The following is a 113252-nucleotide window of genomic DNA, read 5'->3' on the forward strand; positions in this document are numbered from 1 at the left end:
GCGCAAACCAAACGTAACCGATATTTGTCGAAGACCCGTTATGTGGTCGAACAAAGCTTCGGTACACTGCACCGTAAATTCCGCTATGCCCGGGCAGCCTATTTCGGTCTGCTCAAAGTAAGTGCGCAAAGCCATCTGAAGGCGATGTGTTTGAACCTGTTGAAAGCGGCTAACAGGCTAAATGTGCCTGTTGTTGCTTAAAAGGCGGCCCGGATGCCTGATTAATCAGGTATCCAAGGGGAATTAAGGGGATATTTGGGTAAAATCAGTGGATATTCGAAACAAAAACAGCCGAAAACCTGTGTTTAGGTTTCGGCTGTTGGGGGAAAGGAATTTTGCAAAGGTCTCAGACTCATTAAAAGCACAAAAAAGGCCGTCTGATTTTTTCAGACGGCCTCTATGGTTTAAAAAGATGATAAGGCTATTTCCCGGCTACTTCTTCATCTTTTATAAAATCCGATACGCCATGAACACAGCGGATTTTGCGTTCCGACAAGGTTGCCTCCAACAAGGCATCGTTTTGCGGCAAAGAATCGCGTTCTGCCTCATTGTGCCAGAGGTGGTACGCAATGCCGGCAAATTTCAAATTATGGCGTTTCATCCCGTTATGATAGCAACGGGCGACAAATTCGCTGTCTTCCCTGCCCCAACCGACAAAGCTATTGTCAAACCCATTGACGGCAAGCGCATCGCTGCGGAAAAAGCCCATATTGCAGGTTTTGATGCCTTTATGTTTGCGGTTGCCTTTTCGGCCTGCCAATTTGGCCAAACAACGGCAGCGCAGGGCGGAAAGCCGTTTTTCTATCCCTGAGCTGAACATAGACAAAGCAGGCAAATCGCCTTCATCCAAAATATCCTGCGTTTTATCCTCAGTCAAAATCACGCGGGAACCCTGTATCAAACGGCCTCTGCGGGCAATCTTCAAATGATCGGCGATAAAAGACGGATCCAAAACCATATCGCCGTCAATCAACACAATATAATCGCTTTTCGCCTGCGCCAACGCACGGTTGCGCGATTCGGCAGCACGAAAGCCTCTATCCGGCTGCCATGAATGCTTAACGGGAATACTTGTCCTGCGGCGGATAAAATCAACCACTTCGGCGGTTTCCTGCCTTGAGCCGTCATCCGCGACAATAATCTCATCCGGCAGACGGGTTTGCGATAAAGCCGATTTCAACACCAGCTCCAAAGCATCGGGGCGATTGTAAGTGGTGATGATGAGGGAGACGGTTATCGTGCGGTTGCGCTCGTAGAGTTTGACATATTTGTAATACGAACCTTGTGCGTTGGAAACTGAAATCGTCAGGCCGTCCGCACCATAAGCAAAACCGCGCTTGAGCAGGTAATTTTTCACAAACGATACGCCGCCATGCAACAAAGCCTTAAACGGCGAACTGTCTTTCTTGAAGCGGTTTTCTTCCGCATACAGTGAGCTATACTGCTGCATTTTCTGAATCAGCCCTTCGGCGTTTTCAAAAGAATAATGTTTCAGACGGCCATCGAGTTGTTTAACCTTGGCTTCCTGCGGCAACACCAAAGACTCATGCACCTGACGGTCGGAAAAACGGCTAAATCTGCGATGATAAAGGCGCGGAATAATATCCGGATACCAGCCGCAGCCTTTAATCAGTCTGCCGTGGTAATGGTTCAGACGGGAAAGCGAAAAAATATGTTCCTTCTCATTTTCCAAAACGGCCGCACGAATGGATTCGATTAAAGCCTCATCCGCCACTTCATCACTGTCTATGCTGAAAATCCAATCGTTTTGCGCCAGTCTGGCCGCCAGATTTTTCATCGGGCCAAACCCGATAAAGTCATGCTTGTAATAGCTGACATTGGGAAAGCCCTTAGCAATTTCAAAAGTACGGTCGGTCGAGCCGTTGTCCAACAGCAGGACTTCGTCAAAGTCTTTCAGCGCACTCAAAACTTCTGAAAGATAACGTTCTGAATTTTTTACCAACATGGCGGCGGTTGCCGGAATTGTGTGCATCATAAAAAGGCCGTCTGAAAAAGGAAGCTGTATTTTAACCGATATACCGCTACAATATGTCCTCCTTTTTTCAGACGGCCTGACCCATGCAGCTTATTCTTGCCCCCATGCAGGGTAATGCAATATTTTATTAAATTAATATATAAATCAAATATTTGAACAATTTTTACAAAAAAAAGGTGCAAAAAAGGTGCAAATGAAATAAAAATATTTTCAAAAAATATCTTGCATTACCGCATTATGTGCGGTAATATACACACATAGACAGACAACAAGTCTGACACCGCCACCTTGACGGAATCAAGGATAAATCGAAAGGAAATCAAAATGTTCAAACGCGTTATCATCTTCACATCTTTCAACGGCTTTGAAAAAGTTTCTCAAACTGAAAAACGCCGCCTTGCAAACATCATCAATTCTGAAGTTTCTATCATCAATGAACACTTGGCAGCCAAAGCAACCATCGAATCACTTGACGGCCAATACCGCGCTTTCTTGTTCAATGATGAAGCCCCTGCGATGGCTGAATTTGTTGAGAAACTGAAAGCATTTGCTGAAAGCTCAGACGGCGTTTCAATCCGCGCATGGGAAATTGAAGAAAGCAAATACAATAGCTTACCGTTGAAACAAAAAGACTTTTTGGCTACTGCAAACGGCAATAAAATTTTTGAAGCATAATAGACAGGCCGCCTGAAATATGGCGGCTTTTTTGAAAGCAAATCATGAGCAAGAATAATATTTTCAACCGATACCCTGCAATTATTCACGGCGAAGCACGCGCTGAAACAGACGAATTTGTCGTTCATACGCGATACCCTCGCTTCTTGGCACGGAAATCACTAGATGACAGATACACGGGAACAATACCGAAAAAGCCTGTCAACGGCGATATGGTCGAAGACAGCAAGACAGGCCGCCTCGCCTACCGCTCGAATATCGGTCTTTGGCTGTCGGACTTTATCTTTTTAGACAACAACCGCCCTGAAGTTACAGCGGAATGGCTAGACAGCCTGAAAAAAGTATGCGACCAAATCACGGCAGACGATTTGATGTTGTCAGAAGATGGGGATTTTTATGATTGAGAATTTCGAACTTGGCTACACGCCAAACAATCTAAAGGCATTACGCCGAAGATATGGGCTGACACAGCAACAAGTAGCCGACATTACAGCGTCAACATTAAAAACCGCACAAAAATGGGAAACAAGCCCAAATATGAGCAGTTTTGCGAATATGCCTCACACTAAATGGCTTAAACTGTTGGAATATTTGAAGAATAAATGAGAAAAAGGCCGCCTGAAATCTCAGACGGCCTTTGTTTACTTGAACGTATCAGATAACGCCTTGTGCCGCGCCTTGCAGTCATTGTACAAGCCGATGACTTGCAACGACCACGGCAACACATCCGCGCCCGTACCGCCCTCAAGTTTAGGCAGATTCGGGCATGGCTGCACAAGGTCAGCCGGCGGTTTAATTGCCGTCGGCAACGGCGGCGTTGATGACTGACACGCCGTCAGCATCGACGCACACATTGCGATAAACGACACGCTCAATAAGCTTCGGAACTTGCACATAACGCACCCTCTCTTTCTCTTCACGAACCGCTTTGTCGGCTTGATACATGGCAGACGATTCGCGGTCTTGCTTCGCTTTCTCGATAGCGGCATCTTTCAGACGGCCTGAAATTTCCGCCGCCATTGAATCACGTCCGCGCCGGTATTGGGCAACATGGTCGTATTGCCATGCAAAAACAATCGAAACACAAACAACCAAGGCCAACACAAACCGCCAGTTTTTCAACATCCCGGCAATCATACAGTCTCCTCTTTACCAAGCTTGGCACGCTCAATTTCGCGCATTTGCTGATAATTCTTAAGCTCTCGATCAGCGTGTTCAAAGCCCTTCAAATCCGCTTGCTCACTCGCCTGCTTGAGCTTGGCTTCCCATTCTTTAATTCGCGCATCACAAAATTCGATAGGACTCATAATCACGCCTCACTTGCACCATGCGCGGCGGTTGCTGTAACAGATGACAAAACATAACGTTCAGGCGTGGGGCTAGACGGCACCGGCTTACCATCAACCAATTTAGACGGCCAATAGTAACCGTCAATATCCGCCGCATTGAACGGCACGATAGACACAGTATTGCCTTGGTTGCCACCAAGTCCCAAAATCTGATCTTTTGCATTTTTGCCGACCACAAAGAACACATGGCCACCGCCTTTTCGGGATTTGACCGCAATGCAACCATAAGCAGGTTTTTCCAGCTTCGTTAGCCCAGCACTTGCCCACGCTTTGGCACGGTACCAATCCTTAATGACCGCGCGGCCACTCTTGCCTAAGCAATAACCAACAAACAAGCCACACCACGGCGTTTCATCTTCAAAGTACCAAGACTTTGCCGCGCCGGGAAATGTCACCATATCTTTCAACCATTGCACGATTGTTGGGTTATGCACTTTAGTGCCGACAATCTCTTTTAGTCCAATGTGTTTTTTTGCCTCTTTAATCCATTCCAACTCTTGCATTTTTCGTTCTCCAAATAAAAAAGGCCGTCTGAAAATCAGACGGCCACAAGACCTAAATTTTATAAAAAATGTGTCAACGGCTTATTTTCAATATTCGCCGGAGCGAAGCGCATTAATTCTTGCTTCACAGTCCTGCAAATTATGCCTGAATACCGTATTCGGTCATCAATGCAGATACTTTTTCGGCAACTTTGGACAGGTCGTTCTGCACGAATTCAACCCCCGCACCAACAACCATATTACGGGCAGTATTTCCGTGGGTGTTTGTACCTACGCGAATTCGGTCAAACGCCACACCTTTGAGCGTGATAACTGCGACATACCATTTGTCAAGCCGATAAGCCTCAGTCGGGACAATCTCTTTACCATTGATTGTCACGCCAGCGTAATGACGCAGTTTGAATCCACCACTCTCTTCAATAGCCGAAATCAAACCGATATTTTGAACCGCTGCTCCATTGAGAACAGACAGCGCATAAGCAGCGGCATTACCAGAACCACCTTCCAAATGTTTAAACGGAATAATAATCGCCGTATCACGACTGCCATCAGATGACAATCCTTCTGTCTCAATAAAGCGCGTACCCTTACCCTCCGAAAAAGAAGTGACCATCACTTTATGACCGCCATCCTCTTTAAATGCGCCAGCCCAACCGACAGGCTCACCCAAACGCTCGGAATTAATCACTGACTTCATCTTGGCTGATTCCTGACCAACCGCCGAAACAGCCGCCGCCGTCGCATCTACGCCGTCAAACGTGAATTTGACAGACGTTTCGGTCTTGGCCGCAGGCTGGCTTTGCGCCTGATCGCTATTTGCCGGCGTAGTCTGTATCGGAGCCACAGGTGTTGTCGGTTGTGCAGTAGCTGTACCGCCCTGATCGTTACTACTATCTGCTGCCAGTGGTTGTGCCTCCGTTGGCGTACCAGCAACTACTTGTCCATCACCACGACTCGAAGACTCAGAAGGTTTAGGAACCTCAGTTTTTTTACCCCCTGCCGCAATCAGATCCATCACGCGCAAAGATGCGTTTACACGGTCTGTCGGCGACAATGAAGTAGTGTAAAACTCTGCACCCTCAAAGAAATCGCCATCAACTTGACCATTGCCGTCAAATCTTGCACCAAACGAAATATAATTTACATTTGGTTCAAATGTGATTGCCATTGTGTAGATTTTTCCTAAAGTTAATTCAGAACCGTCATACATAACACCATCAATATGGAATCCTGTTTTAGTGAACTTGAATGTTTTGTCCGTAGTTCCTTTAACTACTACTGCCCCACCGCCGGCAATTTTATCCGGAGTCCCAGCAGTACCTGCACCAATAAAGTGGAGTCCGGTTGTTACACGAGTAGATGTACCCAAACTATTAATACGGAATGGGAACACCAAAGTGCTTCGACCTGCGGAATTGGTTGTACCTAAATCCCAGCGAGGATATACACCAGATGAGGCAGTAGGTGCGTAGAAACGTGCTTTAGCAAACTTAGGTGAGCTGGTCTTATCTACCAAGTGAGTCCAACCTGTTTTTGGAATATACTCACCAGCACGAACCAAACCACCTTCACCCACAGCATTCGGAACAGTATCATCAGTTGCTTTATCCCAATCCAACAAGACATTAGGCAACGGAGGTGTTCCGCTTGAGGTAGGTCGTTTGTAGTTTGCATCCCATCCACCTGATGTAGCAGGTTTGGTAGGAGCAGGTGTTGCAGTGTTTTCAGTAGGTTTAGGGTCTGTTGTAATAGTATTGGGGATAGTGAGGATAGCGCCTTTATCGTCAGTAACACGATTGTTGACCCATGTTACATTGGAACGAGACACATTAGTCTCATTTAACAGCAGTGCAGGCAACAGTTGCGAAGCAGACTGTTTAACCCAAATATTGTCTTTAACCAATATTTTAAACTTACTTGGAGCATCCCCGCCTGCCAAACGAATTTGACTTTTAGCGAAATCACCTACACGGATACTATTACCCACTATCTCATTAATCCCGGTTCGTACCTGTGCATCGAAACTAATGAGAGATACCCATCCACTTGGTTTAGTGATTTCAAAAATATTCCGGCGAACACGGATACTTTGAGTAATTTCACCAACTTTGCTTTCTTCATCAAAATACAATGGCACGTCAGTAACTTCTTCGAAATAACATTCGTTATCTTCAAACAAGATTTCACCAACACCATTAACGGCAGTATCATACCCTTTAGCAAAGAGAATGTTAGTAACTCGTTTGCCTTTGATAATGTTTTTGCTGATGTTTGTTTTAATCACAGAACCATTGTCATCTTCGCGGCTTGCCACGATAAATGCTTGATGCGCGCCCCGACCATCCCACGAAATACCGCTAATGTAGTTCTCTGTTGCCTGCAAATCAACCACATCAGGTACTTTATAAGTTTGGATAGCCGCTTGAGGGTTAACCTCAAAACGTACAGCACACCATCGGTAGTAATCGGAGTTTTTTGAATCTGTCCAAGCAGTATGGTCATCATCCACAGACAATCGGAAGTCAGGGTCTTGGATAAATACATTCCGAGTAATATAGCATTTAGACAGAGGATACCCACGACCTTCGATTGCAATACCGAAGAAGCGATTACCACGAGAAGTGTTATTGCGGAACTCGCTGGTATATGCGTCATGTACATCCAAACCCTTACGGTAGTTACGTTCCACCAAGTTTTCAGTAATTACACAATCTACGTTAACTGAACCACTAGCAAGAACAACCCCATACCCAGTACCACCATCCTTTTCGTGTCCGTTATAGTGGGCAGAGTTGTTAAATACCTGCATATCAACTTGGTTTTGACCCATGATACCGGCAACACGGTTATGGTGAGAGAAACAGTTTTTGACAACGTTTCCGCGACCATGTGCAGTCAGACCGTCTTTAGTAATTTCGCCTTTATACCATTTAGCGTTTTGTTTATTGATTTCATCCCCTGTTGCGGAACAGATAATGCCGCAACGGTTCGCGCCCAATACCTCCACGCCGTCGATTACGCTGTTAGTTGTAGCGTCGTACATTAAGCCGTGAACCGAGCCAAAATAACTTGTAAAGATATTGCCAGGGTAGTCTTTCGGACTCCAGTAGAAAGTACCTTTGTACCAAATGGTACAATCTTTGGTAACGAAACCGTCTTTCTCTTCGGCAACAATAACGGATTGCGGGCGTGCATCAGTCAGGTTGGTATTCGCATTCCAACGCTCTGATTGCTCGTACTCCGCAATGAATACGGTTCTGCCCATACCATCCCCCTCAATCCCTTTTACATTTGGGAAAGAGGTGGAGTTAAATCGAATACCTTTATTTAGCTTGAAAACACCGGCAGGGAATTTGGCTACCCCTTTTGCAGCATTAGCCTCATCTAAGATTTTAACTACATCTGCATGGGTATATTCTTTCAAATTAGAGACATCAACGAATGGCTTTGTCTCTTTATGGGATTTACGGAAACCAACTCCCATATTGGCACCGATAATATTCCCACCCACGAGGATATTTTCCATTGCATAAATATCCTTAGATGCATTGACTTTACCTTTATCAACAACCTGAACAGGCGCAGTATTGCCCTGTTCAGCAGGCTTTGTAGTCGCATTACCGCCTTGCTCGATAGGCGGTTTCCCATTTTTATTACCCAATCCAAGACGAATAAATTCCGCCGATACTGCCGCCGCTACTTTTTTATCTACCTCATCATCGGTTACCCCGACTGACAGCATATCCAAAAACTGTTTAAAGGTCGTTGAGGCAGGAAGGGTGCCGTTTTTCAAACCTTCTTCGTAAATGCTTTTTTGACCATCAATTACAATAGGTAGGTTTTGCACCACCGCGCCGATAATCGTTCCACCCGTCTTAATCGTCATATCAAACTCCTAAATCAGCCGCCAATTTCAGACGGCCTTCAAAAATTACTTTAATTACCCCGTGCACATTGACCTTGACCTCATAATCGGCAACCGACCATGTAAGCATTTTGGTATCAGATGGTTTCAAAATCACCGACAGACCATCATCTGTAACATCCAAATTAAAGCTCATCGGCAATCCATAAATCGGTCGGATATTCAAAACCGCCGACTCAATAACGGAAAGCTTTAAAATCTTTCCCGACGCATCCACAGGGCGAAATAAAAGCGGCTCATGAGTGCCGCGTTTCAAATCAAAATCAACCTTAACAATATTCATAAAACACCCAAAAAAAAGCCGTCTAAATTTCAGACGGCCGTGTGTTTACTATGCCAAAATTTCCACTTCCGGCTTCGCCAAGTGCGTTGACCGAAATACAAGCAAATTCCGATATCCAAGAATTGCTTGCCCATCATCGGGTACATCCCGACCGAACATGCCTTATAAAACGTCCAAATCGACCCGCCCAAAATAAACAAAAAAGCCCAGCCTTCAAAATCCCAAATGCCGCGCTTTCTTTCGTTTAATCGGCAAATCATCATGTACGCGACCAAGGCCGCAGGGGCAACTGACAAAACCAACATCATTTCTTCTTCCTCCGCGTCAGACGGACGCTCAAAATCCAATCGACAATTTCGTCGGCGTGTTTCTCAAACGACGGCCACAACACCCGCATCACCTTCAAAACCAACTGCCAGCACAAACCGACCATGACCGGAGCGGCGACATGCGCCAATGGCGTTTTTTGTTCCGCCAACTCCGGCATTCCAGCCGCCGCCTTACCAAGCACGATATGCACCAACACAGGCGCGAGCGCACCGCCCAACAAGCCGCCGATAACGGTATAAGATACCGCCATCCATCGGCTTTGAGGCGCACTGACCATCGTTACCGCCGCCGAAGCCATCGCCCCAAGGACAACAGCGTCAATCGGCATACCTAAAAAATGACCTGCCGCGACCGTACCCCCTAAAGTATACATAGCGACAGGCGTGACCAATGGTTCGGACATTTCCCCACTCCCGTTATTTACCTTCAATAAGCTCTGCCCCTGCATAAGGGCTGTTTGTATTTTCCGCCGATGCGACAGACGTCAGCGCCCAGTCAATAAAATCAACCCCGCGCGGGGGCGCGCCGTTCAACGTCAACTGCAATGAACTGACTGCACGCTTATCTTGCTCAAAGCAAGGCTTGTTATACCAACTTCCGATTGTTACCGAATAAATTTTATAGGCGTAATCTAAAGACATAGACGTAACCGTATGAAATTCGACCGGCACTCCGGTTTGTTCGTCTGCCATGCTCTTTTGAATTCCAACCAACTGTTTTTCAGCCATAGGGATCTCCTAAAAAAATACCGCCTAAACCATTTAGACGGCAATACGTTAAAAATTAGGCGACTGGCACATCACCCAATTCTCAGGTGCAGGTTCGCGGCTCATATCTCCATGATTGGCTGCCTGCGGAATTAAAATTTCTAACGAATGATCGGAATGTCGGTATCCGCAACCACCCCAAAAAACAGCTTCACCATATCGGCTGGTATTGTAGTTCAACAGATTTCCCAACTGATTCATCAATGCAAAAGCGTTTTTGAACTCATTTTCCTGTCGCTGCGCCCATTCATTTCCCATTTGCTCATACCATGCGCCAGCCGCATTACTTCTTGCCAAAGATTCAGTTTGCAACTCTTTAGCCAAAGCATCTTCAGCCTTCTGAATATGTTCCTGATAATACTGAGTCTCAGACACAGGGTTCGCTTTACTGTAAAAAACAATATCGCCGGCGCGGACGACCTTTGAAATTTCGAGCATCTTATTATATTGACGATAAGATGCCGCCAAATTTTCCGACATCCGCGCATTAAATGCCGACAACAGCCCAACCTTGAACGACTGCCATTTCGATAAATTAAAACGCGGATCACCATCCCATGCGTCTTTTAAATAATCGGAATATTTGTAATTCAAAATCGGCTGATACCGAGGGATATTATCCAAATTCCAACGAAATACCTCATCAGGAGTAGGCGACGGGGTGCGGATTCCATGAGCCTGCCAAAGACTATGAACACCCGCGCTCATACCCGGTTTAATTTTCTGACCAAGCAAAGCGTCCACAGACTCAAAGCCCATTATCCCAACAGGCTGACAGACACGGTTGAACAAATAACCACCAGTAACAACATATTTGTATCCGCCACCGGACTCAATCTTCTGAATTGCACTCATTGCGGGATTCACATTCCCCAACAACTTTAAAGGCTTCATACTGCTGTTGTACTGCTCATACTTCAGATCGGCATCAGGACTGCCCTCCAAATAAGCCGCCAACTTTTGGCGCAAAGATACATCCTCGCCGCTTGTCAGTGTGCCAATCATATTAAATACACTATCGCGCGGCTCATTTTTATTGATGTGCGAAGTAAAAAACCACCTTGCCCGCTCAATCTGACCCGTTATCAAATCAGATGGTCGGGCAGGCAGTCCAAAAGCCTCTGCCGTTGCCGCCGAATCCCCCTTTGCCATCACATAATTGAGCAAAGGCGGCGAAGGGTTATACATATCAAGCCCAAATTCATCGTATTGCATTACCGTCGAGCAACGGCACAAATACTGGTATGGCAAGCCGGCTGTTTCATAAAAAAATATCTCCAATTCCGTACCGCCGGTCATCTCAATCATCAAATATCCGGCACCCAGCGAAACATTGCTATATCCGCTATGCTCATGGACGACAGTTGCCTTACTGCGAAAAGACATGGTAACCGGCAGCCCGGAAACAGCATTCTGCCGCAACTTTGATTCTCTCAATACAAAATTTCGCTTTTCATCATCAGATAACTGACCCCGAATATGCCTTCTCAACAATGCCGCATTTTGAATATCCCCGCCAGACTTCAAAGCATGGCACATCAATTCCGCCATCTCCCATTTTTCAGCATCATACCCGCTGCCCCATCCGTGAATAACTGACGGGATAATACCTTTCGCATTACGCAATAAACCCACACCGCCATACAAAGGCAATAAAAATCTAATGCCCTGATTGAGCGAGTTATAAAATCCCGAAGACACAACCGCGCCGGTAGGGAGGTCAAACCGAATCGGCTCAATCGCCCCCAAATGCGCCGCAAACGGCAGATTTTTACTACCGTCCCCAATGGTTAATTCTTGACCATCTTCGGCAACAACCCTAAGCAAAGATGGATGGACACCCTGATTAAATGGGTAACGCAATTTCAGACGACCTATATATCTCGGTACAAACACACCGTAATTACATAAATCAACCCCGCTGTCGTTATAAATCGACAACCCCCAGTCATCAGTTGAAATAGCCATAAAGTAAATTCCGTCCAGCAAACGCACCGCCGCCAAAATACATATCAGGCCAGTTGCGAGAGTGATAAAAATTATGCGCCCAGCAAAGCATCCCGTTTTTGATATAAACAGGCGACAAATGCTCGACATCCGCAGGGCCATTTGAATGAGACTGCGGCATTAAAAAGATACCTTTAAAAAAATGGCGGCGAGGGAAAAGCATATCGATAGGAACCATCCCTGTCTCAGCATTGCCAAGATACAGGATACCTTCCACAACTAAAGACGATTCCAAATTCAAATCAATCTGATTACCCCCGCTATCGAAGCAAAATAACCCATAGTCAGTCATAAACTACCTTAATCCGGGTCGATACCCTAAAAGAATACGCAACCCGCCCGTACTGTCTCGCGCGACAAACCCATGTTGATTCAGGACGACGCTACCGCCGCCCGCAGAGACGGAAGACTGAAATCCGCCGTCAGGATTGACGGCAAAAGTCCCCATCCGCAACGTACCCGCAACAATCGTCGGCGACTGAATCGTCTGACTTGCCGCGATATGCCGACCGTGAATTGTACCGTCTGCAATCAAATCGCCATTCAGACCAAGCGTTGACCGTCCGTTTTTCACTTCAACAACCATCGCAGGCACGATCTGATTGCTGTTCGGATCAACAAACATAACCTTATCGGCCATCATCATGATATGACCTTCGGCTGTCTTGCTGTTCGCACCTACCGCAATACCGGAAATCGCCCGACGACCATTGCCGAATGCTTGAGTCTGTAACGAATACAGGCTCTTCATATTGCCTTCCAAGTCACTGACGACCTTTTTAACTTCGGTTACGACGGCCGTGTCAATTTTCAGCGTCTTGACTTCCTGCTTGACCTGCTCGGAAATTGCCCGACGGTCTGCCTCGCCCAAACCTTTCGGCTGATTGACCAAAGCAAACAAATCACGCGACAGCTCGTCTTGAGTGATGCGACCACGCATTTGCGCCAAAATCGGAGCAGGGTCAGGATCAGAACGACCCGACACAGCGGCGGAAAACTCCCCCGCATTACCGGCATTATCGACAATACGCACCCAAAAATAAAAAGCGTCCGTTACCGAAACACCTGCAAGCGTGTAGGTCGTTTGCGGATACGCAACCGTCGCCAATTTTGTTGCGACTTCAAAATTATTTTCCCGCGCATACCAAATTTCAGACGACACATTCTTCATGACCGTATCGGGCAGATACCAGTCAAGCTGCACCGCGTTCATCTTCGCCGTTGCCCGAACACCGCTTACCGTGTAATCAACACTCCAACCTTTCTCAATCGGAGAAGACAACACCCCGCGCGCATTCCGCCCGCGAATTTCCGCGCGATACTGACCATTTGGCAGGTTTTCCAGCGAAAGATCAGCCGTCTGAGCATCAGGAATATGACGGTACAGCTTATTATTGCGGTAAATCTTAATATCATAAGATAAAACGCCGCCGTCAGCCGCTAAGTTATCCCACGAAATTAACAACTTATCTCCGTCCGACTTCACATCAGGCAAAGACAGTTTTGGTATAGCTCCGTGAAGCGTCGTAACATCTGTATCAAACCGCGCGCGGTTATCCACAGCCTTGTATTTTTTCGGGTCGTGCAAAATACCCGAAACCTCAAAAGTACCGTCGGCGGCGTTTTCTTTCGTCCCGATAACCCGATACAGGCGCGGTTTGACGCGTCCAATTAATACCCAAACGCCGCCAGCCGCCGCATCGACAACCTCAGCAAGCTCTAAGCGGTTTTTAGCAGGCTGAGCCATCACTTTCAGCGACTTGATACCCGCCGCCGTTTCGACAGACAACTGCTTACCGACCGCATCATCGACATCGCGGTCAAGCGTTACCGACAAGCCCGAAACATCAACCAAACGACCCGATACTTCCGCGCCCGCATAATCGTTGTCCATGATTTGAACAACGTCATACGGCAAATGGCGCAAACCCTCACGACCAACGGTAAACTTGATTGCCGACTGTTGCCGCAACTCCGTTTCCAGCATCCACGCGCCGTATCGCGCCGCCTGACCGCGAGAATCGCAGCCAAACGCCGTGATTTGCTTGATGTTCAGACCATACCGCTTGATTGCCTGATGGTCTTCGACGTATTCCGTTTTTGTTCGGTATCCGTCATATTTGTCCACATACTGCACGATGACCGCAGTCGTAATCGACTTGTACGGAACGCCCGAATACGCAAACAGCCCGTCTTTGACATTGCTGTTGTTGTACATGGCAACAGGATCGGAATCAGCGTCCATCACCAAAGAAAAACGGCTACCATCCCAAACAGGCAGCCCTCGGAACACACTCGCCAAATCCAGCAAGAACTCCCCCGCCTGACGGCGATTGGTAATGTAGGCATTACAAACAAAACGCGGTTCTTTGCCACCGAAGCCGTCATCGACCAACTCATCGCAGTATTTGCCGACTTGGTACAGCGTCCATTTATCAATGTCCATCGATTTCAGACGGCGCGCCAAAGTCGAGTAGCGCGGCTGCGTCAACACATCATAAAAGACCCAAGCCGGATTGTTCGTCCAAGCCTTTTTAAACGAGCCGTCCCAAACCGTCCCCGAATACGTCCGAGTTTCAGGGTTATAGTTAGACGGCACATTGACCAACATCCCGTCAATCAGATAATTTCGGCGTGGGTTATTGCTGCCGAACTGGTCGGAATCCATCGCCAACGCAGCCAATGCCGTATGCGGATAGCTCAATTTCGCATCGATAATTTCGACATAGCTGGCGAAATACGTTTTATTGACTACCTTGTCAGTATTACTATCAGGCGTAGCCCGGGATACACGGATATTGAACGGGGCAGGCGGCAGATTTTCAAACAACACATCCTGATAATATATGCCGCTTGATTTTTCAGTAAATTCAACCGTCTTAGACGCATGAACACCCTTATTGTCAATAACTTCGACAACCATTGCCGTTTGAGCCGGATTCGTATCGCCGTTGTCCTCAACGCGGTAATTGCGCTCGACGCCGACCGTTACCCGAAGGCGGCTGACCAACTCATCAGACACCGCACGCACCACCTGCGCGCGGTTTTTGACCTCGACCGACACAGGCACTGCACGCTCCGAAGCATCAAAGCCCGGAATATAAGTTTGATCAGGCGTACCGCGCTGGAAAAAGCCGACCACGCCCTTAAAATTAAAAGACCCGTCAGGATTCTGAACAGGCGTATCATCAAAATAAACAGACTTCCACGGCTTATCGTTGCCATTGGCGAAACCCCTGATTTCGCCCTCACAAATCGCGTCGATAATCCGCAAAGACTGCGCCGAATTCAACGTATTCGGAGCCTCATACGGCGTAGATGCGCCGCCACCTGATTTACCGCCCATTCCAAAATCCTCAATCTACCGTATAAACCGCCTCGTAATTCATCGCGCGGACGGAGTCGTTTTCAAAATCAGTGTTATATTTCTGACCGTTCGGCGCCGTTGCCGCAACGCCAGTAACAAAAGTTTTCTTCATGCCCAAAGTCAAATCAACCGCCATCGGGTCGGAATTACCATTAGGATTCTTAATTTTCGCCGCATCAAAAACCATACGGACGACACTGTTGCCGTTTGCCGCCGTATTGTTGCCCTCAATCCGCCGAGATTCGATACCCTGCGACACCACGCGGCTGCCGCAATAAATACGACCATACGCAAGCGGCATCGACTGCCCTTGAGCCGCCGTATTGCTCAGATTGGAAAACGAACTGTTCCGGCTGCTTTCAACGCCTTTTCCCTGTTCAAATTTCGGCGGTTTCGTCAGCATTTGCGCCACACCGCCCGCAACCATACCGACACCCGCAACAACAAGGCTCGCACCACCCGACCAACTCGTCAGCGCGCCGACAACAATCAGCGCCGCGCCTAAAACCGTCTGAATGATTCCGCCGTTTTTGCCCGCGCCTTGAACGCGCGGCACAATATGCAGCACACCCTCGGCAGGCTGACCGAATCCGCTTTTCAATTCGCCCTCAGACCAATCGCGCCGACCGAAACGCACCTGATAAAATCCCTGCCGCAGCTTTTGCCGCAAAGCAGGAATCTGAACAGTCAGTGCATGAACCGCTTCAGCAGGGCTGGCAACCTGCAAATCAAAACGGCGGCCGCATTCGCGCAAACCGCCGTACAAACACACCGTAATCATAAATCCACCGCATGAAGCAAATCGTTTTCAACCGCCTGCAACATTTCAGGCTCAAATTCAGGGAGCCGCCAAACGCTATCAATCCGCTCAGACCACCACTGATTGAACGGCTCTCGCCGGCTCAACTGATTATAAGCATGATGCAGGATTTGCCCATCGCCCAAATACAAAGCCGCGTGGTTCGCGTGACCGCCATAACTGGTCAAAATCACATCCCCACCGCGCAGGCCGTCTGAAACACGGACAAACCCAACACGCTCGAAATGCTTACGCAAATACTCATACTCAGCGTCATCATCAATATCGCCGCGCTTGTGATCGGGCAAATCAACACCCATCAACATAAACGCATCACGAATCAATGCCCCGCAATCAGCCTTTCCGTACTCAAACACACGGCCGCGCAAATGAGGGCAACAGCGGAACTGTTTCAGACGGCCTCCAACCGCCAAAATCCACGGCAAGCCCGTCTGAATCTGCATCTGACGGTCAGCACCAGACAAAAACGGTTCGCCGTTCGGATGAGAATGGACGACGGAAACGATATTTCCATACTCCTCAGCACGCACCCAATCTTCCAGTCCAATCTCAAACGTTTCTTCACACCCTCTCATGCGGGAGATATTCGACAACCTCAAAAAACGCCGACCAAAATCAGGCATATCAATAATCACACCGCAGATTTCAAATGGAGCATTCTCGTTTACCCAACTTAAAACAGCCTCCGTAATCCTTTCCGGAATCTCAATCACGACATCACCTTATCTGCACTTGGGAAGCCACCGAACGGCAAAACCGCCGTCGCACCAAACCGCGCCCGACAGCCCGTCAACGTCCCGCTGCAAGCATCCTTTTTAATATCATCCGTCGGCATATCCAAACGGTCGGCAACCGCCCGCCCCGCATAACCGCAGCCCTCGCCGCGATACTGCCAGATACAGGTATTCGCCATCATAATCCGCGACGGAATGACCGAGCCGTCCGATTCAGACGGCGCAGCAAGTTCAAAGACCGCCCGTTCCGCCGTCAGGCTCGTCATCTGCTCAATGACGTACTTCCCAATAATTTCCTGATTCGGGTCGGCGGTCGGATTGCCGTCTTTAAAGTTTGCCGCATCCAAAAACTTCGCATACGTCAAACGACGGACGACATCCACCCCGACAAATTGGTTATATTGGTCAGCCGCCCCGGTCACAAACCCGAGCAGGTTTGAAACCGTCAACGTCGGACGGTTGCCAGCACCCTGCGAAGTCATCTCAAACCCCTCAGCCGAAATAGGACAAGGCGTATATTCCTGCCCCTTCCAAACGACTGCCTGATTCAATTCGTTAAACTGATTGCAGAAACGGAAGACCTCCCCGCCCAAAGCGCGGAAATCAACTTCCCACATCTCAACCAACACATCCTGCTGCGTAGCCGACAACGCTTTGAGCATCGTTCCAGACATCGCCTTTATTCGCGCATTCATGCCATTACCTCTTCAAACTCAGCGGAAATCTCATACACCTTACCGCCCTTCGGAGTTTCCGTGTACTCGACAACCTTGACCAACAAACGCTCACGACCCGGCGGAGTCCAGTAAAACGGCTCCACACCGCCGCAGGAATCAAAAAAGCCCTTGATTTCCTCAATCAAAGGCTTCATTCCCACAATACGGATTTGCCAAGTCTGCATTTTCGGTTTCAGCGTCAATTTCTGCCGCTGCTCATACCCATTGCCGAACTTGACCGTTCGAACATTAAACGAGTGTTTCGCCGTACTTTCCGACGTGACCTGCCACTTAAAAACCTTAGCCATAAAACCTCTTAGACCGAATCAACGGCTGCCGTGATAACGACCGCCGACCCGAACCACATTATTGACAAACCAATTTTCAATCATCGCAGGCAATGCCGCGCCCAGTTGTTTCCCCATCTCAACATCGCCGTCAACCGACGAATCAGACGACCCGTCGCGGTTAATCGTAATATTGACCGTCATGCCCCCAGTACCGCCGCCCAAAGCAGCGACCTGCGGCGCAACGCCGACCACCCCGCCCGAAGCGTAGCGGTTTTTGTTGATAGCCTCCAACAAAGCACGATGCCGGCGCGTTGACGCCGCATTGATGACAAACTCGCCATTAGACAACATAGCAGGGATACTGTCGCTCGTCGCCGTACCAGCCCCCCAAACAGCACCGCCGTTGGAAAATTGCTGCACCATGCCGCCATCTTTGAAGCCGCCGCCACCCCAAGCACTCATCGCCGCCTTCATTGCGTTAAACAACGCCATCTTAATCAGCATCTTAGACAAATCTTGCAGAATAGAAACAGCCAAACTGCGAAAATCAGCCTTGCCGGTTGCCACGAAATCAGCCAACGCATCGGACATCTTACCGAGCGACCCCGACACGACATCCGCCATACCCTCACGCATCGACTGGAAGGAATCAGCATAATTCCTCATGCCGTCTGAAATACCGGCCAGCCAATCGTTACCGAAAGCCTCTTTGGTTTCCTTAGCCAAGCGTAATTGCTCTTGCAGACGGCCATCGTTGTCAAGCTTCGCAGTCTGCAAGCTCTTAATGACATCAGCACTAGCACCCGAAGCACTAGCCTCAGCAATCAGCTTGTCGTACTTCCGCGCAGCAGTCAGTCGCTCGACTTCCTTGCGCGTTTTGCCAAGCAACGACAGCTCAAACAGCTGATCGTCAAAATCACGCTGCCCTGCCGACTCAAGCTCACGCAGCGCATCCGCGTATTTCTTCGCCTCTTTCGTCAAATCTGCCTGATTGTCGGCTTTAACCGCCAAATCCATAGCCGCCTGACGCTCCGACGCCGACCATTTCTCAAAGGTCGGGTCAGACAGCAACCGAAGCTGCTCCGCATAAATCTTATTGACATTGGCGGCGGACAAAGAAAGCTCCGCGTTTACCGCAAGCTGCCGTTTATTGAAATCCTCCTGCCATTTCTGATAGTCGGTAAGTTCAGGCTTACTTTTAGAAGCGGAAGGGCGGTAAAACTCACGACGCGGATCATCAACAATTTCGCCACGCCCGCCGTTCAACCAGTTTTGCCGCGCCAACACCTCCGGCGCATACTTCCTGCCAATAGGACCGATACGCCCCTTATTTACATTACCTTCGCCGCTATGATAAGCAGTCAACGCTTTGACAATATTGTTGTCATACCGTTTCAGCAAATCCCGCAAATAACGAGCCGCGCCATCAGCAGAAGACGCAACACTACGAACATCAACACCGTACTGCTTCGCCGTACCAGGCATAAACTGCATCGTACCGCGCGCGCCGACTGACGAAATTGCATTCACATTGCCGCGCGACTCCTGCATCGACAATGCAGCCAGCAGGTTTTTAGGCAATCCGTAGCGTTTTTCAAGTCCGGCATAATCATATTTCGCAGCCTGCTCCAAGACAGTACGGTTTACGGTATATTTTTCCTTGTTTTGCTTGGATGCTCGCTGCGACCGCTTCGCGCCGCGAGCCGCCTCAGCCGCCAATTCCTCTTTGTGCTGCTGACGCAACCGAGCAAGCGCCTTTTCAGCATCAGCAATCTGTTGATTACTGCCATGCTTTTTAAGTGCATTAAGCTTTTCCTGCCATTGTCGCTCTTCACGCGCAAATTTCTCGGCCTTACTTTGGGTCTGATCTCTCAGACGGTCAAAATCAGCCGCAAACCGAACCGAATCAGCTTGCCCTTTCCGGATATTCGCCGCTTGCTTCTGAGCCTCATCGCGCATCTTGATTTGCTTTTCCAGCAAATCAATTTCACGCTTCGCCACATCAATCTGTGGCTGCGTATACGGACTTTCAGGAATTTGAAGCAAGAATTTTCGCTTTTCAGCCAACCGGCTTTCCAACGTGGCATCACGGCCAATCTCTTTCAGCCCCTCCCACGCTTCAGCAGCAGTATCTTTAATTGCCTTCCAGCCGCGCTCAATCGCTCCCAAATTCTCAAGCACACGCTCGGTCATTTGTTGCGATTCGTCAGAGTATTTACCCTGAACAAGCGCAACAGCTTCCTGCTGTCTGCCCTGCTCAATCAACGCACGCGCCTGCTCATACACATCCGCATTCAGCGTTTGGTAAACACGCGAAAACTTGACGACGGCCTTCAACGGATCGTCTGCGATTTCCTCATAAACACGCGCCAAATCCTCCACGCTCTTGCCAGTCGCTTTTGACTGCAAAACGACAGATTCAGCAAATCGGCCATAATTTTCGGAGGCTACCGCGCCCGACTGCACAAACAGCAAGATCGCCTCACGCGCATCTGACCAGCTACCCGTTGCCCGACCGACAGAATCGGCAACCGACAACAGCTTACCGGCCGCCGCGCCTGCGCTACCACCGGCAAGAATAACAGCCGCAGAAAACCGTTGGGATTCCTCCGAGCCGTCGTAATACGCCTTACCGACCGCTCCCAATCCGGCAACCAAGCCGCCAAGAGCCACCGTTGCAGGATTGATACTCGACGCCAATCCCTTAAACATATTACCGAAGCCGCCGAACGAATCACGAAGCTGACCGCCTTGCTGCAAGGCAACCATAAACGGATTCTGACCGCCGGCCAACTGCGTAATAATATCCGTGAACTGCGCCGGAACCATACGCATTGCGCTGTTGTATTGCCCAACAGTAATATTGTTCAGCTTAAGCTGATTCTCCTGTTGCTTCAGAGATTTCGTTACTTCACGGATTTTTGCCACATCCGCGCCGCGTTGCCGCGCCAAAGTCTCATAATAAGCCGCCGTACCACGCCCACCGGCCTCTCGTACCGCGATTTCGCGTTGCACAGAATTAATAATCGACTGAGTCGCACGCTCCTGCTTCTTGGTCAGCCGCTCGGCCTCTTTGCCAGCCTTATCATACCCTGCCGCTACCGCCGCCGCGCCTGCCGCCGATTCCTTACCGGCTTCCTTTGCCGCCTTGCCGATATTGCGCAGCGCGACCCCTGCCTTCTTCGCACCATACTCAATTTCGGTGACATCCAACCCGGCCTTAATCGTATTTTCAGCCATCTTTCTTTTCACCCATTATCGACAAAGCCTCGCGTTCCATCACGCGCAGAAAACCAAACAATTTTTTGCGGCGGCGTTTTTTGACACCCATCATATCCATAGCAACATCAACGGCGTTGTAATCCAACGCGTAGGCTCCCGCCATGCTGACTCGCCACTGACCTGATACCGCCAAAAACAACTGCACCGCATCCCAATTGTTCGGCCACACTTCCACCTCATCAGACAAGACATCGGAATCGTCGAACCCGAAAAGGCTTAACGCAGACACCGTCTTCTCATCGTCCGAAAACATCGCACGGACGGCGGCAATTAGTTTTTTTCGCGTGCGCCGTCATAAGACAAATAATAGGCATCGATAATCGCACCACCCGAGCGAGGATATTCATCCAAGAGGTAGGCAACATTCTCAGCATTCAGCTCATCATCGAAGCCCCAAGACTTGACGATGTCCAAAACAATTTCAGAATCGCTGACAGAACCGTCATTGAGTTTGTCGCCCAATTCCGCCAACGCAGGGCGGTTTTTCCACACAAACTCAAATTCGACAGCCAAAGGCTCGCCGGCAGGAACAGGGATTTTCACTTCAGTTTTAAACGTAGCGGCATGAGCCAATTTCAATTTAGACATTACTTTTTTCCTATAAAAAAAGCCGTCCGAAAACGGACGGCAAACACTCAACCCAAAGAGAAAGAAACCATAAAATCAAGAGTAGCGGTTGAACAAACCTGCCAACGAATACGTCATATTCGCCGTCATGATTTCGTTACGCACCACGGTCGGCATAGCGTTCATGCTCACATAGCCGTTGTAAACGACCACGGATTTATTCTTCAGCACAATGCGCATCGGAGTCAGCTTGCCGCTGTCGCTCGCCGCTTTCGCAGCCTTATAGCCGGGCAAGTTCGGGTCGTCGGCAATTTTGAAAGTCATCGAACTGGCAGACTGAGTTGTCGGAATCTTACGGTCGAAGTCTTCTTCCAAGAAGCCGTACTCGTAAAATTGCTGCTCACCGCCCTCAGACGACAGCTCCATAATCTGCGTAATTTGTTGCCAAGAGCTAACCTTTTGGCAAGAGCCTGCGCCCGAGCCGGCAGGATATTTATTCAAATCGCGCGTATCAATACCATCGAGCTTGAAACTGTTTGCATCAACGCTTGTCACACGGAACACGCGCTCATTCAAACCGCCCCAACCCGAAATAATGACGACATAGTCGCCATTCACCAAACCATGTGCGGCACAAGTAGCCACAGCCTCTTCCGCATTGGAAATTGCCGTGATTTTCTTCTCCGCTGCCAGCCCGGTTGCAATCTGCACAATCGAGCCATTCGCCAAAGTAACAGCCATAATAAAACCTCAAAAATACCAAATAAAAAAGGCCGTCTGAAACAGACGGCCGCCGTCAAACCGCAACCTAAGCGGTAATCACAAAATCTTGAACCATACCGCGCCGGTCATCATCCAAAACAACCGACTCAGCCGCCGACACAGCATAAGCCTCAAGCGAAGACAAGACCGACTTTTCAATCTCGATACTCTTCGCAACCGCACCCAGCCTGTCAACATCCCACACCGAAACAGAAAACCGCACCTGATAGCCGTCTTCCTCCAGCGGATCGATAAACAAATTACCGGCACCGCCAACGCGTTGCACAATCACCAACGGAAATTCAGCTTCTTCCGGCGCGAAGTCATGGTACACATCAACATCAGGCACAGCCTGATTAATGGCCCTAATCAGCAAGCTGTCCATTGACCACCTCCAAAACCGCATTCAGCATCGCCGCCTCCATCTTCGCCTCCTGAATCTGCAACGCAATCGATACAAACGGACGACCGGCAATAGACTTACCGTTTTTCCGGCGAACGCCGTTATGCACCATATAGCCGTAGGGGACAGCCTTCAGCGAACCGCCCTCATACCGTCCACGACTGCCCTCTCTATCACGCCAACCGACCTGATACACAGCACGACGGCCGTCAACCGATTCCGACTTATCGTAAAAAGCAAAAACCGAGCCTCTCAAATCGCCCGGCTCAAAAACATAACGCCTTTTGCTTCCATCCGCATTTCGGCTGCCCTTACTGTAAAAATAATGGCGTTTGTGACTGCGTGGAGCCTGAATCTTGACCTCATCACGCAACAATTCCACGCCCTTAAACGCCGCCCAGCGCAGTTTCTCGCCTACTGCTTCCGGCAAACTGTCAAACCGCGCAATCGCATCGGAAAAATCCGCATCAATTTCCACTTTCATCAGGCAGGCTCTCACACGTCAAATCCAAAAATTCACGCCGGCGCAAATCAGGAATGACCGCGCGAATCACATAAATTCCATTCTCAGTCTTGACGCGCATATCCGCAGAAATACCCGTTCGCCAGCGAATCCGCACAGAAGCGCGTACCGAAGCCGTCAAAACATCATTCCGCATCGTCTCCGAACCTGACACATGGCGCACATCAGCCCACAATTTAGCAAAAGGCCGCCAAACAGACACCGTCGCACCCGACTTGTCCTTTTCTTTCACCCGTTGGAGAATTTCCACACGGTGACGCAACTGCCCAGCATTCATACACACCTCAAACAAAAGGCCGTCTGAAATTCAGACGGCCTCTTCAAAAAACACAATCAAAACCCTTTGTCTTTACAATTTAGTTCCCATTTTTCAGCAAACCGCTGATTTTCCGCTTCTGACGCCAACTCGCTGTCAAACAACACCTCGAAATCACTCAACACAACAAACCGATGCGCGCCTGTAAAAGCACCAAAACTGTTTTTCGCATTGACAATTCCACACCGCCCGTCGATTTTCCGAAAATCCGCAGAATCAGGGTCTTTCAAATGCGCCCTGACAATACGCTCTGTCTGTCGCTCAAAATCGCGGCCGTCGTCTGAACAGGCGCACAACCCAACCAACAAAGCAGACCATACCAAAATCTTCATATCCGAATCTCAACATAAAAATAAATCGGATATTACCCCTTCCCACATCCGCTTAACAAGCCTTAAAACAAAACACCCTTCACCAGCCCTCTTCACGCCTACTCTTTAACTTCCACAGGATAAAACACCGAAATACCACGGTAAAAACGCTCGCTGACCAAACCCTCATCGCAAAGCACACCAATATCGTTTCGCGCAAAAATCCAACCGCTCCAACGCCATTTACCAAACACCTCATTGGCAACAGCCGTCGCCGTGCAACCCGGATTGTTTCGGATATAGGCCAAAACCGCTTTCTTATTTGAAGTTTCCATAATATGTAATGTGTAAAATCAAAAAACCGCCCGAAATCTGCCGTTCGGACGGTTTTTTATCTTGGCTCACACTCAAACACGGCAGCCGTAAGCCTTAGCTGCACTCGAAGAAGTCGGGAAACGCCGTATTAATCCCTAGTCAGAATAAAAAGCAGAAGAGCGTTTTTTGGCGGCACGGTTTACGCTTAACCGTCAGGGGAAATCTAAACACCCATCAACCTATATGGCTGGATCAAATGTCTAAACGCAGCAGGAACACCCGAATCCTGAGAAACAGACTCACGCTCGGCATACCATGAAGCAATCAGAATCAACATCGCCTGATTGACAGCAGCCGTATAGTGCATCCCTCTAGGGTCATCGGCAGGAATATCGACACCCGCCTCATACCAATTTCGCCCCGTGTACACCTTCAAAGTTTCAGCGGCGGCAAATCGGTATTGTTCCAGTAGCTCGTCCTCTTCATCGCCATCAACGCGGCATTGAAGCCGGATTTGCTCAATCGTTACCATTTTCAGACTGACCGTCTAATTCGTTTTGAACAACCTCTTCAGGCTGAACAACCTCTTCAGGCTGAACAACCTCTTCAGGCTGAACAACCTCTTCAGGCTGAACAACAGCTTCAGACGGATTCACATCATCCGCCTTATTCTTAGGCGCATTGCCCTTAGCCTTACGACCGGTTTTCTTCTCAGGTTCAGGATTATTGTCATCTTCCGAAGATTCCGCTTCAGCAATCAGACCAAGCTCAATCAAACGCGCCGCGTCAGCCTCCAACATCTCGCGCTTGTCGCCGGCCCAATACTGCTTATCGCCGTAATGCTGCTCCAAAACAACATAGCTTTTCATATCGACCTCCAAATAAAAAAGGCCGTCTGAAATTCAGACGACCTTGCCCAAAATTACACCTTAGCCGCCAAGGTGCCTTTAATAAAGGCTTCAGGACGGTAAACAGCCAAAGCCAAACGCTCGTAGCATCGGAATGTAACCAGATTTTTTTCAAAATCATCTTTATTTTCAAATGCCACCTCGACGCCAACTTCCTCGCGGTCAAACAATTGCGCGGCCATCTTAAACGCACCGGCGAGGAAAGTACCAGCCGCCAGCGCAGTCGTTTCCACAACCGGCAAACGCCACAGCATCGGCGTCGCGCCATTCTGCGGATTACCAATCAACATACGGCCGGTAGTATCTTTTTCCAGTTCAATCTTCGTCCAATCAATTGGATTCAACACGATACCCGTAGCTGGGTATTCAGCAAGCGCCGCTTGAAGCATGGCAAGTCGCAATTGGTCGATAATTGTATATTTCGCCAAACTCGCAGGGTCAGCAAAAGCCGACGCCTGCGGTAAAATACCATGCAGATTATTGCCGGAACCGTCACCATTGAGCAATTGACGGTCTTCCACGTCTTGCAAGCCGTAAACCAAACGTTTATTGACGAAAGATTCCAATTGCGGCGCATCGGCGAGAATGTTTTTACTCGCTTTCATCAAATGACCAATGGTTCGGACAGTTGTGTGGACTTCATCGAATTTCAAATCGGAATAATCGAATGCCGCGCCTTCGGCTTTCGATGCCGCCGCATTGGTGAAACCTGTTTCGCGCACATAAGACACCGCATTACTGGAAGTTTTACCTGGAGCCAACAAATCACGAATCGACAAACGACGCTCAGGCATTGCTCGAATACCACCGCGACGATCAGGCGAAACCAGCGCACCCGCGCTACCTGCCGCATCAGTCGTCAGGCTGGTGATTGTTGCCTTTATGTCTACACGGGCAGTATGTCTGGAGCTTGTAGCTTCCAACATCGATTTGATAGATTCATCAGAAGAGAGCACCGAACCAAGAGTCTTGACCTCATCCGGTGCGCCATCACCCTGACGGGCGTTTTTCTGTTCAAGCTCGGAAAGACGGGCAGACATCTCGTTCATCTTGATCAACGCTTCGTCTGCCTGCTCCTTAACGGACGCGAATTGAGTTTCGCCTTTTTCCATGCGGCCTTTGATTTCCTCACCCAACGCCTGAACGTCGTCTTTAGCTTTGGCAAATTCCGCCACCAATTCTTTCAAATTTTCACTCATTACTTGCTACCTTTCAAAATATTCAAAGCAGATTCAATTTCTTTTGCTTCAGTATCATCCGCATCGCGCAGAAGTTGACGCAAACCGTGCGAAGCAATGGCGACAGATTGCGATTTTGAAAACCCTGCATCACGCAGGAACTTTTCGAATTCAGGAAGCGTAGGAAGCCCGCCACCGGAAAGGGCCGATTTCACACTATCGACCGTAGCCTCCTCATTCGCGGGGAACGTGACGACCGAAACCTCCCACAAATCCAATTCAAGAAGGTTAGTGACCTTCTCGACATGGTCTTGCTCAATTAAAATTTCACGATAACCGATGGACATCCCGCCCAACACCTTTTCCTTCAGCAGCGCATAAGCCGCGCGCGCCTGCGGAATATCGTCAATCAACAGACGGCCTTCCACAAACAACCCCTTTTCGTCCTCCACCATCTTAGTGAAGACCCCAATCGGTTCACGGCGGTCGTGCTGCCACAACAACGGCGGCAGACGGCCCTTTTTCGCCCATTCCGCCAGCGACTTTTTAAACGCGCCTGGACGGACGACATCGCCAACGCTGTCTTCATTGTGAAAAACGCTGCCATATCCCGAGAACACCCCCGTCTCAGAAACCGACTTGATTTCAAGCGGGATTTGCAGATTCTTAATTTTCATTATTACTTCCTACCTTATCCAAAGTGGTCATATTGACCTGTACCGTCAGCACATCGCCGCCATCAACCGGCGGCAAATTCTCCAACCGTCTGACCTCGTTCCGGCTCATCACACCGTTTTGCAGCATTTGGTTATAAAACGCCGCCCGAGCAGCACTATCCGCACGAAGCAAACCCTCAACACTGAATTTCGGGCGGTAAAGCGACCGCTCGGCAGGCTTCAAGAGCTTCCGGGTAATCGTCTGCTCATACCGTACCAACATCGGATTGACCGCATACGTCAGAAACCCCATATTGATGGATTCCATGCTGCTTGCCCAACTGCTCGCCTTATTCGTATGCCCGATAAGCGGCGGCGGCGTACTGAATGCCCGACAAATCTCCTCAATACCAAAATATCGGGATTCCAACAGCTGCGCATCGGCAGGATTAATGCGTACCGAACTGCCCGCAACATCCATTCCCGCCTCCAATACCATCATCTTCCCGGCATTCTCAGGCTGACTAAACTCAAACAGCCCCGCCTTCAGGTCGGCGCGTTGCTTTTCAGTCAACACCCGCTCGCCGGTCTTCAAGAATCCGCCCGCCTTCAGCCCGTTTTTAAATTCACGCGCCGCCGACGAATTGGCATCCATCTGACCGCCCAAAGTATCCGCCGCATAACGTATAGGACTTAACCCGACCAAGCCGTCCAAAGAGAAACCCTTAAAATGCAGGATTTCCGCCTCGTCGTATTTGGTTGTCTTACCGCCTTTGCAATAACGATACTGCAATGCCCCATTTCCCAAGCGGGCAACCGTCATACTTTCCGAATCCATCGGTTCTAGCGCAATCACATTCCCAATCGAATTACGGAATATCCGCGCATATGCATTGCCCCACAAATCCTGAGATACCGTCATCGCCTGCCAAAACTCGACCGCGCTCATATCAGCATTCGGGAAATCGTGCAAAATGGCATACAACGGATGATCCGACGCAATATTGCCGTCCCCGTCCCGAAGATGTAGCGGCAGCGTAGAAATAGTTTCCGCCCGAAGACGGACACACGCCCACACAGCCGACAGCTTCAATGCCTTTTCCGCAGTAACCGCTGTCCCCGAAGGCGTAGAATCGCCCCTGAACGGAGCCGCGCTGCTGCCCTTATCCAAATGATGACGACCAGTCAGCCGCGACAACATCCGCGCCCAAAAACCAGCATCCTGTAAATCCGCCATAACCTTTCCAATCAAAAGGCCGTCTGAAAATCAGACGGCCTAAGCAATAATAATATCGTTTAAAAAATCATCGACACTACCTTTCGCCACAGGATTCAGCGACAAAAGCGACACCGCGTCAAACATCGCCATCAACGGGTCAATCTTCGCCGAGCCGCTCGCCTGCTTGGTAATCAAAATACCATTGGCGCGAGGCTCGACGCGGGCATTACCAACCACCCAATTCATCATCGCACTGCCGCTATGGATAAAACAGCCCTCCGCCAGCTTGCGCTCCGCCGTCTTAATCGCCGCGCCCAACTTCCAGCCCTGCGACACACCGACGACCGCATCTTCCGGAACGCCATATTCCAACATCGCATCCAAAATCGCACCGACCCCGTGTGGGTCAAGCCCACATTTATCCAGCAAACCGCTCTGATAAACACGAGCCACCAAACCCGCCACCTCATCGCTGTCATCTCCGATGCGGTGAACAATCGTCAAATCCCCCTGCTTGGCAAAATCCAAAAGCACTGGCGCGATTTCCTTGCGCCGCTCCAATACCGACGGATGCGCCCAAGCATGAAACCACGCCGCCCACATTCGCGGATTGTCTTTCAGACGGCCAACGACAGAAATCCCCAGCAAGTCATCCAACCCACCGCCGTCCACACCAATATCGATGACTTCACAGTGTTCCAGCATCCAATCCAAGTCGATTTCGGGACGATTTCCATTTTCCTCCCAAAATTCTGCACCCGCCCATCGGTCATTTCTCAAATTCATGCCGACTTCGACATTCAGATGCTTGGCGTAAAACTCCATCAACGCTTCGCCGCCCTTGCTTTTAGCTTTGGCAAGCATCCCCGTTAATGTCTGCGTATCGACGGAAGCGCCCAAATTAGGATTGGTAATGTAGAAATTCTCGGGGTTTTCGTAAGCCTTACTTTCCAACATCGCCTTCGGGAACTCATACAGCACAGGCATATATTGCGGGTTGATGATTTTCCCGTCCCGAACATCACGCGCCAAATCCAATTCAGCCTTAAACACACCCGCCGGCGGCTCGGTTGACTGCGTAGAAAGCTTAATCACAAACCCATCGATACGGGATAACAGACCGCCTGTCGCCTCGGCAATCATCGATTCCGCGCCAGCAACCTTACCGAACAAGTGAAGCTCGTCGATCAGGACGCCGGTTGCCTTCTTACCGCCGACAGTCTTATCGTCAGCCGCCACCACCTTCAACGTTGCGCCAGTTACCGTGTTCGTAATGGTTCGGGTGTGCTGTTGGACGTGGTATGTTGCCGACAGATACGGGTCAAGCGTAATCATGTCCCGACACGGAATAAAGCTGTTGTCTGCCACCTCCTTAGTCGGCGCGAGAATCAAATATTCCGAACTTTCGCGCTCATCCAGTTCGATAGCTGTCATCATCATCGCAGCGGCTATTGTTGACTTCGTGTTCTTTTTCGCAATCAACAAGAAAAAATCGTTGATATCCCGCCGATACGTCGTCGGGTTTTGCGCGCCAAACATCGCACCGGCAAAGTCATACACCCAATCACGGGTCACTTCCCCGATGGTCGGCTGACCCAACACATCACGAAGCCGCAACCGCTCCATAAACGCAACGGCGCGATTCGCCATCTCAGGATAAAGCGGCTTGACCGGAACAATACTTTCACCGGCAATAATGCGACGTTCCCAATCGGGAAGGGCAGTCGTCCATTTCGGGTGGGATACGCTTAATTCCATCGTTTACCCCCACCAACCGGCACATGACCATGCCCTTGAATTTCATCCATCGGGAAAAAATCCCCCACCGCATTCCCTTGACGTCGTCGCTCTCTCAAAGATAACGCCTGTTCGCGGGCGGCATCCTTTTTATTAACCGACGCAGGCTTGGCTTTCGTGTATTTTGCCTTTTCCGACGCCGCCGCGTGTTTATCCTTTGGTGTTGCCCACGGGTCCATCATGACACCTTCCCAATATTCCACAGGGTCAATCGATACCCGCAATTTGTCGCAAACAGCCTTAACAATGGCGCAAAATTCAGAATCTTCCGTATCCATAGAAGCAATCCACGCAGATACGCCGTCAGCAGTAAAAACAGCCGCATTCCCACGCCCCATCTTCGCAATAGAAGCCGCAATTTCAGATACAGACTCACAGTCCGCATCACTTTCCAGCCACTCGGCAACCGCGCGCGAACAAAAAAGCGGCAGTTCGTTTTGCTGTCGAACTACCGCCTGATTCCCTTCTTCCTTTGCCTCCGGCTGGAAATCATCGCCGAAATAATCAGGCCAAAACGACCGGATATAATCCTTTACCCTAGGGTCAGCCATACAACGCGACCCAGTAGCCGATGCGCTGCCCTCGCTACACCCAATAACCAAAGCCGCATCCCTATTACTGATTTTGACAGGTTTCGCCGAAACAATAGCTTCAGCAAACCTCAGCTTTTGCCCCTTCAACCTAGCCATAATCAAATCCTAAAAGTATCACCGCAAACAGCCTGAAACCCAAGCCATTAAACAATTCTTAAACAATTTGCCTTTAACAAAAACACCAAAAAACCAATAAAATATACGCATGGGAGGGCGGGGGGTTTCCGCTGCTAATCCCTATGAACTTTTGATACCCCCTACCCTACCAGCGACGATTTCGCCGGCGATTTTCTGAAACAGATTTTTCTAAGTGGCAGTCTTTGCAAAGCGTTTGCAAGTTTTCCACTTCATCCGCGCCACCATCAGCGAGCGGAACAATATGGTCACACTCAGCATCACTTGGCAGCACCACCCGACCACACTGCCGGCACTGATACTGGTCACGCAGTAGCACGGACTCACGCAGAGCCTGCCAGCCACGACCGCGCATACGCTTTTCAGCCGTCCTAATCGGTTGCTTCACGGCGATTCTGTTTTGCTCAACAGGTCGGAGCCGTGAAGCAACTTGTTTTAATCGACCCATAAAATTCTTTCCAAACGCAAAAGGCCGTCTGAAAAATCAGACGGCCTTGCCACGCTTTTTTTGACTGAAAATAAAAAAGCCGCGTTTCCTGCTCACACAGTAAAACACAGCTTGACATAATTTAAACAGATTTCCCCCAAAGGGTCAATAGGCTTTTAACAACTTTTTAACAGATAAATCCGCCACCAAGTTAAGCCTAGCATTTGAAAGCCGCCGCTCATAAGCCTTTCGCGTAATTCCCAATGCCTTCGCTTTTGCTTCTTGAGTACCTATTCGCCGGTATTCAACCATAATTACCTGTCGGCGATTAGGATTAAGACGGCAGATTGCTTGGTCAACCAAACTCCCTATTCCATCTCCGTCAACGCCATAAGGCAACAATGCCCGGAAATCATCACGCGGCGGAAGCTCGCCCGCCGCCATCAAACGATTAAAACGGCTGCAACCGAAGCCCAAGCCGTTATCCTCTCTCTTGGCAGACCAATCAGCCCACCATTCCAACAATGTTTCAAGTTCAAATTTCATTTTCAGTCAGTCTTTGTTTCACGCTGACCATCCCTAGCCGCCGTCGGAATCCGCAGGGCTTTATTTTTGAAGGGATATTATATCAAAATTTGAATAGAAAAATTCAAAATGAAATTATTTTTTACGATGAAAACCTGCAAGCCAATAACAATATGGGCTTGTGCCATAAATTTTAAAAACCTGTGCCATTGTGCCATGCACTGTGCCATATTTTAAATCGCTGAAAGCCTTATGGGATATGGCTCTGTGCCATAGTTCCATAAAATTTTTAAAAAATCTCGCATAAGAAAAAAAAATTATCCAGCCATAAAAAAATATGACACGTTGTATATATACCGTGTCATATTTTGAAAACCTATAAATTTTTTTCTCGCGTAAAGCAAAAATCGCTGAAATTTATGGAACTATGGCACAGAGCCATATCCCATAAGGCTTTCAGCGATTTAAAATATGGCACAGTGCATGGCACAATGGCACAGAGGATGGCACAGACGCTGTCCCATAAAACCACAAAACGCGAACGGCAAACTTGCCGACCGCGTCTTGATACTGATATTACATACAACCTCTAAAATAGTCAAACAACTTCTGCGCCGCGATACTTCCAACCTGCCGATCTAAACTCTATAACTTCATTTCCGATGGATTCCGACTCAGACAATCCGTCTTTAGGCTTCCAATTTGGTATCTTGAAAATCCAGTTTTGGTGCGAAGTTTCGCCGTCTTTTGTTGACGACCGCCACCGACGTTTTGCACGCGGCATCTTCTCGGAAATATGTTGTAAGAACTTGGTTTTCCCCATTTCTCGCTCACCGTTTTGCCGGCACCATTCCTTGTACACCAACCACAAATCATCAGTAATACAACAACAAAACGGCAGATCCTTAATACCACCACTCGACCACTCATAATAAAACGTTTGCCATGCATAACGGCCATACGAAATAACATTCCGCTTTGCCGATGTCATCGGAGGTTGCGTGTTTGGGTCAAATCGTACAGGCTCTGCTAATTTTATTATCTCATATCCTTTTTCATTTTCAGCCTCCTGTTGTCCATACGTCATGTAGAAATTCCAACACAAAAGGAAGCTATAAAATATTCTAACGCCATCATTGCCGACACAATCTAAAACTTCATCGCGCAATTTTTCATCCAACTTATTCTCAGGCCAAACGACAAAGTAACGGCGGTCGTTTTCTTCAATTTTAAATGGCTGAGATTCATTGCTCAAAAATACGCAATTCATATAGTTCGCCTCTTCATAGGCATCTTGGAATTTTCGTTCAATCCGCATCGTTTTGCCGGTGATCATGTGCTTTTGGCTGCCTGTTTTATTGTATTTTTGTTGATTAGTATAGACCTCTTCAAAAATACCAAACATCTTGCCTGAGCGGTTTGCCGTATAGTTACTTTCTAAGTCCTCTTGGCCGTATGTCGCGCCGTATTCGCCGTACATCGGTTTGACGATTTCCTCGAAGAAAAACGATTTACCCGCGCCATGAATATGACCATGCATAACAACAGCAGTAGTCAGCTTTGAACCTAAATTCTGCAAAGGATATGCCAGCCAATTCAGCAAGTATTCGACCTGTTGCAAATCTCCATTACATAAATAATTTATAAGATTCAAAATCGGCTTGATTTCCGGAAATAGTCGATACAATTCCTGATTGGTTTTAGGCATATCCTCTTTGGGAATCGGGAATTTTGGTTCAAGCGGCATTCCTCGAAAAATATTAATATAGTCGTCAGACAACTTTCTTCCAGGCTCGAAAACCAACCTATCAAACCGCTTAACAAGACGATTCTGGCTACTGATCCATGTTTTAAAACCATCCGGAGTCATTGCCAACCGAGCCGCTTTTTCCGGAATGACACACCATAATGTGTTATCCCAAATTGAGGCCGAACCATCCAAGTAGATGTATCTTTCCATCATTTCTTTGGCTTCTTCATCCTTGACCGCCTGAATCAACGCATAGTCTTTTTTCAGCCGATTGATTTCGTACATAGTCAACACGGGCGCACGACCCCACTCATACCACGCATCGACAACATCTTTGCCGAAATGGACAGTCATGGCTTTTCGGGTATATGTAACCCCTGTTTTTCTGTTCACACCGTGGTCTTTGCCCTCAACCAGTCCGAAATCAGACTTCAGTTTTTGCAATTTTGACAAAAATTCTTCATCCATACCCCCCGCACCCCCTTGACTGCCTGTTGCTTCAAGAGATTCAGGTAACGTCTCGGATTCAGGCCCCATATCCTGAATGGGTGCGGGAAAGTTTTCAGACGGCCTTTCCGCCTCCGGCACATACTCAACCAACCAATCCGCCGCGCCCATTTTACTCAAAACTTCGGACGGATTGACGATGCGACCGCCGTCGGCAATGGCATCCGCAATATCGAAACCATGAGGCCATCTCCCCGGAGCAGGAATATTGACCAACCAAACGCGGCAATTCTGCTTTGTCAGTACCTCAGCAATACCCAACATCGCCTTCATTCCGCCCTGCTCATTGCGCGGCAGAAACGGTTTAGATTCAGGGTCAACGCCGGCATCACGCTCTTTTTTTGTCAGCTTTTGGCGTAGCGAATCGCAATCCGGCCACAAGACAACATCACGATCAACGACCGCCGACCAATCCGACTTATCCCAGTTATTGCAGCCGCCATGCCATGTCAGGACGGCATAGTTATAACCCTGAGCATCAGCCGCATTCTTGCATTTCTCGCCCTCGACAACCAAAACCGGTAATGATGGGTCAGCCGCCAAAGAATCAAGGCCGTACAATGGGCGCGGATTATCCCAACAACGCCAACGCCACATCTTCTCGCCTGTTTTCTTATGCTCACAAAACGTATAAGGCAGATCGATTTTTCCGCCGTCTGATTTTTTAAATCGGGCAACGCCCCCCAAAACCGCGCCGGAGCTATCGCGGAAAACAGATTTAAAAATAAGGTCGTCTGATTTTCTAAATCCATTCCTAAAGCTCATAGATTTCAGAGCATATTCAGGCACAGGAATGATGGGCCTCCACAAATCTCGCTCTTCCTCCTTTACTGGAGCAGGAGGCGGCAAAGGTTTCGGAGCCTTATCTACCAAATCCCCATGCGCCAAACCAAGCAAGGAGGCAACTTTATCTCTAGCCTCGTTAAAACTGTATCCGCACACATCCATCAGCAAATCAAACGGACTGCCGCCATCCGGCTTGCACTGGTTACAAATCCAAACACCACTACCGCGACTGGAGCCGCTGCCATCGGTAAACCTGAATCGGTCAGTACCGCCACATGACGGACATGGATGATGATTTTTGTCCAAAATCTCAGAAGGAATCCCGCAAGCCTCCAAAACCTCACGCCACCGGCCATGAGCGGCGGCATTAATTTCGGCTTTTGTTGCATATTTTTTATTCATTTTCAGTCATCCTTTACGTTTTTTAGGCGTAAAAAAGGCCTGCCCACCACCTCTAGTGGGCAGGCTAAATTACCAATCGCGTGTTAATCGGTAACGGGAGTAATCGTCTCAGGTGCCGTATTCAAAAGGGCCTCAAGCCTCTGATACACCTCATAATCACACCGCTGAACCTTGCCTGTTGACGCTCGATGCACCCATGATTGAGATTTCCCAACCAGCTCTGCCAAGCGAGCCTGATTCAGACGGTGCTTATACAAAACCTTTTGCACCAATTCCTGCAATTTCATAATTCAAATTTCCTGCTTTGTTATTCGTTTGTGAATATTCTAATTCAAATTTTGAAGATGTCAAGGAATTATTCAAATTTTTTCGTAAATAATTTATGCAAAAATGAATTTTCTAAAGATAATCCGCACTAATAAAAAAATGGAGGTCTTATGAAATACCTATCTGACAACTACGCATACCTGCTTCGCACCCACGGACTCAATTCCCGTCAATTATCAGATCGTCTAGGTGGCAAGCCATCCCAACCAACGCTGAGCCGTCTCGAGAAAACACCCGGCAAGAACCCGCGCCTTGAAAATATCCAAATCATTGCTGATTTTTTTGAAGTCCCAATCGAAGACTTGATGAATAAGCCGCTTTGGATGGATTCCGCGCAAACTCAAGAAATTACACAAAAAATACAAGAGCCAAAAACATCTTATACAAGTACAAGCACCGGCAAGATCCACAAGAAAACTATTCCCCTACTCGAGATTGAACAGGCAGTTAAATACATCAGCCAACGAAGTCAAGTTGATATAAAAAACGGCGAAAGAGTGGCAACGACCATGCCTCATTCAGACCTCGCCTTTGCCGTGCGGATGTTTGATAACAGCATGAAAGCAGAGGAAAACACTGAAGAATCAATAAGCAAAGGCGAAATACTTATTGTCGAACCAAAAATTCCGCCGCGCCACGAAGACATTGTTGTCGTCAATTTGAATCCCGAAAAACAAATCGGGATGGTTGCAAAACTTGAAATCGACCCTTTCGGCAAACGCCGACTGCGCAGAACCGGCATCAATGTTGCCGGTGAGAATCTAATAGACTTGCCGGAAGGAGCTTTTATTTGTGGCGTTGTCATTGAGATTAAACGCCGAACCATCAGTTTTAGCGAAGTGGAAAAACGAATAAAAAATGAATACAACCCAATGGAATCAACACAGAAATAGCACAACACATTGATTTAAAAAAGTTAAACTAAAGACCGCAACATCATGCGGTCTTTTTTTTGTATTTTTTATTCAAAAAATTTACATTATATTCAAACATTTGAATAAAAATGCCTCAAATTATTCAAATATTGCTTGAATAAATTTATTCATTTGCGCATAATACACCCATCAAAACAAACAACCCACGAAAGGGCAACAGATGGAAACCAAAAAATCAATCAGACAACACTTGTCTCAAATGCTCCGGAAACTGAAACCGGCAACTCCAAGAAAACAAGTCATGGTAGCAACGGGATTTTTTATCGAAGAAACCGAGGAAGCGTGCAAAACAGAACTTGAACGCATCAAAAAACACATCAAAACCGCTTTCGACAATCAAGTTGCCCACCTCATTAAAGACTTCAATATGTCAAAAGAAGAGGCAGAGAAAATCGCACTTGAACACGCTCAATTCCGAATTGACAGCCTGAATAGCTCATACAACTTATAAACAAAAGGCCGCCTGAATATTCAGACGGCCACACAAAGGGTAAACAATGAAAATTCGTTATATCTTAATTGCCATATTAATAGCAACAGCAGGCTACATGACAGGCAAAGCGACAGCCAAAGAAACAATTACCGTCAACATCGAATGCCCACAGGAAGGCTGCGGTTTTATCGATTTTGATAAAAATCCCGAACTAATCGGAGGCGGTCTCGTTCTCGAACCAACAGACCCGAAATAACCATGCCGACAATAATAATCTTAGCCCTACTAATCATTCAGATTACCGTCGAACGAATCACAGGCATCAGATTCCCAAAATGGATAGACGGCACACCACGGAAATAAAACATGGCAACCAACAAACGCCCACGAAAAAAATACTGCAAAAAACGTCTGTACTTAATTGATACCGCCCGGCAATCACACGTTAACCCAATACAGCTCGTAGCACACGCAACAAGCAACAGGCCATTATCGGAAGAAACAGTTAATGCCGTTTTGACCGGATACACAAATTTCCTTGATCTAGTCAAATCCGGAAAAGCAACAGGTCAAAATTTCTTCCAGATGTGTGAATGTCATTATTTATATGTCGCCCTATTGGAAGTAATGAAACGCGCCAAAGTCAATTTTGACAATGCCGACGACCATATGCAATTCAAACTGCGACTGTCTATCCTACTCGACATCGCAATCGATAGCACAACAGACGTCCTCGAAGGGATAGCTACACGCGAAAAGAAAACCAACAAATTTATTTTGACTGGAAACGAGATCAAACACATTGAGCAGTCAATATCAGATTTCAAATGGCTCCTCGAAATTGCAAGCTGGCAGCATTACATTGCCGCCCTGAAAGAATCAGAGCCAATCCTGAACCAAGAAGCACACCGTCAACGCAAAAGAAAAAGACTGGAGGCCATGCAATGAAATATTTAGCACTTTTATTAATTTTTTTTTCAGCAGGATTAATCGCCTGCTCAATCATCTACTACATAAAAATGCAAACAACCAAAAACAATGACGACTGGCACGGCGGACACTGGCCGCACTAGCAAGGAGAAAGACATGAGCCGCCAATACCCAAACATTGCCGTTAAACGAAGCCCAAAAAACACATGGATTATTGTCGAATACGTCGGAACTTTTTACGACAAAAAACACTGGTCAATAAACGGCCATTTTAAGCGGAAAGCGAAAACCATCGCAGAATATAAAACATTCGAGGAAGCGGCAGAGAAAGCCGAATACATCCGAACCAACAAAAGCAAAGGAAATTAAAAATGGCAAACAGTGTACCAGTTCAAATCGCAGTACAGGAAGCGGAGGCCGTCTGAAAATGCGCTACGGCAGCCTGTGCAGCGGCATTGAAGCCGCATCCGTGGCGTGGGAACCGTTGGGCTGGCAGCCCGCATGGTTTGCCGAAATAGAGCCGTTCCCCTGCGCCGTTTTAAACCACCACTGGCCGCACGTCCCCAACTACGGCGACATGACGCGACTAGTCGGCAAAATACTCAGCGGGACGGTCGAAGCCCCCGATATTTTGGTCGGCGGCACCCCCTGCCAAGCCTTTTCCGTTGCCGGGTTGCGCGGCAGCTTGGACGACGAACGCGGCAATTTAACCCTTGTCTTAATCAGGATTTTAGATGCAATTGACTTTATTCGCGCCCGAAACGGGCAGCCGCCATGCATCCTTGTCTGGGAAAACGTGCCGGGCGTACTCAGCACCAAAGACAACGCCTTCGGATGTTTTTTGGGCAGACTGGCCGGAGAAGATATGCCGCTCGTCCCGGCAGGGAAGAGATGGACGAACGCAGGTTATGTGCTTGGACACAAACGCCGCATCGCGTGGCGTATCCTTGACGCGCAATATTTCGGAGTGGCCCAACGCCGCCGTCGCGTGTTCGTTGTCGCAAGTGCTGGAAGCGAAGACCCCGCAGAAATACTTTTTGAGCGTCAGGGCGAAGCAGGGGATTTTGAAGCGGGCGCGGAAACGCGGGAAGACCTTGCCACCTTTATTGAAGGCAGCTTTGGAACATACCGAAAATCTGATATTGGAGGCACAGTAAAAAGGAGGGGCGGTGCTTTATCTGGAGGGAGTGAAACACTTATTGTCAATATTGGGGCGACATTAAGTACAGGATTCGGCGGCCGCGGCGTTGATTCAGACCAAATCCGCAACGGCAATTGCGTTATCAATTTTCCCAAAGTACGCAAACTAACCCCCATCGAATGCGAAAGGCTCCAAGGATTCCCTGATAATTACACCCGAATTGCCTGGAGAAACAAACCATCTGAACAATGCCCGGACATGCCACGATACAGGGCAATAGGCAACAGCATGGCAGTTCCAGTTATTCGGTGGATTGGAGAAAGGATATGCCGAATATGAAACACAATTGCCGCAATCCTGATCGCCGCATGTTGAACACGCGCCAAGCCGTAAAAAAAGCAGAAACTCAGACAAATCAGAATCAACCAAGGACAGAAAAATGTCAAAAATGCCAACAGAAACTAGGCTGATGCTAATCCACGGAAACACTCACATTCCACTCGAAACAGTGGCAAAAGAATATTTAAACCTCAGCCCCGAAGTAGCACGCCGGAAAGCAAATGCGCAAAGCTTGCCATGGCCGGTAATATCAGCAGATGGAAACAAAAAAAGCCCAAAGTTTGTAAGCGTATCAGCCCTGGCTGAGTGGCTAGACCAAATCGAAAGTAAGGCAAAGGACGAATGGGCAAGAGTACGAAATTAAAAATCAAGCAGAGCAACAAAATGCCGTCTGAAGAACTTTCAGACGACATTTTTTTACACGGCAGGAGTCCCCCGCCTTTAAGCAGGAGAGGATGTCAAGGATGCCGGTTTTTTTAAATTACCCCTTGAAAGAATGGGCACATAACCTTAATATACGAATACCGACAAACAAAGTTACAACTATTAAGGAAATACGATGAAATACAAAAATGAGGGTTTTAATGGCTGGTAAGGTGCGGAAACAAATAAAACAAGGAGGTTGGTTGTCAGTAATTGCCCTAACCTCCTTGTTTGTATCTGTATTCACTTTATTTTACATATTCAGGCACAGTGTACAGTTTAACCTATGGGGGACGGCCGAATGGCTGATGTTCTGGCAACTGGCCGTTGTTTCAGTAACCGCCGTCATTGCACTGGGGACAATATTCATCAATAAGAAAACTTCAAAGCAAAAGGCGACATTAGATGTTATTTTGAATGATTACCAAGATGCACAACTTGTAGAAGCCGACAATCATATTTCTCCTTATATTCGCGGTACGGCAGTTGACAACAACAACGTGCGGATCGACCTGTATGAAATTTATCAAAATAAGGGCGGACAATGGGAAAAAGAGAGAGGGCATTTACTTACCGTAATCAATCGGCACGAGTTTTATGCGTGCGCAATCAACTCGGGAGTATTGGATGAGGATTTGTTTAAACGGCTGCATTACACCAACTTCATAAAATTGTGGAATGCAGTTTCGCCTCTTGTTATGAAAATACGCGAAGAAGAACGCAAAGACACAATATTTAGAGAGTTGGAAATTTTGGTTGCATTATGGAAAGCAAACCCCCTAAAGGCATCTGATTTGTGAATAAACCGTCAAGACTGCCCTGAAATATGGGCAGCCGCGCATGGGCGACAGGCGATGACAAGCCGTCCGTGTGTGTGATGGGGCGCGGAATGCGCCCCTTGTCGTATCCGAAAATCGGTTTGAATCAAGCAAGGCTCAACTCAATCCGTTGCCCGAAATCCGCAACCTGTCGGCGGTTTGATGCAGTAGGGAATACAAATGCCGTCTGAATCTTCAGACGGCCTTTTTTTCAGGCGAAAAAAGAGCGGTCAGGCTGCTCCGCCCTAACAATCTCATCAGCCTCTTGCAGGGCATCCATCATCTCCAACACCGGCGGTCTTGCTCGAAGATTGGTATATCGCCTCATACTCTCCCAATCCCCATGAAGCGTAAACTGCTGCATCACCGGAATCGACAAACCCTTTTCAGCCAACCTTGTTGCCCCCTCATGACGCAAATCATGAAACCGTAGATCCTCAATCTTCAGCTCACGACACGCACGCTGCCACAAAGAGCCGACACTCCTGCCCTTATAACCACCAAGCAACAAATCGCCATTCTGCACATTCATTTGCCGCGCAATCTCAGGAGAGCGCATCAAATTAATCACAGCCATTGCCTCATTCGATACCATAAAAGCCTTGTCGTTACCCTTGCTCCCTCTTGGATTTTTCAAATCCCTCACCAGCCAAAGACGGTTTGCCTCATCAAAATCAGACCAGCGTAATCGGGCAATCTCATCAAGACGGCGGCAGGTATAAATCGCAAACCACATAATTAAGTGCATCGGCAGACGTTTCGGATTTACAACCACGCGCCGCCACGCCCTCAAGAAATATAACGTTAATTTCAAAAGCTCATCGTTATCAGGCAACCGATCACGCCGGCGCGCCTTGCCGATGACCCGCGCCCTGCGCAAACCCTCCATCGCAACATCAAGCTCAGCCCATGATACATCAAGTCCCCAAACGAAATGCGCGTGCTTAATAATCGAGCGCATATACTGCAAATCGCCGTTAATCGTAGAGGCAACCACCGGCTTAATACCAAGCTCAGGACAACCCTTCTGCCGGGCAAAGGCAAAAGCAGAGTAATCAGACCGAGTTAACCTATCCAGCCGCTTATTGGCTATATCAAAATTTAAAATAAAATTGATAACCCCAAGCTTCGTCTCACTGTAATTCGTCCGAACTTCGTCCACATACCGCTTTGCAGCCTCCCTGAGCGTAGGGCATAATTCACGCTTGCCATCGTTAAAAAGCAGGTCAGGATTTGACTCAATCTCAAATTCACGCCGCTTTGCCCACTCAGTCGCAAGAGATTTTTTAGAAAAAGTCCGGCTTTCCGAATATGGAGGATAGCCCTCCCTTTTCACACGCACCTGCGCCCTGTAAACAACAGCCCCCGACGGGTTTGTCCTTTTTGTTATAGTAGCCATTTTTTGCACCATGCAGAATAAATATTTAATGGTGCAAGTATGGTACAACAAAAGAACAGATAAAGCACAAAATAAACAGATAAAAACAGATAAAATACAAAAGAGAATTTTATAAAAATTATTACAAAACAGATAAATGACTAATTTAAAAGAAAATACTAGATTGATACTTGCCCCCATGCAGGGGCTGGTGGACGATGTGATGCGCGACCTGTTGACGCGCATTGGCGGATTTGACGAATGCGTCAGCGAATTTGTCCGCATTACGCACACGGTCCACTCACGCGCCACTTGGCTTAAATATGTTCCCGAAATCGCCCATGCCAACCGCACGCCGGCCGGCACGCCCTGTACTGTCCAACTTTTGGGCAGCGATGCGGAAAACATGGCCGTCAATGCTTTAGAAGCCGTGCGTTTCGGGGCGGACAAAATCGACCTCAACTTCGGCTGCCCCGCACCGACGGTCAACAAACACAAAGGCGGCGCGGTCTTGCTCAAAGAGCCCGACTTGATTTACCACATCGTCCACACCCTGCGCCAACGCCTTCCGCAACACATTCCGCTGACTGCCAAGATGCGGCTCGGTTATGAAGATAAAAGTCTGGCATTGGAATGTGCTTCCGCGATTGAAAACGGCGGCGCATGTGCATTAACCGTCCATGCGCGCACCAAAGTCGAAGGCTACGAACCGCCGGCACATTGGGAATGGGTGCGCAAAATCCGCGATGCAGTCAGTATTCCCGTTACTGCCAACGGCGATGTATTCAGCCTTCAAGACTATCTCGACATTAAAACCGTCAGCGGATGCGACAGCGTGATGCTCGGGCGCGGCGCAGTTATCCGTCCCGACTTGGCGCGGCAAATCAAGCAATATGAAAACGGCGAAACAGTCAAAGATACCGACTTTGCCGAAGTCTCCTCATGGATAGTCCAATTCTTCGACTTATGCCTTGCCAAAGAAGCCAACAACAAATATCCGGTTGCCCGCTTGAAACAGTGGCTGGGCATGATGAAAAAAGAGTTTGAACAGGCGCAGGTATTGTTTGACCGTATCCGCGCCGTTAAAGAAGCGGATGAAGTAAAACAGATTCTGCTGTCATTTGAACAAGAGATGCATTCATGATTCAAAAAGGCCGTCTGAATTTCAGACGGCCTTTAATATGATTACTGACAGATATAATCAGCCAACAGTCTGCCTTTTTCTGCACTGGCTGCATTAGCCATATTCACCTGTCTGGTCTCAGGGCCATTCTTGGATTTCAGGGCTTCACCATATTTTCTGGCAAACTCTTTATTGGCACTGGTCACCCTTGACTCAGTGGAATCCAATATAAAACCGTCTTGCTCATATTTGCCTTGCGCAGTAATAATCAAGATATTTTCAGGCGAAGGATAATCCGGAAAATTAACATAGTTGGTAACCAGCTTGTAGGAAACGCCTTTGCCGTGTTTCATATCCTGACAGATGCCGTTAGGCGCGGTAAAGACTGCATGGCCGATCCGACTACGTCCGAAATCGTAAAAATCGACTCTCTTAGCAGTAGCCAACAGTTTTCTATCATTGTCGTCATTAATATTTAATGACTTGCCGTTTACCAAAAACAGGGTTGGCAACAAGGGGCTGCCATAAGATGCTTCCAAATTATATGCTTCGCCCAACAGCTTGCCCTGACGATACACTGTCAAGACAGGCTTTTTCAGACCATTTTCCGGATTACCGGTTTTCTTAAAAGAAATCTTCTGAAGTACATTGCCAAATTCATAATAAGGCCGCGACTGCACGCCTGTTTTCGCATCCTGCAGGGCGCTCCAGTCTCCGTCCGTCGTTTGGGCGCATGCAGTCACAGCAGCAAACAGAATACCCGATAGTAAAACTTTAGAATGTTTCATTCATAAACTCCTTCTCAAGTAAACAAAAGAACGGATGTGTGCCTTTACTGCCTAATTTTGTTTCTTTCTTTATTAAAATTTTAGAACTATTGCACTAACTTAGCAAGGGATTAAAGAACAGGCCGTCTGAACATTCAGACGGCCTTGATTAAGCTCAAATTTTAAGAAGCCAAAACGCGGTGGAACAAAATCTCATTTTCCAAATGGATATGGTCTTTCAAATCATCCACCATCTCTTTGGCCAAAGTATACAAACGGGTCCAGCTGCCGCAAGCGCCTTCGGGAAGTTCAAAATTATTGGTCAATTCTTCCAGACGCGCGATGGCTTGGTCGTGTTCTTCATGCTCGTGCATCATCACGCTGATGGGCATTGCCGCGCCGCGACCCACGCCCTGATTAATCATCGGGAACAACATGCGCTCCTCTTTCATCATGTGCATCAACAGCTCGTTTTGCATATAGGCCAACAAATCAGGAACTTCGGCAGGGAAAGTATCAGCATGAACCTGCGCCACTTTTTGCGCCAGCGGAACCAACTCTTCAAACTGGGCGCGGTGGACATTGTGGTAACGCTGCAAAATATGGTCAATGGTGGAATTGAAAGGTGCGGTTTCCCAAAGGGTAAAGTCGGTCATGGCTGTGTTCCTTTAAAGATTGATATTGGATGAATGTTAGACATAAGGATACACGCTGCAAACGGCTTTGTATAGTTTTTTAATTGCTTAATTAATTGATAATAAAAGTTATTTTCAAAATTAAAATACCAAACAGGCCATCTGAAACATAAAGTCAAAGTTTCAGACGGCCTGCCCTTTTCTTAAATAATCCAACGATATAACGCAATCATTACCGGCATGGTTACCACACAAAGCAAGGTCGTCAACCCATAAATCGCGCTGGCTTTTTGGGCATTTTTGCCGTAAACAACCGCCATTTGGGTAACCGTCGCTGCGGCAGGCGAAGTCGTTGCCAAAAAGCTGATTAAAACAACCGTATCCGCATGCGCATCATGATGGGCAAAACCGCAGGCTTTAACGGCGAAAAGCAATAATACCGGAATCAAAATCAGCCTTAAAAAAGCAACGAGATAAAGCCTCGGCGTCCACATAATCGAGCGTAACGGCAGAGAAGCCAAAAGCATGCCCGCCACCAACATGGCAACCGGGCCAATCATGCCGCCCACCGTCGCCAAAGTATTATCGACAATATGCGGCAGCTTGATTTGAAAGGTAAACATTAGCAGCCCGACCAACATGGATAAGATGTTGATATTGGTAAAAATGGTTTTCCAAGCCACATTGCCTCGGCCGCAAATCAACAGGCGCAGATGCGTCCAAAACAAAAACGTCTGCACCAAGATAAAACCAGTGGTATAAATCACCCATTCCGCACCAAATACCGACATCACCAAAGGGATAATCAAGTTGCCCGAATTACTGTACACCGTCGCCGCGTGTTCGAGCCCATCGAGTTTGAACAAGTGTTTAAACACCCTGCCCAAAACAATCAACACCACATGGAAAAACACCGCCAGCATGACGGAAAGCTTCAGCCCTTCGATAATCTGCGGCGTATTGTCCATCTGAAAGGCATGAATCATGACGGACGGGCTGATCAGGTAAAGCGCGATAACGGAGAGCGTGTAGCTGTTTTCCGATTTCAACAGCCCGGCTTTTACCAAGGCCACGCCCATCAAAACAATCAGCGTCAGCTCGGTAATTTTTCCGGCAAGCAGGAAAGAGGTTTCCATGATAAAAAAGCGGCAAAAACGTTGATTTTACGCTTCTACCGCTTCGCATGCCAAATTCAGACGGCCTCAACATTCAAGACTATCTGAAATTTTCTACCACAGATAGGTTACGCTGGCTCCACCGCCTGCACCACCCTTAGATGCGCCGACAGCAGAACCTTTCACCAGCCATTTGCCGCTGGCGGATACTTTCGATACTCCGACAGCAAAACCGGCCTTTCCGCGCCAAACGCCGCTGCCAATGGATACCGCACCCTGTCCCGGCTGGTAAGCCTGTCCCAGATTACCCACCGCAATCGCAGCGGCAGAGCCGGCATCCGCACGGTCTTCCAGTTTTTTCATTTCTACGCGTGTTTCAGCTCGTATCTGATTGATTTGAGCAGCCACCGCCGACTCTTTTTGCTGACTATCGGCCTGCCATCTTTCCGCAAGCCTTTTAACCTGAGCCACATTTACCGCATCCGTATCCTGAGTACCGGCAGCCACATGGGTAATTTGACGGCTGTCCTTTTCATTGCCAACTGAAACCGCGCCCAATGTCGATTTCCATGTCTTGTCTTCAGATTGACTTGCCGACTGTGTCGCAAAATCATAGCCTGCCTGACCTGCAGCCAAATCTGCGATGCTTTGCGCACCCAGAGCCACCCCTTTCTCGGCTTTACCTTTGGCTTGGAAACCGAGTGCCAAAGATTTCTCTTCCAAAGCCGATGCACCGCCGCCGACTGCCGTACCACCTTCTTTACGCACACTGGAGCTGGTGCCGACAGCCAGACCGTTCAAGGCTGTAGCGGAAGACTCGACACCCAAAGCTACACTGTTTACGGCATTCGATACCGCACGCGTACCAACCGCCACTGCTTGATAACCTTCTGCTTCAGCAGCCGATGCCAGCGCAAGTGATTGAGTTCCACGTGCTTTAGCTCGATCACCTAAGGCCGTCGCGCTGAGCGCATCCGCCTCACTATCTCTGCCGATAGCTACTGCATCAATATTACTTGCCTGAGCGCCATTACCTACCGCAACGGCACGCAAAGCCGAAGCCTTGGACAGCAGACCGACTGCAACGGATTGACCGCCAGAAGCAGCCGCTGCGCCACCGACTGCTACATCATTTGTTCCCTTGGCATGGGCCCGAAAGCCAACCGCCACCGACCGCAATGCCTCCGCTTTGGATTCGCCACCCAAAGCAGTTGCGCTCAAACCGGAAGCGGCAGAATCATAACCCAAAGCCATCGCCTTATAGCCATTTGCTTTAGCCTTGTCGCCAACTGCAGCGGCATTTTCGCCCGATACGGATTCCTTACCGACAGCCAAAGAACCCGTCTTGTGCATGGTTCCAGCAACAATACCTCCGTCCGCATACGCAGTACCGAAAAAAAGCGCTAAAGCCAAACACAAAGGACTGAGCGATACATTCAGTTTCATCTTTATATTCTCCATTTTTTAAATATTAAAAATATCTCGTTCAATCAAATTAATACTTTTGAACTAGTTATATTGTATATATTTTTATTCTTATATTAAATAGTTTGGATAAATATTTTGATTTGTGTCATAAATTTCAAACATCCTGGCAAATGTTCCTGGCCATCTTTCTAAACAACCATCAGTTTCAGACGGCCTGAAGCCTTTTTCCAACAACCCGATATAATTTGCCCTGCCGCAAAGCAAATCAATATAAATCTGCCCGTATATCCGCTATAATCAGCCATTTTCTTCAAACAGGAAACATCATGTCCCCCAGCCGTTTCAATCAAACGGGCCCCAAAATCGGCCTGAGCGTACGCCTTGCAGAAACCCAAGCTGAAATCGAAGCCGCCCAAAGATTGCGCTATCAGGTTTTTGCCCAAGAACTGGGGGCGGAAATCGAAAGCGATGACGGCCGCGATGTCGATCCTTATGATGAACATTGCCACCACCTGCTCGCGTTTGACGATGCAACTGGCGAAGTTATCGGCTGCTACCGCCTGATTACAGAAGAAACCGCAAAAAAAGTCGGCGGCTGGTACAGCGAGCATGAATTCGACCTTGAGCCTTTGAAAGACATTCTGCCGCAAACCGTAGAACTCGGCCGCGCCTGTACCCACCCGGACTACCGCAACGGCGGCTTGGTCATGCTGTTGTGGACCGGTTTGGTCAAATTCATGAAAGACGAAAACCTGCGCTTTATGATTGGTTGCGGCAGTATCGAAATGCGTGACGGCGGCAACGATGCGGCCGGCCTGTATCATGCTTTGAAAGACAAATACCTTGCTCCGGCACAATGGTGTGTCAAACCGCTCAACCCGCTCAAATGGGACAGCATCACGCCGTCTGAAAATCCGCCTGTACCCGCCCTGATCAAAGGCTATCTCAAAGCAGGCGCGTGGTTCTGCGGCGAGCCTTGCGTCGATGAAGCATTCAACTGCGCGGATGTGCTGATCATGATGGACATCAACCACCTTTCCGACCGCTACTTGCAGCGTTTTGCCCCTAAAACCGATTCATAATAAAAGGCCGTCTGAAACTTCAGACGGCCTACCTAATCTTTATAAAAACACACACAATGACCGCCAAAATCCGTTTTATCTTCCGTCTTTTCTGTATTGCCGGCTGCCTTTTGTACGGCATGGCCGAAATGTTTTTTCTGTTTCCCTTTTACAGCAGCAAACGCAAACTGCGCGCAATCCAATTATGGTCGCTGCGCGTGCTCGCTTCCTGCGGCATGAAACTGCAAACTTTCGGCACGCCGCCGCAAGAAGGCCGCGGCCAGATGCTTATCAGTAACCATATTTCATGGTTGGACATTATGGCGGTTAACGGCGCATTCCCCGGCCGTTTTGTGGCTAAAGACGATGTGGCCAAATGGCCTGTGGTCGGTTATCTCGCCACACAGGCGCAAACGGTTTATGTCTCGCGCAACCGCGGCATCAAAGGTAATTCTGCCAAAATCGCCGGCGTAACCGAAGCGCTGAAAAACGGCGATACCGTTACCATTTTCCCCGAAGGAACCAGTACCGAAGGCCGTGAAATCCTGCCGTTCAAACCCAGCTTTTTTCAGACGGCCTATGATGCAGGTGTACCAATTATTCCGGCACTCTGCCGCTATCCGAATCCGGACGGCAGCAGCCCCAATCCGCATACTGCCTACTACGGCGACATCAGCCTCTGGCAATCCATCTGCATGGTCATCAGCCAGCCTTCCAGTACGGTTGAGCTGCATTTCCTCGACCCGATTGAAGCGGGAGAAGACCGCTACGCTACCGCGCTTCAAGTACACGCCCTGTTGAGCGAAAAGCAAAAACAGTTGGGCTGATCAAACAAAAGGCCGTCTGAATGTTCAGACGGCCTTTTCCATTATCTTATGTCTTAAGATGAATATTGCACTGAATCGCTACCGCTTTTCTTTTGAATAAATTCAATTTTGTAGCCGTCCGGATCTTCAACAAACGCAATCACAGTCGTGCCGTGTTTCATCGGACCGGCTTCGCGTACCACTTTGCCGCCCATCTCTTTGACACGTTCACACGCCGCATAAGCATCATCGACTTCAATCGCGATATGGCCGTAAGCATCGCCCAAGTCGTAAGACTCGGTATCCCAGTTGTGGGTCAGTTCCAAAACAGTATGGTCCGCTTCATCGCCATAACCAACAAAAGCCAAAGTAAAACGGCCTTCAGGATAATCGCGGCGGCGCAGCAGTTGCATATTCAATACGTTTTGATAGAAATCCAAAGAGCGTTCGAGATTGCCGACACGCAGCATAGTATGAAGCAAGCGCATGATTTTGTTCCTTTCTAAATTATGTTTGGTCATGGATTATAACACATCGGGCATTTACCCCCCTCATCTTAGAAAATGCCGATACATACACCGTGTAGAAATGAAGCGTATCCTCTATCGCCATTTGAATTTCATGTATTAACAAGCACACCGACTGACTAAATTGCTATAATCGCCACACTTACAACACAACACTTCAAACCGTCATGAAAACCTTTGTTCTTCCAGATACCCGCCCTTATCCGCAGAGCCCTATCAAAAACTACCTTCTTCTCAATGCCTATCAGCTGGCGCACAACTCCTCCTCCGCATCGCGCAAGCTTTCCGCCGGCCAACTGCAAACCGAAATCCGCACCATGCTCAGCCAAAACCATTACATCAACCTTTCATTGGCGATGACCATGGCCCCCGATGTCGGCACTTACACCAGCCTGATTCAAAGCGTGGGCGAAGTCCTGAAGGCAGAAAACGATAACGAAGCCCAATGGTTTGCCCTGCCTGTCGTTTTGGTCGCCGGTTGCAAAAAAGAACAAACCCTGCCGCTCACGCTGCCTACCGAAGCCCTCTTCGCCTGCCTGCAAAACTACCCTAATCTGCGCGCCCTCACGCAAAACACGCAATGGCTGCCCTACCTCGTCCAATCTACCGATTTGAGCAGCGTTACCCCGGGCGAATGGTTCCAAGCCAAGCAAAACGATGAAGCGGCAGGCGCATTCCTGCAAAAATTCGAATACAAACCATTGACGCTGCCCGAAGGTCAATCCGTCCATGTTGTTTACGCGCTGGGCTACGGCAATAAAGACATTCAGACGGCTTTGGGACTCAACCTGCAACAGGCAGGCCTGCCATTGATGCAGGTTTGGCAAGAGCATCTCGCCCTCGACGGCGTTACCCTCTTTACTAACCCGCTCTCGCCCAATACGCCGCTTGACGCGCTTACCGACGGCAGCCACACCCGCCAACGCATGGCCATGGACGTTTTTGCCACCAACGCCATCCGCGCCATCCGTATGCAAAGCCCGCGCGTCGGCGTTGTTGCCGCTGCAAAAGCGGACGGCAAACTCCAGTTCAGCTTCAACGCGACCGACAGCGCGTTTGAAATCGTTCCGCAGACCTTCACTTGGGAGCTGGCATCAACCGACAATATCGCTATCGTTCAGCAAAACTTCCTCGACCTGATGGCCGAATGCCGAATCGAGCACCTCTACCTGCTGCACGACCCATTGGGCGAAAACGAGAACATCCCTACTTATGCCCAAGCGTTGAAACTAGAAGGCCATAATCCTTTCTTCAGCAATGTAAACTAAATTGAAAATGCAACACGCCAAGGCCGTCTGAAAACGGTTTAGCGTGTTGCATTGATTTTCAAACCTTACCGCTCATTTTCACAAACATGAAAACCCACAAAATCCTTTTCGTCTGCCTCGGCAACATCTGCCGCTCCCCCATGGCCGAATACGTCCTGCGCCATCGCGCCCGCGAAGCAGGCATGGGCAATGCTGTCATTACTGCCAGCGTAGGCACATCAGGTTGGCACGACGGAGAAGACATGCACGAAGGCACGCGCCGCGCACTCAAGCAACACGGCATCGACCCGTCAGGCTTTACCAGCAGCAAAATCAAACCCAGCGATGCCGAGCATTTCGACTACATCATCGTGATGGACGACAACAACCTCAGAGAAACTGAAAAACAGCTCGGTTTTCACCCCGGCAAAATCTTCAAACTGACCGACCTTATCCCCGACTCAGGCTACAACCATGTTCCTGATCCGTGGTACACAGGCGACTTTGACGAAACCTACCGTCTGGTCGATGCCGGCAGTTTGGCCTTGTTGGAAAAATTGAAACAGGCTTAAACCGGCTGGAACAATAAAAGGCCGTCTGAACAGATATTTGCAAAAGCCATGCTTTCGTGATGACCTGTTCAGACGGCCTTTATTGATTGCCGTATCAACCCACGCGGTAAAACGCCAGGCTGCCCAATAAATTCGGCAGATGTTTGACCTGTCGGTTGCCCGTCATGACCGCACGCTCAAGCACACGGATTTTGTTTTTGGCACACAGTAAATCAAAATCTTTGAGGGTACACCAATGGATATTGGGCGTATCGTACCAATGATACGGCATCCGCTCGGAAACCGGCATATGGCCACCGACGGCGATTTGAAAGCGGTTGCGCCAGTAGCCGAAGTTAGGGAAGCTGACGATGGCCTGTTTGGCCACGCGCATCAGGCAGCGCAGGATTTTTTCCGTGTTCTGCATGGCTTGAATGGTTTGGCTCAAGACAATCACATCAAAACTTTGATCGCCAAATGCCGCCAAACCCTCTTCCAAGTCGGCCTGAATGACGTTTACACCGCGGGTCATGGCGGCAATCACGCTGTCGGTATCGATTTCAATGCCATAACCGGCACAGTTTTTATGCGCTACCAACGCGGCCAGTAGCTCGCCGTCGCCGCAACCTAAATCGAGTACGCGGCTGCCTTCGGGTATCCAATCGTAAATGAGTTGCAAATCGTCGCGCAGATTCATTGTTGGCAGTCCTTGTAAACGTTGTTCATGTAAGCGGTAACCGCGCGGATATAGGCTTCGTCTTCCATCAAGAAGGCATCGTGGCCGTGATTGGATTTGACTTCGATGTACTGCACGGATTTTTGCGCAGCGATTAATGCCTTGACCAATTCATGCGAACGTTGCGGCGAGAAGCGCCAGTCGGTGCTAAAGCTCGCGACAAAAAATTTGGCCTGCACATTCTCCACGGCTCGCGTGAGGTTGTGGCCATAATCGGCGGCCGGGTCGAAGTAGTCGAGTGCCTTGGTCATCAGCAGATAAGTGTTGGCATCAAAACGGCCGACAAACTTGTCGCCTTGATAGCGCAGATAAGATTCCACTTCAAATTCAACGCCGTAGCCGTACTGATAGCCGTCTGATTTTAAAATGCGGCCGAATTTTTTACCCAAACCGTCTTCGGCAAGATAGGTAATGTGCCCCATCATGCGCGCGATACGCAAACCGCGTGAAGGAACGGTATGATGGCTGCGGTAATTACCTTCGTGGAAATCGGGATCGGTCAAAATCGCCTGACGGGCAACATCGTTAAACGCGATGTTTTGGGTGGAAAGTTTGGGCGCAGAAGCGATAACGAGCGCGTGGGCAACGCGTTCGGGCAAAGAAATCGTCCATTGCAATGCCTGCATGCCGCCCAAGCTGCCGCCGACAACGGCCGCCCATTTTTGAATGCCGAGATAATCGGCAAGCATGGCTTGGGACTTCACCCAGTCTTTGACGGTTACAACCGGAAAATCCGCACCATATTCGCGGCCGGTTTCAGGATTCTCGGACAAAGGGCCGGTGCTGCCGTCGCAGCCGCCCAAGTTGTTCAAACCGACCACAAAAAAGCGTTCGGTATCGATAGGTTTGCCGGGGCCGACCATATTGTCCCACCAACCGGCGTATTTATCCTCCGCACTGTGCTTGCCGGCAACATGATGATTGCCTGATAAGGCGTGGCAGATAAGGACGGCATTGCTTTTGTCGGCATTGAGCGTGCCGTAGGTTTCAATCATCAGGTCGAAACGAGGTAAGGTTTTGCCGTTTTCCAGAGCAAGCGGTGTGTCAAACGGAATTTTCCGGGGCGTTACAATGCCCACTGAGGCATTTGTTGTCATTTGTAATTTCCAAGTGATGCGGCAAAAGGGGTATTATAACGTTTCGTTTTTGTTTTGTGCATGAGGCTTCAGACGGCCTGCCCTAATTAGAGGCAATATTTTTGGGAGGATGTGGAATGATAGGCAGGCTTTTGCGATTTTTTTTCTTTTGCGCCATCGCGGCATTGATTGTGAACCGTCTGTTCAGCCGCCAACAAAAGCGCACCATTCGGGAAATCGCCAAAATCAGCGCGTGGGTATTGCTGGGGGCGGCGGCGGCTACGCTGTTTTGGTATCTGATAATGCTGTTTTTCAAGCATATTCCCAATTCTTATTGAAATAAAATATAAAAGGCCGTCTGAAAACCTTAATCCAGCGTTTTCAGACGGCCTTTTGATGTTCAAATTTAAAACAACTCTTCCGGAATCTTGCAAACCGGAATCGGATTGACTTTGTGCTGCATGGCTTTGTGCAATCGGGTATAGATTGCCAAAACTTCGCGCTGCCTGCCTTCAAAATCTTCAGGCTTGTGGCTTTCGTACACGCTCATCGCCCATTCCAGTTCGGGATAAGACGCGCCCATTTGCTCTTCATCGGTACGCTCGGTATCCCAAAGGCCGTCTGTCGGTACGGCTTTTTGAATGTCTTCCGATACGTCCAACTCGGCTGCCAGCGCGTACACTTGAGTTTTGGTCAAATCGGCAATCGGGCTGATGTCCACGCCGCCGTCGCCGTATTTGGTGAAGAAACCGACGCCGAAATCTTCAATTTTGTTGCCCGTCCCCGCCACCAGCAAACCATGCAGCTGGCCGTAATAATAAAGCGTCGTCATGCGAAGGCGGCTGCGTGCATTGGCCAGTGCCAGCTGTTTGTTGGGAAATTCGGTTTCGCTGACGTCAACGGTATCGGCAAACGTATCGAACGCCGGAGTCAAATCAACGCTTTGCGCTTTTACGTTAGGATAACGCTGTTTCAGACGGCCCATGTGTCCTTGTGCGCGGTTGACTTGGTCGGATTTCTGACGAATCGGCATTTCCAACAACAAAACCGACAAACCGGTTTGCGCGGCAAGTGTGGAAACCACGGCAGAATCGATGCCGCCGGATACGCCGACGACAAAACCTTTGGCACGCGCCTGCTCGGCGTAATCTTTGAGCCATTGAACGATATGGCGGATGATGGCTTGGGTTTGCATAGGGATAAATGTTCGCTTCAAATAAACCGAATGATAGCCTGATTTGCACTTGTCTGAAAGACGACAGGGTATAATGCTTCTTTTATTTCTTGCACACACACCATGTCCAAACCCATTCTTTTGCGCTGGCTCGCCGTCTGCCTGATTCCGCTTGCCACCCTTTTGTGGTTTGCCCTCAACCCGCCCGAAGACAAAACGCAACACCTCATCAACGGCATCATCCTTGCCTGCGAAGCCACGTTCCTATTCAAATTCGTCCTCTTTGACGTCATCAAACACCACCTCAAACAAGAGCCCGAATTGAAACGGCAAAGCATATGGATGTTTATCCCGATTGTTTTGCTGATTGTTTATTTGTTCCACTATTTCGGCGCATTCTGATGTTTTCAGACGGCCTTGGGCATATTTTCCCATGAACACTCCCCTACCTTATACCTGCTGGATTTTCTGCAACGTCATCGACAACTTCGGTGACATCGGCGTTTCATGGCGGCTGGCGCGTATTTTGCAACGCGAACTCGGCTGTCAAGTGCATTTGTGGACAGACGATTTCCCGTCCCTTCAAGCACTTTGTCCTGATTTGGCCTCGATTCCCAATATTCATCAAGGCATCGGCATTCACGCTTGGCAAGCCGACCATGCCGAAGATACCGATACAGCCCCTACCCCCGACATTGTCATCGAAACCTTCGCCTGCGAACTGCCCGACAACGTTCAATCCATCATCCGCCGACACCGACCGCTTTGGCTCAACTGGGAATACCTCAGCGCGGAAGACAGCAACGAGAGGCTGCACTTAATGCCCTCGCCCCAAGCCGGCGGCATACAGAAATACTTTTGGTTTATGGGTTTCAGCGAAAAAAGCGGCGGCCTGCTGCGCGAACGCAATTACGCCGAATTTGCCCGCTTTGATACGGAAACCTTACGCCGACAACTCAAACTTCCCGCAAAAAACACGCTCGAATGGCTGCTTTTCGGCTATCAAAGCGATATTTGGGCAAAATGGCTGACCATGTGGCAACAGGCCGGCCAACCCATTACCTTGCTGCTTGCAGGTACACAAATCATCGCCAGCCTGAAAAACAGCGGCCTAGTGCCGCAAAACACCATGCTTGAAGACGGCGATGTATATCAGAGCGGACACGTTACCCTGATCAAAATCCCTTTCGTTGCCCAACAAGATTTCGACAAACTGCTCAACCTTGCCGACGGCGCCGTCATACGCGGCGAAGACAGCTTTGTTCGCGCCCAGCTCGCCGGAAAACCTTTCTTTTGGCACATCTATCCGCAAGAAGAAAATATCCATCTCGACAAGCTGCACGCTTTTTGGGACAAAGCGCATCAAGTTTACCCGGATGTTGTCGCCACGGCACACCGCCGCCTTTCCAACGAACTCAACAACGGCGAAGCACTCAGCGACAGCCAGCGCCTGCAAGCATGGCAAACCCTGACGGCACACCAAAACGAATGGCGGCAAAGCGCGGCAAAATGGCGGGACGGACTTTTTGCCCAAAAAAGTGCCGTCGAAAAACTTGCCGCCTTTATTTCAAAGCACAAAAAAATACGCTAAAATAGCGCGTTTTATTACAACCGATTTGATTGGAAAACCACAATGAAAACAGCACAAGAACTGCGCGCCGGCAACGTATTCATGGTCGGCAACGATCCTATGGTCGTTCAAAAAACCGAATACATCAAAGGCGGCCGCTCTTCCGCCAAAGTCAGCATGAAACTGAAAAACCTGCTGACCGGTGCCGCTACTGAAACCATTTACAAAGCCGACGACAAATTCGACGTCGTGATCCTGTCCCGCAAAAACTGTACTTACAGCTACTTTGCCGACCCAATGTACGTCTTCATGGACGAAGAATTCAACCAATACGAAATCGAAGCCGACAACATCGGCGACGCGTTGAAATTCATCGTTGACGGCATGGAAGACCAATGCGAAGTCACTTTCTACGAAGGCAACCCAATCTCCGTAGAATTGCCTACCATCATCGTTCGCGAAGTTGAATACACCGAGCCTGCCGTTAAAGGCGATACTTCCGGCAAAGTGATGAAAACCGCACGTCTGGTCGGCGGCACTGAAATCCAAGTGATGTCTTACATCGAAAACGGCGACAAAATCGAAATCGATACCCGTACCGGCGAATTCCGCAAACGCGCCTAATCAGCCCGTAATACAAAAAGGCCGTCTGAAACAAGTTTCAGACGGCCTTTTATCAATCTGCCTTATTGTTTCTTCAAGCCCTTGGCTTCGACAGTGGCAATCGTACCGTCAATGCCTTTGCTCTTAATCAGCTCGCCAAATTGATTGCGGTATACCGTTACCAAGCTGGTACCGTCCACGCGGATGTTGTAAATCTTATACACACCGCCGCTTTGGTAAAGTTGGTAAGCCACCTCATACTTCGTACCTTTTTTGGTTTGAATTTCCGAGAAAACGTCAAACTTATTGCCGTTTGCCGTCATCTTCGGCAACAGGCGCACATTTGCATCCGCCGCGCCAATTAACGCGGAATGCGAGTACATCGCAATGACCATATCTTTGAATGCACGGATAAAATCGGTTTTCTGCTTGGCAGAAAATTCACGCCATGGCGCACCGACCGCCAAAGCCGAAATACGCTCATAATCCAAATAACGGTTGGCATACTGCTCAACCTGTTTCACGCGTTGCGCCTCTGTCAAAGACGTATTGCGTGCAATTTTCAACACGGCATCAATGTTCTGCTGCATCTGCTTTTGTGCCGGATGCGTTTCCGCCGCCACATAAGGCGCGGCAATTACCATCGGCGCGGCCACAATCAAAGTCTGAAAAAAACGGTTCATGACAATATCCATCCAAAATAAAACCGCATTGTAAAAACAATCTATTCCAAAAAACTTAATTCTTTGTAAAAGCAGGCATGAGCAATGAAAAATCCTGCAATTAAATTTCAGACGGCCTGATAAAAATAAGATAACATATAAACGTTATTTTCAAAGGAGGAAGCCATGCCCTACGTCAACATCAAAGTAACCGGCGGCAACGAAGCCCCGAGCGCGGAGCAAAAAGCCGAATTGATCCGCGGCGTCACCGAATTACTCTCACGCGTTCTCAACAAAAACCCTGAGACAACCGTCGTCGTCATCGACGAAATCGATATGGACAACTGGGGCATAGGCGGTAAAAGCGTGACGGTTCGCCGTGCCGAAGCGCGCAATAAGTAAGCCTTGGCCGTCTGAAACCCTTTTAATTTACCCGCAAAAAGAGTACATTTATCCCATTGTTAACAATTTTACGGAACACACATCATGGAGAAATTTCCCAAATCATCCAAACTGGACCACGTTTGCTACGACATCCGCGGCCCGGTTCACAAAAAAGCCCTGCAACTGGAAGAAGAAGGCAACAAAATCCTCAAGCTCAATATCGGCAATCCGGCTCCGTTCGGCTTTGAAGCGCCTGACGAAATCTTGGTTGACGTCATCCGCAACCTGCCGACTTCGCAAGGCTACTGCGACTCCAAAGGCCTTTACTCCGCACGCAAAGCCATCGTCCACTACTACCAAACCAAAGGACTGCTCGACGTTACAGTCAACGACGTTTACATCGGCAACGGCGTCTCCGAATTGATTACCATGTCCATGCAGGCGCTGCTCAACGACGGCGACGAAATCCTGATTCCCGCACCGGACTATCCTTTGTGGACCGCCGCCGCGACACTGGCAGGCGGCACCGTCCGCCATTATCTATGCGACGAAGAAAACAACTGGTTTCCCAACCTGGCCGACATAGAAGCCAAAATTACGCCTAAAACCAAAGCCATCGTCGTCATCAACCCCAACAACCCGACAGGCGCGGTGTACAGCAAAGAAATCCTGCTCGAAATCGCCGAATTAGCGCGCAAACACGGCCTGATTATTTTTGCCGACGAAATTTACGACAAAATCCTCTACGACGACGCAGTACACCACCATATCGCCGCGCTCGCCCCCGACCTCCTGACCGTGACATTCAACGGCCTCTCGAAAGCCTACCGCGTTGCCGGTTTCCGTCAAGGCTGGATGATACTCAACGGTCCGAAACATCATGCAAAAGGCTATATCGAAGGCTTGGACATGCTCTCGTCTATGCGCCTTTGTGCCACCACACCCATGCAACACGCCATTCAGACGGCCTTGGGCGGATACCAAAGCATCAACGAATTCCTCCTCCCAGGCGGCCGCCTGCTCGAGCAACGCAACAAAGCATGGGAACTGGTCAACCAGATTCCCGGCATATCCTGCGTCAAACCCATGGGCGCATTGTATATGTTCCCTAAAATCGATACCGAAATGTACAGCATCCACGACGACATGAAATTCATCTACGACTTACTCGTACGTGAAAAAGTCCTGTTCGTCCAAGGCACAGGCTTCAACTGGATACGCCCCGACCACTTCCGTATCGTTACCTTGCCGCCCGTTCATCAAATTGAAGAGGCCATGGGCAAACTCGAACGCTTCCTGCAAAACTACCGTCAATAAACCTAAACAAAGAGGCCGTCTGAAAAAGCAAACCGCTGTTCAGACGGCCTTTTTAATCAAACAGCAACTTGGCAAAGCCCGCCGACATGCGTATAATCGACTTTCCCTATCTGGGGGCGATCTTGGTTTCGACGGGGGTTGCAAAGCAGATGCGGGCATACCGGGGTCTCAGATTTCCCGTTAAACACTGAATCAAAATAGTCGCAAACGACGAAACTTACGCACTGGCCGCTTAAGGCCTGCCGTTGCAGCAGTTGGTCAATGGGCTGTGTAGCGCAAGCTACCGCAACGTCATTCTACATTGACTGGTTTTCTGTCGGGTTACTTGGCAGGAAACGAGATTTAAGGTAACTGGTTCCCTGAAGGCCTGTTGGTCGGCATGATGGGGACGAGATTCTAAATAGACACAACTAAGTATGTAGAACGCTCTGTAGAGGACTTTCGGACGGGGGTTCGATTCCCCCCGCCTCCACCATACCCAATTTTCAGCAGTATCCTGTAATACGCATAAAGCCTTGAGCCATAACGGTTTCAAGGCTTTTTTATTGCCTCAAATATGCTGGCGTATGCTTGAGTTTTCATCATTTATAGGGTAACTTTTAGGGTAACTTTTCAGGAATTACCCAAAAAACAAGCCCGAAAAGTGGGCAAATTAGCCCTATTTTTTTAAACAAGTTACCCCAAAAACCCATAAAACCAATTATTAACAATGGCTTAATGAGTTTTTAAAAGTTACCCCAAACTGGATTAAAAATGCCTAAACAGACGCTACCGCTTACAGATAGCCAATGCAAAAAACTACAACCGCCGAATCAATTATCAGACGGCGGAGGGTTATATCTTCAAGCAAAGGGAAACGGCAAATACTGGCGTTTTCGTTACTACCGGCCAAGCGACAACAAACGCGATAAAATGCGACTGGGTGTCTATCCTGAAATCAGCTTAAAAGAAGCAAGAGAAAAGCGCGAAGAATTACGCATGCTGATAGCAAAAGGGATAGACCCTAAGCTACACCAGCAAGACAAAGCACAGAGGCAGACAGAACAGCTAAAAAAACATTTGAGGCTATCGCGCGCAAATGGCACAGCGACCAAGTAGCAAAGCCGAATAAATGGAAGCCCGACCATGCACAAAGAGTTATCCGCAGCCTTGAGCTTCATATTTTCCCTGACCTTGCAACACGCAAAATAGACGAAATCATGCCGCTTGAGGTTTTAGGACTGTTACAGAGGCTGGAATCGGCGGGGAAATATGACACGGCACAAAAAATTTATGACGTAGTAAACCAAGTTTTCAAATATGCCGTGAAACTTCGCTTGAGCCTATTCAATCCCGCCGCCGAATTGCGGGGAGAGCTGGCAAAGGTGGAACAGAAACATTACCGCTTCATTAAAGACCCGCAAAGGATAGGCGAGATGTTACGAGCTTTTGACGGTTACGCTGGCTTTCCGCAAACACGCGCCCTATTACAGCTTTCCCCTTATGTATTTGCCCGCCCTTCCGAATTACGTTTATTGCGCTGGTGTGAAATTGATTGGGAGGAGCAGCAATACTATAAAGACGGCGTAAACATGAAGAACAAGATAGACCATATTGTCCCCTTGAGCCGCCAAGCCTTAGCAATACTGGACGGCTTGAAACCAGTAACCGGGCATTATGAATATGTATTTTGTAACACCAGCAAAAAACAGCCCTTGAGCGAGGGAGCAATACGAAAAGCATTAGACCGTCTGGGATTCTTGGAAGAAACCACACAGCACGGCTTTAGGCATACAGCCAGCACGATATTGAATGAGATGGGCTATAACGCCGATTGGGTAGAGCGACAACTAGCCCACAAAGACCCCAACACGACAAGGGCAGCCTATAACCATGCGGAATATTTAGAACAGCGCGCCGATATGGTTCAAAAATGGGCTGATTATCTTGATGAATTGAAAGCACATTCAGGCATATTGCAGGAAACGGCAGAATAAACTATCATCTTAAGCATTACGAAAGAAAACCATGCGGATATTTAGAAACCAGTGGATAACGAAATTTGCCAAGAAGCACAAAATCAGCGATTCCGAGCTGATAGAAGCGGTAGAGCGGGCAGATAAAGGAGTGATAGACGCAGATTTAGGCGGCGGCGTTATCAAGCAACGCATAGCAAGGCAAGGACAAGGCAGAAGCGGCGGTTATCGTAGTCTGATATTTTTCAGACGTGGGGAACGGGCGTTTTTCATGACTGCCTTTGCCAAGAACGACCGCGAAAACATCACGGACAAAGAACTTGCAGAATTAAAGAAAGCCGCCGCCATCATCTTGGCAATGACGGAAACCGACATAGAACAAGCCAAATCAAACGGCACTTTCACGGAGATACAGCCATGAAATACAAAAGCGAGATTTTTGCAGCAATACATGAAACCATGCAGGGATTGCACGACATTGGCATTATCGACAAAAAAACCATGCGCGATTTTGACAAATCATGCCTGACCGAAATCAAACCATTGAGCGGCGAAGACATCAAGGCAATCAGAGAGCGCGAAGCATTATCACAAGCCGCTTTTGCCATGTATCTGAACATTGGTAAAAACCAAGTTTCCGAATGGGAGCGGGGTATTAAAAAGCCGAGCGGCGCGGCTTTGAAGCTGCTTACTATCGTCAAGAACAAGGGAATTGAGGCGATTGCCTGATACCGGAAACAAAGCTAAAAATGAATACTCATGATTATTGTCCTAAATGGTTTGATATTTCCAAGTATGAAGAGACCTACCAATGGGGGCGGGAAGATTGGGCAATCGCTTTTGAACATAAAATTTACCACTACAATGAGAATTTAAAATATGACCGTAATCCAGATTTAGGTTATGACATCTGCAATGATTGTATAAACTCTTGGCAATCATTGTTTTTGGGTAATACTGATATTCCAAGAGATTCTAGAGGGATTCCATTAGGCAAGAATCTAATTTCTGATGATATGTACAAAATACCATTTGAAGACTTAGAGAAAACATTCCCCGATGAGAAAACATTCCCCGATTCTTCCTTTTTCTCTTGCTTTAATGGATTGCTGGCAAAACACGGGGCTGATATTGTCGATTCTGACGGGGAAAAAATGCCTATTGATGAAATTTCTACCGTAGGGATTCAATTACCCAAACTAGGCCAATTCAGATATGAAAAAAAAGCAGGGGCATATAATTGTTTCACGCCGGTGCTGATTAATTTCCAAGAACATACCGATGATGAGCTGAAAGAAATGTTTGAGTATTTCTTAAGGCAATACAGAGCATTTCAACTTTACGGCGGCCATATCCATATAAGCAAAAAATACGACATGACAAGAACATTTAGTGATTCAGAAATAGAAAGCCTAAACCGTTTCAGAGTATTGCCATGCCTAGATTTGCTGATTTGGGAGGTATACACCGGCCAACACTTCACGCATGAAGAACTGTTATTCTTACTCTTTGGCGATGGTACAGAAACCGTTATCAACCCAAAAACAGGGGAAGAATGGTTTCCCGATAAGTCCACAATCAAAGACAGCGTATTACCAAAAGCTATCCTATTATTGGAAGCAGTGGCAAACCCTTTCATGCATAGATATGATATTAAATGCAAAGAAATAAATGAGGTAATAGAATTTGAAGATGATTTTATAGATATGTATCAATTACATATGAAAAAGAAACAAAAATAACCTAAGTAAATTTTGAAATTAAAAGAGAGTTTTTTCTCATTTTTTTCTCTCTCGAAAGCCGCCCATTGAGGCGGCTATATTTATGCCTATCGAAACGCCAGCAACACGCAGGCGTGATTAACCAACCGGAGGCAATAAATGCACATTATCAATATCGACTGCTTACCTGATACCGCGCAATTAACTATTGCAGAACTTGAGACAAGCCAAGCAAAAGGACGGCGCGGAATCACTCGCTTGAGTAGCAGCCAAATCAGACGACTGGAGGCAGCAGGACAATTCCCGCAATCACGCCAAATCACAGGCACGCGCAGCCGCTTTTATGTAGCAGGAGAAGTGAAGAAATGGCTTACAGAACAGGCAAGCTAATGAAAGGAGAACAGGAGTTTTCGTAACAGTACGCGCCCGCGCGCGCGATTGTAACTCAAGACCTGATTTTTAAAAAATAAGACCGCCTGAACGGACATTCAGACGGTAGAAAGAAGAGTAGATTATGAAACTTGATTGTATCAATAACAAGCCCAAAACGCCAAGCCAAAGAGAGCGCATTTTAGCCCGATTGAGAAAAGGGAGCGTTACATCATGGGAGCTGGCACAGATGGGCATACTTGGCTATAACTCACGCATTATGGAACTTCGCAGAGCGGGGCATGAAATCATAACCGTGATGGAAGAAGTGCAAAACCAATTCGGGGCGACCGTGAAACGCGGGCGGTTTTCTTTGCTGGTGTCGGGAAAGAGTAAGCATAACGCCATCTAACCCCGTAAAAAACCATTTGACAGATTGAGCTTTGAGAAGCAGAATTAAGTTTCTCTCTTAAATTAACTAGCCCAAATCAGCAGGGTAAACGCTGATTTTTTATCGCCATTTTCTCTTATGGCGTTTGAAGCCTATTCACAGGCTTTGGACGGCATATCAAAGTTTATGGCGGTGTGTGGTAACGGCAACGTCCACGCCTGACTAGTTACAGGAGAGAGCACCGCCCCCTTATTTCGGGCATTTCTCAAATCTCAATTTAACTAGGAGCATTTCAAATGCAATCTTGCACTTCTACCCAAATCCAAACCATTCAAAATCAAGCCCAAACGGTAACCATCCCCTTAGAGCTGGCAAACCGCATTATGGACGCGCTGTACTACGGCGGCGAATTTATCGCCAATACGGGCGCAATTATCGACACCATTTGCGACAACATGGCCGCCCATCCCGTCCACAACACCCCCATAAGTGCGATCAGAAGCACGGCACGCCTTGCCACAGTCATTCAAACCCTAGTCCCCCATGCGGAAAACTTGGAATCTTTCGATTTGTCATCCGAGCTTGAGGGATATATTCAAAACCGACCCCATCCCGCGCCCTGACGATTCAGACGGCGGCGGCTACATCTGTAACCAATGCACCCCCAAAGGCGGCAGCGGTTTTGACCTGCTGGCGCTGGTGTTTGGTTACAGCTTTACGGAATCTGTAAATCAGGTTTCCGCCCTGCTGGAGCTTTCAGACGACCTGAAAGAATGGGCTGTTTACAGCGTAACCAAAGCAGATTAAGCCCACCTATTCCCTGAAATTTACCCGCCTTTATGCCGCCTATTTCAGACGGCATAGGGCAAACTTCGCCCTAGTGTTTTCATAACTAATTGATTTTATTAGGTTCATGTTTTGAAACACTGGAGGCAGAGCAAAGGATAAAACCATGAAACAGACCAATAAATCCGACCGTTTCCGCCGGTATCTTAACCGCGCCTTGCTGGTGTTTTGGGTGTTGCTTTTGGCTTTGGTAGTCCGAGCCTGTAACCAGCCCGCCCACGCTGACACGGAGCAACTAGAGCAAGAAACGCCCGCAATATGGGAAACCGACCCAACAGCAGGAATTGTTTTAGAGCCAGTATCAGAGGAGGCAGAGCAATGAAAACCATCACGGAGAAACTGGCAAACCAACTAAACAGCAAAGAAAAGGCAATCGCAGCGGCGGACGTTGTAAGCACTATCTTGCTGATTGTGAATGACGGAGCAAGCCAAAAAGAGGCGATTCATACCGTATCAGCCATAGCCCGCGAATCTATGGACAGATTCGAGGAGGTAGGAAAATGAAACCGACATGCAAAGAAATCAGAGCAGCCGCGCAATACCGCTGGCCGGAAATACACGCGGCATTAGGCATAGACCAGCGATACCTGAAAAACAAACACCAGCCCTGCCCCGCGTGTGGAGGGAAAGACCGTTTCAGATATGACGACAAGGACGGAAACGGCACATTCATTTGCAACCATTACAACAACGGCGCGGGTGATGGTTTCGGCTTGGTAATGCACTTTTTCGGGTGTGATTTTCAGACGGCCTTAAAGCAGGTTGCTGGCATTTTAGACATGGACAATGCAAACCCTTTGCCGATACCGCCCAAACGCCCACAAGCGCAGCCACGCCCCGAAAAAGACCAAATCGAGAAACTGGCCGCATTGTGGAGAAGCACAGAACCTATCCGCCCCGATTCCCCTGTTATCCAGTATTTGAGATCACGCGGTTTGGAGATGGCGCATTTACCCGAAAACGTCCGTTTCCTACCTGAAAAAGACTATTGGACAACAGTCGAAGATAAGCCGCTTTTGCTTGGCCGTTTCCCCTGTATGGTTTGCGCTATCCGCGATATGGACGAAGAGCTACAAGGCTTACACCTAACCTATTTACAGCCTAGCTATGACAAGCCATGCGGGGAGGACGGACTACACGCCCCGCGCTATCAGAAACTGGCAATCAAAGACCCTGTAACAGGCGAAGCATTACCGGCCAAGAAAATGCGAAACCGTAAGCAAGGCAGCATTTCAGGGCAAGCCGTCCACTTGTTCCCGATTCCTGAAAATGGCCGTCTTGTCATTGCAGAGGGAATAGAAACCGCCCTTGCCGCCCGTGAATTGTACAAGGCTTACGATTGGGGCTTATACGCGGCCTTGAGCGCAAACAGCATGGCAAATTTTCAGTTTTTGAACGGTATAAAAGAAATTGCGATTATTGCCGATAACGACACGCCCCGCCCCGTTGGTTACAGAGCTGCTTATGACTTGGCAATGCGAGCCATTAAGCAGGGAATCAAGGCGAGCATATGGCAAAGCAAAACGCCGGGCTATGACGCACTGGACGAACTGAACGAGAAAAAGCAATCAGACAATCATTTCGGAGGACAGACAGCATGAAAAATACCGAAACAGCGAAGCAGGAAAGCCCCAACGACTACAACCTTGAGAATATCGAGCCATTCCGCCCGCGCCCTCACTTTGAAATCGACAATCGGGGCGTATGGTGGGTAAACGTTAGAACCGATAAAGACGGCGATATTATCGAAGCAGAGCCGCTATTGCTTTCCGACCCTATCGACATCATTGGCACAGGGCAAGACAATGACGGCGCGTATTATCGGATTATCAAGTTTAAAGACAAAATCACACGCCAACAAAAGACCGCCGCCATACCACAAGCAGAAATCGGCACAGTCCAAGGCTGGCAGCGTTTGCAGAATTTCGGCCTAGTCATCATGAGCGGGCGGGCAAAAAGGGAAAGACTAGCAGACTATTTGCAGAAAGAGGGAAGCCCGGCGGCCTTTACCATTACCGACCGCGCAGGCTGGCACGAAGACAGCTACATTATGCCCAGTGGGGAAACCATCACAGCGACCGACAAAGACCCCGCCATTATCTACAACGGCGACACCAGCCAAGCAAAGGCATATCAGCCAAACGGAGAGCTTACCGACTGGCAACAAAACATAGCCCGATATGCAGTAGGAAATAGCCGTTTGTGCCTTGCTTTGGGAGCTTCATTTGCCGCCCCGTTGCTTTCCCTATTAAACGAAGAATCGGGGGGCTTCCACTTGATGGGCGATTCTTCAGACGGCAAAACCACAGCCGCAAAAGTAGCCTTGAGCGTATGGGGCAAACCATCAGGAAGCCTGTTGTCTTGGAGCGGTACGAAAATAGGCTTTTCCAACACAGCCGCCGCCCGCAATGATGGCTTGCTGGTGTTGGACGAAATAGGACAGGCAAGCCCGCACGTTATCGGCGATACTGTTTATAGCGTTATGAACGGTATCAACAAAGTGCAAGGCGCAAAACAAGGCGGAAACCGCGCTTTAAGCCGCTGGAAAGTGATGATGTTTTCCACCGGCGAAAAGACCCCCGATTCCATCTTGAAGCACCATAAGGGCGATTGGAACGCAGGACAAGCCGCCCGCCTGCCTAGTATCAGAGCCGCCGCGCAATACGGCATTTATGACACATTGCACGGATTTGAAGATGGCGCATTGTTGAGTGAGCATATCGCCCAATCAGCAGAAAAATATCACGGAACGGCAGGAAGACTATTTATCCGACAGCTTTTAGACAACCTAGAACAAGCCAAACAGCAGGCAACGGAGCGCATGGCCGCATTTATGGCAACCATTCCCGAATTATCAGGGCAGGCGCGAAGAGTAGCAAAACGCTTTGCTATCGCCGCCTCCGCTTTGGAACTTGCCGCCCCTGTTACCGGCTTGCCCGTAGGTGTAGGCATGGCAGGCGTGAAAAAATGCTTTGATGAATGGCTGGAAGCCAACGGAGCAGGAAAACACGAAGACCGCCGAATCATTGAGCAGGCAGAGGATTTTATCGCCCAGCACGCATTAGGCACGCGGTTTATGGAATGGAGCGATAAAAGCACCAATAAAGACCATGCAGGATATAGGAAACAGGAGGGGGAAAAATTGGAATTGTGGGTAATCCGCCGTGTCTTTGCCGATGAAATCGCCCAAAGTTTCGATGAAGCGAAAGTTTGCCGCGTATTAGCAGATAATGGATTGTTGAAATATAACCACAAAAACAGAGGCTACCAACACCAGCGGAAAGGTAACGGCTGGTTTCATGTTTTAGCTACAAATATAGAACTGGACGACTAATCATTTACATGGGGTTAATTCCAAAATCCTAACCAAGCCCGCCGGGATCAACACAGGCGGGCTTTTTTACGTCTAAACATTCAGGCAGACCAACCAAGAAAGCATAAAATTAACAGGAAGCCCCTAAATCTCAAAAATTAGGACTGTTTGACCCTTTCCCTATACCTACCCTACCAAAACAAAGAAACGCGCTTACAGCGCGATTTTAGCCTATTTACGCTATGACCAACAAAGACAGACGAGGGATAAATAATTTCGACACCAATACGCGCGCGCGCGAGAAAAGCAGCCCTTGAATTTTTGGAGCCCATAAAAAGGAAAGAAGACCAAGACACGCGAAAAGATAAAACCATATGCGCGAGGCAAAATCACTTGTTACCTTTGTTACCACAAAATTTAACACTTATAACTATATGAATATAAATATAAAAACACAGAAAAAACGGTAACAAATGAACATAAATTTACTTGTTACCGATTTGTTACCACTTGTTACCCTTTTATATTCAAATGGTTACGCTTAAAAAATAGGAGCGGTAACAAATGGTAACAAGGTTAAAATATGTGTTTTGTTACCATGTAAGCCATGACTGGCAAGGCTTTCAGCCATTGGTAACAAGGTAACAAACGATTTTTGCGTTTTTTTGTATATATACGCTTTTTTTGTTTGGGCGCATGACTGACAGAGCCGATACAAACAAAAGCCGCCCGAGAGACAATATCGGACGACTGGAAGAAGAAAGCAGAGAACACCCCACAAGCGCGGATAATTTCCAGTGTTACAATTCAACCATGTTTACAGCTTGGCAGAAATGCCGCAAAATATTTTTGCCCCTGCCACCCAAACAGCTTAAACTGGCAATCTGACAAGGGGTAAATAGTGCCAAAAAAATGCCCCTACCTTAAAGTTTTGGGGTAACTTTTGGGGTAACTTTTACCGTAAACAAGAACATGATTATATTTAAATCAATGAGTTAATCTCAAAGTACGATTGACCCCGCCTCCACCAGATTTGAAGCGCAAACTTTTAATATAAAAAAGTTTGCGCTTTTTTATAAACTTAAACAGGCCGTCTGAAACTTTTCAGACGGCCTGTTTTTATATCAAATATCTGAGCGAAAAAACTTTTTCTTTCGATACATTCCCAATAGTGCTTTAAAAAATTTCAGCCTCACATTTTTCTATCTGATTTCATATTCATTTTACGATGAGGTCTAACCGTTACACTCAAGGGCAGATGATCTGACAAATGCTGCCAGTCTTTACTGTTGTGGATTTCAGAATCGATGACATCAAGGTTGCGCGTGTAAATGCGGTCAAGACTGAGGATGGGCAGGCGCGAAGGGAAGGTTTTGGGGCGTTTGCCTGTATTATCGACGAATACTTCGTTCAAATCTAATGCCCTGCCCAATTCATGCGCTGATTTCTGCCGCCAGTCATTGAAATCGCCAGCGATAATCAACGGGCTTTCCGGACGAATATATCGGCCAACGTAATCGCTGATGGCGCGGTATTGTTTAAGGCGGTCCGGCTCGCGCAGATTGAGGTGGACGCACAAACACACCAGCGGATCTTCCCAACCTTCGGGCACGACCTCGCAATGCAACAGGCCGCGCTGTTCGAGTTTATTGACGCTGATGTTGAGGTTGTTTTCCGTTTTCAGCGGCAGGCGGCTGAGAATGGCGTTGCCGTGGTGTCGTTTGGGATAGACGGCATTTTTGCCGTAGCTGCGATGATAATCGAGGCTGTCGCCGATGATGTCGTAATGCGGCGCATCGGGAAAGTCGGTACGGCGGCTTCTGTTGAGATGTTGTCCTTGGACTTCTTGTAAAAACAAAACGTCCGAACCCAATGCACCCAGCGCGTCAGCCATGCGGTTGACCTGCACTTTGCGGTTGAGCGCAGACATGCCTTTGTGCATATTGTAGGAAGTAATGGTAACTGGACGGGGAGACATGATGTGTGATGAAGCGGTTTATTTGCTTCAGTATAACACCGGAGCGTGTGGTTTTACGGCAATTTTGGTTATACTTGTTTAAAGAATAAAACGGCGTTTTGACAGGGAATTTCCCAATCAAAACGCCTTTTGTTTTTCAGACGGCCTTGCGTCCGAATCAGTTGTTGATTACTTCAACATTGGTCTCAAAAGTAACGGTATGTTGGTATTTAGATGCGGTTTTGCGTTTCGGATAAGGATATTTGGAAACGCTTTTCACTGCACGTTCGTCCATTTCAGGATTGCCGCTGGATTGAATGATATTCACGCGGTCGACATTACCGGCAGGAGTTGTGAAGACATCCATCAAAACGGTTTTAACGCTGCCGTTTTGTGCTTTCATGGCTTCCAGAGTTTCGGTATCGGCTGCTTGTGCGGTACCGAATACAGCGGCAAACAACAGGGCTGAGGCGAGGAGTTTAGTCGTTTTCATGTTTTAGTCCTTATTAGGGTTGTGGTTAGGTTAAATATTTCAGACGGCCTGGATTCGTCGTTATTTGAAATTCAAAATCGGCCAACCTTTTTCTTTGGCTTCTTTTTCCAACTCGGCATCCGGATTGACGGCGACAGGTTCGTCCACGATACGCAGCAACGGCAAGTCGTTTTTGGAGTCGCTGTAAAAATAAACCTTACCGTAGCTTTCAAAGGTCTCGCCGCGCTCGGCAAGCCATTGGTTCAATCGGGTAATTTTGCCTTCTTTCAGGCTCGGCGTACCGACATAGTTGCCGGTATATCGGCCGTCTTCACCGGTTTCAAGCTGTGTGCCGATAATGTTGTGAATACCGAAAAGATGGCAGATTGGAGTAATGATGAACTCGTTGGTCGAAGAAATAACCAACATTTCGTCACCCGCCATTTGATGGCTTTGTACCAACATACGCTGCATCGGAGAAATATGCGGAACAATATATTCGGCCATAAACTCGCGATGAAACTCAGCCAATTCCTCCTTGCTGAAACGGGCTAAAGGCGCGAGATGGAATTTGAGGAAAGCATCAATATCAAGACAACCGTTTTGATAGTCTTGGTAGAACTTTTCATTTTGCGCCTCGGTTTCAGCCGCATCCACTATGCCTTTTTTAATCAGGTATTGCGGCCAGGAGTGATCCGAATCGGTATTGATTAAAGTATTGTCGAGGTCGAAAATGGCAAGGTTTTTCATTGGGTTTCCTGTTGTTTTAAAAGCTGGCGCAAAAGCGGCAAAGTAATGCGCTTGCCCATCATAACGGCGTAGTTGTCGAGGGTATCGAGCATTTGCATCAGGCTGTCCATATCGCGCCGCCAATGGTTCAGCAGGTATTCGAAAATTTCTGGATCGATGGTTACCTGACGGGCGGCCGCCATGCTGACAAGCGCATCGATTTTTTCCCGGTCGGTCAACGGTTTGACTTCGTAAACCAAGCAATACGCCATGCGTGTGCGCAGGTCTTCGCGGATAACGAGTTGTTGCGGCGTATATTCGGAACTCAAAAGCAAAAAGCCTTTGCCGCTGTTGCGGAAGCGGTTGAAGATGGCAAACAGTAAAGCCTGTTCTTCATTATTAAGCTTTTCGATTTGGTCAATGGCAAGATATTCCGCATCCAGCGCGGCTTCTGTCAGCGGCGTGGCGGCGGCATCAATATAGATGGCATTTCGTCCGGCATCGAGCGCCTGTGCGACCCATGCCTGCAAGAGATGGCTTTTTCCTGCGCCCTCTTCGCCCCAAACATAGATAAATTGCCCATGTTTGTGCTGCAACACATACACCAGCTCGGCATTTTCTGTTCCCAGAAATTTGTCGAAGCCGGGATAATCATGGCTGGCAAAATCGAAGATGAGCTGGTTCACAAAGGCGCACCGGTTAGGTTGAAATCGGCTTTATTTTACGTTGTTTTGCCGTCCACCATCAAGGATAAAGGCCGTCTGAAACCTATACCTGCAACATATCTGCACTTCTAAACATATCTTGACGCGCTTACGGCATTGGTTTTATTCCGCTTTGGTTTTACAATGTCGAACTTCTCGCCGAAACATTTGTCTGTTCTTTTTCAGACGGCCTTTTTATTTGGGGAACCCTAGTGATTTCTACCCTTATTGATTTCATCCTCCATATCGACCAACACCTTGTCCACCTTTCCGCCCAATACGGCCCGTGGATTTACGCGATTTTGTTTGTTGTGATTTTCTGCGAAACTGGTTTGGTCGTAACGCCATTTTTACCCGGCGACTCGCTGCTTTTTGCCGCCGGCGGTATTGCGGCCATCGGCGGCATGAACATCCACGTCATGGTATTGCTGCTCTTGGCGGCCGCTATTTTAGGCGATGCGGCCAACTTTATGATTGGCAAGTATTTTGGACAAAAACTGTTTGCCAATCCTGATTCCAAAATTTTCCGCCGTTCGTATTTGGAAAAAACCCATGCGTTCTATGAAAAACACGGCGGTAAAACCATCATCATTGCGCGCTTTGTGCCGATTGTGCGGACGTTTGCTCCATTTGTCGCCGGTATGGGCGATATGCACTACGCGACGTTTATCCGTTACAACATTATCGGCGCAGTGTTGTGGGTATTGTCGTTTTCCTATGCAGGCTACTTCTTCGCCAATATCCCCGTCGTCAAAAACAATCTGGGCTTAGTCATGGCGGCAATCATCGTGATTTCGATTTTACCTGCGGTAGTCGAAGTCGTCCGCGCCAAACTTAACGCCAAAAAATAACAATCAATCGAAAAGTTTGAAAGTTTAAACACATCAAGGAATTGTCATGCCGTTGTTGTCTATTGAGTTTGCGGTATTCTTTATCGTATTTTTGCCGCTGTACTGGGCATTTGCACGTTTGCCGCAAGTTCAAAACGTTTTACTTTTGGTTGCCGGACTGGGCTGGCTTTACCGTATCGACCCCATCTTTGCCGCGCTGATTTTGGTTTACTCGTCTGTGGTTTACCTGGTCAGCGTGCTGATGTTTTCTGAAAACGAGCATATCCGCAAATTTTGGCTGGGTTGCGGTATTTTGGCGGCATTGACTGTTTTGTGTTTCTTCAAATACTTCGACTTTTTCCGCCCGATTATTCAGCAATATACAGGACAAAGCGCCGTCATCGACATCCTTTTGCCTCTGGGCTTGTCTTATTACACTTTCCAATCGCTGGCTTACTTGGTGTATTGCTACCGTGAGCCTAAGGGAGAGCGTTTTGAATGGCACGAGCTCCTACTGCATCTGAGCTTCTTCCCCACCATCACATCCGGCCCGATTATCCGTGCAGCCGCTTTTAAAAGCATAGATGGCGAACAAGCAGGCGCATTGGTGCAAATCCGCACCAAACAGGCACGCCAGCTGATTTATCCGGCTTTGGCGGTTGGCCTGATTATGTTGGGCATTGCCAAAAAGTGGTGGCTTGCCGGCGTATTAGCGGAAGGTTGGGTATCGCCTGTTTTTGAAAATCCGGCTCAGTTCGACGGCTGGGGCGTTCTGTCTGCGATTTATGGCTACACCTTCCAACTCTTTTTCGACTTTTCCGGCTACTCAGATTTGGTCATCGGCTTGGCCATGCTGCTCGGCTTCCAACTGCCGAAAAACTTTGCCGCGCCGCTTCGCGCCATCAACATCCGCGACTTCTGGGACAGATGGCATATCAGCCTGTCCACTTGGATTCGCGACTATATCTATATCCCTTTGGGCGGCAGCAAAAAAGGCTTCGGCCGCACCCAGCTCAATCTGATGATTGCTATGTTGCTTTCCGGCATTTGGCATGGCTATGGCTGGAGCTTTTTAATTTGGGGCGCGCTGCACGGTGCGGCTTTAGTATTCCTTAACTGCGGCGATAAAATCGTCGGCCGCAATGCCTTAGGCCGTCTGAAAATCGGCAAACCGCTTGCCTGGCTGTTTACTTTCCATTTCGTTTGTTTCGCTTTTGTCGTGTTCAACAGCGCAACGCTTGCCGATACGGAAATGCTGTTCAGCGCATTATTTGCCAATGACAAAGGTTGGAACGCGCCTCTGCCGACCGACCTCATGTTGCTGGGTGCATTTGCGATGATGCTTTTGCTGTACCCGTATTTGCTTCGCTTATTTGAAGCATCGGTAAAAGGCTTGGACAAACTGCCTGCATGGCTGTGGTTTATCCCCATCACGCTGATCCTCGCCCTGATTATCGTCTTCGCCCCGTCCGGTATTCCCGGCTTTATTTACGCCAACTTCTAAGGAGCAGAACATGAAACGCTTTATCTCCCTGTTTGTTTCGATTCTGCTCAGTGCGGTTGCGCTGACGTGGTTTGCCCAAAACTCCATCAATGCCTATTGGCAGCAAACCTATCATGAAAACAGTCCGCTTGAGCCTTTATCCGAATACGCTTGGTGGCGTATCGGTGCGGATTGGCAACAAAAAGCCTACGAATTTTCAGACGGCCTGAAAGCTTCGCTGGAAGCAGAAGACACTTTGGCTTCGGAAGACTCTGGCATTGAAACAACAAGGTCGTCTGAAAATACGGAAAACATTGAAGTATCCGACAATCAAAAAGACTCTGCTGCTTCCGATGCGGCTAACAATACAGATACCGCAGCCAGCGAGCCAAGCAATCAGGCTGATCAGTCGGCAACACAGGTCGTGTTGAAAAAAGGCAACAAAGTTTTCTTTGCCGGCGACTCACTGATGCAGGGCGTTGCACCTTTCGTACAAAAACACCTCAAGCAAGAATATGGCGTACAATCGGTCAACCTCAGCAAACAAAGTACCGGTTTGTCCTACCCCAATTTCTTCGACTGGCCGAAAACCATCGAACAAACTTTGCAAAAAGAACCCGATATCCGCGTTTTGGTTGTATTCTTAGGCCCCAACGACCCTTGGGATTTCCCGATGGGTAAAAAATACCTGAAATTCGCCTCCCCCGAATGGGAGGCAGAATACCTCAACCGCGTCCGCCGTATTCTTGATGCAGCCTCCACACATGATGTCCAAGTCATTTGGCTGGGCATTCCTTACATGAAAAAAGCCAAGCTCAACGAACAGATGCGCTACCTCGACAAAATCCTGTCGGGTACGGTGTCGCCTCAAGCCATTTGGCTGCCGACTGACAAACTGTTGAGCAATGGCGCAGAAGAATATGCCGACTCTGTCAAAGTAGATGGAAAAATCATCCGTTACCGCAGCAAGGACGGCATTCACTTTTCCGCAGAAGGCCAAAAACTATTGGCCGAAAAAATTATGGAAAAAATTAATTTTACACACGATACACAACCATGAAATTTAATAAAACCTTACTCCTCACACTTCTCGCACTCCCTATTACCGCCTGCGCAACCAATGACGGCCTGTTAAGCAACTACGGCTCCAACCGCCCTGCCTGGCTGAATAAACTGCAACAGCTCAACAATACTTCAGACGGCAAGTTTCGCATCATCCAAGTTGGCGACTCCCACACCGCCGGCGACTATTTCACCGACCGCCTGCGTCGCCGTTTGCAACAACAATGGGGCAACGGCGGCATCGGTTGGGTTTACCCCAACACCGTCAAAGGCCAGCGCATGGCAACCGTCCGTTACAGCGGCAGCGGTTGGAACACCATCAGCAGCCGCAAATCACACAGCGATTTTTCTTTCGGCGGTATTGAAGCACGCGCCGATGGCGGCAGCATTACCTTAAGCGCAGCCGACGGCAGCATGGATATGCAACAAATCTCCATTTTCGGCAAACCGGTTTGGTCAGAGCAAACCCTGACCGTCAACGGCCGCGAAATCCCTGCCACACAAAACGGTTGGCAACTGCTGCGTACCAATGCTTCCCTGCCGATGACCCTCAGCAGCAGCATGCCTTGGCAAATCGGTTTCATTAATATCGAACGCCCCGGACGCGGCGTAACCGTTTCCGCCATGGGCATCAACGGCGCGCAGTTATCCCAATGGTCAAAATGGCGGCCCGGTATGTGGGAAGATTTGGCACAAACCAAAGCCGATTTAATCATCCTTGCCTACGGTACCAATGAAGCCTTTTCCGGCAACCTCGATATTTCCTCTACCGAGCGGACATGGCGCAATTACATCCGTCAAATCAAAAACACCCTGCCTAACGCAGGTATCCTGATCCTCGGCGCTCCGGAATCTTTGAAAACTGCCTACGGCAGCTGCGGCAACCGTCCAGTCTTACTCAGCGAAGTACAACAAATGCAGCAACGCGTTGCCCATGACGAAAAAATCATGTTCTGGTCTTGGCAGGATGCGATGGGCGGGGCATGCAGCATGAAAAACTGGATGGCTCAAGGCTTGGCAGCCAAAGACGGCGTCCACTTCTCTGCACAAGGTTATGAAACTGCAGCCGATAAGCTTGCCGACAGCCTGATCCGCTTTGCTCAATAAATTGGCCAAGGCCTAAGTGTTTTTCATTAACAGCACATAAAAGGCCGTCTGAAATTAATATTTCAGACGGCCTTTTGTTTATCGCTTATTCAGCAAACTGCTTATTTTTTTAAGCCAACATATTGCTGCTCATGCGTTGCGTTTGGTTTTCCGTAAAATGAACCAATCTTGCCTGCCTGTCAAAACCTAATGGCTTGGCGACAAGGCGGTTGGGCAGCTTGTTTAAATGATGGTTGTAGCTTCCGGCTCTGCGGTTGTAAGTGCGGCGTGCCGATGCAACTTCCGCCTCTGCTGCATCCAGCATTTCCATCAAACCGGCCAATTTCTCATCAGGATACTGTTTCAAAAGGCCTTTGACGGCAGTTTGCAATTTTTTCAGCGCATGATTCAATGCTGTTTCGGCTTCGCACAGATGTTTGATCTTGGATTCGGAAAATGTTTTGGCAGTTTGCGCCAATGCGGTTTCGACTTCGGCACACATCTGCTGAACGTTTCGATCCGATGCAATGCCCTGCTCTTGCAGGTGTTTGCTGTATGCATCCAATACATGACGGACGGCCTGATGTCGGCAGTCAAGCGCAATGCGCAAAGAGACAAAGGATTCGCGACAGTCTTTTTTGCGGTCTTTCAACTGTTGTTTGAAATACAATAAGACGGCGGCGATTGATACGAAAATAAGTGCAAGACTGATAATGCCCATAGTGAGTTCCCTAGTTATGATGCCACTCATACCGGTGGCTGATTTTTTACATTGATTATAATCCAATTTTAATATTTTTTCCCAATTTTCATAAAAAAGGCCGTCTAAAATTCAGACGGCCTGAAGTTTATATTTCTATTTCAATGCTTTGACTTGATGTCGATAACCCACACTTCTGATTGCGAACCCAAACGAAGGGGAATGCCCCAGAAGCCGTAGCCCGAAGTGGTGAAAAAATGGCCGTTGCCGATCGCCTCATAACCGTAAGCAAGACGATAAAGCGTACGGACGATAAGGTTGGCAGGTGCAACTTGGCCGTTGTGGACATGGCCGGAGACCTGCACATCAATCGGCAGCCGGGCATGGGTTTCGATTGAAGTAGGACGGTGATCCATCAATAAAACCGGTAATTGGGTATTTTGACCTTCCAAAAGCTGCTCCGCACTGGGACGCTTGCGATCCAAATCATCGCTCCGCCCTACCAGCAACACACCATTCACTTCCAGAACCTGATTGGCCAAAACCGTCAAACCTGCCGCTTCCAATTCATGTTTGATACGCTTCTGATCGCGGAACCAGTCATGATTGCCCAAAGTGGCATAAACGCCCATCGGCGCAGTCAGCTTCTGCAAATGCGGTTTCATGTTTTCTTTAAGGTAGGCATCAACGGTATCGTCCATCAAATCCCCCGGCAGCAACACCATGTCGACTTTTTCCCGCTTCATGATGTCCGTTAGCTTGTCCAATTGACGCGCGCCAAACAAAATCCCCAAGTGCAAATCGCTGGCCACGCCGATACGCAGCGGCTTATCCATTTTCTTATTGATGAATACAGTCTGATGGCGAACAACAGGCGTATAGGCGTTATACATCCCAAAACCGAGCAAACCGGCCACAAACAAAGGCGCAAACAGCCGCAGGCTTCGTGACAGCAGTTGGCGTGCCATAAAACGGCGCAGCAAAAGATACAGGATAAATGTCGCCAGCGCGGCATACATCACAAACAGCAAGATCACCATCCAAAACGCCATCGCGCGGAATATTATATGTCCCAACTCCAGCAGCAAACCGACCAACAAGCCGTTTGTAATGAAATAGGAAATACCCATCAGCCAACGTCTGCCGACTTTGCCAATCCAAGGCGCAAACAACCATTGCAGCGAACGCCCGAGCCCGAATGTAAACACTTGCAACAGAATGACGCTCACAAAAAACATCTTGCCAAACATGCCTTTCCGCCCTAAAAAATCAAAAGGCAGATTTTAGGCCGTCTGAAACTTTCAGTGTATAATCCCCCGCGTAAAAACCCATAATATTTTGAAAGGAATCATCATGAGCCATCCCCAATCAGCCATTATTCCTGATCACGCACAAGCCGGTATTTTTATCGAAGCAGACATTTCAGACGGCCGCAATGAAGACATCAAATCTGCCTGCCGTCTTTCTTTGGAGGCTCTGGCTAAACTGAAAACCCGTTTTCCGAATGATATTTTGGGTTTGACCATTGCCTTTGGCAGCCGCGCATGGCAATCGTTCGGCCATACTGACGAAGGCAGCGAAATCAAACCTTTCCCAGAATTGGGCAACGGCCTCGCACCCTCCACCCAACACGACCTCTATATCCACATTCAAGCCACCGAGCAAAAAGCCGCCTACGCCTTGGCCCAATCTGTTTTCAGCGCATTCGGCGACAGCATCCGCGTAGCCACTGAAGAACACGGCCTGCGCCTGTATGAAGACCGCGGCTTGGACGGTTTTGTCGACGGTACGGAAAATCCGCAGGGCGATGACAATGTGCGCAATGTCGCCATTATTCCCGAAGGCAAGCCTGATGCCGGCGGCAGCTATGTTTTGCTGCAAAAATACCTGCACGATTTGAAAAAATGGGATGCCGTTCCCACTGCCGAACAAGAAGCCAGCGTTGGCCGCAGCAAAGAAACCAATGACGAATTCAGCAAAGACGTGCGCCTGCCAGATTCCCATCTCGGCCGCGTCAATGTTAAAGAAAACGGCGTTGGCCTGAAAATTGTCCGCCGCAGCCTACCCTTCGGCAAACTCAGCGGCGAACATGGTTTGATGTTCACTTCCTATTGCAACACGCTGCACAATATTGAAGTTCAACTGCTCAATATGTTCGGCGAATCTGACGGCAAAACCGACTTACTGCTGAAACATTTGTCTAAAGCCGTATCAGGTGCTTACTACTACGCACCTTCTGTCGAACGTTTGCAAAATCTTTAACGGCTCAAAGGCCGTCTGAAAAAAACCTGCCTTTTCAAAGGCAGGTTTTTGTTATTTAAATTCCCTTAATATTTTATGGTATTATCATAGAAATTTATCCCATCGTTGCTTAATAAACCCTGATTACAGACAACGATAAAAACTGATACGCCCCAAGCAGCTATTTTCGATAAAATAAACCCAATTATTATCCCTATAAAATTACGACACCATGTATAAATCCCGCCTTCTTCCCCTGCCCGTATTGATTCTCTCCGCGCTGAACGCCTATGCGGCCAATACGCCGAATCCGCTTGATCAAATCGATAAAAACGTACCCAACCAATTCGACAAAGACTTCCGCGACAACCTCGATCAGATTCATTCGGTCGAAATCCAAAAACGCGAGCAGTCGGCATGGGATTTACAGAAAAAACAAGATAACGACACGGTTGCACAAGAGGTGCCGTCTGAAAACAATACCGAATGCTTGGATTACACCGGTATCGAGCTTTCCGGCATTACCCTTATCGATTCCCAAAAGATTGAAGCCAAGTTACCCAAATGCATCAATCAAAACAACATCAACCAACTGAACCGGGACATCGTTGCCGAGTATATCGCTCAAGGCTATCCGCATACGCAAATCAAATTTGAAACCACGTCTGAACGCGTCCTGAAATTGGCAGTCATCGAAGGCAAAATCCGTGAGATTACCGGCGGCTCCCGTACAGTCAACGTCGATACCCTCTTCCCCGATCATCAAGGCAAACCTCTAAACATCCAATACCTCGACCAAGGTATTGAACAGGCAAACCATGTTGCCGGCAACAACGTCAGCATCGATGTTTATCCGCATGATGACGGCACCGCCTCCATCCAACTCAACAACGATGCCCAAAAACATTGGGGCGGCAGCGTCACCATCGACAATAAAGGCAGCAAACCCAATACCACGACACTTCGCGGCAGCCTGAATATCGGCAGCCCGTTGGGATTGAGCGACTCCCTTTATCTAAACGGCTATACCAATCTAAACAATCACGACAGCCATTACAGTCGCGGCGGCAGTATGTTCTACCAAGTACCTTATGGCGCATGGACATTCAGCACTTACGCCGCCGCGTCGCAATCGCAAAGCATCTTAACGCCCAGCGTAACGCGCTATGCCTACCGCTCCAAATCCAAAGCGGCAGGAATCAAAGCGGACCGCGTATTTTCACGCAGTCAAAAACACATTACCTCCGCCTATGCCGGCATCGATTATGTGAAACAGACTGCAAAATTTGCCGACAGCAAACTGGAACTGCAAAGCCCGGAAATCTATTCGGCACAAGTCGGCCTGTCGCATACAACCATCCTGCCAAACGGTATTTGGCTCAACAATATCGGCGTGGAACAAGGGTTTGCGAAAAATACCGAACATACGCCGTTCGACAAGCGCTATACCTCTGTATCCTTGCAAAGCAATTTGATTCAAAACCGCCCATTGGGTAAATGGATCGTGCGCAACCATCACCAAATCGATGCCCAATATAGCCCTCATGATTTGTTTGCCACCAAAGAAATGGACGTCGTCGGTCATCAAAATGTACGCGGTTTCCGTTCAACTTCTTTGAGCGCAAACAGCGCAGTCCTGTTAAGCAATACCGTTTATTTCCGCCGCAATACGCCTCACGGCATCTATATCGAGCCTTATCTGGGTGCAGACATCGGCGTTGCCAAAAACAATAACGAAGGTTCGCAACGCGCCATGGGTGTGGTTGCAGGTTTGAATTTGGGCAAGGCGGATAAATGGCAACTTTCTGCCGACTATGGCAAAGGTTTTGCGCGCATGCCCAACCAATCAAACAGTGAAATACAGGATCATGTGACCGTTTCTTTGCGCATTCCATTTTAAAGTTATGTAAATATATATCCTTTTATCCAATATATAAACCGCCCATCTTAACATTATTAATTTTTCATTAATATCAATAAGATGGGCGGTTTATATTTGCATTTGAAATAGTGCACACAAGGCCGTACTGGTGGTATTATTGTAAAAAATTTTATAACAATGTTAATACATTCAAAATTTCCTCAACAGAAATCTCATACCCGATATGGGATTTCTGATTCAATCTCCATCACGATAAATAAGGATTAAAATCCATGAAAATCGACACTTTATATCAGCCTAAGCTCTCAGCTTCTGGCAAAGTAACTGTCGCCGTGTGCTTTGCATTCCTGGGAAATGCAGCGGTAGCGGCCAATATCGAAGCCATCGGCCAAACTTCGGTACAGCAGCAACACAATGTTGACATCGTCAACATTGCCGCACCGACGGCCCAAGGTCTTTCTCACAACCAATATAACAAGTACAACGTTTCCCAACACGGTGCCGTTTTGAATAACGCCCTGTCTGCCGGTAAATCCCAACTGGCCGGAAACCTGTCTGCCAACAAAAACTTCCAAGGTCAGGCCGCATCTGTGATCTTGAACGAAGTGGTCAGCAAAAACCCTTCTCTGATCTTGGGTCAGCAAGAGATCTTCGGTATTGCCGCAGACTATGTTTTGGCAAACCCTAACGGCATTACCCACAACGGCGGCAGCATCCTGAATGCCAACCGCACATCCTTGGTTGTCGGTACGCCAACCGTTTCAGACGGCACGTTGAAATCTTTTAATATCAGCGACAATGGCAAACAACTGCAAGTAAACGGCAATTTGAGCGGCAACCGCGTAGTTGACCTGCTCGCGCCGCAAGTTGTTGTCGGTAAATCAGCCAATGTTAATGCCGCCGACGCCATCAACGTTTCTTCAGGCAAAAGCAACTTCGACTACAAAACCGCGCAAATCGAAGCATTGGACGCTGCTTCAAATGCGCCGGTGCTTGACGGTCATATCTTCGGCAGTATGCGTGCCGGTACCATCCGCATCCACGCGACCGACAAACGCGCCAAACAAAACATTCAAAATGCGGCGATTACCGGCACCCGCTACCTGAATATCGACAGCAAAGGCAACCTGAGCATCCAGTCTGCCAATCTGACCGGCGCACAAATGGAATTGTTTGCCCGCGATACCGACATCAAAGGCACGGTTAACAGCCATTCTGCTAACAAGTCTTCCAGCGGCAAAGAGGCGAAAAATGTTCAGCACTTCCGTTCAGACCGCAACAAAACGGAAACCTTTACCGCCAGCAATATCAATGCATCCGAGTCATTGACTTTGAACAATAGCGGCAGCCTCAACCTGAGCGCAGCCAACATCAATGCCGGCGCGCTGACCGCATCTGCCACAGGCAACTTCAATTCTAACGCGGTAAAAACCACCAACCGCATAGAATCCGACCATACTCAAAGCAAAGGCCTTTGGTACAACAACAACCTGAGCTCTTCTGCTGACGAAAGCCTGCATCAAACCAAAATCAATGCCGGCTCTGTCAATATTGCCACCACAGGCAAAGTTCAATTGGATGCGACCGAACTAAACTCGGCTGCTGATGCTCGCATTGCCGCCCAACAAGGAATCGTATTGAGCAGCAACAGCGAAACCGACAGCAGCTCGACTTATGTCAGCTTCAAAAATGAAACTGCCGCCCTGAAAACCGGTATCGCTACAAAATCTTCCAAAAACTCTACCGCCCATCAAACCAAAATCTCCGCAGCCGGTGATATCGGTTTGATTTCCGAAGGCGATTTGAGCACTTACGGCGCAAGCATCGCGGCAAACGGCAATGTCGTTACCGATGTCAACAAGATCAACTTGGGCACTCAAACCACCACTAATACCAACAGCCTCGATGACCAGAAAAAATACTGGGGCGGCCTGTTCGGCGGTGAAAGCCAAGTTCAAAACAACCGTACAGAAAACCTGCACGGCAGCAGCATTACTGCCAACTCAAACGTAGTCTTGGGTGCAAAAAACGGCGTCAACGTTTACGGCAGTACCGTTGAAGGCCAAGCCGGTACATTCGTCAGCTCCAAAGCAGGCAATGTTGATATTAAAAACGCCACCAGCACCGATACTTCCGCACAAAGCGCGCGTAAAGGTACGATTTTCAATATCACTACCTCTAAAACCAGCAGCAACAGCAGCATTGAAAAAGTAACCGGTTCTACCCTGGTTTCCAATGCCGACCTGACCGTTGTTTCCAACAAAGACATCAATGTGATCGGTTCTGCATTGTTTGCGGCACAAAAACTGCAACTGTCTTCCGCAGGCGATTTGACCATTGATGCAGCCAAAGCAGTAGAAAACAAGCAGGTCAACGAGTATTCCATCAAAGGCTACTCTGGTATCGAAACCAATAAAGAAAACGGCAGCGTGACTGCCAAAGCCGGTATCAAATTTACCGATACCCACACCGACACCCATTCTGTCGGCCTGAACGGCAGCATTTTGACCGGTAAAAACACCCAGTTGTCTTCCAACTCAAACGTTACCGTCAGCGGCAGCCAAGTCAACGGCGAAGAATCTGTCAACATTTCCGCAGCCAATGACGTCAATGTTGTTGCATCCAAAGGCAGCAGCACTGTGACCGAATCCGGCCGCGTAACCGATTTGGGCGTATCTGCTACTGCATACGAAAAAAATAACGTTGCAGGCGTCGGCGTATCTGTCGGCATTACCAGCACCAAAACAGATGCAACTACCGTAACGAATACATCCCATGTATCCAACATCAACACCGGCGGCAACGCTACCATCACTGCAAACGGCAATATTAATCAAGAAGGTACCGTGATTAACGCGACCGGCAATGTGGTTGAATCTGCCAAAAACGTTACCCATGCAGCGGCACACAGCGGTGCAAAATCCGATGTGAAACAAAACGGCGGCGGTTTGGTCGTTTCTGTTGGCATCAGCACCAACAAAGGCATCGGCGGTGAAATCACTGCACAAGGTCAAGGCAACTCTTCGACCCACAATGAATCCACTGCAACCGTAACCACCATCAACGCAGGCAATGCCATCGTTTTGGCAAATGACAAAGTGTCTGATGAAGGTACAAAATATGATGTTACCGGTGCGATCAACATTGATGCAGGTTCATACCACAACACTGCCGCCCACAACACCAGCAACAGCAGCAGTAAACAAGGAGGCGCTTCTTTGACTGTCGGCGCATACACCAAAGACGGTTCAAACGTTGATGTGAATGCCAACCTGAACGTCAACTACGCTGATGAAAACAAAAAAGAATCTACCGCCGTCAAAGGCGATATGAATGCGACCAATGTTGTCATCAACGCCAAAGACTCTGCTGAAATCGCATCCAACATTACTGCCAACAACAACGTCAACATTACCGCAGGCAACGGCGTAACCTTCACCGAGTCAGCCAATACTGCCTCCAACCAAGGTACAGCCGTTAATGTCGGTATCGGCGCTGGCGCGACAATCAATGTTGAAACCGGTGTTGCCGTTCCTCACGTCAACGGCTCTGTCGGCGTCAACAAAACCGATAACGCGTCTTCTACCGCCGCAGGCGCAAATGTAGTGGCCGGCAACGATATTAAAATCAATGCCAACAACGGCGACGTCAACCTGCACGGTACCAACCTGGTATCCAATAACTCCGTTGAAGTAGAAGGCAACAAAGTCAATACTTCCGGCGCGATCAGCAGCGTTAACGAAAAAAATCTGACCGTCAATGTCAACGGCAGCTACGCTTCAGGCAAACCAAACGGCGGCATCAACGCCAAAGGTAAAAACGACGCCACCGTAACCAATACGGCAAACACCATCCAAAGCGACAATGTTGTTATCACTACCGGCTCTCCAACCGGTTTGAGCGTCAACAATACGACCATCAACGGTAATAATGTTGCGTACTACTATGACGACAGTAAAGCTCCTGCGGCGAACCGTTATACCTACCATCCTCGCCAACCAAGCTACGCCAGACGCCGTTTGCGCTACTAAAATGCACTATTGAAGTCATTTAATAGCCATTAAGACATGCCGTCTGAAAACAGAAAGTTTTCAGACGGCATTTTTATCATCAATGCAAAACAACACACTATCTCTGTTATGATAATGCCTCGCTAATATTATTCCGTTCCAACCATGTCTTCCGCCCTTCCTTTTGACGCGCTCACACTTTCCATCGACGGTACCAACCTCATCGAAGCTTCTGCCGGTACGGGTAAAACCTACGGCATTGCCGCGCTTTTTACCCGACTGATTGTTTTAGAAAAAAAAGACATCGAGAAAATTCTGGTCGTTACCTTTACCAAAGCGGCGACGGCAGAACTGAAAACCCGTTTGCGCGCGCGTTTGGACGAAGTGTTGCAGGTTTTGAACGAAATCCAAACCTTGGGCGGCGAGCCGGAACATATTTCAGACGGCCTGAACAAATATTACGAAAAAGAGAAAAAATCCCCCGATGACTTTCTCAATCGCTTGATTCCTTTGGCTTTAGGCGAGCAAGACGGACAGGAAAGCTGCCATCGCCTGACTCTCCGCCTCAAAGCCGCGCTGAGCCAGTTTGACAACGCATCGATTTACACCATCCACGGCTTCTGTCAGCGCGTCTTGCGCGATTACGCGTTTTTGTGCGGCGCACCTTTGGATGTCGAGCTGTCGGACGACTCGCGCGAGAGGCTGCTGATTCCTGCGCAAGACTTTTGGCGGCAAAAAGTGGCAACCGATGCCACATTGGCACAATTGGTTTTTGATCGGAAATGCACGCCTGAAGAAATGCTTGCCGAAATCAAAAGCTATACCGGCCGCCCCTATCTGAAATTCAGACGGCCCGAAGGCGATTTGAAAGAAGCCCAAGCTAACCTTCAAGAAACATGGCAAAAAGTTTGCAGCCAGTTGGAAGACTTGGAAAAAGCGTTTTGGGTAATCTTGCCCAAACTTAACGGCCAGATCTACAGAAGAAATACCTTTGAAAATGTTTTTACCGATTTAAAAACAAACTCCGAATCCAACCGTCTGCCCCGCCTAAGCAAACAAACACTAGGAAAACTAAACCATTTCAGTGTCGATACACTCAACAGCAAACTGAAAAAAGAATATAAAGCCGATGCCGATGCGCCGGAAATTATTCAGCTGCAAGCCTTGGCCAATCTCGGTCGTGATTTGCAGGCAATGGAAAGCGCAGAAGAAGCAGTCTTCATCTGCCTGCAACTCGACCTACTTTCCTACATCAACCAATCCATTGCCGAACAAAAAAAATCACGCCGCGAGCGCGTGTTTGACGATTTGCTGCTGGACGTCCATCAAGCATTGACCACCAATGAACATGGCAATGCGTTGGCAAAAGCGGCGGCGGCAAACTGGGAAATCGCGCTGATTGACGAATTCCAAGATACCGACCCGCTGCAATACGAAATTTTCCGCCAAATCTTTATTGAGCAAGGCTGCCCGCTGTTTCTCGTTGGCGACCCCAAACAGGCGATTTACAGCTTTCGCGGTGCGGACATTTACGCCTATCTGCAAGCCGCGCAAGATGCGGACAGGCATTACACCCTCGCTGTCAACTACCGCAGCCATGCCAAGCTGATCAACGGCATCAGCGCCTTGTTCAAACAAAAAAAACACCCCTTTGTATTGGAAAACATCGATTACAGCGATGTCTCCGCCAGCCGCGCCGAAAGCCGGCTATCGCCACACTGCCCCGCCATCCAAGTACGCTGGCTCAATACGGACGATCAGACCAACAAAGAGATTTTGCATGGCCGTGCCGCCGAATATTGCGCCGATGAAATTGCCTTTGCGCTCAATGAAGCAGCCGAAGGCCGTCTGAATTTCAAAGGCCGCGCGCTGGAATCCGGCGATATTGCCGTCTTGGTGCGCTTCAACGACGAAGCAGCGATGATTGCCGGTAAACTGAAACAGCGCCGTATCCAAAGCGTGTTGCTGTCGCGCCAGTCCGTTTTCGATTCCGCCGAGGCAGACTCGCTGTCCGCGCTGATCGGCTTTTGGCTCAACCCAAGGCAAACCGACTGGCTGCGCTTTGTCTTGACCGGCGTTTTGTTCGGCTATACCGCCAAAGAGATTTACGAACTCAACCACAACGAACACCAGCTGCTGAAATGGCTGGAGTCGTCTGCCCAAGCCATGGAAAAATGGCGGAAAGGCGGCATTTTTGCCGCCGTGCAGCAGTTTGCCGCCCTACATGACATCGAAACACGCCTGCTCAAAGGCGGCAACGAGCGTAGCCTGACCAACTACTATCAAATTCTGGAGCTTTTGGCCGAAGAAGACAGCCAAAGCCGCAACCCTGCCGCCCTGCATAAATGGCTGAACGAACAAATCAGCCGTGCGCGCAGCGGCCATTTCCCATCAGACGCGCAAACCATCCGTCTTGAAAGCGACGAAAAACTGGTCAAAATCGTTACCATGCACGCGTCGAAAGGTTTGCAATATCCTTTGGTTTACTGCCCCTTCGCATGGGATACCAAAGACAATTCCAAAGAAAACTGGAAAATCCTGCATACTGACAACCACGAAACCGAGCTGCTGGCCAAATCGCAAACCTCAGAAGCAGAACTAAGCCACCTTGCCGACGAAAAGACGGCCGAAGATTTACGCCTACTTTATGTCGCCCTTACCCGCGCCGAAGAACAGCTCAATATCTACGCCGCCGCCAACAAAAACTGTACGCCAAACAATCCTTTTGCCTATCTGCTCGAAGGTTTGCCGGATGCCGGCCGCGAAAGCGTCAGCCAAAGCTATAAAAGCGCGACAGACGTTGTGGAAATGCTCAAAACCAACTGGCAACGCTTTATCACAAACACGCCTGAAAATACGGAGTTTGCATTCACGGAAGAAGCCCCGCCGGAAACCGTCTACCAATACAGCCGCCAGCAAGACCAAGCTTTTAGCGCACATAGCATCAAACGCCGCGATTTTGACTTTATCCGCCACACCAGCTTTACCGGTTTGAGCCGGCATACCAAGTCAACCGACGAACAACACGAGCCTTTGCAACCTGCCATCGATCCGGCAGAAAGCGCAGACCGTGCCATGCCGTCTGAAAACCTGCCGCCCCCACTTTCAGACGGCCTCGATATCCACCATTTCCCCCACGGCACCAATGCCGGCGTATGTTTGCATGAAATGCTGGAAAAACTCGACTTCGCCGCCTCTGCCGAGAGCCAATCCGAAATGATTGCCGAAGTTTTGCAACGCCACAGCTTTGAAGACAAATGGCTGCCGACGGTAATCACCATGCTCGATACCTGCCGCCTTACGCCTTTAATCAACGAGAGCCTGTCGCAGATTCCGCCGACCCGACGCCTGCCCGAAATGGGGTTTACCCTGTACATGGACGATTTCAAACTGGACGACTTGCGCCGTTGGTTTGCCTCAAGCGAAGCAAACCTGCCGCCCGAATGCGTTCAAGCCGCGCAACTGCTTGACTTCCATGATTTACAAGGCTATTTGAACGGCTTTATTGATATGGTTTGCCAAGATTCAGACGGCAATGTCGTTTTAATCGACTACAAATCCAACCATTTGGGCAACGATGCAAGCGCCTACACGCAACAGGCGATGAACGAAGCCGTGGCACATCATCACTACTATCTGCAAGCCCTGATCTACGCCGTTGCCACCGCACGCTACTATGCCCTGCGCGGCAAGCCGTTGCCCAAAATCGCCATCCGCTACCTCTTCCTGCGCGGCATGGACGGCTCGGATCGCGGCATTTGGAAATGGGACATCGATACCGCCCTGCTTTCCACTTTCGTTGAACGAAAAACAAATTCTTGATAAATCATTTTGTTAAGCCGTCAAAAAGGCCGTCTGAAACATTTTCAGACGGCCTTTGATTATTTGTGCAAACCGCATTCCTTACTGTCTTTGCTTTCCCACCACCATCGCCCGGCGCGGATATTCTCACCCAACTTGACCGGACGCGTGCAGGGTTCGCACCCAATGCTGGGATAGCCTTGATGATACAGCGCATTAAGCGGAACTCGGTGCTCGTGTGCATATGCCCAAACATCCTGCTCTTCCCAATCGAAAATAGGATTGAATTTGGCGATGTTGCGGCCCGTATCCAGCTCTTCAAAATTCAATTCGCTGCGCGTTTCGGACTGGCTGCGGCGTTGTCCGGTCAGCCATGCGGGGGCGTTGTGTAAAGCGCGGTTGAGTGGTTCGATTTTACGGATATGGCAGCAACGGCGGCGCAACTCGACGCTGTCGTACATGGCGGTTGTACCAAACTCCGCTTCAAATTCCGCAGCGGTTTGTCGGTTGGGATAAAATACTTCCAATTCGGTTTGATAACGCGCATTGGTTTCGGCAATCAGCGCGGCGGTCTCGGGATTGAGTTTGCCCGTATTGAGCGTAATGATGCGGATGGGCAGTTTCAGACGGCACACGGCATCGGTAATGACCATATCTTCAACCGCAAGGCTGGATGCGAACACGGCTTGCGGATAGCGCGCGGCAATGTCTTGCAAACGGCGCTCCAAAGTGGCCGCCAACTCAGGCAGGCGGCGGCGTTCGTCATCGCTGATTTCGGGGATTTTCCAGAATTGAGGACGGAATAAAGACATGGCTGGTTGTTCCTAATAATTTTCAGACGGCCTGTTAAAACGGCTGTCGATATGGTTATGGAACGATATTGTCCTGCGCCCTATCTTCAAACGGAAAGAATGCTTTTCTATTTCTTTATAACCAAAGCGTCTGCTGCTGGTTTTTCGGCAGCAAATGGCTCACGCCGATACCGATCAGGCGGAAGGCGTCTTCGCGTTGCGGCGGTATGCGCTGCAGCAAAGTATGTGCCGCCTGAAGCAGCGAGGCGCTGTCGGGAAGGACGGAAGAATACGTCAGCGAACGCGTGATAATGCGGAAATCGTAGGTTTTGAGCTTGAGGGTAACGCCTTTGGCTTCGACGTTTTTGCATTCGATTTGCCTCCAGAGGTCTTCGGCAAGGTGCGGCAAATGGCTTGAAGCCTGCGCCAAAGATAAATCTTCGGGCAAAGTGATTTCGGTTGAGATTTGCAGGCGTTCGCGTTCGGCTTTGACCGGCCGCTCGTCGATACCGCGTGCTAAATCGTAAAGACGGTAGCCGTAGCGGCCGAAATGGTTTAAAAGTTCGCCGCGCTCAAAACGGCGCAAATCGCCGGCGGTCTGCATACCGAGGGCATTCATCTTTTTCAGCGTGACTTTGCCGACACCGGGAATCTTACCCAACGACAGGCTCTCCAAAAACGCCATGATTTTTTGCGGCGGCAGCACAAACTGCCCGTTTGGCTTGCGCCAGTCGGAAGCGATTTTGGCCAAAAACTTATTGGGCGCGATGCCTGCGGAGGCCGTCAAACCGGTTTCTTCAAAAATTTCGGCACGAATGCGTTTGGCCACATCGCTGGCGTACGGGATATTTTCAAAATTTCGGGTAACATCCAAATAGGCTTCATCCAAAGACAAAGGCTCGATCAAATCGGTATAACGCTGAAACACGGCATGAATCTGAGCCGATACCTGGCGGTACAAATCGAAATGCGGCGGCACAAACACCGCCTGCGGACACAGCCTTTTCGCCGTTGCCACCGACATGGCCGAGTGCAAGCCGAATTTGCGCGCCTCATAAGAAGCGGCACAAATAACCGACCGCGTGCCGTCCCACGCCACAACGATGGGCAGCCCTTTCAGGTGCGGCTGCTCGCGCAGTTCTACCGAAGCGTAGAATGCGTCCATATCGATATGGATGATTTTGCGTTGAGACATGGGAAAAGATGGATAAGAAAAAGGCTTATTGTAACAAAAGGCCGTCTGAAGTTTCAGACGGCCTCTATATTCAAGCCTTATTTTTTACTGGAAAGCTGGTCAAACAATCCGCCGTCGGCAAAGAATTTTTTCATGATTTCTTCCCACGGGCCAAATTTCTCATTCGGATTAAACGTCTCAATCTCAGGGAAATCGGCTTTGTGTTTCGCCAATACTTCGGCATTGCGCGGACGCAGGTAAAGATTGGCGGCCAACTCTTGGGCCGGTTCGCTCCAGAGGTTTTGCAGATAGGCTTCGGCAGCGGCGCGTGTGCCTTTTTTATCGACTACGCTGTCCACGACAGCAACCGGCGCTTCGGAAAGAATGGTGTAGCTTGGGTAGACAATTTCAAATTGGTCTTGGGTCAGCTTTTTGCTGACGTAGTTAGCCTCATTTTCAAAGGTAACCAAGACATCGCCGATATTGCGTTGGCTGAAGGTCGTCGTTGCCGCACGGCCGCCGTTTTCAAACACAGGCGTGTTTTTCAGCAATGCGGCCACAAAATCTTTGGTTTTGCCTTCATCGCCGTTATTCACTTTCAAACCATAACCGTACGCACCCAAAAAGGCGTAGCGGCCGTTGCCGGTGGTTTTCGGGTTGGCCAAAACGATTTGCACGCCGTCTTTGGCCAAATCGCCCCAGTCTTGGATGTGTTTCGGATTGCCTTTGCGTACCAAGAAAACGACGTTGCTGGTATAAGGCACGGCATTATCCGGCAGGCGCGTGTTCCAATCGGCTTTGACCAAACCTTTTTTCACCAAAAGCTCAATATCGGAAGTCTGGTTCATGGTCACCACATCGGCAGCCAAACCGTTGGCCACGGCCAAAGCCTGCTTGCTAGAGCCGCCGTGCGACTGTTGGACTTCAACCGATTGTCCGCCGTTTTTTGCGGCAAACTCTTTGACAAATAAAGGATTGTATTCTTTATAAAAATCGCGGGCGACATCGTAGGAGACATTCAGCAATTTGACTTCGCCCCCTTTACCCCCGGCAGCTTGAGAAGCATTGTCGGCGGATTGTTCGGCTTTTGGCGAGCACGCGCTCAAAGCCAGCGCGGCGGTCAATGCGGCAAAAGAAAGCGTACGGATATTCATGGTCGGCTCCTGTTGAAAATATGGGAGCACTTTATCGGGATCGGAGGCAAACGGGAAATAATGTTTGCTTTCGCGTTTATCAGTTTTGGTTATATACAATCCGGGCTGAAGTCGGGAAAAAATGCCCACTCAGATAAACATCATAATAAATTGTATATAAATTAATTAGATAAAGATTAAAGCAACTATTTACACAGGATAAACATACGTTGCAAACTGCATTACCTAATACGTCAGGTCGTCTAAAACCTAATATAAATAATTATTTATAATTAAAAAATATAGTTCTTATTATTTACAAAAAATGCAAATAAGAGTAATGTTTCTACTCGCCAAAATACAAGGCCTTTCATTCAACAACAAAATGGAGTGTAGAAACTATGAAACAATGGATGCTTTTGGGATTGCTGGGATTGGGTGCAGTGGCGCAGGCGCACGATGTTTGGGTGGCCGCACCGACACATCAGCCTGCCGGCCAAATCCTGCATGCGGATTTGGGTTACAGCCATGACTTCCCAAATGTCGAAAAAATCGCCGACGACCGCATACATATTTTCAAACCGCTACAATTGACCGGCAGCTCAAAGAAAACCGTTGATTTGGTAAATAAAGGCGAAAACTATCAATACGTTTCCAGAGCTGCTTTGCCTGAAGGTTCCTACTGGGTCAGCGCAACCTACAAACCTACTTTCTGGTCGAAAAACCAAGATGGCTGGAAACAGCAAACCTTAAAACAACTGGCCGGTGCCACCTATTGCGAACAGGCACAAATGTTCGGCAAAAGCTTTGTCCAAGTGGGCAACGGCGCAGTTGATGAAACGGTATTGACCCGCCCTATCGGCCAAGAGCTGGAACTGGTTCCGCTGCAAAATCCGAACGAAGTCAAAGCTGGCGGCATTTTGCCGGTCAAAGTCCTGTACAAAGGCGAGCCTTTGGTTAAAGCCACCGTTACCGCCAGCTCGGACACTTTGGCGGAAATGGACTTGGAATCGACCCATGACCACCGCGAACCTCAAGGCTTCTCCGGCAAAACCGATAAAAACGGCGTGGTCAATGTGATTACGCTGATTGACGGTTTGTGGAAAATCAAAGTCGTGAACGAGACCGATTACGGCGATAAAAGCGTATGTCAGAAAGACAATACTTACGCAACGCTGATTGTGCCTGTTGGTACCAAACGCGCAGCCGCACGCCATGCCCACCATCATCATTAACAACCATTAAAAAAGGCCGTCTGAACTTTCAGACGGCCTTAATTTATTCCCATTCATAACCCAAATTTCTAAAAAAACGGGAGTATGTTTCCAATTTATCCTCATTCAATTGGGCAAACCGGACACGGTTGCAGCCGGTCAAGACCACATTGCCCATCCAATGCGCCCCAAAGACGCGCTCTAAAGGGACATTCCTCATTTGATTGATAAACGGTACTTCTGAAGAGAATTGCGTAGCAATATCCGGAGGCGCGAATTTCAGACCCAAGTCCTGCAATCTATAACGGTGTTGCGCCGTCAAAAACATATCTTCGTGGTGCAGCCGTATCAGCCATTCCATATCGGCAATTTTTTCGTCTTTCGGCGGCAAAGGCGGTCGGATTTCTACATTTAAGCCCAGTTGTCGTGGCATAGCTAAAAGCCGTCTGCTGCGCAGGCTGAAACCGCCATTCTGCGGCTCGTCCAAATTTGGAGAAGTCTGAATCAGATGTTGTTTGGCCAAATATTGGTCGGTTCCCTTCAGGAAAAACTGCCCGTCGGCTTCGGTTTCCAACAAAATCGGCAAAGGTGCGCCGATATAGTCATATTCCCGATAGGCATCCTGCCAGTTTTGACCGTTCAACACCCAGCCGTCATTTTGAACGATCAAACAATAATCAGTATCGATGTAATACATCAGTTGGTACAAAACAAACAGATTATATTCGAGATAACCGAATGGCCGGCAAGGCTGATGTCGGATATTTTCCGGCAAACCTTGCGGACAGCTCGGGCTGATCAGCAATCCACGGCTTCCAGGCAATTCGGCACAGCTGCGGATAATTGCATACATCGTGCCCTCGGTATAAGAATCTGCACCGGTAATACCAACCACGGTAATGTCAGCAAAACTCATTATATGTTTCTCCTGTTTCAGACGGCCTTTGAGTTATTTACGACACCTTGTTGCAAATTTCTTTCAAGCGATACAAGGCATCCAAGGCTTCGCGCGGCGTGAGGTTGTCGGGCTGAATTTGCGCCAAAGCTTCAGCCAATTCATTGGCCTGCAAATTATCAACAGGTTCAATTTCTTGTGTTTTCCCTTCCTCATCTGCCCTATTTTCAGACGGCATTGCGCTGAAAATGTCCAACTGCGGACGGTTGGCGGCGGCTTGGTTTTCCAAATCGTTTAAATGCTTTTGAGCCGATTTCAAAGCGCGGTTGGGCAGGCCTGCGAGTTTGGCAACGGCAATACCGTAGCTTTTGCTGGCGGGGCCGGGCTCGATGTGGTGGAGGAAGACGATGTCTTGTCCTTGTTCGAGTGCGGAGAGGTGCATGTTGACTGCTGTTGCGTGGGCTTCGGGTAGTTTGGTCAGCTCGAAATAGTGGGTGGCGAAGAGGCTGAAGGATTTGTTTTTTTGCAGCAGGTGTTCGGCGATGGCGTGCGCGAGGGCGAGGCCGTCGAAGGTGGAGGTGCCGCGTCCGACTTCGTCCATGAGGACGAGGGATTGTTCGGTGGCGTGGTGGAGGATGTAGGCGGTTTCGCTCATTTCGACCATGAAGGTGGAGCGGTTGGAGGCGAGGTCGTCGGATGCGCCGATGCGGGTGAAAATTTGGTCGATGGGGCCGATTTGGGCGGCATCGGCGGGGACGAAGCTGCCGGTGTGCGCCATAAGGACAATATGGGCGACTTGGCGCATATAGGTGGATTTGCCGCCCATGTTGGGGCCGGTCAGGAGCATGAGGCGGTGTTTGTGGTCGAGGCGTGTGTGGTTGGCGGTGAAGTGGCGCACTTGTTGCTCGACGACAGGATGGCGGCCGTTTTCAATATGGATGACCGGATAGTCGGCGAACTCGGGACAGACGAAGCCGCGTTCTGCCGCAATGGTGGCAAACGTAGAAAGTACGTCGAGGGCAGCCGCGGCTTTGGCTGCTTTTTGAAGCTGCGGCAAGGCCGTCTGAACTTCTTTCAGCAGGGCTTCAAACAGGCGTTTTTCCAGTGCCAATGCCTGCTCTTGCGCGGTCAGGACTTTGTCTTCGAAGGTTTTCAGTTCGGGGGTGATGAAGCGTTCGGCGTTTTTCAGGGTCTGGCGGCGTTGGTAGTCGGCAGGCGCTTGTTCGGCTTGAACTTTGGATAGCTCGATGTAGAAGCCGTGGACGCGGTTGAACTCGACTTTGAGGGTAGAAAGGCCGGTGCGTTCGCGTTCGCGCGCTTCGAGCTCGAGCAGGAATTCGTCGCCGTGGTTTTGGATGTGGCGCAGTTCGTCCAGTTCTGCGCAATAGCCTTGGTTGATGACGCCGCCGTCTTTGAGCCAGACGGCGGGTTCTGGCATCACGGCGGCTTTGAGGGTTTCGGCGACGGGCAGGGTTTCGGGGAAAACGGCTTTGAGGGTTTCTAAGAGACTGCTGCCCTCGGCGGACAATTCGATTTCGGACAGGGCAAATAGGCTGTCGCGCAGGGCGGCGAGGTCGCGTGGGCGGGCGTTGCCGACGGCGATGCGGGCGGCGATGCGTTCGATGTCCGCAATGTTTTTCAGACGGCCTTGCAGGTTTTCGTATTGCGAACCCAGCGCGGCAACGGCTTCTTGGCGGGCGCGGATGTGGGCGCGACTGCGCAAGGGATGGTGCAGCCAGAGTGCCAAGAGGCGGCTGCCCATGTGGGTGGCGCAGCCGTCGAGTATGGAAAACAGGGTCGGCGATTTTTTTCCGGAGAGGGTTTGCGTGATTTCAAGATTGCGGCGCGTGGCGGCGTCCATGCCGATATATTGGCTGTCGGTTTCGAGCGAAATGCCGTCTAAGTGTTGCGGCATCAGGTTTTGCGTCAGGCGGATGTAGTTCAGCAGCGCGCCCGCCGCGCCGACGGCGGCTTCGTGTTCCTTGCCGTCCAAACCGAAGCCGTACAGGTCTTGGCAGCCGAAGTATTCGGTCAATAATTTCGCGCCCGCGTCGGCGGCAAACTGCCATGAGTTCAGGCGCGTGATGTTGGCGGAGGTTGCCTGAAAACCGTCAGGCAGACTTTTACCTTCAGGCAACAGGATTTCCGCCGCCTGCAAACGCGCCAGCTCGTCGGCGAGTTTGTCCGCCGTCGTCAGCTTGGTTTTGAATTCGCCGCTTTGCAAAGAAGCCCACGCAATAGCAACGTGTTTTTTATCCGTGTTCACCGCCACAATGCGGTTGGTTTCCTTGTCTTCCAAAAACGCCGCGTCGGTCAGCGTGCCGGGCGTTACGATGCGCACGACTTTGCGCTCCACCGGTCCTTTACTTGCGCCGACTTCGCCCACCTGCTCGCATACCGCCACGCTTTTTCCCATCTTAACCAGTCGCGCAAGATACTGCTCCGCCGCATGAAACGGCACACCCGCCATCTTAATCGGCACGCCGTCCATCTGCCCGCGCGTGGTCAGGGTAATGTCCAACAGCTTTGCCGCCTCCACTGCGTCATCCAAAAACAACTCGTAAAAGTCGCCCATACGGTAAAACACCAGCTTGTCGGCGTGTTGCGATTTGATGGCGAGATACTGCTGCATCATCGGGGAAACGGTGGGTTTGGACATGGAAAAGCCTTAGAAACGCAAAAGCGTTATTGTAACAAAAGGCCGTCTGAAAAACAGGTTTCAGACGGCCTTTAACAGTAGCTTGGTTTTAAGCCAAATCCACTTCCAAATTATCAATCAGGCGCGTGGTACCCAAACGGGCGGCGGCAAGCACCACCAATTCTTTATCGCCAACATGAGCCACTGCCAAGCTGTGTGCGTGGCGGATTTCAACGTAATCAACCACCCAGCCGGCATCGGTCAAACGGCGGATACATTCGGCTTCAAGCTGGGCGTAATCTAGATTGCCGTTTTTCAGGGCAGCGGCAATGTTTTGCAACTCTTGATAGAGGCGCGGCGCTTCTGCACGATCTGCTTCGCTCAAATATTGGTTGCGGCTGGAAAGTGCCAGGCCGTCTGAAGCGCGGCCGGTGTCGACCGGGACGATTTCGATATTGAAATTCAAGTCTTCGACAAAGCCTTTGATAATCGCCAGCTGCTGATAGTCTTTTTTGCCGAAACAGGCGGTATCGGGTTGAACAATGTTGAACAACTTAGTCACAACGGTCGCAACGCCGCGGAAATGTCCCGGGCGGAATTTGCCGCACAATTCATTTTGCAGGTGCGGAGGCTCGACATTGAAACGCTGTTCCACATTCGGATACAGCTCTTTTTCATCAGGCGCAAACACAACGGCAACGCCCTCGCCTGCCAATTTGTCGGCATCTTGCTGCAAAGTGCGCGGATATTTGTCGAAATCTTCGCCTTGTCCGAATTGCAGGCGGTTGACAAAAATACTGACCACAACGTTATCGGCACGTTTTTTTGCTTCGCGCACCAGCGCAAGATGGCCTTCGTGCAGATTGCCCATGGTCGGTACAAATGCCACTTTTCCGGCAGTTTTGCGCCACTCGCGCAATTCTTTAATCGTATGAATGATTTGCATGGTTTGAAAAATCCTTTATCTTTTCCGCCGTTTCATCAACGGAAATCACGCGCCGATTATACGCTTTTATTCATCAAAAAGGCCGTCTGAAATAAGTTTCAGACGGCCTGGTTTTTATTTTATCCGGCAAACGTATGTTCGACAGATGGGAACGTTTTTGCTTTGACTTCGTCCACATAGGCTTTGACCGCAGCTTGAACGCTGTCTTTGCCCTGCATAAAGTTTTTCACGAATTTAGCGGTTTTGCCGGGGAAAATGCCGAGCATATCGTGCATCACCAAAACCTGACCGTCGCAATCCACGCCTGCGCCAATACCGATGGTTGGGCAAGAAACTGTCTCGGTCACTTTTTTCGCCAATTCCGCAGGCACGCATTCCATCAATACGATTGCCGCTCCTGCCGCATCATGCGCTTTGGCGTCGTTGAGCAACGCTTCTGCTTTGTCGCCGCGGCCTTGAACTTTATAGCCGCCGAATGCAAACACGGATTGCGGGGTCAGGCCGATGTGGGCGCAAACAGGGATACCGCGCATTTGCAGAAATTCAGTGGTCTCCGCCATCCAGACACCGCCTTCGAGCTTGACCATATGCGCACCGGCCGCCATCAACTCTGCCGCCGCCGCAAATGCCTGCTCTTTGCTCTGCTGATATGCGCCAAACGGCAAGTCGCTGACAATCATGGCATTTTTAGTACCGCGAGCCACGCATTCAGTGTGGTAGCACATATCCTGCAAGCTCACCGGCAAAGTGGACTGACGACCTTGCACCGCCATACCCAAAGAATCGCCGACCAGCAACACATCCACGCCGGCATTGTCCATCAGCGCGGCAAAGCTGGATTCATAAGCGGTCAGCATGGCGATTTTTTCGCCCTCTGCTTTCATTTTTTGCAAAGTGTTTACGGTAATCATGGTGTTTTGTGTGTTCCGCCCGACGGGCAGCCCTTTGTTGTAATGGAAACGCGGTATTATAAGGTCTGCTTTTAAAATATCAAAGCATAAGCAAAAAGCCCGACTGCTTTCACAATCGGGCTTTTAATTGGTGCCGGCACCAAGAGTCGAACTCGGGACCCCCTGATTACAAGTCAGGTGCTCTACCAACTGAGCTATACCGGCTTACTGAAATGCCTTGCAGCACCATCAGTCTTTAACTGGTGCCGGCACCAAGAGTCGAACTCGGGACCCCCTGATTACAAGTCAGGTGCTCTACCAACTGAGCTATACCGGCAAGGAAGTCGGCATTATGCCGATAAGTTCCCATCTTGGCAAGCATTTTAAAACAAAGTTACTCACGAAATTATAAAAACCAATGATTTTAAAGAAAATTAAATACATGCCTTATCTTGCCATCCAACACGCTCAAAGGCCGTCTGAAAACCGCCCCAGCGCAAAACATCATGGTTTCTGTTAAAATAACGCCTTTCACATCTTTCGTCTGCACACATGCCACCCCGCCATCCTTACCGCCGCCTGCGCCCAGCCAAATCCCATCTGCCCGAAGTCGGTATTTCTGAAGAAGGCAATATCCGTTCCCTGCACTTGGGCAGCGACACCATTCAAAGCTCCATGAATGTCGATCATCCGTCCGAGCTTGTGTTGTCGTACAGCCGCGCCATGATGGGTTGGCTGCTGTTTGCAGAAACCCCGCCCAAACACATCACCCAAATTGGCTTGGGCGGCGGCTCGTTTGCCCGTTGGATAGACAGCTACCTGCCCGATACCAAGCAAACCGCCATTGACATCAATCCGCAAGTCATCGCCGTAGCGCGCAGCCTGTTTGAATTGCCGCACGAAGGCGAACATTTTGAAATTATCGAGGCGGATGGCGCGGAATATATTAAAGTGTTCCGCCACAATACCGATGTAATTTTGGTAGATGGTTTTGACGGCGAACAGATTATCGATGCTTTGGTGGAAGAACCCTTCTTCCAAGACTGCCGCAACGCCCTCTCCCCCGACGGTGTATTTGTGACCAACTGGTGGAGCGGCGATCAGCGTTACCAACGCTTTGTCGAACGCCTGCTCAACGTCTTTGACGGCCGCGTACTCGAGCTGCCTGCAGAAAGCCACGGCAACGTAGCGGTCATGGCATTCCAAAGCAGCCCTAAAGAACAAAATCTCGACAACTTAAAAAAACGCGCCGAAAAATTAAGCGAAAAATACGGCTTGGACTTCAAACGGATGCTTGCTGATTTGAAAGCCAATAATCAAAACAACGGCAAGAATTTTTATCTGTAAACCGCTTCAGACCGTCTGAAAAAACAAACAAGGACACACCCATGCTCAAACCCGATATCATTCAAATTCCCGGCCCGGCCGGTTTGCTGGAAACCATCTACCTGCCAAGCGCACAAGACTCCGCCCGCGGCGTTGCCGTCATCAACCACCCCAATCCCCTGCAAGGCGGCACCAACACCAACAAAGTCATCCAAACCGCTGCCAAAGCCCTCAGCCAACTCGGCTTCCATTGCTACCTGCCCAATTTGCGCGGCGTAGGCAATAGTGAAGGCGAACACGACTACGGCCGCGGCGAAACGCAAGACTGCATTGCCGTTATCGACTACGCCCGCGTGCAACATCCTGACGCGCCGCAATTCGTCCTGGCAGGTTTCTCATTCGGCGGCTACGTTTCCACCTTTGCCGCACAAGCACGCACGCCTGATTTGCTGTTGCTGATGGGCGCCGCCGTCCATCACTACACCGACCGCCCGGAACCATCCGATGTTCCTGATGTCGCCAAAACATTGATGATCCATGGCGCGGAAGACGAAGTCGTCGAAATCAACAAAGCCCTGACATGGGCAGAACCACAAGGCCTGCCGGTTGTAACCATTGCCGGTTCGTCCCACTTCTTCCACGGCAAACTCATCGTTTTACGCGATACGATCACACGGTTTGCACCGGCTTTATTAGGCTAAAATCCGGCTACACAATAAAACAAGGCCGTCTGAAAGCTTTTTCAGACGGCCTTGTTTGTATGAAACCTTTATTATCTAAATATCAGGCTCAAGTATTCAGAAATCCATCAAGGATTTTCTACTTAACATATCAATTCTGAGTCAACCAATACTGCAAACCAATCAAAGTCTTACCATCTTTGATTTCATCGTTTACCAATGCATTGCGCACCTCGTCCTTGCTCATCAGGACGGTTTCAGTAATTTCATCTTCATCATTGCTCAATTCGCTACCCAAACGCACGCCTTGCGCTTGGTAGAGATACATTTTCTCATCACAAAAACCAACTGCAGTATAAAAGGAGTACAACAGTTTGACACTGTCGGCGACATATGGCGTTTCTTCTGCCAACTCACGCAAAGCGCATTCGGCAGGATCTTCGTCCGCCACATCCAATTTACCCGCCGGCAATTCCAACGTCGCCTGATCGGCGGCATAACGCCATTGGCGCACCAAAACAACTTTGCCGTCTTCCGTTTCCGCCAACACACACGCAGCACCCGGATGGCGGATCACAACTCGTTGGCTTTCATTGCCGTTGGGTAGGCGAACCCGATCGCGGCTGATGGTAACAAAAGAACCTTCGTAGATTGGCTCGCTGCTTAATTTAGTTTCTTTCAAATCCATTTTTTACCTCATTTCCAAATTATTAAATATTAAAGGCCGTCTGAAATCCTTTTTCAGACGGCATAGATAAGCCCTATTCCCGAGTACGTTCAATCTCAATACCGACCTGCGCCACATCGAGCAAGATACCCGGTTTCACAATACGGACGCGCACTTTGGCCGCACCAAAATCATTTAAAATCAATTGGGCGATATGTTCCGCCAAAGTTTCCAGCAGTAAAAAATCCTGTTCGGCAAGGCTGCGGCGTACAACTTCGCATACTTCACCATAATGGATGGTGTCTCCGATATCGTCGCTCGTGCCGGTACGCTCGGGGACACTGATTTCCAAATCCAAAATCAAAGTCTGTTTACGCTCGCGTTCCCAATCATATACGCCGATTAAAGTATCGGCCTTCATGCCGTACAAAAAGATTTTATCCATTTGCCTGTCCGTTTTTTTGATAGAATAACCATTCCCATTTTAAGTAAAGCACCCAAAATGTTCAATGTACTCGCCATTATTGCCGCCTATCTTATCGGCTCCCTGTCTTTTGCCGTCATCGTATCAAAATATTACGGCATGGACGATCCGCGCACTTACGGCTCCGGCAACCCCGGCGCCACCAACGTCTTGCGCAGCGGTAAGAAAAAAGCGGCCGCACTGACCCTGCTCGGCGATGCAGTAAAAGGCTTGGTTGCCGTCATCTTGGCACGCTGTCTGCAAGATGCTTTAAATTTGTCTGATGCAACGATAGCCCTGGTCGCCATCGCCGCATTGGTCGGTCATATGTGGCCAATATTTTTCAATTTTAAAGGCGGCAAAGGCGTGGCCACCGCATTAGGTGTCTTACTCGCCCTCTCCCCCGCAACCGCCCTGCTCTGCACCTTGATTTGGCTGGTCATGGCATTCGGTTTCAAAGTATCCTCCCTCGCCGCACTGGTCGCCACCGTCTGTGCCCCAATCTTCGCCTTCTTCATGATGCCACACGCCTCTTGGGCATGGGCAACCGTATTCATTGCAGCATTGGTGTTGTACCGCCATAAAAGCAATATTCAAAACCTGATTCAAGGCAAAGAAAGCAAAATCGGAGATAAAGCCGGAAAATCTTAAAAACGTAGATACAATCAATAAAAGGCCGTCTGAAAGTATATTTTTCAGACGGCCTTTTATAGCTTCACTTGCTTTATTCACGCGTAATCAGTCAATCTTAATATATTCCACTGAGAGAATCTCTATAATCTCGCGTCCTTCCGGTGTATCCAAGACAACTTCATTCCCTTCGCGTGCTTTAATCAGGCTGCGTGCCAAAGGGGAAATCCATGAGATTTTGTTTTTAGCGGTATCAATTTCATCTACGCCGACAATTTTGACGGTTTGTTCACGACCATCTCCGCGCAATAAGCCAACGGTGGCGCTGAAAAAAATCTGGTCCGTGGCTTCACGCGCTTCAGGGTCGACAACGACAGCAGCTTCCAAGCGTTTAGTTAGGAAGCGGATACGGCGGTCGATTTCGCGCATACGGCGTTTGCCGTAAAGATAATCGCCATTTTCGCTGCGGTCGCCATTGCTTGCTGCCCAGTTAACGATTTGGACGATTTCCGGGCGCTCTTTGTTGACCAGATGATAAAGTTCGTCTTTCAGTGCCTGCCAACCGGTAGGTGTGATGTAATTTTTGGTTTCGGTACTCATGATGTGTCTATAACATAATTAAAGGCCGTCTGAACATTAATTTTCAGACGGCCTTTATTGTAAGTCAATTTACTTTATTCATCATCATCGCTATCGCTGATACTGATGCTGTGTTCCATTTTGCTTGGATGAACTTTCAAGCCGCCACAACCTGATTTTTCGGTAGAGAGACGGTTCAGATATGCTTCATCGATATCGCCGGTTTGATAAACACCGTTAAAGCATGAAGAATCAAAGGATTCGATTTTTGGATTGAGTGCTTTGACTACTGCTTCCAAATCTTCTAAGTTTTGGAAGACGATGCCGTCTGCGCCAATCTCGGTTGCGATTTCTGCTGCGCTGCGGCCGTTTGCAATCAGTTCTTCACGGGTCGGCATATCGATACCGTACACATTCGGATAGCGTACTTCAGGAGCGGCAGAAGCAATGTAGACTTTGCGTGCACCTGCCGCGCGTACCATTTCGACGATTTCACGGCTGGTCGTACCGCGTACAATGGAATCATCCACCAATAAAACGCTTTTGCCGTTAAACTCGGTTTCCATCGGGCTGAGTTTTTGGCGTACTGATTTTTTGCGTGTTGCTTGGCCAGGCATAATAAAGGTGCGGCCAATGTAGCGGTTTTTAATCAGACCTTCGCGGTAAGGTTTTTCGAGATGAACGGCAAGCTCCATCGCGCTGGGTCGGCTGGTATCGGGAATCGGCATCACGACATCGATATCATCGACAGGCAGCTCGCGTTTGATTTTTTCTGCCAAAGATACACCCATATCCATACGGGACTGATAAACGGAAACGCCATCGATGACGGAGTCCGGTCGGGCAAAATAAACATATTCAAAAAGACAAGGGCTTAATTTGGCTTTATCGCTGCATTGACGGGAAATAATCGTGCCGTCAAAACCAATAAATACAGCTTCGCCCGGCTGGATATCGCGTTCCAAATCATAGGCAAGCGCATTGAAAGCAACGGATTCGGAGGCAACAGCATAAGATTTTTTGCCGGATTCGTCAATTTGCGAACCCAAAACCAACGGACGGATACCGAAAGGATCCCGGAAAGCCAGCATGCCGTATCCTGCAATCATGGCTACTACGCCGTATGCGCCGCGCACCAAGCGGTGTACTTCGGAAACGGCGTTGAAAATATTGTCGATGGTAAGTTGATAAGGGGCTGTATTTTTAGAGACTTCGCGGCGTAATTCGTGTGCGAATACATTGAGTAGGACTTCAGAATCGGAGCTGGTATTAACGTGGCGCAGGTGTTTGTTGCATACGTTTTCATAGAGCTCTTCGGTATTAGTCAGATTACCATTGTGTGCCAAAACAATGCCGAATGGGGAGCTGACATAAAACGGCTGAGCCTCTGCGCTGCTGCCCGCATTGCCTGCAGTCGGATAGCGGACATGTGCAATGCCTGCATTACCGACCAAGTCGCGCATATTGCGGGTACGGAACACTTCGCGCACCATGCCTTTGCCCTTGTGCATATGAAATATATTGCCTTCGGCAGTAACAATACCTGCTGCGTCCTGACCACGGTGTTGCAACATCTGCAAACCATCATACAACATCTGATTGACCGGCTCATGACTGACCAAACCTAATACACCACACATATCGTGCTTCTCCGAGTTTGAAGATTAAATGGGTAAGCTGTCATTATAAAATAATTTAGATGAGTTTGCTCGAATTGTTGACAATATGATGTCAAATTTACGCAAATAAAAACGGATTCAGACGACCCATAGGCCGTCTGAATCCGTCAAATTCAATCATCCAATTCTTCAACTTCAGCTGCTTTACCCGAAAGATGCGGCATTGCGGTATCTTTCCCTGGCAGATAAGGCATCGCAGCATCAGCAAGTGATTCAAAATACGGAATTGTGTGCGAACTTTGCCACTCTTCCGTTTTCGGCAAATCAGTGTGTGAAAAAACCATCACTGCCAGTGTCACCAAAATCACACCTTTCACTGCACCGAATACGCCGCCAAGCAAACGGTTGATGCTTCCCAAACCAACGGCAGACATCAAACTGCTCAACAGCGATCGTGCCAGTTTCTGCAACAGCCATGCCAGAAAAAACACAGCGGCAAAACCCATGGCAACCGCCAAAGAATGCGACTCAACCGATTTAAAGACCACATCGGCAAACGGAACGGCAAGCGTTCTGGCTGCAATAAACGATACCACCCACGCCACCATCGCCCCTGCTTCAGCAATAATACCCCGTGTCAACGAGATAATGATGCAGATGACGATGACGGTGGTCGCCAACAAATCGGCAACAGGCAAATTACTCACTGGTCACCTGACCTGCAATGCCATGTACACGCAATTTGTTCAAATCGCGCTCTGCATCGCGTGCATTTTTATAACTGGCTGATTTCACGCGATACACCTTACCTTTATCGGTCATCACTTCAGTAATGGTCGAGTCGATACCTGCGGCTTTCATTTTACGTTGCAGGCTTTGCGCACGTTCTTTTTCAGCATAACCAGCCTGAATGGCAGCTTTTTTCGCAGGCTTGGCTTCTGCTGTTTCTTTTTCAGCTTTAGGCTTGGCTTTTTCAGACGGCTTCTCGGCAGTTTTTACCTTATCGGCTTTTTCTGCTTTGGCCGTTTCCGGTTTAGCCTTTTCATTTTTTGGTTTTTCAACTTTGGCTTCTGCTTTCTTAGCAGGCTCGGCCTTGTCTTTTACGCTGTCTTTGCTGTTTTTGGCAGATTTACGCTCAGCAATGGCTTTCTCTGCTTTTTCCAATTGTGCCAATTTATTGCGTTCGGCAGCCGCTTCACGCTCTGCTTTTTCAGCACGCGCTTGAAGTGCACGTTTTTTAGCAGCCAATGCGTTTTCTTTTTCATCCGCTTCCTGTTGGGCTTGTGCCTTGCGTGCCGCAGCACGTTGTTCTGCCTGGCGTTGGCGGCGTTCTTCGGCTCGGCGCTCCGCAGCTTCGCGTTTGGCGGCCTCAGCTCGTTGAATACGCTCAGACTCTTCCAAACCTTTAATATTGCCGTCATCCAAAGTATCATTAATCAAAACCAACGGCTCGCCGACATCTTCGGGAGCAGACTCACGGCTTGGCTTCAATACTTCAACCGGCGCATTGTCTTCTTCGTCGCCTGCATTTTGCGGTTTATTTGGCGCTTCGGCATCCGCGTGGCGGGCAGCCTCCTCGGCAGCAGCAACATCCTCTTTATTCGGCTCCAAAACAACAGCCTTGCTCGGCTCGTCAGCCTTTTTGACTTGGCTCTGACCGACAGGCGCTTCTTTAAACGGTGAATTTTTATCGTCGCCGGAAGTCAGTGCCAGACCGAACAGCATACCCGATGCCACCACCAAGCCGGAGGCCAAGACCAAGCGACGGCGGTTGCGACGTTTGAGTTGTTCGTAACCGTCTAAATCGTATCCGTTTGGAGTTTCTTTTTGTTTATTGTCGGACATGATAATTTCCTCGTTAGTGTTCTTTCAAAACAGCCATTACATCGGCAACAGTATGGAATGAGCCGAAAACAACGATTCTATCATTTTCGGTTGCTTTAGCCAAAGCAGTGCGATAGGCAGCAGCGACAGTTTCAAAAACATTTACATTATCGATGCCGTGTTCAGCCAATTTGGCCTGCAAAGCCTCTACCGTCATGCCGCGCGGCACATCTAAAGGCGCGATATTCCACTCGTCAAACTGGTCTTTAACGATTTCCAGCACGCCATCAATATCTTTGTCGGACAACATACTGAATACGGCGGTACGTTTTTGGGCAAAGGCAAGGTTAATCAGGCTGCGGCGCAAAGCACGGGCTGCGTGCGGATTGTGGCCGACATCCAAGACCACCAGCGGACGGCCGGGCAAAACTTGGAAACGTCCAGGATTCTCAACCAACAACAAACCACGTTTAATCGCGCCGATATCAACCGGCAATTGTTCGTTCAAACATTCCAACACAGTCAATGCACACGCGGCATTGGACAACTGATAGGCACCGCGCAAAGCAGGAAACGGCAAGGAATTGCGGTTACGGCTTTGGCCGTCTGAAGATTGCGGATGGAAGCGGTAGTTCCACTGTACGCTTTCCATTGACGTAAAATCAAAATCTCGCTGAACCATCAACAGTTTTGCGCCAATTTCTTCTGCGTGTTTGACCAATGATTCAGGTGCAGGATTCTGACCACACACGGCAGGTTTGCCGCTACGGAACACTCCGGCTTTTTCAAAACCGACCTGCTCAACGGTATCGCCCAAAAATGCCTGATGATCCAAATCCACGCTGGTAACGACCGAACAGTCGCCATCGAATACATTCACGGCATCCAATCGTCCGCCCAAACCAACTTCCAAAATCATTACGTCCACATTTTCACGCATGAAAATATCGACGGCAGCCAAAGCATTAAACTCAAAATACGTCAGCGAAATTTCGCCTCGCGCCGCTTCGATGCGCTCAAATGAGGAAACAATCAGTTCATCTGAAACCGGCTGAGTGTTGATGGCGATTCGTTCGTTGTAACGCAGAAGGTGCGGACTGGTCAGCGTACCGACTTTAAAACCGGCTTCTTTATAAATATGCGACAAATAGGCGCATACGGAACCCTTGCCATTGGTACCCGCCACCACGACGACAGGACATTGTGGCACCAAATTCATGCGTTTTTTCACTTCTCCCACGCGTTCCAAACCCATATCGATAAGGCCGGAACTATGGGCAGTCTCCAAATGAGAAAGCCAGTCTTGTAATGTTTTCATTGTATTTATCGCTTCAAAAGGCCGTCTGAAACAGCCGTTTAATCCATATCTGCCGCAAGTTCTGCTTTGTCTTCTTTTTCCCGGCACCAGCGCGCCCATACTTTCAGACGACGGTAGGCATCACGGTCGGCCATATCGGGCAAGATGCAGTGTTTAACCATTTTTCCGTCAACATTCCATTGCAAAAACAAAGCATAAACCGTCAACATACTGCTGTCTTGCAAAACCGCGCTTCTTCCCTCTTCCTCGTCATTCAAGTAAACCGTCGCACGGTATTGGCGGTCGATGATGATTTTTCTGACCGCATTTTGAGTCTGAAAATTAACGCTGCGCCAAGCATAGGCAAAACTGCCGGCCAATGCCGCCAAACCCAGCCACATCATCCAACCGTAAAACTCGGCAAGGCATAAGGCAACCGCCGAAAGGTGTAAGAAGACAATCAGAATTTTCAAAGAACGCGAGGGCTTTAAGGCCGTCTGAAAACTGCGCACGGCTTTACATCATATTGTCGAAAACAGGCGTAATGTTCAATTCCGCCTCTTCCATATCCAAAACCATATCGTGGATTTCGGTATCGAAAAATTCCCAAAAAGCCTTCAAACTCATGTCTTGCGGCCATTTGCTTTTATCGATGTCCCAGCCGGCCAACTCGGCTTCAAAAATCTGCTGGTAGCGTTCGTCAAAATAAGAAATGACGGATTCGGGTTCGTCAAATTGCGGTACAAGGAATACAGAGCAGTTGGTGCGCAGTTGCTCGACGGTCAGGTCAGGCATATTTTCATCGGCGGATTTCAGCCATTCCAAAAAACGGGCGGTCGGCTTCAGCACAACAGCAGTACGGTCAACAAAATACATTATTTTCAACTTTCAAAATCATTCAAACCGATCATGCCGTCTGAAATTTCAGACGGCCCGAGTTTAATGTGTCATCACCTGTTGCAGGAATTGTTTGGCACGCTCATGTTTCGGATTGGTAAAAAATTCTTCCGGCGTTTCATCTTCCAGAATCTGGCCTTTATCGACAAAAATCACACGGTCGGCGACTTCGCGCGCAAAACCCATTTCATGGGTTACGCACATCATGGTCATGCCGCTTTCCGCCAAGTCTTTCATCACTTTTAATACTTCGCCGACCATTTCAGGGTCAAGCGCGGAAGTCGGCTCGTCAAACAACATCACGCGCGGCTCCATCGCCAAACCGCGTGCAATCGCCACACGCTGCTGCTGACCGCCGGAAAGCTGGTCGGGCAGCGCGTCTTTTTTATGCGCCAAGCCGACGCGTTCCAAAAGCTCCATCGCTTTCTTTTCCGCCTCTTCACGGCTTTGGTTTTTCACTTTCATCGGAGAAAGAATAATATTTTCCAAGACAGTCAAATGCGGATACAGATTGAACCCTTGGAACACAAAACCCACTTCTTCACGCACTTTGTTCAAATCGGTTTTCGGATCGGCAACATTGATGCCGTCCACCCAAATCTCGCCGCTTTCAATGCGCTCAAGTTGGTTTACCGTACGAATCAGCGTCGATTTGCCACTGCCCGAAGGACCGCATACAACGACCACTTCGCCTTGTTTGACTTCCAGATTCACGCCGTTGATAACGTGCAAGTCTTTAAAATGTTTGTGTACATTTTTGAATTTAATCATTATTTCTTTCCAAACTGCCAAAATTTTCGGGGCTTGAGTTGCGCTTGCCGCTGCCAAAGCAAAGGAATGGCCGTTTCAAGCCAAAAACGGCAACTAACTATACCGCCTGAGATTCCGCCTTGATTGTACCGATTGACTTTAAATTGCTCTTCCCTATCGAGACGATGCCCGGTCAATACCCAAACTGCGCCGATAATTGCTGCTTCAAAACGGTGCCACTCCGGCGGCATATCCTTACCGGAAAAATACTGTGCCAACTCGCGCCACAAATATGAATCACCCCGAACCCCCCATTGAATAGGAGGTTGCTTAAAAATTGCCATCACTGTTTCAGACGGCCTTTTGAACCAGATAATTGCTCAATTCCACATATTTCTCAGCGGCAATGTGTTCTGCCCTGTCCTGCGGATTGATACCGACTGCCTGCAAGTCATCATCGCTGGCAAGTTCCTTCAAATTATTGCGTATGGTTTTGCGGCGTTGATGGAAAGCCAGTTTCACCAGTTTGGCAAAATGTTCAAAATCTTCTGCTTTACCGATACGGTGTTTCACCGGAATCATGCGCACAACGGCCGAATCCACCTTCGGCGCAGGATCAAAGGACTCGGGCGGTACTTCAATCAACATTTCCATATCAAAGAAATATTGCAGCATTACGCCCAGACGGCCATAGTCGTTGGTTTTCGGCTGCGCCACCATACGTTCGACCACTTCTTTCTGCAGCATAAAGTGCATATCGATCACATCGTCTGCCACTTCGCTCAATCGGAACAAAAGTGGCGTGGAAATATTGTACGGCAGGTTGCCGACAATTTTTTTCTTGCCTTCAATGCTGTTGAAATCAAACTGCAATACATCGCCTTCGTGTATCACCAATTTATCTGCGAACGGTAAGGTTTTCAGACGGCGTACGATGTCGCGGTCGATTTCGCAAACATGCAGGCGATTGAGTTTTTTCGCCAAAGGCTCGGTAATGGCGGCCAAGCCCGGGCCGATTTCAATCACAATATCATCGGGCTGCGGTCTGACCGCGTTGACAATATCGCTAATAATCCGCGTATCCTGCAAAAAATTCTGCCCGAAGCGTTTCCGGGCCTTATGTTCTTTCATATCTTTCTTCAAGCAAGCTGTTTAAGGCAGTATTGTAACTGAAACAGGCGTTTTTGTCGGCACGCTTTCAGACGGCATTTGCCTAATTTTAAGCAAACGGCGGCGCTTCCAAACCCAAAGATTTCAGTAGTTGCGCGGTCTCATAAACCGGCAAACCCATCACGCCGGTAAAACTGCCCTGCAAATGCTCGACAAATACGCCGCCCAAGCCCTGAATCCCATACGCACCGGCTTTATCCATCGGCTCGCCGCTGGCAACATAGGCTGCAATCTCCTCAGCCGTCAACGTTTTAAAGCGCACTTCGCTCGTCTGCACCACATCATGGCATACGCCTTGCCAATAAACGCACACAGCCGTCAACACTTGATGCGTCCGTCCGGATAAACGTTCCAGCATATCGACCGCATCCGCCTCGGATTCCGGTTTACCTAAAATAACCGCACCATCCGCCACCGTCGTATCCGCCGTCAATACAGCAAACTCAGGTTCTTGATTATGAGCAGCAAACCATTGCGCCACCGCCGCCTGATTTTTCTCACAGGCCATACGGCGCACATACTCTACTGCAGCTTCGCCTTCTTTAGGGGTCTCATCAATATCCGCAGGAAGGCGACGTACCGTGAAACCCAAATTCTCCAAAATCTCACGACGACGCGGACTGCCCGAAGCCAGATAAATTGCGTTCATTGTATTGGTTTTCCTTATTTTGAAATTTTATGCTGTCCGGACAGGCGGACATAATGCGCAGAGGAATACGTCAAAAATGCCTTTTCCTCATCTGTCAGCGGACGCACTTGTTTCACAGGCGAGCCGACGTATAAAAAACCACTTTCCAAACGCTTGCGCGGAGGCACCAAACTGCCCGCGCCTATCATCACATCATCTTCGACAACCGTATCGTCCAAGATAATCGAACCCATGCCCACCAACACACGATTCCCAATTCGGCAGCCATGCAGCATGACCTTATGCCCAATCGTCACATCATCGCCGATAATCAAAGGTGAACCGTCAGGCTTCGCTGCATTCTTATGCGACACATGCAAAACGCTACCGTCCTGCACATTGCTGCGCTTGCCGATAGAAATACTGTTCACATCGCCGCGCAATACGGCATAAGGCCAAATTGATACATCTTCCGCCAGCGACACTTCGCCAATCACTACCGAAGTCTCATCTACAAAACAAGACTCATTAACCGACGGCACATAATCCAAAAACGCACGAATAGGGTTTGCCATTTCCAATAATCCTTTTCTCAAAACCAAAACTGATCAGACCGTCTGAAAACACGGCGTAAAACGATTTTATACTACAACAATACGAAATCAAGCCAGAAAATCATCAAAAGGCCGTCTGAAACAGTTTTCAGACGGCCTTTCATCATAACCCCTTTATCTTGGCTTACGACTATTTATCATTAGCGCCCCAACTATATCTTATGGAATAATCGTCTTCATTTGATTCTTGGAGAAGCCGATGGATACACGTTCGGGAAATTATGCAGCGCCCCTATTGGTCGTCGGCTGCGTCGTCTTCGGCTTGGGCAGTTTGATTGTCAAATTTGTCGATGTCGGCTCTTACGCCATCGCATTCTGGCGCTTGCTGATCGCCGCCCCTATATTCTTCCTGCTCGGGCGTTTTTTCAGACAAAAAATGCCCACAAAAAGAAAAACAGTTGGCTACGCAATCTTATCCGGCGTTTTCCTCGCATTCGACCTCGCCCTTTGGCACGAAAGCATTCATGCCGTAGGCCCCGGCATTTCCACCTTGCTCAACAGCCTGCAGATTTTCTTTTTAGCCGCCATCGGCTTCTTCTTTTATTCAGAACGTTTAAGCACCCTGCAAATTTTAAGTTTGATATTGGCCACCATAGGCGTAGCCTTAATCGGCAGCCCAGAGTTCGGTCATAACGACAACGCCGCATGGGGATTTGTCAGCGGCGTAGTATCCGGCGCCATGCTGGCCCTGTCTATGGTCTTCGTACGCAAAACCCATGAGCAGGAAAAAGTAGGTTTGTTTCCGCTGATGATGATTTTAAGCTTCGGTGGCGCAATGGCGCTGGTCATCCCATCGCTGCTATTCGATGCCACCCATCTTTACCCCAAAACTTTAAACGATGCGATTCTAGTCTCCATCTACGGCATCGTTATGCAATGCTTTGCTTGGGCATTGATTGCTTACGCCATCCCGCTTTTATCCTTGTCACTGACCGGCCTACTACTGCTCTCCGAACCAGTCGCCGCCATGTTGATCGATTATTTCTGGTTGGATAAACCGATTAATATCGTCCAATGGGGTGGCGCCACTTTGACTTTATTGGCAATTTATTTAGGTTCGTTAAAAGACAAAAAATAGATACAAAAAAGGCCGTCTGAAAAATTTCAGACGGCCTTTTAGTCTGTTTATTGCTTATTGGATACTGGTACCGATACGGCTGAGTTCGCCCAAATTCATCCAAACAAAGAAGGCTTTACCGACAATCAACTTGTCATCGACAAATCCCCAGTAACGAGAATCGGCGCTGTTGTCGCGGTTGTCACCCATCGCGAAATAACGGCCTTCTGGGACTTTACAGATAAAGCCATTGCCGTCTTCTGCGTATTCGCAATTTTCCAAACCACTTTTTTCAAGCGAGTAATTGCTTTCAGGCATCACTTCGGAGGTGTATTTGTTCAATACGGCAATAGATACGGAAGGCTGACCGGCCTCCTTGACCACGTCAAAATTTTTGCCGTTCAAGGCCGTCTGAAAACGCTCAAGCGTATGAATCATAGACGGATCGGTATCATCTGCGTATTGATAGTTGCCGTTTGGTTTTTCAGAAATAATTTCACCGTTAACAGTCAAAACCTTATCACGGTATTCCACAACGTCGCCCGGAATACCGACGATACGTTTGATGTAATTCATCTCAGGCTGAAGCGGATAATTGAACACCACGACATCACCTCGGGCAATATTGCCGACAGGGATAATGACCTTATTCAAAATCGGCAGGCGGATACCGTAAGAGAATTTGTTCACCAAGATAAAATCGCCTTTGACCAAGCCAGGACGCATGGAGCTGGACGGAATTTGGAACGGCTCGGCAATAAAGCTGCGCAACACAAAGATAACCAAGATAATGGGGAAAAATCCACCCATGTAGTCGGTAAAATGCGCATTGTCTTCGCCGGTTTCGCTTTTTTTCAGACGGCCTTTATGGATTGCCCAAACCATGCCGGTGAACACGACAAACACCAGCAATACGGCGGTAAAGCTCATAAATTCAGACAAAATGCCGAATACGCCGACCATGCACAAGAGGTAACTCCATTGCAGGCCGGAGCTCCATTCGCCGTTTTCCTGACGCTCTTTGCTGCTTTTGAAGTTGAGGACCAAGCCGGCCAACAGTACAACGATTGCGCCTAAAGTCAGATTTATACTCATTATTTATCACTCACTTGCAGAATCGCCAAGAATGCGCTTTGCGGGATTTCCACGTTGCCCACTTGTTTCATGCGGCGCTTACCTGCTTTTTGT

125 protein-coding genes, 2 tRNA genes and 1 other RNA gene (1 of these 128 running past the window's edge) are annotated in these 113252 nt (G+C 48.8%); 51 read left to right on the plus strand and 77 right to left on the minus strand.

What is annotated here, in order from left to right; all coding sequences use genetic code 11:
- On the plus strand, window positions 1–201 hold a 201-nt coding region (locus tag ACTHSW_RS08170; protein ID WP_440373832.1), incomplete at its 5' end, for a transposase.
- 220 nt (window positions 202–421) lie between these two features.
- On the opposite strand, the gene ACTHSW_RS08175 is transcribed toward ACTHSW_RS08170, so the two are convergent.
- A complete protein-coding gene (locus ACTHSW_RS08175; protein WP_107791896.1) occupies window positions 422–1996 on the minus strand; it encodes a glycosyltransferase family 2 protein in 1575 nt (524 codons plus the stop codon).
- 324 nt (window positions 1997–2320) lie between these two features.
- Here ACTHSW_RS08175 and ACTHSW_RS08180 point away from each other — a divergent pair, with 324 nt between their 5' ends.
- Genes ACTHSW_RS08180 through ACTHSW_RS08190 form a run of 3 tightly spaced genes read left to right on the plus strand, consistent with a single transcriptional unit; the run spans window position 2321 to window position 3277 of the window.
- Complete coding sequence (locus ACTHSW_RS08180; RefSeq protein ID WP_440373833.1) at window positions 2321–2671, plus strand: hypothetical protein; 351 nt, start codon at window positions 2321–2323, stop codon at window positions 2669–2671.
- Window positions 2672–2715: 44 nt separating this feature from the next.
- On the plus strand, window positions 2716–3075 hold the full coding sequence (locus ACTHSW_RS08185) for an anti-CRISPR protein AcrIIC2 (RefSeq protein ID WP_440373834.1): 360 nt from the start codon (window positions 2716–2718) through the stop codon (window positions 3073–3075).
- Window positions 3068–3277 carry an XRE family transcriptional regulator gene (locus ACTHSW_RS08190; protein ID WP_440373835.1) on the plus strand — a complete coding sequence of 70 codons (210 nt, stop codon included), beginning with the start codon at window positions 3068–3070 and terminating at the stop codon, window positions 3275–3277. Before ACTHSW_RS08185 ends, ACTHSW_RS08190 begins: the two co-directional genes overlap by 8 nt.
- A gap of 35 nt (window positions 3278–3312) precedes the next feature.
- Here the strand turns inward: ACTHSW_RS08190 and lysC are convergent, their stop codons facing one another.
- From lysC to ACTHSW_RS08365, 35 genes are all read right to left on the minus strand, one after another.
- Window positions 3313–3567: an Rz1-like lysis system protein LysC gene (gene lysC, locus ACTHSW_RS08195; protein ID WP_440373836.1), complete on the minus strand. Its 255-nt coding sequence runs from the start codon at window positions 3565–3567 to the stop codon at window positions 3313–3315.
- Window positions 3464–3808, minus strand: a complete 345-nt coding sequence (locus ACTHSW_RS08200) for a hypothetical protein (RefSeq protein ID WP_440373837.1) — start codon at window positions 3806–3808, stop codon at window positions 3464–3466. Before ACTHSW_RS08200 ends, lysC begins: the two co-directional genes overlap by 104 nt.
- Entirely contained in the window at window positions 3805–3978 is a 174-nt protein-coding gene (locus tag ACTHSW_RS08205) for a hypothetical protein (RefSeq protein WP_250578849.1), read from the minus strand. Before ACTHSW_RS08205 ends, ACTHSW_RS08200 begins: the two co-directional genes overlap by 4 nt.
- Window positions 3979–3980: 2 nt before the next feature.
- The gene (locus ACTHSW_RS08210; protein ID WP_440373838.1) at window positions 3981–4523 is read right to left on the minus strand and encodes an NlpC/P60 family protein; all 543 of its coding nucleotides are present in this window, start codon (window positions 4521–4523) and stop codon (window positions 3981–3983) included.
- A 139-nt stretch (window positions 4524–4662) separates the two neighbouring features.
- Window positions 4663–8409, minus strand: coding sequence for a right-handed parallel beta-helix repeat-containing protein (locus ACTHSW_RS08215; protein WP_440373839.1), 3747 nt, complete (start codon window positions 8407–8409; stop codon window positions 4663–4665).
- 1 nt (window position 8410) lies between these two features.
- Window positions 8411–8731, minus strand: coding sequence for a hypothetical protein (locus ACTHSW_RS08220; protein WP_440373840.1), 321 nt, complete (start codon window positions 8729–8731; stop codon window positions 8411–8413).
- 304 nt (window positions 8732–9035) lie between these two features.
- Window positions 9036–9464, minus strand: coding sequence for a hypothetical protein (locus ACTHSW_RS08225; RefSeq protein ID WP_440373841.1), 429 nt, complete (start codon window positions 9462–9464; stop codon window positions 9036–9038).
- Between the two features lie 13 nt (window positions 9465–9477).
- The gene (locus ACTHSW_RS08230) at window positions 9478–9789 is read right to left on the minus strand and encodes a hypothetical protein (RefSeq protein ID WP_440373842.1); all 312 of its coding nucleotides are present in this window, start codon (window positions 9787–9789) and stop codon (window positions 9478–9480) included.
- Between the two features lie 48 nt (window positions 9790–9837).
- Entirely contained in the window at window positions 9838–11796 is a 1959-nt protein-coding gene (locus ACTHSW_RS08235) for a hypothetical protein (RefSeq protein WP_440373843.1), read from the minus strand.
- Window positions 11780–12127, minus strand: coding sequence for a hypothetical protein (locus ACTHSW_RS08240; protein ID WP_440373844.1), 348 nt, complete (start codon window positions 12125–12127; stop codon window positions 11780–11782). The genes ACTHSW_RS08235 and ACTHSW_RS08240 overlap by 17 nt, the downstream gene beginning before the upstream one ends.
- A gap of 3 nt (window positions 12128–12130) precedes the next feature.
- Window positions 12131–15181, minus strand: coding sequence for a host specificity protein J (locus ACTHSW_RS08245; RefSeq protein ID WP_440373845.1), 3051 nt, complete (start codon window positions 15179–15181; stop codon window positions 12131–12133).
- A 10-nt stretch (window positions 15182–15191) separates the two neighbouring features.
- On the minus strand, window positions 15192–15983 hold the full coding sequence (locus ACTHSW_RS08250; RefSeq protein WP_440373846.1) for a tail assembly protein: 792 nt from the start codon (window positions 15981–15983) through the stop codon (window positions 15192–15194).
- The gene (locus ACTHSW_RS08255; RefSeq protein ID WP_440373847.1) at window positions 15980–16735 is read right to left on the minus strand and encodes a C40 family peptidase; all 756 of its coding nucleotides are present in this window, start codon (window positions 16733–16735) and stop codon (window positions 15980–15982) included. The genes ACTHSW_RS08250 and ACTHSW_RS08255 overlap by 4 nt, the downstream gene beginning before the upstream one ends.
- Window positions 16732–17451, minus strand: a complete 720-nt coding sequence (locus tag ACTHSW_RS08260) for a phage minor tail protein L (protein ID WP_440373848.1) — start codon at window positions 17449–17451, stop codon at window positions 16732–16734. Before ACTHSW_RS08260 ends, ACTHSW_RS08255 begins: the two co-directional genes overlap by 4 nt.
- Entirely contained in the window at window positions 17448–17780 is a 333-nt protein-coding gene (locus tag ACTHSW_RS08265; protein WP_440373849.1) for a phage tail protein, read from the minus strand. The genes ACTHSW_RS08260 and ACTHSW_RS08265 overlap by 4 nt, the downstream gene beginning before the upstream one ends.
- 18 nt (window positions 17781–17798) lie before the next feature.
- Window positions 17799–21002: a phage tail length tape measure family protein gene (locus tag ACTHSW_RS08270; protein WP_440373850.1), complete on the minus strand. Its 3204-nt coding sequence runs from the start codon at window positions 21000–21002 to the stop codon at window positions 17799–17801.
- Complete coding sequence (locus ACTHSW_RS08275; RefSeq protein ID WP_440373851.1) at window positions 20995–21297, minus strand: DUF1799 domain-containing protein; 303 nt, start codon at window positions 21295–21297, stop codon at window positions 20995–20997. The genes ACTHSW_RS08270 and ACTHSW_RS08275 overlap by 8 nt, the downstream gene beginning before the upstream one ends.
- A gap of 17 nt (window positions 21298–21314) precedes the next feature.
- Entirely contained in the window at window positions 21315–21632 is a 318-nt protein-coding gene (locus tag ACTHSW_RS08280) for a phage tail assembly chaperone (protein ID WP_440373852.1), read from the minus strand.
- A gap of 75 nt (window positions 21633–21707) precedes the next feature.
- Window positions 21708–22352 (minus strand): phage tail protein, encoded by a 645-nt coding sequence (locus tag ACTHSW_RS08285; RefSeq protein ID WP_250578880.1) that lies wholly within the window; start codon window positions 22350–22352, stop codon window positions 21708–21710.
- Window positions 22353–22419: 67 nt separating this feature from the next.
- Entirely contained in the window at window positions 22420–22758 is a 339-nt protein-coding gene (locus tag ACTHSW_RS08290; RefSeq protein ID WP_314459148.1) for a hypothetical protein, read from the minus strand.
- Window positions 22739–23260 (minus strand): hypothetical protein, encoded by a 522-nt coding sequence (locus tag ACTHSW_RS08295; protein ID WP_440373853.1) that lies wholly within the window; start codon window positions 23258–23260, stop codon window positions 22739–22741. The genes ACTHSW_RS08290 and ACTHSW_RS08295 overlap by 20 nt, the downstream gene beginning before the upstream one ends.
- Window positions 23244–23576, minus strand: coding sequence for a phage head closure protein (locus tag ACTHSW_RS08300; protein ID WP_440373854.1), 333 nt, complete (start codon window positions 23574–23576; stop codon window positions 23244–23246). Before ACTHSW_RS08300 ends, ACTHSW_RS08295 begins: the two co-directional genes overlap by 17 nt.
- 56 nt (window positions 23577–23632) lie before the next feature.
- The gene (locus ACTHSW_RS08305) at window positions 23633–23947 is read right to left on the minus strand and encodes a hypothetical protein (RefSeq protein ID WP_250578831.1); all 315 of its coding nucleotides are present in this window, start codon (window positions 23945–23947) and stop codon (window positions 23633–23635) included.
- Window positions 23948–24045: 98 nt separating this feature from the next.
- On the minus strand, window positions 24046–24261 hold the full coding sequence (locus ACTHSW_RS08310) for a hypothetical protein (RefSeq protein WP_440373855.1): 216 nt from the start codon (window positions 24259–24261) through the stop codon (window positions 24046–24048).
- Between the two features lie 203 nt (window positions 24262–24464).
- On the minus strand, window positions 24465–24773 hold the full coding sequence (locus ACTHSW_RS08315) for a head-tail connector protein (RefSeq protein ID WP_440373856.1): 309 nt from the start codon (window positions 24771–24773) through the stop codon (window positions 24465–24467).
- Window positions 24760–25110 carry a hypothetical protein gene (locus ACTHSW_RS08320; protein ID WP_440373857.1) on the minus strand — a complete coding sequence of 117 codons (351 nt, stop codon included), beginning with the start codon at window positions 25108–25110 and terminating at the stop codon, window positions 24760–24762. The genes ACTHSW_RS08315 and ACTHSW_RS08320 overlap by 14 nt, the downstream gene beginning before the upstream one ends.
- A gap of 53 nt (window positions 25111–25163) precedes the next feature.
- Window positions 25164–26348: a phage major capsid protein gene (locus ACTHSW_RS08325; protein ID WP_440373858.1), complete on the minus strand. Its 1185-nt coding sequence runs from the start codon at window positions 26346–26348 to the stop codon at window positions 25164–25166.
- The gene (locus tag ACTHSW_RS08330) at window positions 26348–27004 is read right to left on the minus strand and encodes an HK97 family phage prohead protease (RefSeq protein WP_440373859.1); all 657 of its coding nucleotides are present in this window, start codon (window positions 27002–27004) and stop codon (window positions 26348–26350) included. Before ACTHSW_RS08330 ends, ACTHSW_RS08325 begins: the two co-directional genes overlap by 1 nt.
- Window positions 26994–28220 (minus strand): phage portal protein, encoded by a 1227-nt coding sequence (locus ACTHSW_RS08335; RefSeq protein WP_440373860.1) that lies wholly within the window; start codon window positions 28218–28220, stop codon window positions 26994–26996. The genes ACTHSW_RS08330 and ACTHSW_RS08335 overlap by 11 nt, the downstream gene beginning before the upstream one ends.
- A gap of 39 nt (window positions 28221–28259) precedes the next feature.
- Window positions 28260–29960: a terminase large subunit gene (locus ACTHSW_RS08340; protein WP_440373861.1), complete on the minus strand. Its 1701-nt coding sequence runs from the start codon at window positions 29958–29960 to the stop codon at window positions 28260–28262.
- Complete coding sequence (locus ACTHSW_RS08345) at window positions 29951–30688, minus strand: hypothetical protein (protein ID WP_440373862.1); 738 nt, start codon at window positions 30686–30688, stop codon at window positions 29951–29953. The genes ACTHSW_RS08340 and ACTHSW_RS08345 overlap by 10 nt, the downstream gene beginning before the upstream one ends.
- A 166-nt stretch (window positions 30689–30854) precedes the next feature.
- Complete coding sequence (locus ACTHSW_RS08350) at window positions 30855–31175, minus strand: HNH endonuclease (protein WP_440373863.1); 321 nt, start codon at window positions 31173–31175, stop codon at window positions 30855–30857.
- 144 nt (window positions 31176–31319) lie between these two features.
- A complete protein-coding gene (locus ACTHSW_RS08355) occupies window positions 31320–31700 on the minus strand; it encodes a hypothetical protein (protein WP_070649566.1) in 381 nt (126 codons plus the stop codon).
- Window positions 31701–32277: 577 nt separating this feature from the next.
- Window positions 32278–35124: a DUF5906 domain-containing protein gene (locus ACTHSW_RS08360; RefSeq protein ID WP_440373864.1), complete on the minus strand. Its 2847-nt coding sequence runs from the start codon at window positions 35122–35124 to the stop codon at window positions 32278–32280.
- 83 nt (window positions 35125–35207) lie between these two features.
- Window positions 35208–35411, minus strand: coding sequence for a helix-turn-helix domain-containing protein (locus ACTHSW_RS08365; RefSeq protein ID WP_108699989.1), 204 nt, complete (start codon window positions 35409–35411; stop codon window positions 35208–35210).
- Between the two features lie 150 nt (window positions 35412–35561).
- On the opposite strand from ACTHSW_RS08365, the gene ACTHSW_RS08370 reads away from it, so the two are divergent.
- The 9 genes from ACTHSW_RS08370 to ACTHSW_RS08410 all read left to right on the plus strand — a co-directional run bounded on the left by ACTHSW_RS08370 (window position 35562) and on the right by ACTHSW_RS08410 (window position 40661).
- Entirely contained in the window at window positions 35562–36344 is a 783-nt protein-coding gene (locus tag ACTHSW_RS08370; RefSeq protein ID WP_440373865.1) for a helix-turn-helix domain-containing protein, read from the plus strand.
- Between the two features lie 202 nt (window positions 36345–36546).
- Window positions 36547–36837, plus strand: a complete 291-nt coding sequence (locus tag ACTHSW_RS08375; RefSeq protein ID WP_440373866.1) for a hypothetical protein — start codon at window positions 36547–36549, stop codon at window positions 36835–36837.
- A gap of 46 nt (window positions 36838–36883) precedes the next feature.
- Complete coding sequence (locus ACTHSW_RS08380; RefSeq protein ID WP_070649557.1) at window positions 36884–37075, plus strand: hypothetical protein; 192 nt, start codon at window positions 36884–36886, stop codon at window positions 37073–37075.
- Between the two features lie 110 nt (window positions 37076–37185).
- On the plus strand, window positions 37186–37767 hold the full coding sequence (locus ACTHSW_RS08385) for a hypothetical protein (protein WP_440373867.1): 582 nt from the start codon (window positions 37186–37188) through the stop codon (window positions 37765–37767).
- Window positions 37768–37905: 138 nt separating this feature from the next.
- On the plus strand, window positions 37906–38118 hold the full coding sequence (locus ACTHSW_RS08390; RefSeq protein ID WP_440373868.1) for a hypothetical protein: 213 nt from the start codon (window positions 37906–37908) through the stop codon (window positions 38116–38118).
- 58 nt (window positions 38119–38176) lie between these two features.
- Window positions 38177–39229, plus strand: a complete 1053-nt coding sequence (locus ACTHSW_RS08395; protein ID WP_440373869.1) for a DNA cytosine methyltransferase — start codon at window positions 38177–38179, stop codon at window positions 39227–39229.
- 100 nt (window positions 39230–39329) lie between these two features.
- Complete coding sequence (locus ACTHSW_RS08400; protein WP_070649546.1) at window positions 39330–39593, plus strand: pyocin activator PrtN family protein; 264 nt, start codon at window positions 39330–39332, stop codon at window positions 39591–39593.
- A gap of 220 nt (window positions 39594–39813) precedes the next feature.
- Complete coding sequence (locus ACTHSW_RS08405) at window positions 39814–40452, plus strand: DUF4760 domain-containing protein (protein ID WP_440373870.1); 639 nt, start codon at window positions 39814–39816, stop codon at window positions 40450–40452.
- A 26-nt stretch (window positions 40453–40478) separates the two neighbouring features.
- Window positions 40479–40661, plus strand: coding sequence for a hypothetical protein (locus ACTHSW_RS08410; RefSeq protein WP_440373871.1), 183 nt, complete (start codon window positions 40479–40481; stop codon window positions 40659–40661).
- 20 nt (window positions 40662–40681) lie between these two features.
- Here ACTHSW_RS08410 and ACTHSW_RS08415 read toward each other — a convergent pair whose 3' ends face one another.
- On the minus strand, window positions 40682–42049 hold the full coding sequence (locus ACTHSW_RS08415) for a site-specific integrase (RefSeq protein ID WP_440373872.1): 1368 nt from the start codon (window positions 42047–42049) through the stop codon (window positions 40682–40684).
- On the opposite strand from ACTHSW_RS08415, the gene ACTHSW_RS08420 reads away from it, so the two are divergent.
- Window positions 42006–42992 (plus strand): tRNA dihydrouridine synthase, encoded by a 987-nt coding sequence (locus ACTHSW_RS08420; protein WP_440373873.1) that lies wholly within the window; start codon window positions 42006–42008, stop codon window positions 42990–42992. The two genes, ACTHSW_RS08415 and ACTHSW_RS08420, sit on opposite strands and share 44 nt — an antisense overlap.
- 41 nt (window positions 42993–43033) lie before the next feature.
- Here the strand turns inward: ACTHSW_RS08420 and ACTHSW_RS08425 are convergent, their stop codons facing one another.
- The 4 genes from ACTHSW_RS08425 to ACTHSW_RS08440 form a co-directional block, all read right to left on the minus strand.
- On the minus strand, window positions 43034–43759 hold the full coding sequence (locus tag ACTHSW_RS08425) for a hypothetical protein (protein ID WP_070460044.1): 726 nt from the start codon (window positions 43757–43759) through the stop codon (window positions 43034–43036).
- Between the two features lie 161 nt (window positions 43760–43920).
- Window positions 43921–44394 carry an iron-sulfur cluster repair protein DnrN gene (gene dnrN, locus ACTHSW_RS08430; protein ID WP_070460041.1) on the minus strand — a complete coding sequence of 158 codons (474 nt, stop codon included), beginning with the start codon at window positions 44392–44394 and terminating at the stop codon, window positions 43921–43923.
- Between the two features lie 182 nt (window positions 44395–44576).
- Window positions 44577–45509, minus strand: coding sequence for an AEC family transporter (locus ACTHSW_RS08435; RefSeq protein ID WP_070460039.1), 933 nt, complete (start codon window positions 45507–45509; stop codon window positions 44577–44579).
- Window positions 45510–45602: 93 nt separating this feature from the next.
- Window positions 45603–46934, minus strand: a complete 1332-nt coding sequence (locus ACTHSW_RS08440) for a YadA-like family protein (RefSeq protein ID WP_070460037.1) — start codon at window positions 46932–46934, stop codon at window positions 45603–45605.
- A gap of 308 nt (window positions 46935–47242) precedes the next feature.
- On the opposite strand from ACTHSW_RS08440, the gene ACTHSW_RS08445 reads away from it, so the two are divergent.
- Both ACTHSW_RS08445 and ACTHSW_RS08450 read left to right on the plus strand, forming a co-directional pair.
- Window positions 47243–47998 (plus strand): GNAT family N-acetyltransferase, encoded by a 756-nt coding sequence (locus ACTHSW_RS08445; RefSeq protein ID WP_070460034.1) that lies wholly within the window; start codon window positions 47243–47245, stop codon window positions 47996–47998.
- A 56-nt stretch (window positions 47999–48054) separates the two neighbouring features.
- A complete protein-coding gene (locus tag ACTHSW_RS08450; RefSeq protein ID WP_070460031.1) occupies window positions 48055–48804 on the plus strand; it encodes a lysophospholipid acyltransferase family protein in 750 nt (249 codons plus the stop codon).
- A 53-nt stretch (window positions 48805–48857) separates the two neighbouring features.
- Here the strand turns inward: ACTHSW_RS08450 and gloA are convergent, their stop codons facing one another.
- Complete coding sequence (gene gloA, locus ACTHSW_RS08455; protein ID WP_003685011.1) at window positions 48858–49271, minus strand: lactoylglutathione lyase; 414 nt, start codon at window positions 49269–49271, stop codon at window positions 48858–48860.
- Window positions 49272–49477: 206 nt separating this feature from the next.
- Here gloA and ACTHSW_RS08460 point away from each other — a divergent pair, with 206 nt between their 5' ends.
- Complete coding sequence (locus tag ACTHSW_RS08460) at window positions 49478–50578, plus strand: conjugal transfer protein (protein ID WP_070460028.1); 1101 nt, start codon at window positions 49478–49480, stop codon at window positions 50576–50578.
- Window positions 50579–50664: 86 nt separating this feature from the next.
- On the plus strand, window positions 50665–51129 hold the full coding sequence (locus ACTHSW_RS08465) for a low molecular weight protein-tyrosine-phosphatase (protein WP_070460025.1): 465 nt from the start codon (window positions 50665–50667) through the stop codon (window positions 51127–51129).
- A 94-nt stretch (window positions 51130–51223) separates the two neighbouring features.
- Here the strand turns inward: ACTHSW_RS08465 and metW are convergent, their stop codons facing one another.
- Together metW and metX are read right to left on the minus strand one after the other, a co-directional pair.
- Window positions 51224–51805: a methionine biosynthesis protein MetW gene (metW, locus tag ACTHSW_RS08470; RefSeq protein WP_049322294.1), complete on the minus strand. Its 582-nt coding sequence runs from the start codon at window positions 51803–51805 to the stop codon at window positions 51224–51226.
- A complete protein-coding gene (gene metX / locus ACTHSW_RS08475; protein WP_003747142.1) occupies window positions 51802–52941 on the minus strand; it encodes a homoserine O-succinyltransferase MetX in 1140 nt (379 codons plus the stop codon). Before metX ends, metW begins: the two co-directional genes overlap by 4 nt.
- A gap of 116 nt (window positions 52942–53057) precedes the next feature.
- On the opposite strand from metX, the gene ACTHSW_RS08480 reads away from it, so the two are divergent.
- Entirely contained in the window at window positions 53058–53258 is a 201-nt protein-coding gene (locus ACTHSW_RS08480; RefSeq protein ID WP_070460022.1) for a protein MIGRI, read from the plus strand.
- Between the two features lie 68 nt (window positions 53259–53326).
- Here the strand turns inward: ACTHSW_RS08480 and nadE are convergent, their stop codons facing one another.
- Window positions 53327–54115 carry an NAD(+) synthase gene (nadE, locus tag ACTHSW_RS08485; RefSeq protein ID WP_070460019.1) on the minus strand — a complete coding sequence of 263 codons (789 nt, stop codon included), beginning with the start codon at window positions 54113–54115 and terminating at the stop codon, window positions 53327–53329.
- Window positions 54116–54217: 102 nt separating this feature from the next.
- Between nadE and ACTHSW_RS08490 the strand changes: the two genes are divergently transcribed.
- Genes ACTHSW_RS08490 through efp form a run of 3 tightly spaced genes read left to right on the plus strand, consistent with a single transcriptional unit; the run spans window position 54218 to window position 56288 of the window.
- Entirely contained in the window at window positions 54218–54496 is a 279-nt protein-coding gene (locus ACTHSW_RS08490; protein ID WP_003747149.1) for a hypothetical protein, read from the plus strand.
- A gap of 31 nt (window positions 54497–54527) precedes the next feature.
- The gene (earP, locus tag ACTHSW_RS08495; RefSeq protein WP_070460016.1) at window positions 54528–55685 is read left to right on the plus strand and encodes an elongation factor P maturation arginine rhamnosyltransferase EarP; all 1158 of its coding nucleotides are present in this window, start codon (window positions 54528–54530) and stop codon (window positions 55683–55685) included.
- A 42-nt stretch (window positions 55686–55727) separates the two neighbouring features.
- Entirely contained in the window at window positions 55728–56288 is a 561-nt protein-coding gene (gene efp, locus ACTHSW_RS08500; protein WP_036490530.1) for an elongation factor P, read from the plus strand.
- Window positions 56289–56350: 62 nt separating this feature from the next.
- Here the strand turns inward: efp and ACTHSW_RS08505 are convergent, their stop codons facing one another.
- Complete coding sequence (locus ACTHSW_RS08505; protein WP_070460013.1) at window positions 56351–56950, minus strand: MlaC/ttg2D family ABC transporter substrate-binding protein; 600 nt, start codon at window positions 56948–56950, stop codon at window positions 56351–56353.
- A gap of 165 nt (window positions 56951–57115) precedes the next feature.
- Between ACTHSW_RS08505 and ACTHSW_RS08510 the strand changes: the two genes are divergently transcribed.
- The 16 genes from ACTHSW_RS08510 to ACTHSW_RS08585 all read left to right on the plus strand — a co-directional run bounded on the left by ACTHSW_RS08510 (window position 57116) and on the right by ACTHSW_RS08585 (window position 67246).
- Complete coding sequence (locus tag ACTHSW_RS08510; RefSeq protein ID WP_049333410.1) at window positions 57116–57331, plus strand: tautomerase family protein; 216 nt, start codon at window positions 57116–57118, stop codon at window positions 57329–57331.
- Window positions 57332–57415: 84 nt separating this feature from the next.
- Window positions 57416–58630 (plus strand): pyridoxal phosphate-dependent aminotransferase, encoded by a 1215-nt coding sequence (locus tag ACTHSW_RS08515; RefSeq protein WP_070460010.1) that lies wholly within the window; start codon window positions 57416–57418, stop codon window positions 58628–58630.
- 112 nt (window positions 58631–58742) lie between these two features.
- Window positions 58743–59105: a transfer-messenger RNA gene (gene ssrA, locus ACTHSW_RS08520) on the plus strand.
- 278 nt (window positions 59106–59383) lie between these two features.
- Complete coding sequence (locus ACTHSW_RS08525) at window positions 59384–59728, plus strand: integrase arm-type DNA-binding domain-containing protein (RefSeq protein WP_234396214.1); 345 nt, start codon at window positions 59384–59386, stop codon at window positions 59726–59728.
- A complete protein-coding gene (locus ACTHSW_RS08530; protein WP_440373877.1) occupies window positions 59698–60606 on the plus strand; it encodes a tyrosine-type recombinase/integrase in 909 nt (302 codons plus the stop codon). Before ACTHSW_RS08525 ends, ACTHSW_RS08530 begins: the two co-directional genes overlap by 31 nt.
- Window positions 60607–60637: 31 nt before the next feature.
- A complete protein-coding gene (locus ACTHSW_RS08535; RefSeq protein WP_070460008.1) occupies window positions 60638–61006 on the plus strand; it encodes a type II toxin-antitoxin system RelE/ParE family toxin in 369 nt (122 codons plus the stop codon).
- Window positions 61003–61314, plus strand: a complete 312-nt coding sequence (locus ACTHSW_RS08540) for a helix-turn-helix domain-containing protein (RefSeq protein WP_070460005.1) — start codon at window positions 61003–61005, stop codon at window positions 61312–61314. Before ACTHSW_RS08535 ends, ACTHSW_RS08540 begins: the two co-directional genes overlap by 4 nt.
- A gap of 20 nt (window positions 61315–61334) precedes the next feature.
- On the plus strand, window positions 61335–62327 hold the full coding sequence (locus ACTHSW_RS08545; protein WP_070459998.1) for a DUF6387 family protein: 993 nt from the start codon (window positions 61335–61337) through the stop codon (window positions 62325–62327).
- A 138-nt stretch (window positions 62328–62465) separates the two neighbouring features.
- On the plus strand, window positions 62466–62696 hold the full coding sequence (locus tag ACTHSW_RS08550; protein WP_070459995.1) for a helix-turn-helix transcriptional regulator: 231 nt from the start codon (window positions 62466–62468) through the stop codon (window positions 62694–62696).
- Between the two features lie 124 nt (window positions 62697–62820).
- Window positions 62821–63087, plus strand: coding sequence for a helix-turn-helix domain-containing protein (locus tag ACTHSW_RS08555; RefSeq protein WP_070459993.1), 267 nt, complete (start codon window positions 62821–62823; stop codon window positions 63085–63087).
- A gap of 275 nt (window positions 63088–63362) precedes the next feature.
- Entirely contained in the window at window positions 63363–63689 is a 327-nt protein-coding gene (locus ACTHSW_RS08560) for a hypothetical protein (RefSeq protein ID WP_070459990.1), read from the plus strand.
- A complete protein-coding gene (locus tag ACTHSW_RS08565; protein WP_070459987.1) occupies window positions 63649–63873 on the plus strand; it encodes a hypothetical protein in 225 nt (74 codons plus the stop codon). Before ACTHSW_RS08560 ends, ACTHSW_RS08565 begins: the two co-directional genes overlap by 41 nt.
- Before the next feature lie 145 nt (window positions 63874–64018).
- Entirely contained in the window at window positions 64019–64234 is a 216-nt protein-coding gene (locus tag ACTHSW_RS08570) for a hypothetical protein (RefSeq protein ID WP_049351938.1), read from the plus strand.
- The gene (locus ACTHSW_RS08575; RefSeq protein WP_070459984.1) at window positions 64231–64416 is read left to right on the plus strand and encodes a polyribonucleotide nucleotidyltransferase; all 186 of its coding nucleotides are present in this window, start codon (window positions 64231–64233) and stop codon (window positions 64414–64416) included. The genes ACTHSW_RS08570 and ACTHSW_RS08575 overlap by 4 nt, the downstream gene beginning before the upstream one ends.
- A complete protein-coding gene (locus ACTHSW_RS08580) occupies window positions 64413–65513 on the plus strand; it encodes a DUF7146 domain-containing protein (RefSeq protein ID WP_070459981.1) in 1101 nt (366 codons plus the stop codon). The genes ACTHSW_RS08575 and ACTHSW_RS08580 overlap by 4 nt, the downstream gene beginning before the upstream one ends.
- Window positions 65510–67246 carry a DUF927 domain-containing protein gene (locus ACTHSW_RS08585; protein WP_070459978.1) on the plus strand — a complete coding sequence of 579 codons (1737 nt, stop codon included), beginning with the start codon at window positions 65510–65512 and terminating at the stop codon, window positions 67244–67246. The genes ACTHSW_RS08580 and ACTHSW_RS08585 overlap by 4 nt, the downstream gene beginning before the upstream one ends.
- A 1171-nt stretch (window positions 67247–68417) precedes the next feature.
- Here ACTHSW_RS08585 and ACTHSW_RS08590 read toward each other — a convergent pair.
- The 4 genes from ACTHSW_RS08590 to hda form a co-directional block, all read right to left on the minus strand.
- Window positions 68418–69203: an endonuclease/exonuclease/phosphatase family protein gene (locus ACTHSW_RS08590; RefSeq protein WP_070459975.1), complete on the minus strand. Its 786-nt coding sequence runs from the start codon at window positions 69201–69203 to the stop codon at window positions 68418–68420.
- Between the two features lie 157 nt (window positions 69204–69360).
- Window positions 69361–69675: a TonB family protein gene (locus ACTHSW_RS08595; RefSeq protein WP_003747161.1), complete on the minus strand. Its 315-nt coding sequence runs from the start codon at window positions 69673–69675 to the stop codon at window positions 69361–69363.
- A gap of 60 nt (window positions 69676–69735) precedes the next feature.
- Window positions 69736–70404 carry an HAD family hydrolase gene (locus ACTHSW_RS08600; RefSeq protein WP_070459972.1) on the minus strand — a complete coding sequence of 223 codons (669 nt, stop codon included), beginning with the start codon at window positions 70402–70404 and terminating at the stop codon, window positions 69736–69738.
- Window positions 70401–71069 (minus strand): DnaA regulatory inactivator Hda, encoded by a 669-nt coding sequence (gene hda / locus ACTHSW_RS08605; protein ID WP_070459969.1) that lies wholly within the window; start codon window positions 71067–71069, stop codon window positions 70401–70403. Before hda ends, ACTHSW_RS08600 begins: the two co-directional genes overlap by 4 nt.
- Window positions 71070–71299: 230 nt before the next feature.
- Here hda and ACTHSW_RS08610 point away from each other — a divergent pair, with 230 nt between their 5' ends.
- Genes ACTHSW_RS08610 through ACTHSW_RS08625 form a run of 4 tightly spaced genes read left to right on the plus strand, consistent with a single transcriptional unit; the run spans window position 71300 to window position 75569 of the window.
- Window positions 71300–71938, plus strand: a complete 639-nt coding sequence (locus ACTHSW_RS08610; protein ID WP_070459965.1) for a DedA family protein — start codon at window positions 71300–71302, stop codon at window positions 71936–71938.
- Between the two features lie 46 nt (window positions 71939–71984).
- Window positions 71985–73421, plus strand: coding sequence for an MBOAT family O-acyltransferase (locus ACTHSW_RS08615; RefSeq protein WP_070459961.1), 1437 nt, complete (start codon window positions 71985–71987; stop codon window positions 73419–73421).
- A gap of 10 nt (window positions 73422–73431) precedes the next feature.
- Entirely contained in the window at window positions 73432–74460 is a 1029-nt protein-coding gene (gene patB / locus ACTHSW_RS08620) for a peptidoglycan O-acetyltransferase PatB (protein ID WP_070459958.1), read from the plus strand.
- Window positions 74457–75569, plus strand: a complete 1113-nt coding sequence (locus tag ACTHSW_RS08625; protein WP_107810595.1) for an SGNH/GDSL hydrolase family protein — start codon at window positions 74457–74459, stop codon at window positions 75567–75569. The genes patB and ACTHSW_RS08625 overlap by 4 nt, the downstream gene beginning before the upstream one ends.
- A gap of 109 nt (window positions 75570–75678) precedes the next feature.
- Here the strand turns inward: ACTHSW_RS08625 and ACTHSW_RS08630 are convergent, their stop codons facing one another.
- Together ACTHSW_RS08630 and ACTHSW_RS08635 are read right to left on the minus strand one after the other, a co-directional pair.
- Complete coding sequence (locus ACTHSW_RS08630; protein WP_070459952.1) at window positions 75679–76269, minus strand: LemA family protein; 591 nt, start codon at window positions 76267–76269, stop codon at window positions 75679–75681.
- A gap of 140 nt (window positions 76270–76409) precedes the next feature.
- Window positions 76410–77498, minus strand: coding sequence for a metallophosphoesterase (locus ACTHSW_RS08635; RefSeq protein WP_070459949.1), 1089 nt, complete (start codon window positions 77496–77498; stop codon window positions 76410–76412).
- Between the two features lie 103 nt (window positions 77499–77601).
- Here ACTHSW_RS08635 and ACTHSW_RS08640 point away from each other — a divergent pair, with 103 nt between their 5' ends.
- The 4 genes from ACTHSW_RS08640 to recB all read left to right on the plus strand — a co-directional run bounded on the left by ACTHSW_RS08640 (window position 77602) and on the right by recB (window position 88203).
- Window positions 77602–78510 (plus strand): Dyp-type peroxidase, encoded by a 909-nt coding sequence (locus ACTHSW_RS08640; protein WP_070459946.1) that lies wholly within the window; start codon window positions 77602–77604, stop codon window positions 78508–78510.
- 211 nt (window positions 78511–78721) lie between these two features.
- The gene (locus tag ACTHSW_RS08645) at window positions 78722–80389 is read left to right on the plus strand and encodes a ShlB/FhaC/HecB family hemolysin secretion/activation protein (protein WP_070459943.1); all 1668 of its coding nucleotides are present in this window, start codon (window positions 78722–78724) and stop codon (window positions 80387–80389) included.
- A gap of 254 nt (window positions 80390–80643) precedes the next feature.
- Window positions 80644–84402, plus strand: a complete 3759-nt coding sequence (locus ACTHSW_RS08650; RefSeq protein ID WP_070459940.1) for a hemagglutinin repeat-containing protein — start codon at window positions 80644–80646, stop codon at window positions 84400–84402.
- A 144-nt stretch (window positions 84403–84546) separates the two neighbouring features.
- Window positions 84547–88203 carry an exodeoxyribonuclease V subunit beta gene (recB, locus tag ACTHSW_RS08655; protein WP_070459936.1) on the plus strand — a complete coding sequence of 1219 codons (3657 nt, stop codon included), beginning with the start codon at window positions 84547–84549 and terminating at the stop codon, window positions 88201–88203.
- A gap of 59 nt (window positions 88204–88262) precedes the next feature.
- On the opposite strand, the gene ACTHSW_RS08660 is transcribed toward recB, so the two are convergent.
- The 3 genes from ACTHSW_RS08660 to ACTHSW_RS08670 all read right to left on the minus strand — a co-directional run bounded on the left by ACTHSW_RS08660 (window position 88263) and on the right by ACTHSW_RS08670 (window position 91295).
- The gene (locus ACTHSW_RS08660) at window positions 88263–88994 is read right to left on the minus strand and encodes a phosphoadenylyl-sulfate reductase (protein WP_070459933.1); all 732 of its coding nucleotides are present in this window, start codon (window positions 88992–88994) and stop codon (window positions 88263–88265) included.
- A gap of 115 nt (window positions 88995–89109) precedes the next feature.
- Window positions 89110–90168 (minus strand): DNA polymerase IV, encoded by a 1059-nt coding sequence (dinB, locus tag ACTHSW_RS08665; RefSeq protein ID WP_070459930.1) that lies wholly within the window; start codon window positions 90166–90168, stop codon window positions 89110–89112.
- 77 nt (window positions 90169–90245) lie between these two features.
- Window positions 90246–91295: a sulfate ABC transporter substrate-binding protein gene (locus ACTHSW_RS08670; RefSeq protein ID WP_199901837.1), complete on the minus strand. Its 1050-nt coding sequence runs from the start codon at window positions 91293–91295 to the stop codon at window positions 90246–90248.
- A 386-nt stretch (window positions 91296–91681) separates the two neighbouring features.
- On the opposite strand from ACTHSW_RS08670, the gene ACTHSW_RS08675 reads away from it, so the two are divergent.
- Window positions 91682–92515 carry a DUF4198 domain-containing protein gene (locus tag ACTHSW_RS08675; RefSeq protein ID WP_070459923.1) on the plus strand — a complete coding sequence of 278 codons (834 nt, stop codon included), beginning with the start codon at window positions 91682–91684 and terminating at the stop codon, window positions 92513–92515.
- A 43-nt stretch (window positions 92516–92558) separates the two neighbouring features.
- Here ACTHSW_RS08675 and ACTHSW_RS08680 read toward each other — a convergent pair whose 3' ends face one another.
- The 6 genes from ACTHSW_RS08680 to ACTHSW_RS08705 all read right to left on the minus strand — a co-directional run bounded on the left by ACTHSW_RS08680 (window position 92559) and on the right by ACTHSW_RS08705 (window position 98200).
- The gene (locus tag ACTHSW_RS08680; protein ID WP_070459920.1) at window positions 92559–93410 is read right to left on the minus strand and encodes a DUF5672 family protein; all 852 of its coding nucleotides are present in this window, start codon (window positions 93408–93410) and stop codon (window positions 92559–92561) included.
- A gap of 37 nt (window positions 93411–93447) precedes the next feature.
- On the minus strand, window positions 93448–96048 hold the full coding sequence (gene mutS / locus ACTHSW_RS08685; RefSeq protein ID WP_107769316.1) for a DNA mismatch repair protein MutS: 2601 nt from the start codon (window positions 96046–96048) through the stop codon (window positions 93448–93450).
- Window positions 96049–96136: 88 nt separating this feature from the next.
- Entirely contained in the window at window positions 96137–96973 is an 837-nt protein-coding gene (gene panC, locus ACTHSW_RS08690; protein WP_070459914.1) for a pantoate--beta-alanine ligase, read from the minus strand.
- A 119-nt stretch (window positions 96974–97092) separates the two neighbouring features.
- Complete coding sequence (gene panB, locus ACTHSW_RS08695) at window positions 97093–97884, minus strand: 3-methyl-2-oxobutanoate hydroxymethyltransferase (RefSeq protein WP_049333454.1); 792 nt, start codon at window positions 97882–97884, stop codon at window positions 97093–97095.
- 128 nt (window positions 97885–98012) lie between these two features.
- Window positions 98013–98088, minus strand: a tRNA-Thr gene (locus ACTHSW_RS08700).
- A gap of 36 nt (window positions 98089–98124) precedes the next feature.
- Window positions 98125–98200: transfer RNA gene (locus tag ACTHSW_RS08705), tRNA-Thr, on the minus strand.
- A 215-nt stretch (window positions 98201–98415) separates the two neighbouring features.
- Between ACTHSW_RS08705 and ACTHSW_RS08710 the strand changes: the two genes are divergently transcribed.
- Both ACTHSW_RS08710 and ACTHSW_RS08715 read left to right on the plus strand, forming a co-directional pair.
- A complete protein-coding gene (locus ACTHSW_RS08710; RefSeq protein WP_039862255.1) occupies window positions 98416–99210 on the plus strand; it encodes a polyamine aminopropyltransferase in 795 nt (264 codons plus the stop codon).
- A 41-nt stretch (window positions 99211–99251) separates the two neighbouring features.
- Entirely contained in the window at window positions 99252–99890 is a 639-nt protein-coding gene (locus ACTHSW_RS08715) for an alpha/beta hydrolase (protein WP_070584156.1), read from the plus strand.
- Between the two features lie 130 nt (window positions 99891–100020).
- On the opposite strand, the gene ACTHSW_RS08720 is transcribed toward ACTHSW_RS08715, so the two are convergent.
- Window positions 100021–100557 carry an NUDIX hydrolase gene (locus ACTHSW_RS08720; protein ID WP_070459909.1) on the minus strand — a complete coding sequence of 179 codons (537 nt, stop codon included), beginning with the start codon at window positions 100555–100557 and terminating at the stop codon, window positions 100021–100023.
- A 73-nt stretch (window positions 100558–100630) separates the two neighbouring features.
- Complete coding sequence (gene folB / locus ACTHSW_RS08725) at window positions 100631–100981, minus strand: dihydroneopterin aldolase (RefSeq protein ID WP_070459906.1); 351 nt, start codon at window positions 100979–100981, stop codon at window positions 100631–100633.
- Window positions 100982–101038: 57 nt separating this feature from the next.
- Between folB and plsY the strand changes: the two genes are divergently transcribed.
- A complete protein-coding gene (plsY, locus tag ACTHSW_RS08730) occupies window positions 101039–101650 on the plus strand; it encodes a glycerol-3-phosphate 1-O-acyltransferase PlsY (protein WP_070459903.1) in 612 nt (203 codons plus the stop codon).
- Between the two features lie 87 nt (window positions 101651–101737).
- Here plsY and greB read toward each other — a convergent pair whose 3' ends face one another.
- The 12 genes from greB to ACTHSW_RS08790 form a co-directional block, all read right to left on the minus strand.
- Complete coding sequence (gene greB, locus ACTHSW_RS08735; protein WP_070459900.1) at window positions 101738–102229, minus strand: transcription elongation factor GreB; 492 nt, start codon at window positions 102227–102229, stop codon at window positions 101738–101740.
- Window positions 102230–102303: 74 nt separating this feature from the next.
- Entirely contained in the window at window positions 102304–103848 is a 1545-nt protein-coding gene (purF, locus tag ACTHSW_RS08740; RefSeq protein ID WP_070459897.1) for an amidophosphoribosyltransferase, read from the minus strand.
- Window positions 103849–104000: 152 nt separating this feature from the next.
- Window positions 104001–104534: a CvpA family protein gene (locus tag ACTHSW_RS08745; protein ID WP_070459894.1), complete on the minus strand. Its 534-nt coding sequence runs from the start codon at window positions 104532–104534 to the stop codon at window positions 104001–104003.
- Window positions 104527–105672: a cell division protein FtsN gene (gene ftsN / locus ACTHSW_RS08750; RefSeq protein ID WP_070459891.1), complete on the minus strand. Its 1146-nt coding sequence runs from the start codon at window positions 105670–105672 to the stop codon at window positions 104527–104529. Before ftsN ends, ACTHSW_RS08745 begins: the two co-directional genes overlap by 8 nt.
- 13 nt (window positions 105673–105685) lie before the next feature.
- Window positions 105686–106969, minus strand: a complete 1284-nt coding sequence (gene folC, locus ACTHSW_RS08755; RefSeq protein ID WP_107811046.1) for a bifunctional tetrahydrofolate synthase/dihydrofolate synthase — start codon at window positions 106967–106969, stop codon at window positions 105686–105688.
- A gap of 38 nt (window positions 106970–107007) precedes the next feature.
- A complete protein-coding gene (locus ACTHSW_RS08760) occupies window positions 107008–107460 on the minus strand; it encodes a protein YgfX (RefSeq protein ID WP_070712540.1) in 453 nt (150 codons plus the stop codon).
- 4 nt (window positions 107461–107464) lie between these two features.
- A complete protein-coding gene (locus ACTHSW_RS08765; RefSeq protein ID WP_003747228.1) occupies window positions 107465–107824 on the minus strand; it encodes a hypothetical protein in 360 nt (119 codons plus the stop codon).
- A 63-nt stretch (window positions 107825–107887) separates the two neighbouring features.
- Window positions 107888–108616, minus strand: coding sequence for an amino acid ABC transporter ATP-binding protein (locus tag ACTHSW_RS08770; RefSeq protein WP_101755098.1), 729 nt, complete (start codon window positions 108614–108616; stop codon window positions 107888–107890).
- Window positions 108616–108939 (minus strand): hypothetical protein, encoded by a 324-nt coding sequence (locus tag ACTHSW_RS08775; protein WP_101755097.1) that lies wholly within the window; start codon window positions 108937–108939, stop codon window positions 108616–108618. The genes ACTHSW_RS08770 and ACTHSW_RS08775 overlap by 1 nt, the downstream gene beginning before the upstream one ends.
- 7 nt (window positions 108940–108946) lie before the next feature.
- A complete protein-coding gene (gene rsmA / locus ACTHSW_RS08780) occupies window positions 108947–109726 on the minus strand; it encodes a 16S rRNA (adenine(1518)-N(6)/adenine(1519)-N(6))-dimethyltransferase RsmA (protein ID WP_107696928.1) in 780 nt (259 codons plus the stop codon).
- An 88-nt stretch (window positions 109727–109814) separates the two neighbouring features.
- Window positions 109815–110414 carry a Maf family protein gene (locus ACTHSW_RS08785; protein WP_107769307.1) on the minus strand — a complete coding sequence of 200 codons (600 nt, stop codon included), beginning with the start codon at window positions 110412–110414 and terminating at the stop codon, window positions 109815–109817.
- Window positions 110415–110428: 14 nt separating this feature from the next.
- Window positions 110429–110968: a gamma carbonic anhydrase family protein gene (locus ACTHSW_RS08790; RefSeq protein WP_107769306.1), complete on the minus strand. Its 540-nt coding sequence runs from the start codon at window positions 110966–110968 to the stop codon at window positions 110429–110431.
- Window positions 110969–111206: 238 nt separating this feature from the next.
- Between ACTHSW_RS08790 and ACTHSW_RS08795 the strand changes: the two genes are divergently transcribed.
- A complete protein-coding gene (locus ACTHSW_RS08795) occupies window positions 111207–112085 on the plus strand; it encodes a DMT family transporter (protein ID WP_107769305.1) in 879 nt (292 codons plus the stop codon).
- A gap of 54 nt (window positions 112086–112139) precedes the next feature.
- Here the strand turns inward: ACTHSW_RS08795 and lepB are convergent, their stop codons facing one another.
- Both lepB and lepA read right to left on the minus strand, forming a co-directional pair.
- The gene (gene lepB, locus ACTHSW_RS08800; protein WP_070459868.1) at window positions 112140–113159 is read right to left on the minus strand and encodes a signal peptidase I; all 1020 of its coding nucleotides are present in this window, start codon (window positions 113157–113159) and stop codon (window positions 112140–112142) included.
- Window positions 113159–113252, minus strand: partial view of a translation elongation factor 4 gene (lepA, locus tag ACTHSW_RS08805; RefSeq protein WP_002226499.1) — the final stretch only. It continues 1700 nt past the right edge of the window; 94 of the gene's 1794 nt are visible here — the last part of the coding sequence; its start codon lies off the right edge, out of view; its stop codon occupies window positions 113159–113161. The genes lepB and lepA overlap by 1 nt, the downstream gene beginning before the upstream one ends.

It is taken from the genome of Neisseria sp. P0008.S004 (assembly GCF_051962755.1).
Classification (GTDB): domain Bacteria; phylum Pseudomonadota; class Gammaproteobacteria; order Burkholderiales; family Neisseriaceae; genus Neisseria; species Neisseria subflava_A.

Bases quoted from the DNA above. Each gene is read 5' to 3' on its own strand.
- rsmA (WP_107696928.1), bottom strand. From the start codon at position 109,726: ATGAAAGAACATAAGGCCCGGAAACGCTTCGGGCAGAATTTTTTGCAG.
- ACTHSW_RS08425 (WP_070460044.1), bottom strand. From the start codon at position 43,759: ATGAAACATTCTAAAGTTTTACTATCGGGTATTCTGTTTGCTGCTGTG.
- nadE (WP_070460019.1), bottom strand. From the start codon at position 54,115: ATGCAAACCCAAGCCATCATCCGCCATATCGTTCAATGGCTCAAAGAT.
- ACTHSW_RS08575 (WP_070459984.1), top strand. From the start codon at position 64,231: ATGAAAACCATCACGGAGAAACTGGCAAACCAACTAAACAGCAAAGAA.
- ACTHSW_RS08235 (WP_440373843.1), bottom strand. From the start codon at position 11,796: ATGGCTATTTCAACTGATGACTGGGGGTTGTCGATTTATAACGACAGC.
- ACTHSW_RS08275 (WP_440373851.1), bottom strand. From the start codon at position 21,297: ATGTTTTCGGACGATGAGAAGACGGTGTCTGCGTTAAGCCTTTTCGGG.
- ACTHSW_RS08335 (WP_440373860.1), bottom strand. From the start codon at position 28,220: ATGGCGGATTTACAGGATGCTGGTTTTTGGGCGCGGATGTTGTCGCGG.
- ACTHSW_RS08785 (WP_107769307.1), bottom strand. From the start codon at position 110,414: ATGAACGCAATTTATCTGGCTTCGGGCAGTCCGCGTCGTCGTGAGATT.
- panB (WP_049333454.1), bottom strand. From the start codon at position 97,884: ATGATTACCGTAAACACTTTGCAAAAAATGAAAGCAGAGGGCGAAAAA.
- ACTHSW_RS08180 (WP_440373833.1), top strand. From the start codon at position 2,321: ATGTTCAAACGCGTTATCATCTTCACATCTTTCAACGGCTTTGAAAAA.
- ACTHSW_RS08525 (WP_234396214.1), top strand. From the start codon at position 59,384: ATGCCTAAACAGACGCTACCGCTTACAGATAGCCAATGCAAAAAACTA.
- ACTHSW_RS08765 (WP_003747228.1), bottom strand. From the start codon at position 107,824: ATGTATTTTGTTGACCGTACTGCTGTTGTGCTGAAGCCGACCGCCCGT.
- earP (WP_070460016.1), top strand. From the start codon at position 54,528: ATGAACACTCCCCTACCTTATACCTGCTGGATTTTCTGCAACGTCATC.
- ACTHSW_RS08205 (WP_250578849.1), bottom strand. From the start codon at position 3,978: ATGAGTCCTATCGAATTTTGTGATGCGCGAATTAAAGAATGGGAAGCC.
- ACTHSW_RS08600 (WP_070459972.1), bottom strand. From the start codon at position 70,404: ATGAAAAACCTTGCCATTTTCGACCTCGACAATACTTTAATCAATACC.
- ACTHSW_RS08290 (WP_314459148.1), bottom strand. From the start codon at position 22,758: ATGGACAGCTTGCTGATTAGGGCCATTAATCAGGCTGTGCCTGATGTT.
- ACTHSW_RS08230 (WP_440373842.1), bottom strand. From the start codon at position 9,789: ATGGCTGAAAAACAGTTGGTTGGAATTCAAAAGAGCATGGCAGACGAA.
- ACTHSW_RS08370 (WP_440373865.1), top strand. From the start codon at position 35,562: ATGAAATACCTATCTGACAACTACGCATACCTGCTTCGCACCCACGGA.
- ACTHSW_RS08640 (WP_070459946.1), top strand. From the start codon at position 77,602: ATGAGCCATCCCCAATCAGCCATTATTCCTGATCACGCACAAGCCGGT.
- lysC (WP_440373836.1), bottom strand. From the start codon at position 3,567: ATGTGCAAGTTCCGAAGCTTATTGAGCGTGTCGTTTATCGCAATGTGT.
- ACTHSW_RS08250 (WP_440373846.1), bottom strand. From the start codon at position 15,983: ATGATTACGGTGTGTTTGTACGGCGGTTTGCGCGAATGCGGCCGCCGT.
- ACTHSW_RS08680 (WP_070459920.1), bottom strand. From the start codon at position 93,410: ATGAGTTTTGCTGACATTACCGTGGTTGGTATTACCGGTGCAGATTCT.
- ACTHSW_RS08300 (WP_440373854.1), bottom strand. From the start codon at position 23,576: ATGAATGCTGGGCAGTTGCGTCACCGTGTGGAAATTCTCCAACGGGTG.
- ACTHSW_RS08340 (WP_440373861.1), bottom strand. From the start codon at position 29,960: ATGGAATTAAGCGTATCCCACCCGAAATGGACGACTGCCCTTCCCGAT.
- ACTHSW_RS08540 (WP_070460005.1), top strand. From the start codon at position 61,003: ATGAAATACAAAAGCGAGATTTTTGCAGCAATACATGAAACCATGCAG.
- ACTHSW_RS08325 (WP_440373858.1), bottom strand. From the start codon at position 26,348: ATGAGTGAAAATTTGAAAGAATTGGTGGCGGAATTTGCCAAAGCTAAA.
- ACTHSW_RS08315 (WP_440373856.1), bottom strand. From the start codon at position 24,773: ATGGTAACGATTGAGCAAATCCGGCTTCAATGCCGCGTTGATGGCGAT.
- metW (WP_049322294.1), bottom strand. From the start codon at position 51,805: ATGAATCTGCGCGACGATTTGCAACTCATTTACGATTGGATACCCGAA.
- ACTHSW_RS08490 (WP_003747149.1), top strand. From the start codon at position 54,218: ATGTCCAAACCCATTCTTTTGCGCTGGCTCGCCGTCTGCCTGATTCCG.
- ACTHSW_RS08635 (WP_070459949.1), bottom strand. From the start codon at position 77,498: ATGTTTGGCAAGATGTTTTTTGTGAGCGTCATTCTGTTGCAAGTGTTT.
- ACTHSW_RS08790 (WP_107769306.1), bottom strand. From the start codon at position 110,968: ATGGCAAACCCTATTCGTGCGTTTTTGGATTATGTGCCGTCGGTTAAT.
- ACTHSW_RS08445 (WP_070460034.1), top strand. From the start codon at position 47,243: ATGTCCCCCAGCCGTTTCAATCAAACGGGCCCCAAAATCGGCCTGAGC.
- ACTHSW_RS08295 (WP_440373853.1), bottom strand. From the start codon at position 23,260: ATGAAAGTGGAAATTGATGCGGATTTTTCCGATGCGATTGCGCGGTTT.
- greB (WP_070459900.1), bottom strand. From the start codon at position 102,229: ATGAGTACCGAAACCAAAAATTACATCACACCTACCGGTTGGCAGGCA.
- ACTHSW_RS08220 (WP_440373840.1), bottom strand. From the start codon at position 8,731: ATGAATATTGTTAAGGTTGATTTTGATTTGAAACGCGGCACTCATGAG.
- lepB (WP_070459868.1), bottom strand. From the start codon at position 113,159: ATGAGTATAAATCTGACTTTAGGCGCAATCGTTGTACTGTTGGCCGGC.
- ACTHSW_RS08645 (WP_070459943.1), top strand. From the start codon at position 78,722: ATGTATAAATCCCGCCTTCTTCCCCTGCCCGTATTGATTCTCTCCGCG.
- ACTHSW_RS08650 (WP_070459940.1), top strand. From the start codon at position 80,644: ATGAAAATCGACACTTTATATCAGCCTAAGCTCTCAGCTTCTGGCAAA.
- ACTHSW_RS08210 (WP_440373838.1), bottom strand. From the start codon at position 4,523: ATGCAAGAGTTGGAATGGATTAAAGAGGCAAAAAAACACATTGGACTA.
- dnrN (WP_070460041.1), bottom strand. From the start codon at position 44,394: ATGACCGACTTTACCCTTTGGGAAACCGCACCTTTCAATTCCACCATT.
- ACTHSW_RS08285 (WP_250578880.1), bottom strand. From the start codon at position 22,352: ATGGCTGTTACTTTGGCGAATGGCTCGATTGTGCAGATTGCAACCGGG.
- ACTHSW_RS08360 (WP_440373864.1), bottom strand. From the start codon at position 35,124: ATGAATAAAAAATATGCAACAAAAGCCGAAATTAATGCCGCCGCTCAT.
- metX (WP_003747142.1), bottom strand. From the start codon at position 52,941: ATGACAACAAATGCCTCAGTGGGCATTGTAACGCCCCGGAAAATTCCG.
- ACTHSW_RS08630 (WP_070459952.1), bottom strand. From the start codon at position 76,269: ATGGGCATTATCAGTCTTGCACTTATTTTCGTATCAATCGCCGCCGTC.
- ACTHSW_RS08350 (WP_440373863.1), bottom strand. From the start codon at position 31,175: ATGGGTCGATTAAAACAAGTTGCTTCACGGCTCCGACCTGTTGAGCAA.
- ACTHSW_RS08375 (WP_440373866.1), top strand. From the start codon at position 36,547: ATGGAAACCAAAAAATCAATCAGACAACACTTGTCTCAAATGCTCCGG.
- ACTHSW_RS08675 (WP_070459923.1), top strand. From the start codon at position 91,682: ATGAAACAATGGATGCTTTTGGGATTGCTGGGATTGGGTGCAGTGGCG.
- ACTHSW_RS08465 (WP_070460025.1), top strand. From the start codon at position 50,665: ATGAAAACCCACAAAATCCTTTTCGTCTGCCTCGGCAACATCTGCCGC.
- purF (WP_070459897.1), bottom strand. From the start codon at position 103,848: ATGTGTGGTGTATTAGGTTTGGTCAGTCATGAGCCGGTCAATCAGATG.
- ACTHSW_RS08515 (WP_070460010.1), top strand. From the start codon at position 57,416: ATGGAGAAATTTCCCAAATCATCCAAACTGGACCACGTTTGCTACGAC.
- ACTHSW_RS08420 (WP_440373873.1), top strand. From the start codon at position 42,006: ATGACTAATTTAAAAGAAAATACTAGATTGATACTTGCCCCCATGCAG.
- ACTHSW_RS08400 (WP_070649546.1), top strand. From the start codon at position 39,330: ATGTCAAAAATGCCAACAGAAACTAGGCTGATGCTAATCCACGGAAAC.
- ACTHSW_RS08480 (WP_070460022.1), top strand. From the start codon at position 53,058: ATGATAGGCAGGCTTTTGCGATTTTTTTTCTTTTGCGCCATCGCGGCA.
- ACTHSW_RS08460 (WP_070460028.1), top strand. From the start codon at position 49,478: ATGAAAACCTTTGTTCTTCCAGATACCCGCCCTTATCCGCAGAGCCCT.
- ACTHSW_RS08200 (WP_440373837.1), bottom strand. From the start codon at position 3,808: ATGATTGCCGGGATGTTGAAAAACTGGCGGTTTGTGTTGGCCTTGGTT.
- ACTHSW_RS08415 (WP_440373872.1), bottom strand. From the start codon at position 42,049: ATGGGGGCAAGTATCAATCTAGTATTTTCTTTTAAATTAGTCATTTAT.
- ACTHSW_RS08410 (WP_440373871.1), top strand. From the start codon at position 40,479: ATGGGCAGCCGCGCATGGGCGACAGGCGATGACAAGCCGTCCGTGTGT.
- ACTHSW_RS08280 (WP_440373852.1), bottom strand. From the start codon at position 21,632: ATGTCTAAATTGAAATTGGCTCATGCCGCTACGTTTAAAACTGAAGTG.
- ACTHSW_RS08625 (WP_107810595.1), top strand. From the start codon at position 74,457: ATGAAATTTAATAAAACCTTACTCCTCACACTTCTCGCACTCCCTATT.
- ACTHSW_RS08305 (WP_250578831.1), bottom strand. From the start codon at position 23,947: ATGAAGATTTTGGTATGGTCTGCTTTGTTGGTTGGGTTGTGCGCCTGT.
- ACTHSW_RS08435 (WP_070460039.1), bottom strand. From the start codon at position 45,509: ATGGAAACCTCTTTCCTGCTTGCCGGAAAAATTACCGAGCTGACGCTG.
- ACTHSW_RS08545 (WP_070459998.1), top strand. From the start codon at position 61,335: ATGAATACTCATGATTATTGTCCTAAATGGTTTGATATTTCCAAGTAT.
- ACTHSW_RS08510 (WP_049333410.1), top strand. From the start codon at position 57,116: ATGCCCTACGTCAACATCAAAGTAACCGGCGGCAACGAAGCCCCGAGC.
- ACTHSW_RS08505 (WP_070460013.1), bottom strand. From the start codon at position 56,950: ATGAACCGTTTTTTTCAGACTTTGATTGTGGCCGCGCCGATGGTAATT.
- ACTHSW_RS08580 (WP_070459981.1), top strand. From the start codon at position 64,413: ATGAAACCGACATGCAAAGAAATCAGAGCAGCCGCGCAATACCGCTGG.
- ACTHSW_RS08245 (WP_440373845.1), bottom strand. From the start codon at position 15,181: ATGGGCGGTAAATCAGGTGGCGGCGCATCTACGCCGTATGAGGCTCCG.
- ACTHSW_RS08710 (WP_039862255.1), top strand. From the start codon at position 98,416: ATGCCACCCCGCCATCCTTACCGCCGCCTGCGCCCAGCCAAATCCCAT.
- ACTHSW_RS08570 (WP_049351938.1), top strand. From the start codon at position 64,019: ATGAAACAGACCAATAAATCCGACCGTTTCCGCCGGTATCTTAACCGC.
- ACTHSW_RS08330 (WP_440373859.1), bottom strand. From the start codon at position 27,004: ATGAAAATTAAGAATCTGCAAATCCCGCTTGAAATCAAGTCGGTTTCT.
- ACTHSW_RS08560 (WP_070459990.1), top strand. From the start codon at position 63,363: ATGCAATCTTGCACTTCTACCCAAATCCAAACCATTCAAAATCAAGCC.
- ACTHSW_RS08215 (WP_440373839.1), bottom strand. From the start codon at position 8,409: ATGACGATTAAGACGGGTGGAACGATTATCGGCGCGGTGGTGCAAAAC.
- ftsN (WP_070459891.1), bottom strand. From the start codon at position 105,672: ATGTCCGACAATAAACAAAAAGAAACTCCAAACGGATACGATTTAGAC.
- plsY (WP_070459903.1), top strand. From the start codon at position 101,039: ATGTTCAATGTACTCGCCATTATTGCCGCCTATCTTATCGGCTCCCTG.
- ACTHSW_RS08440 (WP_070460037.1), bottom strand. From the start codon at position 46,934: ATGAAACTGAATGTATCGCTCAGTCCTTTGTGTTTGGCTTTAGCGCTT.
- ACTHSW_RS08795 (WP_107769305.1), top strand. From the start codon at position 111,207: ATGGATACACGTTCGGGAAATTATGCAGCGCCCCTATTGGTCGTCGGC.
- ACTHSW_RS08185 (WP_440373834.1), top strand. From the start codon at position 2,716: ATGAGCAAGAATAATATTTTCAACCGATACCCTGCAATTATTCACGGC.
- ACTHSW_RS08390 (WP_440373868.1), top strand. From the start codon at position 37,906: ATGAGCCGCCAATACCCAAACATTGCCGTTAAACGAAGCCCAAAAAAC.
- ACTHSW_RS08355 (WP_070649566.1), bottom strand. From the start codon at position 31,700: ATGAAATTTGAACTTGAAACATTGTTGGAATGGTGGGCTGATTGGTCT.
- ACTHSW_RS08535 (WP_070460008.1), top strand. From the start codon at position 60,638: ATGCGGATATTTAGAAACCAGTGGATAACGAAATTTGCCAAGAAGCAC.
- ACTHSW_RS08595 (WP_003747161.1), bottom strand. From the start codon at position 69,675: ATGAAAACGACTAAACTCCTCGCCTCAGCCCTGTTGTTTGCCGCTGTA.
- ACTHSW_RS08345 (WP_440373862.1), bottom strand. From the start codon at position 30,688: ATGGCTAGGTTGAAGGGGCAAAAGCTGAGGTTTGCTGAAGCTATTGTT.
- patB (WP_070459958.1), top strand. From the start codon at position 73,432: ATGAAACGCTTTATCTCCCTGTTTGTTTCGATTCTGCTCAGTGCGGTT.
- ACTHSW_RS08380 (WP_070649557.1), top strand. From the start codon at position 36,884: ATGAAAATTCGTTATATCTTAATTGCCATATTAATAGCAACAGCAGGC.
- ACTHSW_RS08720 (WP_070459909.1), bottom strand. From the start codon at position 100,557: ATGGATTTGAAAGAAACTAAATTAAGCAGCGAGCCAATCTACGAAGGT.
- ACTHSW_RS08590 (WP_070459975.1), bottom strand. From the start codon at position 69,203: ATGTCTCCCCGTCCAGTTACCATTACTTCCTACAATATGCACAAAGGC.
- ACTHSW_RS08770 (WP_101755098.1), bottom strand. From the start codon at position 108,616: ATGATTAAATTCAAAAATGTACACAAACATTTTAAAGACTTGCACGTT.
- ACTHSW_RS08715 (WP_070584156.1), top strand. From the start codon at position 99,252: ATGCTCAAACCCGATATCATTCAAATTCCCGGCCCGGCCGGTTTGCTG.
- panC (WP_070459914.1), bottom strand. From the start codon at position 96,973: ATGCAAATCATTCATACGATTAAAGAATTGCGCGAGTGGCGCAAAACT.
- ACTHSW_RS08260 (WP_440373848.1), bottom strand. From the start codon at position 17,451: ATGAATGCGCGAATAAAGGCGATGTCTGGAACGATGCTCAAAGCGTTG.
- ACTHSW_RS08550 (WP_070459995.1), top strand. From the start codon at position 62,466: ATGCACATTATCAATATCGACTGCTTACCTGATACCGCGCAATTAACT.
- ACTHSW_RS08310 (WP_440373855.1), bottom strand. From the start codon at position 24,261: ATGGAAACTTCAAATAAGAAAGCGGTTTTGGCCTATATCCGAAACAAT.
- mutS (WP_107769316.1), bottom strand. From the start codon at position 96,048: ATGTCCAAACCCACCGTTTCCCCGATGATGCAGCAGTATCTCGCCATC.
- ACTHSW_RS08225 (WP_440373841.1), bottom strand. From the start codon at position 9,464: ATGTCCGAACCATTGGTCACGCCTGTCGCTATGTATACTTTAGGGGGT.
- ACTHSW_RS08775 (WP_101755097.1), bottom strand. From the start codon at position 108,939: ATGGCAATTTTTAAGCAACCTCCTATTCAATGGGGGGTTCGGGGTGAT.
- gloA (WP_003685011.1), bottom strand. From the start codon at position 49,271: ATGCGCTTGCTTCATACTATGCTGCGTGTCGGCAATCTCGAACGCTCT.
- ACTHSW_RS08320 (WP_440373857.1), bottom strand. From the start codon at position 25,110: ATGAAAAGCTATGTTGTTTTGGAGCAGCATTACGGCGATAAGCAGTAT.
- ACTHSW_RS08555 (WP_070459993.1), top strand. From the start codon at position 62,821: ATGAAACTTGATTGTATCAATAACAAGCCCAAAACGCCAAGCCAAAGA.
- ACTHSW_RS08190 (WP_440373835.1), top strand. From the start codon at position 3,068: ATGATTGAGAATTTCGAACTTGGCTACACGCCAAACAATCTAAAGGCA.
- ACTHSW_RS08365 (WP_108699989.1), bottom strand. From the start codon at position 35,411: ATGAAATTGCAGGAATTGGTGCAAAAGGTTTTGTATAAGCACCGTCTG.
- ACTHSW_RS08615 (WP_070459961.1), top strand. From the start codon at position 71,985: ATGCCGTTGTTGTCTATTGAGTTTGCGGTATTCTTTATCGTATTTTTG.
- ACTHSW_RS08265 (WP_440373849.1), bottom strand. From the start codon at position 17,780: ATGGCTAAGGTTTTTAAGTGGCAGGTCACGTCGGAAAGTACGGCGAAA.
- ACTHSW_RS08175 (WP_107791896.1), bottom strand. From the start codon at position 1,996: ATGATGCACACAATTCCGGCAACCGCCGCCATGTTGGTAAAAAATTCA.
- dinB (WP_070459930.1), bottom strand. From the start codon at position 90,168: ATGTCTCAACGCAAAATCATCCATATCGATATGGACGCATTCTACGCT.
- ACTHSW_RS08270 (WP_440373850.1), bottom strand. From the start codon at position 21,002: ATGGCTGAAAATACGATTAAGGCCGGGTTGGATGTCACCGAAATTGAG.
- ACTHSW_RS08660 (WP_070459933.1), bottom strand. From the start codon at position 88,994: ATGTCTTTATTCCGTCCTCAATTCTGGAAAATCCCCGAAATCAGCGAT.
- ACTHSW_RS08585 (WP_070459978.1), top strand. From the start codon at position 65,510: ATGAAAAATACCGAAACAGCGAAGCAGGAAAGCCCCAACGACTACAAC.
- efp (WP_036490530.1), top strand. From the start codon at position 55,728: ATGAAAACAGCACAAGAACTGCGCGCCGGCAACGTATTCATGGTCGGC.
- ACTHSW_RS08395 (WP_440373869.1), top strand. From the start codon at position 38,177: ATGCGCTACGGCAGCCTGTGCAGCGGCATTGAAGCCGCATCCGTGGCG.
- folC (WP_107811046.1), bottom strand. From the start codon at position 106,969: ATGAAAACATTACAAGACTGGCTTTCTCATTTGGAGACTGCCCATAGT.
- ACTHSW_RS08385 (WP_440373867.1), top strand. From the start codon at position 37,186: ATGGCAACCAACAAACGCCCACGAAAAAAATACTGCAAAAAACGTCTG.
- folB (WP_070459906.1), bottom strand. From the start codon at position 100,981: ATGGATAAAATCTTTTTGTACGGCATGAAGGCCGATACTTTAATCGGC.
- ACTHSW_RS08240 (WP_440373844.1), bottom strand. From the start codon at position 12,127: ATGACTGACTATGGGTTATTTTGCTTCGATAGCGGGGGTAATCAGATT.
- ACTHSW_RS08450 (WP_070460031.1), top strand. From the start codon at position 48,055: ATGACCGCCAAAATCCGTTTTATCTTCCGTCTTTTCTGTATTGCCGGC.
- recB (WP_070459936.1), top strand. From the start codon at position 84,547: ATGTCTTCCGCCCTTCCTTTTGACGCGCTCACACTTTCCATCGACGGT.
- ACTHSW_RS08405 (WP_440373870.1), top strand. From the start codon at position 39,814: ATGGCTGGTAAGGTGCGGAAACAAATAAAACAAGGAGGTTGGTTGTCA.